110 protein-coding genes, 1 tRNA gene and 1 pseudogene (2 of these 112 running past the window's edge) are annotated in these 112,191 nt (G+C 60.9%); 51 read left to right on the forward strand and 61 right to left on the reverse strand.

Annotated features, from left to right (window positions below; genetic code table 11):
- A protein-coding gene (locus SOP97_RS03035; RefSeq protein ID WP_322948187.1) for a VOC family protein crosses the window boundary here: on the forward strand, positions 1-5 show its end. Its footprint begins 343 nt before the window's first position; the window shows 5 of its 348 coding nt (coding positions 344-348); the start codon falls outside the window, past its left edge; its stop codon occupies positions 3-5.
- A 12-nt stretch (positions 6-17) separates the two neighbouring features.
- Positions 18-1,031: a DUF5924 family protein gene (locus tag SOP97_RS03040; protein WP_322948188.1), complete on the forward strand. Its 1,014-nt coding sequence runs from the start codon at positions 18-20 to the stop codon at positions 1,029-1,031.
- A 97-nt stretch (positions 1,032-1,128) separates the two neighbouring features.
- On the opposite strand, the gene SOP97_RS03045 is transcribed toward SOP97_RS03040, so the two are convergent.
- The 5 genes from SOP97_RS03045 to SOP97_RS03065 form a co-directional block, all read right to left on the reverse strand.
- The gene (locus tag SOP97_RS03045; protein ID WP_322948189.1) at positions 1,129-2,358 is read right to left on the reverse strand and encodes a nucleoside recognition domain-containing protein; all 1,230 of its coding nucleotides are present in this window, start codon (positions 2,356-2,358) and stop codon (positions 1,129-1,131) included.
- A gap of 198 nt (positions 2,359-2,556) precedes the next feature.
- Positions 2,557-3,015, reverse strand: a complete 459-nt coding sequence (locus SOP97_RS03050) for an inhibitor of vertebrate lysozyme family protein (RefSeq protein ID WP_322948190.1) — start codon at positions 3,013-3,015, stop codon at positions 2,557-2,559.
- A 10-nt stretch (positions 3,016-3,025) separates the two neighbouring features.
- Positions 3,026-3,190 (reverse strand): DUF1328 domain-containing protein, encoded by a 165-nt coding sequence (locus SOP97_RS03055; RefSeq protein ID WP_274087370.1) that lies wholly within the window; start codon positions 3,188-3,190, stop codon positions 3,026-3,028.
- Between the two features lie 84 nt (positions 3,191-3,274).
- Entirely contained in the window at positions 3,275-3,709 is a 435-nt protein-coding gene (locus SOP97_RS03060; protein ID WP_274087371.1) for a ferritin-like domain-containing protein, read from the reverse strand.
- A 79-nt stretch (positions 3,710-3,788) separates the two neighbouring features.
- Positions 3,789-4,625, reverse strand: coding sequence for a BON domain-containing protein (locus tag SOP97_RS03065; RefSeq protein ID WP_322948191.1), 837 nt, complete (start codon positions 4,623-4,625; stop codon positions 3,789-3,791).
- A gap of 232 nt (positions 4,626-4,857) precedes the next feature.
- Between SOP97_RS03065 and algB the strand changes: the two genes are divergently transcribed.
- Positions 4,858-6,204 carry a sigma-54-dependent response regulator transcription factor AlgB gene (gene algB / locus SOP97_RS03070; RefSeq protein ID WP_322948192.1) on the forward strand — a complete coding sequence of 449 codons (1,347 nt, stop codon included), beginning with the start codon at positions 4,858-4,860 and terminating at the stop codon, positions 6,202-6,204.
- The gene (locus tag SOP97_RS03075; RefSeq protein ID WP_322948193.1) at positions 6,201-7,976 is read left to right on the forward strand and encodes an ATP-binding protein; all 1,776 of its coding nucleotides are present in this window, start codon (positions 6,201-6,203) and stop codon (positions 7,974-7,976) included. The genes algB and SOP97_RS03075 overlap by 4 nt, the downstream gene beginning before the upstream one ends.
- A 136-nt stretch (positions 7,977-8,112) precedes the next feature.
- Here SOP97_RS03075 and SOP97_RS03080 read toward each other — a convergent pair whose 3' ends face one another.
- The 3 genes from SOP97_RS03080 to SOP97_RS03090 form a co-directional block, all read right to left on the reverse strand.
- Positions 8,113-9,597: a nucleobase:cation symporter-2 family protein gene (locus SOP97_RS03080; RefSeq protein ID WP_274087375.1), complete on the reverse strand. Its 1,485-nt coding sequence runs from the start codon at positions 9,595-9,597 to the stop codon at positions 8,113-8,115.
- Between the two features lie 207 nt (positions 9,598-9,804).
- Positions 9,805-10,590, reverse strand: a complete 786-nt coding sequence (locus SOP97_RS03085; RefSeq protein WP_274087376.1) for an N-acetylmuramoyl-L-alanine amidase — start codon at positions 10,588-10,590, stop codon at positions 9,805-9,807.
- Entirely contained in the window at positions 10,587-11,180 is a 594-nt protein-coding gene (locus SOP97_RS03090; RefSeq protein ID WP_274087377.1) for a MarC family protein, read from the reverse strand. The genes SOP97_RS03085 and SOP97_RS03090 overlap by 4 nt, the downstream gene beginning before the upstream one ends.
- 178 nt (positions 11,181-11,358) lie before the next feature.
- On the opposite strand from SOP97_RS03090, the gene SOP97_RS03095 reads away from it, so the two are divergent.
- Positions 11,359-12,777 carry a DASH family cryptochrome gene (locus SOP97_RS03095; protein WP_274087378.1) on the forward strand — a complete coding sequence of 473 codons (1,419 nt, stop codon included), beginning with the start codon at positions 11,359-11,361 and terminating at the stop codon, positions 12,775-12,777.
- Between the two features lie 11 nt (positions 12,778-12,788).
- On the opposite strand, the gene SOP97_RS03100 is transcribed toward SOP97_RS03095, so the two are convergent.
- From SOP97_RS03100 to SOP97_RS03120, 5 genes are all read right to left on the reverse strand, one after another.
- Positions 12,789-14,678: a GGDEF domain-containing protein gene (locus tag SOP97_RS03100; RefSeq protein ID WP_322948194.1), complete on the reverse strand. Its 1,890-nt coding sequence runs from the start codon at positions 14,676-14,678 to the stop codon at positions 12,789-12,791.
- A gap of 15 nt (positions 14,679-14,693) precedes the next feature.
- A complete protein-coding gene (locus SOP97_RS03105) occupies positions 14,694-15,557 on the reverse strand; it encodes an endonuclease/exonuclease/phosphatase family protein (protein WP_274087380.1) in 864 nt (287 codons plus the stop codon).
- A 24-nt stretch (positions 15,558-15,581) separates the two neighbouring features.
- Positions 15,582-16,211 (reverse strand): thiol:disulfide interchange protein DsbA/DsbL, encoded by a 630-nt coding sequence (locus SOP97_RS03110; RefSeq protein ID WP_274087381.1) that lies wholly within the window; start codon positions 16,209-16,211, stop codon positions 15,582-15,584.
- 153 nt (positions 16,212-16,364) lie between these two features.
- Complete coding sequence (locus SOP97_RS03115) at positions 16,365-16,970, reverse strand: c-type cytochrome (protein WP_274087382.1); 606 nt, start codon at positions 16,968-16,970, stop codon at positions 16,365-16,367.
- A gap of 45 nt (positions 16,971-17,015) precedes the next feature.
- Positions 17,016-17,306, reverse strand: coding sequence for a c-type cytochrome (locus tag SOP97_RS03120; RefSeq protein WP_274087383.1), 291 nt, complete (start codon positions 17,304-17,306; stop codon positions 17,016-17,018).
- Between the two features lie 248 nt (positions 17,307-17,554).
- Between SOP97_RS03120 and yihA the strand changes: the two genes are divergently transcribed.
- Positions 17,555-18,208, forward strand: coding sequence for a ribosome biogenesis GTP-binding protein YihA/YsxC (gene yihA / locus SOP97_RS03125; RefSeq protein WP_274087384.1), 654 nt, complete (start codon positions 17,555-17,557; stop codon positions 18,206-18,208).
- A gap of 291 nt (positions 18,209-18,499) precedes the next feature.
- Here yihA and polA read toward each other — a convergent pair whose 3' ends face one another.
- Positions 18,500-21,349, reverse strand: coding sequence for a DNA polymerase I (gene polA, locus SOP97_RS03130; RefSeq protein WP_274087385.1), 2,850 nt, complete (start codon positions 21,347-21,349; stop codon positions 18,500-18,502).
- A 74-nt stretch (positions 21,350-21,423) separates the two neighbouring features.
- Here polA and SOP97_RS03135 point away from each other — a divergent pair, with 74 nt between their 5' ends.
- Together SOP97_RS03135 and SOP97_RS03140 are read left to right on the forward strand one after the other, a co-directional pair.
- Positions 21,424-21,708 (forward strand): DUF2782 domain-containing protein, encoded by a 285-nt coding sequence (locus SOP97_RS03135; RefSeq protein ID WP_274087386.1) that lies wholly within the window; start codon positions 21,424-21,426, stop codon positions 21,706-21,708.
- 15 nt (positions 21,709-21,723) lie between these two features.
- Complete coding sequence (locus SOP97_RS03140) at positions 21,724-22,674, forward strand: homoserine kinase (RefSeq protein WP_274087387.1); 951 nt, start codon at positions 21,724-21,726, stop codon at positions 22,672-22,674.
- 15 nt (positions 22,675-22,689) lie between these two features.
- On the opposite strand, the gene znuA is transcribed toward SOP97_RS03140, so the two are convergent.
- Positions 22,690-23,643, reverse strand: coding sequence for a zinc ABC transporter substrate-binding protein ZnuA (znuA, locus tag SOP97_RS03145; protein ID WP_274087388.1), 954 nt, complete (start codon positions 23,641-23,643; stop codon positions 22,690-22,692).
- A 66-nt stretch (positions 23,644-23,709) separates the two neighbouring features.
- Here znuA and SOP97_RS03150 point away from each other — a divergent pair, with 66 nt between their 5' ends.
- The 7 genes from SOP97_RS03150 to SOP97_RS03180 all read left to right on the forward strand — a co-directional run bounded on the left by SOP97_RS03150 (position 23,710) and on the right by SOP97_RS03180 (position 29,428).
- On the forward strand, positions 23,710-24,195 hold the full coding sequence (locus SOP97_RS03150; RefSeq protein ID WP_274087389.1) for a Fur family transcriptional regulator: 486 nt from the start codon (positions 23,710-23,712) through the stop codon (positions 24,193-24,195).
- Positions 24,192-24,998 carry a zinc ABC transporter ATP-binding protein ZnuC gene (gene znuC, locus SOP97_RS03155; protein WP_322948195.1) on the forward strand — a complete coding sequence of 269 codons (807 nt, stop codon included), beginning with the start codon at positions 24,192-24,194 and terminating at the stop codon, positions 24,996-24,998. The genes SOP97_RS03150 and znuC overlap by 4 nt, the downstream gene beginning before the upstream one ends.
- A complete protein-coding gene (znuB, locus tag SOP97_RS03160) occupies positions 24,991-25,779 on the forward strand; it encodes a zinc ABC transporter permease subunit ZnuB (protein WP_274087391.1) in 789 nt (262 codons plus the stop codon). Before znuC ends, znuB begins: the two co-directional genes overlap by 8 nt.
- Before the next feature lie 68 nt (positions 25,780-25,847).
- Positions 25,848-26,693: a PA5502 family lipoprotein gene (locus SOP97_RS03165; RefSeq protein ID WP_274087392.1), complete on the forward strand. Its 846-nt coding sequence runs from the start codon at positions 25,848-25,850 to the stop codon at positions 26,691-26,693.
- Positions 26,694-26,894: 201 nt separating this feature from the next.
- Positions 26,895-27,902, forward strand: a complete 1,008-nt coding sequence (locus SOP97_RS03170; RefSeq protein ID WP_274087393.1) for a methionine ABC transporter ATP-binding protein — start codon at positions 26,895-26,897, stop codon at positions 27,900-27,902.
- Positions 27,902-28,579, forward strand: a complete 678-nt coding sequence (locus tag SOP97_RS03175) for a methionine ABC transporter permease (RefSeq protein WP_274087394.1) — start codon at positions 27,902-27,904, stop codon at positions 28,577-28,579. The genes SOP97_RS03170 and SOP97_RS03175 overlap by 1 nt, the downstream gene beginning before the upstream one ends.
- Before the next feature lie 78 nt (positions 28,580-28,657).
- Entirely contained in the window at positions 28,658-29,428 is a 771-nt protein-coding gene (locus SOP97_RS03180) for a MetQ/NlpA family ABC transporter substrate-binding protein (protein ID WP_274087395.1), read from the forward strand.
- A gap of 54 nt (positions 29,429-29,482) precedes the next feature.
- Here the strand turns inward: SOP97_RS03180 and SOP97_RS03185 are convergent, their stop codons facing one another.
- Complete coding sequence (locus SOP97_RS03185) at positions 29,483-30,352, reverse strand: LysR family transcriptional regulator (RefSeq protein WP_274087396.1); 870 nt, start codon at positions 30,350-30,352, stop codon at positions 29,483-29,485.
- Positions 30,353-30,462: 110 nt separating this feature from the next.
- Between SOP97_RS03185 and SOP97_RS03190 the strand changes: the two genes are divergently transcribed.
- Complete coding sequence (locus SOP97_RS03190; protein WP_274087397.1) at positions 30,463-30,888, forward strand: VOC family protein; 426 nt, start codon at positions 30,463-30,465, stop codon at positions 30,886-30,888.
- Positions 30,889-30,892: 4 nt separating this feature from the next.
- On the opposite strand, the gene SOP97_RS03195 is transcribed toward SOP97_RS03190, so the two are convergent.
- The 5 genes from SOP97_RS03195 to SOP97_RS03215 are packed head-to-tail and all read right to left on the reverse strand — an operon-like array spanning position 30,893 to position 34,817.
- Positions 30,893-31,525 carry an SCO family protein gene (locus tag SOP97_RS03195; protein ID WP_274087398.1) on the reverse strand — a complete coding sequence of 211 codons (633 nt, stop codon included), beginning with the start codon at positions 31,523-31,525 and terminating at the stop codon, positions 30,893-30,895.
- Between the two features lie 11 nt (positions 31,526-31,536).
- Positions 31,537-32,436: a heme o synthase gene (cyoE, locus tag SOP97_RS03200; protein WP_274087399.1), complete on the reverse strand. Its 900-nt coding sequence runs from the start codon at positions 32,434-32,436 to the stop codon at positions 31,537-31,539.
- A gap of 24 nt (positions 32,437-32,460) precedes the next feature.
- Positions 32,461-33,501: a COX15/CtaA family protein gene (locus SOP97_RS03205; protein WP_274087400.1), complete on the reverse strand. Its 1,041-nt coding sequence runs from the start codon at positions 33,499-33,501 to the stop codon at positions 32,461-32,463.
- Between the two features lie 25 nt (positions 33,502-33,526).
- Positions 33,527-34,111: a hypothetical protein gene (locus SOP97_RS03210; RefSeq protein WP_274087401.1), complete on the reverse strand. Its 585-nt coding sequence runs from the start codon at positions 34,109-34,111 to the stop codon at positions 33,527-33,529.
- Positions 34,086-34,817, reverse strand: coding sequence for an SURF1 family protein (locus SOP97_RS03215; RefSeq protein ID WP_274087402.1), 732 nt, complete (start codon positions 34,815-34,817; stop codon positions 34,086-34,088). The genes SOP97_RS03210 and SOP97_RS03215 overlap by 26 nt, the downstream gene beginning before the upstream one ends.
- An 85-nt stretch (positions 34,818-34,902) precedes the next feature.
- On the opposite strand from SOP97_RS03215, the gene SOP97_RS03220 reads away from it, so the two are divergent.
- Positions 34,903-35,106, forward strand: a complete 204-nt coding sequence (locus SOP97_RS03220; protein ID WP_274087403.1) for a twin transmembrane helix small protein — start codon at positions 34,903-34,905, stop codon at positions 35,104-35,106.
- Positions 35,107-35,111: 5 nt separating this feature from the next.
- Here SOP97_RS03220 and SOP97_RS03225 read toward each other — a convergent pair whose 3' ends face one another.
- From SOP97_RS03225 to coxB, 4 genes are read right to left on the reverse strand one after another with little or no spacing between them, the layout of a single operon-like run.
- Entirely contained in the window at positions 35,112-36,008 is an 897-nt protein-coding gene (locus tag SOP97_RS03225) for a cytochrome c oxidase subunit 3 (protein WP_274087404.1), read from the reverse strand.
- A 12-nt stretch (positions 36,009-36,020) separates the two neighbouring features.
- A complete protein-coding gene (locus SOP97_RS03230) occupies positions 36,021-36,584 on the reverse strand; it encodes a cytochrome c oxidase assembly protein (protein WP_274087405.1) in 564 nt (187 codons plus the stop codon).
- A gap of 12 nt (positions 36,585-36,596) precedes the next feature.
- Positions 36,597-38,201, reverse strand: coding sequence for a cytochrome c oxidase subunit I (gene ctaD, locus SOP97_RS03235; RefSeq protein ID WP_322948196.1), 1,605 nt, complete (start codon positions 38,199-38,201; stop codon positions 36,597-36,599).
- 4 nt (positions 38,202-38,205) lie between these two features.
- On the reverse strand, positions 38,206-39,330 hold the full coding sequence (gene coxB, locus SOP97_RS03240) for a cytochrome c oxidase subunit II (protein ID WP_274087407.1): 1,125 nt from the start codon (positions 39,328-39,330) through the stop codon (positions 38,206-38,208).
- A 363-nt stretch (positions 39,331-39,693) separates the two neighbouring features.
- Here coxB and SOP97_RS03245 point away from each other — a divergent pair, with 363 nt between their 5' ends.
- Positions 39,694-40,350: a hypothetical protein gene (locus tag SOP97_RS03245; protein ID WP_274087408.1), complete on the forward strand. Its 657-nt coding sequence runs from the start codon at positions 39,694-39,696 to the stop codon at positions 40,348-40,350.
- A gap of 24 nt (positions 40,351-40,374) precedes the next feature.
- Here SOP97_RS03245 and SOP97_RS03250 read toward each other — a convergent pair whose 3' ends face one another.
- The 12 genes from SOP97_RS03250 to SOP97_RS03305 form a co-directional block, all read right to left on the reverse strand.
- Complete coding sequence (locus tag SOP97_RS03250) at positions 40,375-41,100, reverse strand: carbonic anhydrase (protein WP_274087409.1); 726 nt, start codon at positions 41,098-41,100, stop codon at positions 40,375-40,377.
- Positions 41,101-41,218: 118 nt separating this feature from the next.
- Positions 41,219-42,277, reverse strand: coding sequence for a PA0069 family radical SAM protein (locus SOP97_RS03255; RefSeq protein WP_274087410.1), 1,059 nt, complete (start codon positions 42,275-42,277; stop codon positions 41,219-41,221).
- Between the two features lie 93 nt (positions 42,278-42,370).
- On the reverse strand, positions 42,371-43,309 hold the full coding sequence (locus SOP97_RS03260) for an AEC family transporter (RefSeq protein WP_274087439.1): 939 nt from the start codon (positions 43,307-43,309) through the stop codon (positions 42,371-42,373).
- Positions 43,310-43,363: 54 nt separating this feature from the next.
- Positions 43,364-45,316 carry a DUF7844 domain-containing protein gene (locus SOP97_RS03265; protein ID WP_274087411.1) on the reverse strand — a complete coding sequence of 651 codons (1,953 nt, stop codon included), beginning with the start codon at positions 45,314-45,316 and terminating at the stop codon, positions 43,364-43,366.
- Positions 45,313-45,633 carry a DUF2388 domain-containing protein gene (locus SOP97_RS03270; RefSeq protein WP_274087412.1) on the reverse strand — a complete coding sequence of 107 codons (321 nt, stop codon included), beginning with the start codon at positions 45,631-45,633 and terminating at the stop codon, positions 45,313-45,315. The genes SOP97_RS03265 and SOP97_RS03270 overlap by 4 nt, the downstream gene beginning before the upstream one ends.
- Before the next feature lie 106 nt (positions 45,634-45,739).
- Positions 45,740-46,057, reverse strand: a complete 318-nt coding sequence (locus tag SOP97_RS03275) for a DUF2388 domain-containing protein (RefSeq protein ID WP_274087413.1) — start codon at positions 46,055-46,057, stop codon at positions 45,740-45,742.
- A 78-nt stretch (positions 46,058-46,135) separates the two neighbouring features.
- Positions 46,136-46,342 (reverse strand): DUF1127 domain-containing protein, encoded by a 207-nt coding sequence (locus tag SOP97_RS03280; RefSeq protein WP_322948197.1) that lies wholly within the window; start codon positions 46,340-46,342, stop codon positions 46,136-46,138.
- A 248-nt stretch (positions 46,343-46,590) separates the two neighbouring features.
- Entirely contained in the window at positions 46,591-46,806 is a 216-nt protein-coding gene (locus tag SOP97_RS03285; RefSeq protein ID WP_274087415.1) for a DUF1127 domain-containing protein, read from the reverse strand.
- Positions 46,807-47,185: 379 nt separating this feature from the next.
- Entirely contained in the window at positions 47,186-48,622 is a 1,437-nt protein-coding gene (locus tag SOP97_RS03290; protein ID WP_322948198.1) for an NAD(P)(+) transhydrogenase (Re/Si-specific) subunit beta, read from the reverse strand.
- The gene (locus tag SOP97_RS03295) at positions 48,622-48,939 is read right to left on the reverse strand and encodes an NAD(P) transhydrogenase subunit alpha part 2 (RefSeq protein ID WP_090241161.1); all 318 of its coding nucleotides are present in this window, start codon (positions 48,937-48,939) and stop codon (positions 48,622-48,624) included. Before SOP97_RS03295 ends, SOP97_RS03290 begins: the two co-directional genes overlap by 1 nt.
- Positions 48,940-48,953: 14 nt before the next feature.
- Positions 48,954-50,075, reverse strand: a complete 1,122-nt coding sequence (locus SOP97_RS03300; protein WP_322948199.1) for a Re/Si-specific NAD(P)(+) transhydrogenase subunit alpha — start codon at positions 50,073-50,075, stop codon at positions 48,954-48,956.
- Positions 50,076-50,641: 566 nt separating this feature from the next.
- Complete coding sequence (locus SOP97_RS03305; protein WP_274087418.1) at positions 50,642-51,541, reverse strand: LysR family transcriptional regulator; 900 nt, start codon at positions 51,539-51,541, stop codon at positions 50,642-50,644.
- Between the two features lie 197 nt (positions 51,542-51,738).
- Between SOP97_RS03305 and SOP97_RS03310 the strand changes: the two genes are divergently transcribed.
- The 3 genes from SOP97_RS03310 (at position 51,739) to SOP97_RS03320 (ending at position 55,743) form a co-directional block, all read left to right on the forward strand.
- Positions 51,739-52,917 carry an acyl-CoA dehydrogenase gene (locus tag SOP97_RS03310; RefSeq protein ID WP_322948200.1) on the forward strand — a complete coding sequence of 393 codons (1,179 nt, stop codon included), beginning with the start codon at positions 51,739-51,741 and terminating at the stop codon, positions 52,915-52,917.
- 108 nt (positions 52,918-53,025) lie between these two features.
- Positions 53,026-54,249 (forward strand): CaiB/BaiF CoA transferase family protein, encoded by a 1,224-nt coding sequence (locus SOP97_RS03315; protein ID WP_322948201.1) that lies wholly within the window; start codon positions 53,026-53,028, stop codon positions 54,247-54,249.
- Positions 54,250-54,573: 324 nt separating this feature from the next.
- Positions 54,574-55,743: an HD-GYP domain-containing protein gene (locus SOP97_RS03320; protein WP_322948223.1), complete on the forward strand. Its 1,170-nt coding sequence runs from the start codon at positions 54,574-54,576 to the stop codon at positions 55,741-55,743.
- Positions 55,744-55,821: 78 nt separating this feature from the next.
- Here the strand turns inward: SOP97_RS03320 and hmpA are convergent, their stop codons facing one another.
- Complete coding sequence (gene hmpA / locus SOP97_RS03325) at positions 55,822-57,003, reverse strand: NO-inducible flavohemoprotein (RefSeq protein ID WP_322948202.1); 1,182 nt, start codon at positions 57,001-57,003, stop codon at positions 55,822-55,824.
- Positions 57,004-57,178: 175 nt separating this feature from the next.
- Here hmpA and norR point away from each other — a divergent pair, with 175 nt between their 5' ends.
- A complete protein-coding gene (gene norR / locus SOP97_RS03330) occupies positions 57,179-58,732 on the forward strand; it encodes a nitric oxide reductase transcriptional regulator NorR (RefSeq protein ID WP_322948203.1) in 1,554 nt (517 codons plus the stop codon).
- Between the two features lie 328 nt (positions 58,733-59,060).
- Here norR and SOP97_RS03335 read toward each other — a convergent pair whose 3' ends face one another.
- The 3 genes from SOP97_RS03335 to tauA are packed head-to-tail and all read right to left on the reverse strand — an operon-like array spanning position 59,061 to position 61,826.
- Positions 59,061-59,930 carry an ABC transporter permease subunit gene (locus tag SOP97_RS03335; RefSeq protein ID WP_274087424.1) on the reverse strand — a complete coding sequence of 290 codons (870 nt, stop codon included), beginning with the start codon at positions 59,928-59,930 and terminating at the stop codon, positions 59,061-59,063.
- Positions 59,927-60,766: a taurine ABC transporter ATP-binding protein gene (locus SOP97_RS03340; RefSeq protein ID WP_322948204.1), complete on the reverse strand. Its 840-nt coding sequence runs from the start codon at positions 60,764-60,766 to the stop codon at positions 59,927-59,929. Before SOP97_RS03340 ends, SOP97_RS03335 begins: the two co-directional genes overlap by 4 nt.
- A 55-nt stretch (positions 60,767-60,821) precedes the next feature.
- The gene (gene tauA, locus SOP97_RS03345) at positions 60,822-61,826 is read right to left on the reverse strand and encodes a taurine ABC transporter substrate-binding protein (RefSeq protein ID WP_274087426.1); all 1,005 of its coding nucleotides are present in this window, start codon (positions 61,824-61,826) and stop codon (positions 60,822-60,824) included.
- A 180-nt stretch (positions 61,827-62,006) separates the two neighbouring features.
- Here tauA and pdxR point away from each other — a divergent pair, with 180 nt between their 5' ends.
- The 4 genes from pdxR (at position 62,007) to SOP97_RS03365 (ending at position 66,584) form a co-directional block, all read left to right on the forward strand.
- The gene (gene pdxR / locus SOP97_RS03350; RefSeq protein WP_274087427.1) at positions 62,007-63,503 is read left to right on the forward strand and encodes a MocR-like pyridoxine biosynthesis transcription factor PdxR; all 1,497 of its coding nucleotides are present in this window, start codon (positions 62,007-62,009) and stop codon (positions 63,501-63,503) included.
- 74 nt (positions 63,504-63,577) lie between these two features.
- Entirely contained in the window at positions 63,578-64,315 is a 738-nt protein-coding gene (locus tag SOP97_RS03355; RefSeq protein WP_274087428.1) for a sulfite exporter TauE/SafE family protein, read from the forward strand.
- 25 nt (positions 64,316-64,340) lie between these two features.
- Positions 64,341-65,099 carry an SDR family oxidoreductase gene (locus tag SOP97_RS03360; RefSeq protein ID WP_274087429.1) on the forward strand — a complete coding sequence of 253 codons (759 nt, stop codon included), beginning with the start codon at positions 64,341-64,343 and terminating at the stop codon, positions 65,097-65,099.
- A 105-nt stretch (positions 65,100-65,204) separates the two neighbouring features.
- The gene (locus SOP97_RS03365) at positions 65,205-66,584 is read left to right on the forward strand and encodes an aminotransferase family protein (protein WP_322948205.1); all 1,380 of its coding nucleotides are present in this window, start codon (positions 65,205-65,207) and stop codon (positions 66,582-66,584) included.
- 297 nt (positions 66,585-66,881) lie between these two features.
- Here SOP97_RS03365 and SOP97_RS03370 read toward each other — a convergent pair.
- Positions 66,882-66,958 (reverse strand) — tRNA-Arg (locus tag SOP97_RS03370).
- Between the two features lie 334 nt (positions 66,959-67,292).
- On the opposite strand from SOP97_RS03370, the gene gabD reads away from it, so the two are divergent.
- The 3 genes from gabD (at position 67,293) to SOP97_RS03385 (ending at position 71,712) form a co-directional block, all read left to right on the forward strand.
- On the forward strand, positions 67,293-68,741 hold the full coding sequence (gene gabD, locus SOP97_RS03375; protein WP_274088975.1) for an NADP-dependent succinate-semialdehyde dehydrogenase: 1,449 nt from the start codon (positions 67,293-67,295) through the stop codon (positions 68,739-68,741).
- 171 nt (positions 68,742-68,912) lie between these two features.
- Positions 68,913-70,193 carry a 4-aminobutyrate--2-oxoglutarate transaminase gene (gene gabT, locus SOP97_RS03380; RefSeq protein ID WP_274088976.1) on the forward strand — a complete coding sequence of 427 codons (1,281 nt, stop codon included), beginning with the start codon at positions 68,913-68,915 and terminating at the stop codon, positions 70,191-70,193.
- 316 nt (positions 70,194-70,509) lie between these two features.
- A complete protein-coding gene (locus SOP97_RS03385; protein ID WP_274088977.1) occupies positions 70,510-71,712 on the forward strand; it encodes an HDOD domain-containing protein in 1,203 nt (400 codons plus the stop codon).
- Positions 71,713-71,739: 27 nt separating this feature from the next.
- Here the strand turns inward: SOP97_RS03385 and SOP97_RS03390 are convergent, their stop codons facing one another.
- Together SOP97_RS03390 and SOP97_RS03395 are read right to left on the reverse strand one after the other, a co-directional pair.
- Positions 71,740-72,174 (reverse strand): BLUF domain-containing protein, encoded by a 435-nt coding sequence (locus SOP97_RS03390; RefSeq protein ID WP_322948206.1) that lies wholly within the window; start codon positions 72,172-72,174, stop codon positions 71,740-71,742.
- Positions 72,175-72,193: 19 nt separating this feature from the next.
- On the reverse strand, positions 72,194-72,610 hold the full coding sequence (locus SOP97_RS03395) for a hypothetical protein (RefSeq protein ID WP_274088979.1): 417 nt from the start codon (positions 72,608-72,610) through the stop codon (positions 72,194-72,196).
- Positions 72,611-72,813: 203 nt separating this feature from the next.
- On the opposite strand from SOP97_RS03395, the gene arsS reads away from it, so the two are divergent.
- The 9 genes from arsS (at position 72,814) to SOP97_RS03440 (ending at position 83,609) form a co-directional block, all read left to right on the forward strand.
- On the forward strand, positions 72,814-73,782 hold the full coding sequence (gene arsS, locus SOP97_RS03400) for an arsenosugar biosynthesis radical SAM (seleno)protein ArsS (RefSeq protein ID WP_322948224.1): 969 nt from the start codon (positions 72,814-72,816) through the stop codon (positions 73,780-73,782).
- Between the two features lie 15 nt (positions 73,783-73,797).
- Entirely contained in the window at positions 73,798-75,183 is a 1,386-nt protein-coding gene (locus tag SOP97_RS03405) for a sodium:solute symporter (protein ID WP_322948207.1), read from the forward strand.
- Entirely contained in the window at positions 75,183-76,151 is a 969-nt protein-coding gene (locus tag SOP97_RS03410; RefSeq protein ID WP_322948208.1) for a metallophosphoesterase family protein, read from the forward strand. The genes SOP97_RS03405 and SOP97_RS03410 overlap by 1 nt, the downstream gene beginning before the upstream one ends.
- Positions 76,144-78,285, forward strand: coding sequence for an FAD-dependent oxidoreductase (locus SOP97_RS03415; protein ID WP_322948209.1), 2,142 nt, complete (start codon positions 76,144-76,146; stop codon positions 78,283-78,285). The genes SOP97_RS03410 and SOP97_RS03415 overlap by 8 nt, the downstream gene beginning before the upstream one ends.
- Positions 78,285-78,995 carry a DUF3047 domain-containing protein gene (locus SOP97_RS03420; protein ID WP_322948210.1) on the forward strand — a complete coding sequence of 237 codons (711 nt, stop codon included), beginning with the start codon at positions 78,285-78,287 and terminating at the stop codon, positions 78,993-78,995. Before SOP97_RS03415 ends, SOP97_RS03420 begins: the two co-directional genes overlap by 1 nt.
- 64 nt (positions 78,996-79,059) lie before the next feature.
- Positions 79,060-80,133, forward strand: a complete 1,074-nt coding sequence (locus SOP97_RS03425; RefSeq protein WP_322948211.1) for an FAD-dependent oxidoreductase — start codon at positions 79,060-79,062, stop codon at positions 80,131-80,133.
- A 367-nt stretch (positions 80,134-80,500) separates the two neighbouring features.
- Entirely contained in the window at positions 80,501-82,006 is a 1,506-nt protein-coding gene (locus SOP97_RS03430; RefSeq protein ID WP_411912019.1) for a methyl-accepting chemotaxis protein, read from the forward strand.
- A 199-nt stretch (positions 82,007-82,205) separates the two neighbouring features.
- Positions 82,206-82,889: a type 1 glutamine amidotransferase domain-containing protein gene (locus SOP97_RS03435; RefSeq protein ID WP_274088986.1), complete on the forward strand. Its 684-nt coding sequence runs from the start codon at positions 82,206-82,208 to the stop codon at positions 82,887-82,889.
- A 63-nt stretch (positions 82,890-82,952) separates the two neighbouring features.
- Positions 82,953-83,609 (forward strand): cupin domain-containing protein, encoded by a 657-nt coding sequence (locus SOP97_RS03440; protein ID WP_274088987.1) that lies wholly within the window; start codon positions 82,953-82,955, stop codon positions 83,607-83,609.
- On the opposite strand, the gene SOP97_RS03445 is transcribed toward SOP97_RS03440, so the two are convergent.
- The gene (locus SOP97_RS03445; protein WP_274088988.1) at positions 83,606-84,838 is read right to left on the reverse strand and encodes an NADH:flavin oxidoreductase/NADH oxidase family protein; all 1,233 of its coding nucleotides are present in this window, start codon (positions 84,836-84,838) and stop codon (positions 83,606-83,608) included. The two genes, SOP97_RS03440 and SOP97_RS03445, sit on opposite strands and share 4 nt — an antisense overlap.
- Positions 84,839-84,915: 77 nt before the next feature.
- Between SOP97_RS03445 and SOP97_RS03450 the strand changes: the two genes are divergently transcribed.
- Together SOP97_RS03450 and SOP97_RS03455 are read left to right on the forward strand one after the other, a co-directional pair.
- Entirely contained in the window at positions 84,916-85,320 is a 405-nt protein-coding gene (locus tag SOP97_RS03450) for a MerR family transcriptional regulator (protein ID WP_274088989.1), read from the forward strand.
- A 356-nt stretch (positions 85,321-85,676) separates the two neighbouring features.
- The gene (locus SOP97_RS03455) at positions 85,677-86,990 is read left to right on the forward strand and encodes an NAD(P)/FAD-dependent oxidoreductase (protein WP_274088990.1); all 1,314 of its coding nucleotides are present in this window, start codon (positions 85,677-85,679) and stop codon (positions 86,988-86,990) included.
- Positions 86,991-87,027: 37 nt separating this feature from the next.
- Here the strand turns inward: SOP97_RS03455 and SOP97_RS03460 are convergent, their stop codons facing one another.
- Both SOP97_RS03460 and SOP97_RS03465 read right to left on the reverse strand, forming a co-directional pair.
- Entirely contained in the window at positions 87,028-89,034 is a 2,007-nt protein-coding gene (locus SOP97_RS03460; protein WP_274089018.1) for an alkaline phosphatase D family protein, read from the reverse strand.
- 94 nt (positions 89,035-89,128) lie between these two features.
- Positions 89,129-89,815 (reverse strand): Crp/Fnr family transcriptional regulator, encoded by a 687-nt coding sequence (locus SOP97_RS03465; protein ID WP_274088991.1) that lies wholly within the window; start codon positions 89,813-89,815, stop codon positions 89,129-89,131.
- Between the two features lie 104 nt (positions 89,816-89,919).
- On the opposite strand from SOP97_RS03465, the gene SOP97_RS03470 reads away from it, so the two are divergent.
- Positions 89,920-90,444: an Mpo1 family 2-hydroxy fatty acid dioxygenase gene (locus tag SOP97_RS03470; RefSeq protein ID WP_274088992.1), complete on the forward strand. Its 525-nt coding sequence runs from the start codon at positions 89,920-89,922 to the stop codon at positions 90,442-90,444.
- A 16-nt stretch (positions 90,445-90,460) separates the two neighbouring features.
- Here the strand turns inward: SOP97_RS03470 and SOP97_RS03475 are convergent, their stop codons facing one another.
- The 7 genes from SOP97_RS03475 to hemF form a co-directional block, all read right to left on the reverse strand.
- Entirely contained in the window at positions 90,461-91,210 is a 750-nt protein-coding gene (locus SOP97_RS03475; protein WP_274088993.1) for a hypothetical protein, read from the reverse strand.
- 173 nt (positions 91,211-91,383) lie between these two features.
- A complete protein-coding gene (modC, locus tag SOP97_RS03480; protein ID WP_322948213.1) occupies positions 91,384-92,526 on the reverse strand; it encodes a molybdenum ABC transporter ATP-binding protein in 1,143 nt (380 codons plus the stop codon).
- Positions 92,523-93,203, reverse strand: coding sequence for a molybdate ABC transporter permease subunit (gene modB, locus SOP97_RS03485; RefSeq protein WP_411912017.1), 681 nt, complete (start codon positions 93,201-93,203; stop codon positions 92,523-92,525). The genes modC and modB overlap by 4 nt, the downstream gene beginning before the upstream one ends.
- Before the next feature lie 12 nt (positions 93,204-93,215).
- On the reverse strand, positions 93,216-93,974 hold the full coding sequence (modA, locus tag SOP97_RS03490; RefSeq protein WP_322948215.1) for a molybdate ABC transporter substrate-binding protein: 759 nt from the start codon (positions 93,972-93,974) through the stop codon (positions 93,216-93,218).
- A 227-nt stretch (positions 93,975-94,201) separates the two neighbouring features.
- Positions 94,202-94,831, reverse strand: coding sequence for a class I SAM-dependent methyltransferase (locus SOP97_RS03495; protein ID WP_322948216.1), 630 nt, complete (start codon positions 94,829-94,831; stop codon positions 94,202-94,204).
- 6 nt (positions 94,832-94,837) lie between these two features.
- Positions 94,838-95,662: a shikimate dehydrogenase gene (aroE, locus tag SOP97_RS03500; protein ID WP_322948217.1), complete on the reverse strand. Its 825-nt coding sequence runs from the start codon at positions 95,660-95,662 to the stop codon at positions 94,838-94,840.
- Positions 95,663-95,845: 183 nt separating this feature from the next.
- On the reverse strand, positions 95,846-96,763 hold the full coding sequence (hemF, locus tag SOP97_RS03505) for an oxygen-dependent coproporphyrinogen oxidase (protein ID WP_322948218.1): 918 nt from the start codon (positions 96,761-96,763) through the stop codon (positions 95,846-95,848).
- 156 nt (positions 96,764-96,919) lie between these two features.
- On the opposite strand from hemF, the gene SOP97_RS03510 reads away from it, so the two are divergent.
- Positions 96,920-97,897: an NADPH:quinone reductase gene (locus tag SOP97_RS03510; protein ID WP_274089001.1), complete on the forward strand. Its 978-nt coding sequence runs from the start codon at positions 96,920-96,922 to the stop codon at positions 97,895-97,897.
- Between the two features lie 97 nt (positions 97,898-97,994).
- Here SOP97_RS03510 and SOP97_RS03515 read toward each other — a convergent pair whose 3' ends face one another.
- From SOP97_RS03515 to SOP97_RS03525, 3 genes are all read right to left on the reverse strand, one after another.
- The gene (locus SOP97_RS03515; RefSeq protein ID WP_274089002.1) at positions 97,995-98,552 is read right to left on the reverse strand and encodes an L-threonylcarbamoyladenylate synthase; all 558 of its coding nucleotides are present in this window, start codon (positions 98,550-98,552) and stop codon (positions 97,995-97,997) included.
- 106 nt (positions 98,553-98,658) lie between these two features.
- Positions 98,659-99,774 carry a DNA-processing protein DprA gene (gene dprA / locus SOP97_RS03520; protein ID WP_322948219.1) on the reverse strand — a complete coding sequence of 372 codons (1,116 nt, stop codon included), beginning with the start codon at positions 99,772-99,774 and terminating at the stop codon, positions 98,659-98,661.
- 103 nt (positions 99,775-99,877) lie between these two features.
- Positions 99,878-100,903, reverse strand: a complete 1,026-nt coding sequence (locus tag SOP97_RS03525; RefSeq protein WP_274089004.1) for a LysM peptidoglycan-binding domain-containing protein — start codon at positions 100,901-100,903, stop codon at positions 99,878-99,880.
- A 152-nt stretch (positions 100,904-101,055) separates the two neighbouring features.
- Here SOP97_RS03525 and def point away from each other — a divergent pair, with 152 nt between their 5' ends.
- Genes def through SOP97_RS03550 form a run of 5 tightly spaced genes read left to right on the forward strand, consistent with a single transcriptional unit; the run spans position 101,056 to position 105,596 of the window.
- Positions 101,056-101,562 carry a peptide deformylase gene (def, locus tag SOP97_RS03530; RefSeq protein WP_090254233.1) on the forward strand — a complete coding sequence of 169 codons (507 nt, stop codon included), beginning with the start codon at positions 101,056-101,058 and terminating at the stop codon, positions 101,560-101,562.
- 59 nt (positions 101,563-101,621) lie between these two features.
- Positions 101,622-102,566 (forward strand): methionyl-tRNA formyltransferase, encoded by a 945-nt coding sequence (gene fmt, locus SOP97_RS03535; protein WP_274089005.1) that lies wholly within the window; start codon positions 101,622-101,624, stop codon positions 102,564-102,566.
- Positions 102,563-103,876 (forward strand): 16S rRNA (cytosine(967)-C(5))-methyltransferase RsmB, encoded by a 1,314-nt coding sequence (gene rsmB / locus SOP97_RS03540; RefSeq protein WP_322948220.1) that lies wholly within the window; start codon positions 102,563-102,565, stop codon positions 103,874-103,876. The genes fmt and rsmB overlap by 4 nt, the downstream gene beginning before the upstream one ends.
- Before the next feature lie 12 nt (positions 103,877-103,888).
- Positions 103,889-105,262, forward strand: coding sequence for a Trk system potassium transporter TrkA (gene trkA / locus SOP97_RS03545; RefSeq protein WP_274089007.1), 1,374 nt, complete (start codon positions 103,889-103,891; stop codon positions 105,260-105,262).
- 10 nt (positions 105,263-105,272) lie between these two features.
- Positions 105,273-105,596, forward strand: coding sequence for a hypothetical protein (locus SOP97_RS03550; RefSeq protein WP_274089008.1), 324 nt, complete (start codon positions 105,273-105,275; stop codon positions 105,594-105,596).
- Positions 105,597-105,739: 143 nt separating this feature from the next.
- Here SOP97_RS03550 and SOP97_RS03555 read toward each other — a convergent pair whose 3' ends face one another.
- The 4 genes from SOP97_RS03555 to SOP97_RS03570 form a co-directional block, all read right to left on the reverse strand.
- Positions 105,740-106,393 carry a 7-cyano-7-deazaguanine/7-aminomethyl-7-deazaguanine transporter gene (locus SOP97_RS03555; protein WP_274089009.1) on the reverse strand — a complete coding sequence of 218 codons (654 nt, stop codon included), beginning with the start codon at positions 106,391-106,393 and terminating at the stop codon, positions 105,740-105,742.
- 126 nt (positions 106,394-106,519) lie between these two features.
- On the reverse strand, positions 106,520-106,783 hold the full coding sequence (locus SOP97_RS03560) for a PilZ domain-containing protein (protein ID WP_274089010.1): 264 nt from the start codon (positions 106,781-106,783) through the stop codon (positions 106,520-106,522).
- A 99-nt stretch (positions 106,784-106,882) separates the two neighbouring features.
- Entirely contained in the window at positions 106,883-107,770 is an 888-nt protein-coding gene (locus tag SOP97_RS03565; protein WP_274089011.1) for a lysophospholipid acyltransferase, read from the reverse strand.
- 56 nt (positions 107,771-107,826) lie between these two features.
- The gene (locus tag SOP97_RS03570; RefSeq protein WP_274089012.1) at positions 107,827-108,384 is read right to left on the reverse strand and encodes a DNA-3-methyladenine glycosylase I; all 558 of its coding nucleotides are present in this window, start codon (positions 108,382-108,384) and stop codon (positions 107,827-107,829) included.
- A gap of 66 nt (positions 108,385-108,450) precedes the next feature.
- Between SOP97_RS03570 and glyQ the strand changes: the two genes are divergently transcribed.
- From glyQ to SOP97_RS03590, 4 genes and pseudogenes are all read left to right on the forward strand, one after another.
- A complete protein-coding gene (gene glyQ, locus SOP97_RS03575; RefSeq protein ID WP_274089013.1) occupies positions 108,451-109,398 on the forward strand; it encodes a glycine--tRNA ligase subunit alpha in 948 nt (315 codons plus the stop codon).
- Positions 109,395-111,449: a glycine--tRNA ligase subunit beta gene (gene glyS, locus SOP97_RS03580; RefSeq protein WP_322948221.1), complete on the forward strand. Its 2,055-nt coding sequence runs from the start codon at positions 109,395-109,397 to the stop codon at positions 111,447-111,449. The genes glyQ and glyS overlap by 4 nt, the downstream gene beginning before the upstream one ends.
- Before the next feature lie 95 nt (positions 111,450-111,544).
- Positions 111,545-112,078 carry a D-glycero-beta-D-manno-heptose 1,7-bisphosphate 7-phosphatase gene (gmhB, locus tag SOP97_RS03585; protein ID WP_274089015.1) on the forward strand — a complete coding sequence of 178 codons (534 nt, stop codon included), beginning with the start codon at positions 111,545-111,547 and terminating at the stop codon, positions 112,076-112,078.
- A 32-nt stretch (positions 112,079-112,110) separates the two neighbouring features.
- A pseudogene (locus SOP97_RS03590) lies at positions 112,111-112,191 on the forward strand (lysophospholipid acyltransferase family protein); it runs 751 nt beyond the window's last position.

The following is a 112,191-nucleotide window of genomic DNA, read 5'->3' on the forward strand; positions in this document are numbered from 1 at the left end:
AATAATCGAGTCAAGCCATGCCCGCACTGAAACAACAGTTTTTCAAACTGATCGCTCTGGTACAACGTAACCCCGGGTTGGTCGCGATCTTCGGCTTTGCCTCGGGGCTGGCGAGCTTTCTGCTGGTCGAGCGCCAGGCCGAACTGGCGCGGGTGCTGGCATTAGTGATGCTGGTCAGCTGGCTGTGGCTGATCATGGAAAACATCCTGCGCGAGCGCATCGCCCAGTGGTTCGGCTTCGAGTTGCCGCCGCCACTGTTGCGCTACGCCACGCAGATGATCCACCAGGAGAGCCTGTTTTTCGTTCTGCCGTTCTTCTTTATCACCACCACCTGGAACAGCGGCCAGTTGCTGTTCAGCGGCCTACTGGCTTGCGCGGCGCTGATCTCGATCATCGACCCGTTGTACTACAAGTGGCTGGCGCCCAAGCGCTGGCTGTTTCTCGCCTATCACACCCTGGCGCTGTTCGCCGTGCTGCTCACGGCGCTGCCGATTATCTTCAAACTGACCACGCCGCAGAGCTATCAGCTAGCGCTGGCAGCGGCGGTGATTCTGTCGTTTCCCTCACTGTTCACGATCATCACCGTGCAACGCTGGTGGCGTGGCTTGCTGCTGGTTGGGATGACCCTGGCGATAGGTGCTGGCGGCTGGCTGGTACGCGTCTGGGTGCCGCCCGCGACCCTGTGGCTGGCCGAGGTGGCGGTCACCAGCGAATTCGACAACCAGAACCGCGCGCCGGGCGAAAGCATCAAGCAATTGAGCGTGGCGCAACTGCGCAGCCAGGGCCTGTTCGCCTACACCGCGATCAACGCACCGCGTGGGTTGAATGAGCGGATTTATCACGTGTGGCGCCGCGATGGCGGCGAAGTCGAGCGCATCGCCCTGAATATCCACGGCGGGCGCAAAGAAGGCTATCGCGCCTGGACCCACAAACAGAACTTCCCGGCCGATGCCGTGGGCCGCTGGCAGGTGCAGGTGCTGACCGAGGCCGGGCAGATGATTGGGGTGCTGCGGTTTAAGGTGGTGGAGTAACCATCAGATAAACCTATCTGAGATCTCTTGAGCTAGAGCCTTGCAAGCCCGTTTTTAACGCCGCAGGGCCGACGCGCAGCAGAGCGTTGCCGTATACCTAACCGAAGAACCAGTAGCAGACGGATATGGCGGCTACCACACCGGCAAACTCGGCCAGTAGTGCACAGCCCACGGCATGCCGCACGCGCTGAATGCCGACCGCACCGAAGTATACGGCCAGCACATAGAAGGTGGTTTCCGTGCTGCCCTGCACCGTGGCGGCGATCAACGCGGGGAAGCTGTCGACACCCTGGGTTTGCATGGTTTCAATCAGCATGGCGCGCGCCGCACTGCCGGAGAAAGGTTTGACCATGGCCGTGGGCAGCGCCTCAACAAAGCGCGTGTCCCAGCCAATCGCCTCGACCAGCCAGCGAATCCCGTCGAGGCCAAACTCCAGCGCGCCAGACGCACGCAGCACACCAATCGCGCAGAGCATGGCCACCAGATAGGGCAGCAGGCTCTTGGCCACATCGAAGCCTTCTTTCGCGCCTTCGATAAATTCCTCATACACCGGCACTTTCTTCAACGCGCCCATCAGCAGAAACAGCAGGATGATGCCGAACAGGGTGAGGTTGCCGGCCAGCGACGAGAGGGCCGCCAGCGCCGTCGCCGACATGCCGGCGAGCAGCGCCATAAAGGCCCCCAGCGCCAGCGCGCCGGGCACCAAGTAGGCCAGCACCACCGGGTCCCAGAGGCGTAGGCGCTGCATCAGCGCCACAGACAGCAGGCCGACCAGGGTCGAGGCGCTGGTGGCTAACAGAATGGGTAGGAATACCAGGGTTGGATCAGGCGCACCCTGTTGGGCGCGGTACATAAAGATGGTCACCGGCAACAGGGTCAACGACGAGGCATTCAGTACCAGAAAGAGTATTTGCGCGTTACTGGCCGTGGTGCTGCTGGGGTTGAGGGTCTGCAGCGCGCGCATGGCTTTAAGGCCGATCGGCGTGGCGGCGTTGTCCAGGCCCAGGCCATTGGCGGCGAAGTTCATGGTGATCAAACCGAGAGCCGGATGACCACGCGGCACCTCGGGCATCAGCCGCGCAAACAGCGGGCCGAGTATCCGCGCCAGAGCATCAACCAGGCCGGCTTTTTCAGCGATACGCAGCAGGCCGAGCCACAGGGTCAGGGTGCCGAACAGCAGCACCATGACCTCGACCGACAGCTTGGCCATGGCAAACAGGCTTTCCACCATGGCGGCAAATACCGCTGGGTCATCACCGAGTAACCAGCGCGACAGCCCGGCAATGGCCGCCACCACGAAAAACCCCAGCCACAGGCCGTTGAGCATGCTGTCTCTCCCCAATCAATGGGCGCGATGATAGCGCGGCTGATGCAGATGGGGTGTGGTGTTGGGGCTTTTCATCGCGCCCATGTGGCGTATGGGCGGGATATGTCGAGGTTATATGGGAGGCGCTCCGTTTGAGCCGCGATTGACCTTGAAGGCGCTGAACGCCTCGCGGCTAAAGCCCCTCCCACAGCCGCACCACTAATACCAGTTCGGGTCGCTTTTCAGCTGCTCTTGCAGCAGCTGCTGAGTCGCTTCGTCCGGCTCGCCCAGCCAGCGCAGGGTGGCATGTTGGCTGGGGGCTTTGTCCGCCGGCAGGCCGTCGGGCAAGTGCACATACAGGCCATAGGCGTCGTCCTTGTCCCAGCTGAAGGCCACATAAAGGCGCTGGTTGAAGCAGTTTTGCGCTTCGCACAGCTGGCCGACCAGGTATTTGTCGCCGTCGTCTTCCAGGCCCTGCATCGGGCTGGCGATACCATTGAGGTTGAGCACCCACTCCGGCAGACGGCTTTCGTCTTCAACCAGTTCCTGCCAGCTCTGCTGGTAGGCCGGGTCACTGGCGAGCAGTTCGTTAAGGCGGAATTGGCCATCGGTATCCGCGGCCAAAGCCGCCGCACTGCCGCCCAGCAACAGGGCGGCAAGCAGCGTCTTGATGGTCATGGGAACTCCTTTAACCGCGCGGCCGACGGCCGATGATGAAGGAGACGATAAACATCACCAGGAACACCACGAAGAGAATCTTCGCGATACCCGTAGCGGTGCCGGCGATACCCCCAAAGCCCAGAACGGCAGCGATGATGGCAATGATCAGAAAGGTAATGGCCCAACTCAACATGGCGAAACTCCTTCTCTACTCAAGTGTGCGCCGCGGCGCGAGATGACCCGGTGTAGCACTGGCCACACCGGGCCGGGCTTGCTGTTACTGCATGGACTGCTTCAGGTTGCGCATGCGGTCATGGCTGGCGCGCACTTTGGGCATTTCGGCCGCGAGCAGGGCTTGCACGCCCGGCTCGGCACTTTCCAGCGCATCCTCAAAGGCATGCAGAATGCGGTCTTCAGCCTCTTCCAGTTGCGCCACGTAGGTGGCCTCAGTGTCACTGACCAAGTTGGCCTTGGTATCGGCATACACTTGGCGCAGCTTGCCGATGAAGGTGCCGCCGTCAGCGGGTTTCTGCTGGTTGGCGGCGACTTTTACCGACAGCGCGCGGATCAGCTCGGTCTTGTTCTGTGACATGTCACGGAACAGCGCCTGCAAGCGCACATCTTTCACTTCGTCGTGGGCGTGCTGATAAAAGCGCTGGCCGTCACGGGTAATTTCAATCAGCTCGTTCAGTTGCTGGATTTTGTCAGTCATGGTGACGCTCCTCTGGCTGGAACGGCGGCGGTAACCGCCTTAAAAGTTGACTGCCGCGGATAAGCGACAGCCCGCTGAATTAGCTCTCGATGCGCAATGCATCAGCGTCTACGCCGCGCACACCACGGATGTTGCGCGCGGTTTCTACGGCCAATTGTTTTTCGGCATTACTCAGCACCAGGCCGCTCAGGTTGACCATGCCGTTCTGGGTATCCACGGTGATGCTCAGGCCGTCCAAGTTGCGGCTGTAGATCAGGCTGGATTTAACCTTGCTGGTAATCCACGCATCACTGATCGCCGCAGCCGCGTCATCCGCCGCGTCTTGTGCCTTGGCCGCGGTGCTGTCGGCGGCGCTCACGCTTAACAGGTTGCTCACCTCACGCACGCCATCAGTGTTGGCGGCCAAGCGGCCCGCCAGCTCCTTGGCCTGCGGCGTTTGCGCGCTACCGTTCAAGGTCACCTTGCCGTTCTCGGCATCAACATTGATGTCCAGGCCCTCGGTATTGCTGTTCCACAGCAGCTTGGACTTAACGGTGGCCGCCAGCGTGGCGTCTTCAAAACGCTGCGCCATATTCGGTTCGCTGCTGGCTTTGGCCTCGAACTTCGGGTCCAGCTTGAGCTGGTTGTTGACCTTGTTTACGCCCTCGACACCCAGGGCAATCTGCTCAGCCAAATCACGTTCGACCGAATTTTCCACGGTGCCGCTGATGGTCGCAGTGCCGTTCTCGACATCCACATCAATGGCGAACGGGTTGAGATGACGATTGAGGGCGAATGCAGTCCACACCGAGCCTTCCTGGCGAGCCGCACTGAGCTCACGGCTCATATCACCCTCTGCGGCAAATGCGCTGAACGGCACCAGCGCGATCATCCCGGCGGTCGCGGTGGCCAAGGCCAGAGTCTTTAACTTATGCATGGCAGTTCCTCCAATGGATTGCAGTGTCTGTGTCGCTGTGGGCGACTTACACCTCACTGTCGCAAGGCCCATGCCAGGCCATAAGAAAATAATAAAACCATTAAAATCAATTACTTATGGAAGCAAAAAGAAACCGACCAGTGTGCAAGCTGCATGATTGCCTACTCTGCGCCGTGCAACTTGCACGACAGATCACGGACTAAGCCTCAGTACCCCCGCCAAGGAGAGCACTATGAACACCTCTTCACAGCCCCTCGGTCGCATTCTGCTAGTCGATGATGAGCCCGCCATCCTGCGCACCTTCCGTTACTGCCTGGAAGACCAGGGCTATCAGGTCAGCACCGCTAACAGCGCCGCCCAAACCGACGCGTTATTGCTGCGCCAGGTGTTTGATCTGTGCTTTCTCGACCTGCGCCTCGGCAACAACGACGGCATGGAGGTCCTCACCCACATGCGCGTGCAAGCCCCCTGGATGCGCGTGGTGATGATTACCGCGCACTCCGCGATCGACACCGCCGTGGACGCCATCCAGGCGGGCGCCGCGGATTACCTTGTGAAGCCGTGCAGCCCCGAGCAATTGCGCCTGGCTGCCAGCAAACAGCTGGAAGCTCGGCACATGGCCGAGCGCCTGGAGCACCTCGAAGGCCATGCGCGTAAGCCCGGCGAAGGGTTGGACTCGCACAACCCCGCCATGATGACGGTGCTGCAAACCGCGAAGCAGGTGGCCGACACCGATGCCAATATCCTGATTCTCGGCGAGTCCGGCACAGGCAAGGGGGAGCTGGCCCAGGCCATCCACAGCTGGAGCAAGCGCGCGAAAAAATCCTGCGTGACCATCAACTGCCCCTCCTTGAGCGCCGAGTTGATGGAGAGCGAACTGTTCGGGCACAACCGCGGCTCGTTTACCGGGGCTACCGAAAGCACTCAGGGCCGGGTCAGCCAGGCCGATGGCGGAACCCTGTTTCTCGATGAGATCGGCGACTTCCCACTGGCTCTGCAACCGAAGCTGCTGCGCTTTATTCAGGACAAGGTCTATGAACGCATTGGCGACCCGCAAACCCGCGAGGCGGATGTGCGCATCGTCGCGGCGACCAACCTCAACCTCGACGAGATGGTCAAACAAAGCCAGTTCCGTGAAGACCTGCTGTACCGCTTAAATGTCATCACCCTGACCCTGCCCGCGCTGCGCGAGCGCCGCGAAGACATCATGGTGCTGGCCGAGCGCTTTCTCGCGCGCTTTGTCAGCGACTATGCACGCCCCGTGCGGGCCTTCAGTGATGCGGCGCGCGAGGCGCTGCTCAGCTACGCCTGGCCTGGCAACATTCGCGAATTACGCAATGTGGTCGAGCGCGCCAGCATCCTCTGCGCAGAGGAGCAGGTGCAGGTCAGCCACCTCGGGCTCACCCCCAATACCGAGTTGAACAGCCCGCAGGCCGGCGCGCAGATGAGCTTGGAGGCATTGGAGAAAGCCCATATCAGCGCGGTAGTGGCCAATAGCGGCACGCTCGACCAAGCCGCTAAAACACTGGGCATCGACGCCTCAACGCTGTACCGCAAACGCAAGCAGCTCGACCTGTGAGGTTGCGTAACCAGCTGTTTATCAGCGGTGGAGCCTTGGTCACGGCCGCATTGGTCGGGTTACTGCTGGGCATGTTCAGCATCTGGCAGCTGAGCAAAAGCCAAAATGAAGCCATGACCCGTAACATGAACATCATCGATGCCTCACTCGGCCTGCGCCAAGAGATGGGCATCCAGGTCAGCCTGATCATTGCCGACAAGCTCGACCGGCCAGCATTGAAAGCCTCGGATGCCCGCTTCAATGCATGGCTGCGCAAAGCCGCAGACGACTCTACAAATGCCAACGATCATCAGGCGGTGATCGCGATCCAGCGCACCTATGACGTCTATCAAAAATTTCTAGACTCGCCCGCCGAGGTACGCCGCAACCTGCTCAAAAACGATGATTTCACCCTGGCCCTGCGCGCGCTGCGCGACCGCATCAATGACATGCAAATGCATTACGTCAGTCAGGTGCATCTTGAGCAACAGAACGCTCGCGAACGCACCTGGCTGATTATCGCGCTGCTCGGCCTGATCGGCCTGGCGGTGTTATTGATCAGCTTTGTCACCGCACACAGCGTTGCCCGCCGCCTTGGCCGACCCATTGAGGAACTGGCTATCGCCGCGGACCAGATCGGCCGCGGCGACTTTCACGTCAGCCTGCCCACGCCCCCAGTCACCGAAATCGCCTCACTGAGCCAGCGCTTCGGCTTAATGGCCGAAGCGCTGCGGGCCTTTAAAAACAGTGATATCCAAGCCCTAAAAGCTGAGCAACAACGCCTTAACGCGGTCCTCGACAGCATCGACGATGGCCTGCTGATCTTCGATCGCCAAGGTGACGTCGAACACTTCAACCCGGTGGCGCAACGCCAGTTGGCCTGGGACGCAAGCCAACTCGGCCAACGCGCCGCTTTGACCCTGCAGCACTCAGACCTGCAAACCCAGTTGCACCGGGTGCTACAAGGCAAACCGCTGGAAGAGGCGTTGGATGACCTGCAGGTCGACATCGAGGGTGAGCAGCGCCTTTTGGCCTACAGCCTCGCAGCGGTCAGCCACGACGGCGAACGCCCCTCCGGCGCGGTGATGGTGCTGCGCGATGTCACCGAACAACGCGCGTTCGAGCGGGTGCGCAGTGAGTTTGTGCTGCGCGCCTCCCACGAGCTGCGCACCCCAGTGACCGGCATGCTGATGGCGTTCTCGCTGCTGCAGGAGCGCATGCAATACCCCGAGGACAGCCGTGAGGCTGACCTGCTCAGCACCGTGGATGAAGAAATGCAGCGCCTGTTACGCCTGATCAATGACCTGCTGAATTTCTCGCGTTACCAGAACGGCCTGCAAAGCCTTGAACGAGTCGAGTGCAGCGTCGAGCCGTTGCTGCGGCTAACCCAGCAGCGTTTCACCATGCAAGCGGCGCAGTTGCAGGTGGCTCTGCACCTCGAAGCAGAAGAAGACTTACCGCTGTTACAGGTCGATCCATTGCAAATCGAACGGGTGCTCGACAACCTGATCGGCAATGCCTTGCGGCATACGCACCCTGGCGGCACGGTGCACCTGCGTGCCCGCCGGCGGGATAAGCGCGTCGAGCTGAGCGTGAGTGACGATGGTGAGGGCATTCCCTTTCGCCAACAGGCGCGGATTTTCGAGCCATTCGTACAGGTCAGCCGCAAGAAAGGCGGTGCAGGCCTGGGCCTGGCGCTGTGCAAAGAGATCGTGCAATTGCACGGCGGTTACATCGGGGTGAAATCTCAGGTGGGCCAAGGCACGCAGTTCTTTGTACTGCTGCCCACCTAAGACGCTCTTGCTGCGCCCCCACTTGTGCAGCCTGGCACCCGCCACACATGAGAACGCCGCCTTAACGGCGGCGTTCTCATGTTACGGGCGACGCCTACCGGCTCACCCTTGGCTCAGGTTTAGTCGCGCAACTGGCCTAATGGCTAGCGGCATCCTTGACCAGCGGCACTTCTTTGCCTTCAGCATCGAACAACTTACCGCCCTTGAAGTAGTCACCGTCGTTCAAGGCCGCCACATCCTGGAAGCCCAAGGTGCGTTCGCTGGCCGCCACGAAGACTGACTGGTTCTCGGAGTTACCGGTCTTGAAGTGGTTGAACAGCAGGTTGAGCGCAATGGCCATGATCGCAGCCGAACTGATGCCCGAGTGGAAAATGGTTTCAAACCAGGATGGGAACTGGTGATAGAAGGTCGGCGCGGCGATGGGGATCATGCCGAAGCCGATCGAGGTGGCGACAATGATCAGGTTCATGTTGTTGCGGTAATCAACCTTGGACAGCGTGCGAATGCCGCTCGCCGCCACAGTACCGAACAACACCACACCGGCCCCGCCCAAGACTGACGTTGGCACCGCCGCCACCAAGCGACCCATGATCGGCAGCAGCCCCAGGGTCACCAGAATCAAGCCCGCCGACGCAACCACATAACGACTCTTGACCCCGGTCACAGCCACCAAGCCGACGTTCTGGGCAAAGGCACTCTGGGTGAAGGAGCCGAAGATCGGCGCGAATACGCTGGAGATCATGTCAGCCCGCAGGCCATTGCCGAGGCGCTTGGAGTCGACCTTGGTTTCGATGATGTCACCGACCGCCAGGATGTCCGCCGAGGTTTCCACCAGGGTGACGATGATCACAATACACATCGAGATAATGGCCGCGACGTGAAAGGTCGGCATGCCGAAATGGAACGGCGAAGGCAAGGCGAATATCGGCCCTTGAGACACCTTGGAAAAATCCGCCATACCCAGCGCTACAGCGACCAGGGTACCGATGATCATGGCCAGCAGGATCGACAGGCGCGAGATGCTGGCACTGCCCACTTTGCTCAGCAGCAGCACGGTGGCCAGGGTCAGAGCGGCCAGGCCGATATTGGCCATGCTGCCGAAGTCGGCGGCCTGGCTGTTGCCACCCATCGCCCAACGCGCAGCTACCGGCATCAGGGTCAGACCGATAATGGTGATGACAATACCGTTGACCAGCGGCGGGAAGAATTTGGTAATGCGCGAAAACACCGGGGTAATCAACAGCCCGATCAGCGAGGCGGCAATCACCGCACCGAATACGGCCTGCAGGCCACCCTCACCACCGCTACCGAGAATCGCGACCATGGTCGCCACGCCGGCAAAGGACACGCCCTGGACCAGCGGCAATTGCGAACCGAAGAAGGGTAAACCGAGGGTTTGCAGCAAGGTTGCCAAGCCACCGGCAAACAGCGAAGCCGCGATCAGCAGGCCGATATCCGCCGGCGACAGCCCTGCGGCCTGACCAATGATCAGCGGTACTGCAACGATGCCGCCATACATGGTCAGCACATGCTGCAGGCCATAAGCGAAGTTGGCACCGATACCGAGGTTTTCATCTTCCGGACGCGACGTAGAAGACGGCGTAACAGGTGAAGTCGTCATGCTGAGGATCTCGCTGTTGTTCTTGTGCGTACAATGTAGACAAAGAAAAAACCTCTTGGCTACAACTTTGTATACATTTTACAAAATAACAGTTTCAGCAGAACGATTACTAGAATCTCAGTCAAAAACAGACGTCCACACATAAAAAAAACGCCGAAGCAGTCACTGCTTCTGCGTTTGTTAACAAGTAGCACCCCAGCTAGGCACTCAGTGCTGCGCAGCCATCCCGGCCAGAACCACCAATAACGCAGCCGTCTGCGCATCCGGCTCGCCGTCATAACGGGCTGGGCGGTACTTCATCTGCAAGGCGGCAATCACGTTGCGCGTGGCCGGGTCCAATTCACCGTGCCGGGGCACGGCATAGCCCTGGCGTGCCAGTTGCTCCTGAAACCACTGCACACTCGGCAGGCTGGCACTGAACAGCACTTGCTGGCGCGCCACCTCGACGGGATCCGGCCAGGGCATCAGGCCAGCATCGGCGAGGCGCTTCCAGGGGAACAGCGGACCGGGATCAACCTTGCGCTGTGGGGCAATATCGCTGTGCGCGATGATGCTGCCGGGCGCCAGTTGATGGCGCTGCATGATGTCCTTGAGCAAGACAATCAGCGCGTCGATCTGCGCGGGAGCAAAGGGCTGCCAATGTCGCCCCGTGGGGGTGTCATAAAACCCCTGGTTAACCAGCTCAATGCCAATGGTTGTGCCATTTAGCCAGGTGCGCCCCTGCCACTCGCTCACACCGGCATGCCAGGCGCGGCGATTCTCATCGACCAATCGGTAAATGGTCGCCGGCGCCTCGCCGATCAGGTAATGGCTGCTGACCTCCTCTTCAGTGAGTAACTGCAGTGAGCGCTGCAGATCGGCAGAGGTGTAATGCAGCACGATGTATTGCACCCGGCTGTTCTGGCCGATGGCGGTGTAACTATCATCAATGCGCGGGCCGCTGCTGCAACCGGCCAGTAGCAGGGCTAAAACACTCAAACAAAAAGCTTTCATGGGCTGATATGCAACACGCTTTGCAGGTTATCCAGCAGCATATCGACGCTGAGCATAATCAACAGCATGCCCATCAATCGCTCCACTGCAGTCAACCCGCGAGGTCCGAGAAAACGCTGCAGAAACGAGGCCTGCAACAGAATAAAGGCGGTCAACGCCCAAGCCAGTAGCACCGCCGCGTAAAGCTCCCAGAGCGGCCCTTCATGAGTGTTGCGCAGGGTCATCAATACCGCCAGAGCAGAGGGCCCCGCCACCGCCGGCGTGGCCAGCGGCACCAGCATCGGCTCGCCATCTGGCACATCGCCTAATACCCCCTGCGGGCCGGGGAAGATCAGGCGCATGGCGATGACGAACAGGATGATACCGCCCGCAATTGCCGTTGCCTCGCGCGACAGCCCCAGAGCGCTGAGCACTTTGTCGCCAAAGGTAAGAAACAACAGCAGCAGTGCCAGGGCGAATAACAACTCGCGCGCGGCAACCCACAGGCGGCGCTTGGCCGGTACATTCTTCAGTGCGGCGATAAAGATGGCGATGTTGCCGAAGGGGTCGGTGACCAGAAAGATCAACGCGGCGATGCCGAAAATATCCATGACTACTCCTCTACAGATCGGCACAGTTTAGTGCCTCCCGCAGCAGAAAACGCCTTGGATCAAGCAGAACAGCACAGGCCTTGAGGCCACATGCAAGCGATGCCTGACACTGCTAGACTGGCATCTGTACAAACACAGCAATCCTGTACAGCTTATGTACCAATATGGAGAACACCCAATGCGCGCCTTGCTGTGGTTCAAACAGGATCTCCGCCTTGATGACCACCCCGCCCTCCAGGCGGGCCTGGCGGCCGAGTGCCTGCTGCCGGTGTATGTCCTGGACCCCGCCTTGCTACAGCTCAACGCATTTGGCATGCGCCGCATGGGTGTGCATCGCGCGCGTTTTTTACTGGAAAGCTTGGTGGCGCTGGAGGCTGAATTGCACCAGCGTGGCTCACACCTGCTGGTGGTTATCGGCACACCGCAGCAGGTCATCCCACAACTGGTGGCGCAGTTCAACCTGGACCAGGTGCTGACCCTGGCGGAAATCGCGCCCGACGAACAAGCCCAGGTGGTACAGGTCGCTCAACAACTCGGCCCGATTGCCCTGCAACAATTGCCCGCCAACAACCTGCTGCGCAGCGAAGAACTGCCTTTCAGCCTTGATCAGTTGCCATCAGTGTTTAGTCAGTTCCGCAGCCTGGTCGAAGAACGCTTGCACGTGTTCCAACCGCGTCACGCACCGCAGCGATTGCCGGTATTGCCTGATGGCGCACTGGCACTGATGCAGCCGCTGCCCACGCTCTCTCAGCTGGGCCTGGGTGAGCCACTCAGCGTATCGTCCAGCGCCTTTCCCTTCTCTGGAGGCGAACCAGCCGCCCTCGCCCGACTGCGTGACTACCTGTGGAAGACTCAAGGCGTAAGGCAGTACAAGGACACCCGTAACGGCATGCTAGGCACCGAGTATTCGTCGAAGTTCTCACCCTGGTTGGCCAATGGCAGCCTGTCGGCACGCCGGGTAATCGCCGAGCTGCGCCGTCACGAGGCGCAATACAAGCGCAATGACTCAACGCACTGGCTGTGGGTTGAGATGCTGTGGCGGGATTTCTTCCGCTGGACGCTGCTGCGCCACGGCAGCGCGCTATTCAAAGCGGGCGGCCTCAAGGCTGGCGCGGATACAGTGCAACCTTTGGATCAACGCTTTCAGGACTGGTCGCGCGGGCGTACCGGTATGCCGTTGGTGGATGCCAATATGCGCGAACTGGCCGCCACCGGCTTTATGTCCAACCGCGGTCGGCAGGTGGTTGCCAGTTATTTAATCAATGACCTGCAACAGGATTGGCGCCATGGCGCGGCCTGGTTCGAAGAACACCTGATTGATTACGACCCAGCCAGCAACTGGGGCAACTGGGCCTACCTGGCTGGCGTGGGAAATGACCCACGGCAAAACCGAGTGTTCAATGCGTTGCGCCAAGCACGCATGTACGACCCCGACGCCCAATACGTCAGCCTCTGGCTACCGGAGCTGCGCGACGTACCGCAGGCGCTGCGGCATACACCCTTCCTGCTCGCGGGCGGGCATCTACGCAACCTCGGTTACCCGCAGCTGGGGAACATTCCTGAAAGCTGGAAGCCCTACCTCTACGCCGTGGCTTGAGGTGGCCGGGTTCAGCCCAGCACAACCTGATTACGCCCACCGCCTTTGGCACGGTAGAGCGCCTGGTCGGCGCGCTCAAACACCGTGTCGCTGCCCTCATCATTAGCAAAGGCGGTCAGGCCAGCCGACAGGGTGATGGTCACCCGCTCACCGCGAAAGTGGAACGGGCACTGTTCGACGCCATCCAGCAGGGTTTGCAGCAGTTGCTGGCCGCCCTCCAGAGGCGTCGAAGGGATCAGCAGGACAAACTCCTCGCCGCCAAAGCGCGCAATAAAATCTGTTTTGCGCAGGCGCTTGGATAATTCACCGGCAATGATCTTCAGTACCTTGTCGCCTGCCAAATGGCCGTAGCCGTCATTGATCCGCTTAAAGTGATCGATATCCAGCACGGCCAATAGCAACTCACCGCCATAGCGCTTCCAGCGCGCCATTTCCAACTCCAAGCGCTCGCTCCAACCGGCACGATTGGGCAGACCGGTCAGCGGGTCGATCAGGGCTTTTTGTCGCTGCTCTTCGAGGTGATCACGGAAACTCTGCGCCTCCTGCTCCATATCTGCGACCTTTTGGGTCAGGCTTTGCAGGCGCTGCGCCACTTGTTCTTCATGGCCGTCCCGGTGCTTCTGGTGCGCGCTAACCGTGCTCAGCAAGCCATCCAGACGCGCCTCCAGGGATTGCTTGAGCGTCTGCAGGTCGACGGCATCGAGCACACTGGCCTGCAAACCACTGACTTGTTCACGCAGCTCCTGATTAAAGCTGCGGGCGCTCTCTACAGACTCGCTATAGCCCTCATGCGCTTCACTAAGGGTGCTGAGAAACGATGCTAAGCGCTCATTCAGCTGTTTCAAGTAACCGGCAAACTCACGCTGACCGCTGTCGGTGACGGCCAGCACCAGCACCGCCAAATCGTCCAGCACCGCGACCAATTCGTACCAGTTCAGGCCGCCCTGCACGCGCTGGCGCAGCGCCTCGCCCTGCGGCTGATGCCGCTCCGGCAACTCCAGCTCATCGAGCAGGCCCAGCAGGCTGCTGCCGATATGCGGCGCAACGGCGCTGTAACCTGGCTCGGGAATGGCGGGCAGCGCGTAGGCCGGATCGCCCTCCTCTTGCATCGACAAAACTGCTTCAGAGGCTGAGAGCGTCTGGGGGATCGACGCGGCGGTTGTCGGCGACTCTGACGCCGATTCCGGCTCAGCACTTAGCGTGGCAGGTTCTGCAGGAGCGGATGCGGATGCAGGTGCAGCATTGCTCGGGCGGAGCAACGGCTCAACCGCAGGCGCTGGACTCTCAAGTGGTGTGTCTGGTGCAGATTCTGGCGACGCTGGTTGTGGCCTGTCCACCTGGGCAGGCGCGCTATCAGCAGGGCTGCTTGATGCCGCCTCCTTGCTACCAAACAAGCGCTGCAGGAAACCTGGACGCGCGGTATCTGCCTCATTCTCAATCGTTGCTAGGGCTTGCTGCTGCAGGCGGCTCAACTCACTGAGCAGCGCAGGCAGCTCGCGTGGCTGACTGGCACGCTCTTCGATGCGCTTGGCAAACTGCTTCAGCGCTTTGCGCACCTCACGCGGGGGATCCAAGGCCAGCAACTGATCGGTCAGGCTGGTCATCCCAGACACGTTCAGCTCAAGCCGCTCCTGACGACTTTTCTCAGAGTCGAGCACGGCCTTTTCCAAGCGGGGAATAAGCGCAGACAGGCCGGAATCAATATCGTCGCGACGCAGAATATCGCGCAGCTCCTGCATACACTGGTCGACCGATTTGTCACTGCCCTCGGCCGCCAGCGAGCTGCGCACCAACCCACGCCTCAACAGGTCGAGGCGGGCATTCCAGCGGCGTTCTAGTTTCTCTTGCTGCTCCAAGCTTTCCAGATACTTACTTTTCCAGCGCTGGGCATCATCGGTCATGGTTACAGTCCACGTTCAAGGCTCAATCAGCATAGGCGTTGCAGGCGCAAAGAGTGAAGTGGGCAGGCGAATTTGCACCGCCACTGGCAGGTGGTCAGAAATCGGCTGCGACAGCACCTCGCAGCGCTCCAGCGGCAAGCTGGGGCTGAGCAGAATATGGTCAAGGCAGCGTTGCGGCCGCCAACTGGGGAACGTGGCCTCGATTTGCGGCGCAAACAGCTCAAGATCGCGCAGCGGCGAGAACTGCAGCAGGTCGTTGGCATGGGTGTTCATGTCGCCCATCAGCACAACATGCCGATAATCACTGAGCAACTCACGGATGTAAGCTAACTGACGGGTGCGGGTACGCGCGCCAAGGGACAGGTGCATCATCACCACAGCCACTGCATCCGGACCTTCGCCAAGACGCAACAGCATCGCGCCACGACCAGGCGGGCCGGGCAGCGGATGGTCTTCCATCAGGCTGGGGCGCAAACGACTGAGTACACCATTGCTGTGCTGGGCCAGGCGGCCGAGGTTGCGGTTGAGTTGCTGATACCAATAAGGGAAGGCGCCAAGACGCGCCAGGTGCTCGACCTGATTGACGTAACCCGAACGCAGGCTGCCACCATCGACCTCTTGCAGCGCCACCAGGTCAAAATCACCGAGTAGATCGCCAATCCGTTGCAGATTGCCGCTACGCCCGGCAGCCGGTAGCAAGTGCTGCCAGCTGCGCGTCAGGTAATGGTGGTAACGCTGAGTGCTAATGCCCACCTGAATATTGAAGCTGAGCAGGCGTAGACGGCCATTTTGCGGCCAGTCATCCGCGGGCAGGCAACACGGGTTGACCTGTGCATCGCACAGGCCAACCGCGCGCTTGGCTGGCCAGCGCCTGAGCATTAACGCGTGATCCGCGCGCGCCTGTTACTGCGCGGCGCGCTCTTTGGCAATCAGGTGATCGGCCACTTGCAGGGCCTGCTGAGGGCCACCCGAGCTGCCGATATCGAAACGATATTTACCATTTACGATCATCACTGGTACGCCCGTGATCTGATACGCCATGGCCAGTTTCTTGGCCTTTTCCAGCTGGCTCTTCACGCCAAAGGAGTTGTACGTCTTGAGGAAAGCGTCCTTGTCGACACCTTCAGCCGCGAGGAAATCGGCCATTTCTTCCGGGGTCGCGAGCTTCTTGCCCTGCATGTGAATGGCATCGAATATCGCGCCATGCACCTTGTGCTCAACCTTCATCGCCTCAAGGGTGATGAACAGCTGGCCGTGAACGTTCCACATGCCACCGAACATGGCCGGGATACGCACAAAGTTGACGTCTTCCGGCAGTGTTTCGATCCACGGGTTGATCGTCGACTCGAACTGATAGCAATGCCCACAGCCGTACCAGAACAGCTCAACCACTTCGATTTTGCCGGGCTTTGAAATCGCAACGGGGTTGCTCAGCTCAACATATTGCTTGCCTGCTTCAATCGGCTCGGCATGAGCGCTCAGGCCAAACAGACTGGCGGTGACGAGAGTGGTACTGAGAATCAGGTTACGCATGCGTTACTCCTTGGCTATAAACGGTGCGTGATGACGAACGGAAGTTCGACCCACAAGGCAAACTGGGGTTCCGTGCATTGTAGCGAGCCACACAACGAAAAAGGGCGGCCTGAGCCACCCTATTTCATTACAGCATGTCGCGTTTTCAGCCGATCAGTGCAGACCCTGAATGAAGCTGGATACCGCTTCCATGTCCTTGTTGCTCAGCTTAGCGGCGATCGAGCGCATGATCATGCTGTCGCCGTCATTGGTGCGATTACCTTCGCGGAAATCAGTCAGCTGCTTAGCGATGTAAGTTGCGTGCTGACCACCCAGTTGTGGGTAACCGGCCGCATCCAAGCCCGCGCCGTTAGGCCCGTGGCAGCCGATGCAAGCAGGCATGCCCTCAGCCAACTTGCCACCACGGAACAGCTCGCCGCCACGCTCGACCAGTTTCGGGTCGGCAGCGCCAACACTCATTTTCTGGCTGGCGAAGTAGGCCGAGATATCTTGCAGATCTTGATCACTCATGTTGTCCAGCAAGCCGGTCATTTCCACAATAGGACGTGCACCGGACTTGATGTCATTCAGCTGCTTGAGCAAGTAACGTTCGCCCTGCCCAGCCAGTTTAGGGAAGTTCGGCGCTGCACTGTTGCCATCGGCACCATGACAAGCACCACATACAACAACCTTACCCTGACCGGCTTCAGCATTGCCTGCGGCATGTGCCAGACCGGTGATGCCTAGGGTCAACAGCAGACTCACGAGTACTTTGTTCATCAGCTAATCCAATTTGCGACTAAGAAAAAGAGTTTATGGCCAGGCTTACTCGGACATCAGTTTGATGACCGCTTGGTAATCCTCGGCCGAGCAATCCATACACAGACCGCGAGGCGGCATGGCATTCAGACCATTGGTGACGCTCAGTACCAGCGCATCCATGCCCTTGGCCAGACGCGGCTCCCAGGCAGCTTTATCACCACGCTTCGGCGCGGTTGGGATGGCGCCGCTATGGCACACACCGCACGCACGGGCGTAGACGGCTTCGGGGTCCTGCGCGGCATGCGCACTCAACGACAGTGTCAATGCAGCGGCTACAGTCAGTAATTTTTTCATCAGATCAACCTCATCAGGGAGGGGAACGTACTGCTTTCTACGGGCAGATGATCTAAATCGTTCCCGTGGCCACTTATCCAACTAAAGGGAGAAAGCGCACACAAAATCTGCGCCATTATATACTGGCGTCATTGAAACGGAAACGACGCAGCTTGCCGCGCTTCGCACAGACAGGCAGGCTGCGCGCAAATGTCGCAAGGGCATCGCGCCTGTAACGCCACCCTACGCTCGCCCTCACGGATACTCAGATGCAAGCCAAGAACCCAATTATCGGCCTGTGCCAACAGGCTACTTTCCTTATCAGCGCAGCCAAAGTTGACCAGTGCCCGGAAGATTTCGGCCATGAAGTGGCCTTTGCAGGGCGCTCCAACGCCGGTAAATCCAGCGCACTGAACACCCTGACCCACGCCAGCCTGGCGCGCACCTCGAAGACCCCAGGGCGTACCCAGCTGCTCAACTTCTTCAAGCTGGACGAAGAGCGCCGCCTGGTCGACCTGCCAGGTTATGGCTATGCCAAGGTGCCAATCCCGCTGAAGCTGCACTGGCAGAAACACCTGGAGGCCTACTTGGGTAGCCGCGAGTGCCTGCGCGGGCTGATGTTGATGATGGATATCCGCAAGCCACTGACCGAGTTCGACATCCTCATGCTGGATTGGTCCGTTGCCAGCGAAATGCCCATGCACATTCTCCTGACCAAGGCCGACAAGCTGGCTTTTGGTGCAGCGAAGAACACCTTGCTCAAGGTGCGCCAGGACATTCAAAAAGGCTGGGGCGATCGCGTTAGCATCCAACTGTTCTCAGCGCCCAAGCGCATTGGCATTGAGGAGGCACAAGCGGTGCTGGCCGAGTGGATGCAGCTGGGTGAGTTTGCCCTTGAGGATGATCAGGACACTGAAGCCTGACGCGTTCGAGCGATTTTCTCGCAGGCAAAAAAAACCCCGGACTTCTATGGGGGAGGGAAGTTCGGGGTTCAACATCTGAACCGCTAGGGCGGGGTCCAGAATCTGCCAACACTTAACACAACAAAGGAGTACTGAATGGTTGTCTAGGCCATCCACAAACTCTGAGTGGTCGAGTCAAAACAAAGTTCAGGCCCGCGGAATAATTAATTAGTTATAAGTAATTCTGCGCTAATACTCTTAAATCTAGACCCCCATCGCGCTAGCGCTGCAGCCCGGTGCGAGGGGGGAGTATCAATGGGCTTCGTCCCAGTTATTGCCTACGCCCACTTCCACCAGCAGTGGCACATCCAGCGCAGCGGCATTGCCCATCAGCGGTTTGATCTGCTCACGCACTTGCTCGACCAGATCCTCACGCACTTCCAGCACCAGTTCGTCGTGCACCTGCAGGATGACCTTGGCATCCAGGCCCGACTCACTCAGCCAGTTATCCACCGTGACCATGGCGCGCTTGATGATGTCCGCCGCCGTGCCCTGCATAGGCGCGTTGATCGCGGTGCGCTCGGCGCCTTTGCGCAGCGCCTGGTTCTTCGCATGAATATCCGGCAGATACAGGCGACGACCAAACAGGGTCTCCACATAGCCCTGCTCGGAGGCCTGCTCACGGGTACGTTCCATGTAGGCCAGCACGCCGGGATAACGCGCAAAGTACACATCGATATACGCCTGCGCCTGCTTGCGGTCGCAGCCGATCTGCTTGGCCAGGCCAAAGGCGCTCATGCCGTAAATCAGGCCGAAGTTGATCGCCTTAGCGCTGCGGCGCTGATCAGTCGTGACCTCTTCCAGCGGCACGCCAAATACTTCGGCGGCGGTGGCCTTGTGCACATCGCGGCCGTGGCGGAAGGCATCCAGCAAACTTTCGTCCTTGGCCAAATGGGCCATGATGCGCAGCTCGATTTGCGAGTAATCGGCCGCCAGCAGCTTATAACCTTTAGCCGCAACAAACGCCTGGCGAATGCGCCGACCTTCGGCCGTACGGATCGGGATGTTCTGCAGGTTTGGATCAGTCGACGACAAACGACCGGTCGCGGCCACGGCCTGGTGGTAACTGGTGTGGATGCGCCCAGTGCGCGGGTTGATCTGCTCTGGCAGGCGGTCGGTGTAGGTACTTTTCAGCTTGCTCAGGGAGCGGTACTGCATAAGCACCTTGGGCAGCTCAAAGTCCTGCTCGGCCAATTCGGCCAGCACCGCTTCGGCCGTCGAAGGCTGGCCTTTGGCGGTTTTACTGATAATCGGCAGGCCGAGTTTCTCGTAAAGAATCACCCCGAGCTGCTTGGGTGACGCCAGGTTGAACTCCTCACCGGCAATCTCGAATGCCTGACGCTCCAGCGCCACCAGCTTTTCACCCAGCTCGTTGCTTTGCAGGCCGAGCAGGTTGGCATCGACCAGTGCACCTTGACGTTCGATGCGCGCCAACACCGGCACCAGCGGCATTTCAATCTCGCTCAAAACCTTGGCCAGGCTCGGCTCGGCGTCCAGCTTGGCCCACAAATGCTGGTGCAGACGCAGGGTGATGTCTGCATCCTCAGCGGCATAAGGGGCGGCCTGGGCCAGATCGATCTGGTCGAAGGTCAGTTGCTTGGCGCCCTTGCCGGCGATGTCCTCGAAGCGAATGGTGCTGTGATCCAGGTACTTGAGCGCCAGGCTGTCCATATCGTGACGGGTGGCCGTTGAGTCCAGTACGTAGGATTCGAGCATGGTGTCGAACTTCACCCCCTGCACCTGAATCGGCGTGCTGGCATTGGCGAGAATATTGATGTCGTACTTGGCGTGCTGGCCGACCTTGGCCTTATTCGGGTCTTCGAGGATCGGCTTTAGCGCCTGCAGCACGGCATCGCGATCCAGCTGCGTCGGCACGCCCATGTAGCTGTGCGCCACCGGGATATAGGCCGCTTCGCCAGCCTTGACCGCAAACGACAGCCCGACCAACTGCGCCTTTTGCGCATCCAGGCCGGTGGTTTCGGTATCAAAGGCAATCAGCTCGGCGTTGCGCAGCTTCTCCAACCAACTATCAAACTGCGCCTGCTCAAGGATGCACGCGTAATCGCCCAATGCCTCTGCCGCCTGAACGTCGACAAGCGCTTCAGCCGCAACCGGTGCAGGCGCTGCAACTGCAACTTCCTCGACCACAGCATGAGCGCTTGGCGCCAGGGCAAACAGATCATCACCGGCGGGCTTGGCCGGCGGCTTAACCGCCGGCGCAGGGTTGTTACGCAGTAACTCATCACGCCAGGTTTTGAATTCCAGCTCGGCATACAGCTCGACCAAGGCTGGCACATCCATCTCGCCGGGGTGCAACGACTCGATCTGGATATCCAGCGGCACATCCAGCTTGATGGTGGCCAAGGCATAAGACAGGTAGGCCATGTCCTTATGCTCAATGAGCTTGGCCGGCAGGGTCTTGGCCCCGCGGATCGGCAGCGCGGGCACTTTGTCGAGATTGGCGTAGAGCACATCCAGGCCGCCGCCTATACCGACCAATAGACCCAGCGCGGTCTTTTCACCCACGCCCGGCACACCGGGAATGTTGTCGACTTTGTCGCCCATCAGCGCCAGGTAGTCGATGATCAGCTCGGGGCCGACACCGAATTTCGTCTTCACACCCTCGATGTCATACACACTGCCAGTCATGGTGTTGACCAAGGTCACGTGCGGGCACACCAGCTGGGCCATGTCTTTATCGCCCGTGGAGATCACCACGTCGCGCCCTTCGGCTGCGCACTGGCGGGCCAGGGTGCCGATCACATCGTCCGCCTCTACACCTTCAACGCACAGCAGCGGATAGCCCATGGCCTTGACGCTGACATGCAGGGGCTCGATCTGCACCCGTAGCTCATCCGGCATCGATGGGCGATTAGCCTTGTAGTCGGCAAACATTTCATCGCGAAACGTCCCGCCTTTAGCGTCGAACACCACGGCAAACGGGCTTTTCGGGTATTGCTTGCGCAGGCTCTTGAGCATGTTCAACACACCCTTAACCGCGCCAGTTGGCAGGCCTTTGGACGTGGTCAGCGGCGGTAAGGCATGGAAAGCACGGTAAAGGTAAGAAGAACCGTCAACCAGGACTAAAGGAGTTTGGCTCATGAGCAGGATCAACCTTTTCGGCGGGGGCGGCGTTAGAATGGCCACACCATTGAAATCAAAGGGACAAGGTTACCATGCGCACACTCAATCGCCTGTTGCTGGCCAGCCTGCTGGCATTCACCACGCTTGCCGTGCAAGCCGAAGATCCGGTATCGGCAGACCCAGACGTAACCATTCGCCAGGAAGGCGACCGCACCGTCCAGGAATACCGGGTTAACGGTTTTCTCTACGCGGTAAAAGTCATCCCTAAAAACGGTAAGCCGTATTTTCTGGTACGCGCCGATGGCAGTGATGGCAACTTTGTTCGCTCGGACAGCCCGGATATGTTGATTCCGGCCTGGGAAATTTTCAGCTGGTAATAAGGCAGTTCAGTAATGTCGGTGTTTACCCCGCTTGAGCGCCACGAGCTCGAGACGTTTCTCGCCCCGTATAACCTGGGTCGCTTACGCGACTTCCAGGGCATTGCGGCCGGCAGCGAGAACAGCAATTTCTTCGTCAGCCTGGAACAGGGCGAGTTTGTTCTGACCCTGATCGAGCGGGGCCCAAGTGCCGACCTGCCGTTCTTTATCGAACTGCTCGACGTGCTGCATGACGCCGGCCTGCCGGTGCCTTACGCCCTGCGTACGACCAGCGGCGAGGCGCTGCGCAGCCTCGCGGAAAAACCGGCGTTGTTGCAGCCGCGCCTGGCGGGTAAACACGTGCAGAGCGCCAATCCGCATCACTGCCAGGAAGTCGGCGCACTGCTGGCACGCATCCACCTGGCCACGCGCGCGCAACCCCTGCCGCGCAAGAGCGATCGCGGGCTGGACTGGATGCTCGCCGAAGGGCCAAGCCTGGCATTGCAGTTGCCGGATGAACAGGTGCCCTTGCTGCGCGATGCATTAGCGGAAATTCAGGCGCTCAAGCCACGCATTCTCACCTTGCCGCAGGCCAACCTGCATGCCGACATGTTTCGCGACAACGTGTTGTTCGACGGCAACCACCTGGCCGGGGTGATCGACTTCTACAACGCCTGCTCGGGGCCGATGCTTTACGACCTGGCGATCGCCCTGAATGACTGGTGCTCGCAGGAGGATGGCCGCCTCGACCACAAGCGCGCCCAAGCCTTGCTCGGCGCTTATGCGGCGCTGCGGCCCTTTATCGCTGCCGAAGCCGAGCTGTGGCCGGCCATGCTGCGCATCGCCTGCGTGCGCTTCTGGCTGTCACGCCTGATCGCTGCCGAATCCTTCGCCGGGCAGGAAGTGCTGATCCACGACCCAGATGAATTCCAGCGCCGCCTGGCGCACCGCCAGCAGGTTGAGCTGGCGCTGCCATTTGCCTTCTAGCGCAGCCCGTCGCCGTTACAACGCCTCTAAACAGCCCGCCAGCTCACCTGCCAGATTTTCCAGCAAGGCTTCATAGCCGTTGGCATCCACCGGCAAGGCGCCGCCCATGGCATCCAGTTCGGCGAGGGTCACTGGCAGGCCAGCCGTCAGGGTTTGCGCCAGGCGTGGCAGCAGCGGCGGCTCGCTGAATACGCAGGTTGGCCCGGCCTGCTGCAAGCGCTCACGCATGGCAGCAACGTGCTGGGCACCCGGCTGGACCTCGCCAAGCACACTGAACACACCGGCATGTTTGAGGCCGTAAGCGGCCTCGAAATAATCGTAGGCTTCGTGGAAGACGAAGTAGGGTTTGCCCGCCAAACGCTGCAAACGGTTTTTCAGGCGTTGATCCAGTGCCGCCAAACGGCCCGCGAACGCCTCGACATTGGCCTGGTAGCGTGCGGCATTAGCCGGATCGGCGACAACTAAGTCAGCCGCCATCTTGCGGGCAATCACCAACGCATTGGCCGGCAGCAACCACAGGTGCGCATCAAGGCTGCCAGGGCGGTGGTCGTGATCATGCTGATCGGCCACCTGCGCGGGCGCATCATGATCTGCATGCTCATCTGCGTGGTCCTGCGCATGTTCATCCGCGAAATGACGCAGGCTCATGCCCGGTAGCTCCTGCACCTTCACACTGGCTTTAGCACGGCTGCTGAGCACCCGCGGCAGGAAACTCTCCAGATCAGGGCCAACCCAGTACAGCAGGTCGGCACTCTGCACACTGCGTATATCGGAGGGGCGCAGCGCGTAATGGTGCGGCGACGCGCCAGGCGGCAGCAGCACGTCAGGCTGGCCAACACCATCCTGCACGGCCGCTGCAATCAACTGCAGTGGCTTGATGCTGGTCAACACGCGCACCTCGGCCTGAGCGACAGCGCTAAGGGAAAACGTGACGAATAGCAGGCAAGCAGTAGAAAAAAGACGCAACACGGGGAGCACTCATACGGACGGGAACAGGTAATATAATAACGTCTCTTACCTTATTCGTCGTTGCCCATGACTCAAGCACCCTTGGCCTCACGCCCACACGACCACTCACACTGCGTCAGTCACGCCCTGACTGAAGCGGAAAGCATCTGCACGCGTCAGGGTCTGCGCCTGACCGCCTTGCGCAAACGCGTACTGGAATTGGTCTGGCACAGCCACAAGCCGCTAGGCGCCTATGACATCCTCGGCGTACTGAGTGAGGAAGACGGTCGCCGCGCCGCGCCGCCAACGGTCTATCGCGCCCTGGATTTCCTTCTGGAAAACGGCCTGGTACACCGCATCGCCTCACTCAATGCCTTTATCGGCTGCAGCCATCCGGAGCATCCACACCAGGGTCAATTTTTGATCTGCCGGGCCTGCAGTGCAGCCATCGAGCTGGAACAGGCAACGATCAGCGACGCCATTGTCGGTGCCGCTGCGGACGTCGGCTTCGTCGTCGAACGCCAAACAGTGGAAGTGGTCGGACTGTGCGCCGGCTGCCGGGAGCACGCATGAGCGACGCGCTGATTCGCCTCAAAGGCGTAGGCGTGACCTTTGCCGGGCAACATGTGCTGCAGGATGTGCAGCTCAGCGTAAAGCCCGGCGAAATCGTCACCCTGATCGGCCCCAACGGCGCCGGCAAAACCACCCTGGTGCGCGCTGTACTCGGGCTGCTGAAACCCAACAACGGCAGCGTCTGGCGCAAACCCAAGCTGCGCATCGGCTATATGCCGCAGAAACTCCACGTCGATGCCACCCTGCCGCTCTCGGTGCTGCGCTTTCTGCGCTTGGTGCCGGGGGTTGATCGCCCGCGCGCGCTGGCCGCGCTGGCCGAAGTGGGCGCCGAGCAGGTGATTGATAGCCCACTGCAAAGCATCTCCGGCGGTGAGCTGCAGCGCGTGCTGCTGGCCCGTGCACTGCTGCGCGAGCCGGAACTGCTGGTATTGGATGAGCCGGTTCAGGGCGTTGATGTAGCCGGCCAGGCCGAGCTGTACCGACTGATCACCCAACTGCGTGACCGTTATGGCTGCGGCGTTTTGATGGTGTCTCACGACCTGCATTTGGTCATGAGCACCACCGATCAGGTGGTCTGCCTGAACCGTCACGTTTGCTGTTCCGGGCACCCGGAGCAAGTCAGCTTTGATCCCGCCTTCGTCGAGCTATTCGGCCAGGATGCACAGAGCCTGGCGATCTACACCCACCACCACGACCATGAGCACGACCTACACGGCGCCGTGGTCAGCGAAAACGCACCCGGGTTGAGCATCAAAGGCCCGGTTAAACCCCACATCCACGGAGATGGCTGCAAGCATGGCTGATTTTCTACTCAACGCCCTGCTCGCAGGCCTTGCTCTGGCGCTGGTTGCCGGCCCGCTGGGCTCCTTCGTGGTCTGGCGGCGCATGGCCTACTTCGGCGACACCCTGTCCCACGCCGCGCTGCTCGGGGTGGCGCTGGGTTTGATGCTGGACGTTAACCCAACCCTGGCGGTGACGGTTGGCTGCGTACTCCTCGCGACCCTGCTAGTCACCCTGCAAAGCCGCCAGCCGCTGGCCTCCGATACCCTGCTGGGGATTCTCGCCCACAGCACACTGTCGCTGGGCCTGGTGGTGCTGAGCTTTATGCAGGATGTGCGCATCGATTTGATGGGTTACCTGTTCGGCGACCTGCTGGCCGTCGGCCCGACTGACCTGGCCTGGATCATCGGCGGCAGCGCGCTGGTGCTGGTGCTGCTGGCCGTGCTGTGGCGGCCGCTGCTGGCGATTACCGTGCATGAAGAACTGGCCAGGGTCGAAGGCCTGCCAGTGGCGGCGATTCGCTTGAGCCTGATGCTGCTGATTGCCGTGGTAATTGCCGTGGCGATGAAAATTGTCGGCGTGCTGCTGATCACCTCGTTGCTGATCATCCCCGCCGCCGCCGCTCAGCGCCATGCCCGCACCCCGGAACAGATGGCCTTTGGCGCCAGCCTGCTGGGGGTTGTTGCCGTGTGCGGCGGCCTCAGCCTGTCGTGGTTTCAAGACACCCCGGCTGGACCCTCGATCGTGGTGACGGCTGCCGGCCTGTTTTTGCTGTCCTTCGCCCTGCCACGGCGCACCGCCTGAACTGTTGGTGATGCCGTAAAGCGCAGTGTAGACTTGCGCGTTTTTTGCACAATCCGAGACGCGCAGCCATGAAATCGTTCGTTTTCCGCGGCTTTACCCTGATCCTGGTTCTGCTGCTGGCCGGCTGCCAGAGTGCGCCACAACCGGCCAATCTCCCGGTTGATGACTTGGTCAGCGCCTTTCGCCAGCTCGACCAGCGCCTTAGCAGCGGCGACTTGAATGCGGCAGAAAGCCAGCTGGCAACCCTGCAACAACGCGCTGCCGGTGATACGCGCCTGGAGCACTACCAGCGCCAACTCGCCGAAGCGCACCTGCAGCAAGGGCAAAAAGCCCTGCAAAGCGGCGACCTAGATAACGCCACCAAAGCCCTGAGCCGTGCCCGCAGCCTGATGCCTCAGGCACCGGCGCTGACCACCGGCCTGGATGGCGCCATCGCCCAAGCCCGCGAAGCCGAACTGGCCGCCGCCGAGCAGCAGCGCCAAGCCAGTCAGCAGGCGGCGGCCCGCGCCGAAGCCGCCCGTTTGGAGCAAGCCCGGCAACTGGCTGCAGCGCGCCAGGCCGCCGCGATTCAGGCCATCCAACCACTGAATACCCCGGCGGCCAAAGCGCCCGTGCCAGCCAAGCCCATCGCCAGGCTGATTGATCCCGCCGCCGCCAGCAGCGTGATCGCCATACCGATGCTGGATAACCAGGACAACGAACGCTTGCGCAGCCTGCTCGATGGCGTCGCCGCCGATATCGTCGCGTTCAATTGCGCGGTGCGCATTGAAGTGCGCCAGAGCAAGGACTTCCCCTGGGTCGCCTCCCTGCTCAATGCCCGCATCAAACGCCTGGACCCGAGTTTCAGCCCGCGCATGAGCCAGGTGATCAACCCTGCTCAAGTGCCGCAACTGGTTCTCACCCCCAAACGCTAAGCAGCGCGGTGCGTGACCACGACCGGGCTTGCCCGGTCGTTTGCATTGGCACTGGCTGCATTGGGCTGGACGGCAGCGTTTTTCATGAGATCTAGTTATAACCATAGGTCTACAAAGATTTTTGCGGCCTAAGCAGTGCCGGTTAAACTACCCGCCCGCTTATGCCTACCCGGCAATTCTGAAACCCAAAAGGTTTAACGCGTGATCAATTTTCATCAGGTCCACAAGGCGTATCGCGTCAGTGGCCAGGACATCACCGCTTTGCAGCCGAGCGACCTGCACATCGCCCGAGGCGAAGTGTTTGGCATCATCGGCCACTCCGGCGCAGGCAAGAGCACCCTGCTGCGCCTGATCAACCGCCTGGAAGAACCCTCCGGCGGACGCATCGAGGTCGACGGCGAAGACGTGACCGCCCTGGACGCCAATGGCCTGCGGCGCTTCCGCCAGCGCGTCGGGATGATCTTTCAGCACTTCAACCTGTTGTCGTCAAAAACCGTCGCCGACAACGTGGCCATGCCGCTGAAGCTGGCCGGCGAGCTGTCGCGCAGCGCGATCACGGCCCGTGTTACCGAGTTGCTGGCCCGCGTCGGCCTGCAGGATCACGCCGATAAATACCCGGCGCAGCTCTCCGGCGGGCAGAAACAGCGCGTCGGCATTGCCCGCGCCCTGGCCACCGAGCCGAAAATTCTGCTGTGCGACGAAGCCACCAGCGCCCTCGACCCACAAACAACGGCTTCGGTGCTGCAGCTGCTGGCCGAGATCAACCGTGAACTGAACCTGACCATCGTGCTGATCACCCACGAAATGGATGTGATCCGCCGCGTGTGCGACCGCGTGGCGGTGATGGATGCCGGTGTGGTTGTCGAGTCGGGCTCGGTGGCCGACGTCTTCCTGCACCCACAACACGCCACCACCAAGCGCTTCGTGCAAGAAGCCGAGCACGTCGATGAGCACGAGCAACATGACGACTTCGCCCATGTCGTCGGCCGTATTCTGCGCCTGACCTTTCAGGGTGAAGCCACCTATGCGCCGCTGCTGGGTACCGTCGCGCGCGAAACCGGGGTGGATTACAGCATCCTCGCGGGGCGCATCGACCGCATTAAGGACACCCCCTACGGCCAGTTGACCCTGGCCCTCACCGGCGGCGATCTGGACGCCGCGCTGGCGCGCTTTGCAGCCGCCGACGTGCATCTGGAGGTGCTGCGCTAATGGAAGCCCTACTGACCCGCCTGCTGCCCAATGTTGATTGGGCGGAAATAGGCTACGCCAGCCTGGACACCCTGAGCATGCTCGGCGGCTCCATGCTGTTTACCGTGCTGCTCGGCCTGCCGCTGGGCGTGCTGCTGTTTCTCACCAGCCCACGGCAGATGTTCGAACAAAAAGCCCTGTATGGCGTGCTTTCGCTGTTGGTGAATATTCTGCGTTCGGTGCCGTTCGTGATCCTGCTGATTGTGATGATCCCCTTCACGGTAATCGTCACCGGCACTTCACTGGGCGTTGCCGGCGCCATTCCACCGCTGGTGGTCGGGGCCACACCGTTCTTCGCGCGCCTGGTGGAAACCGCGTTGCGTGAGGTGGATCGCGGGATTATCGAAGCGACCCAGGCCATGGGCGCGACCACCCGGCAAATTGTGGTCAACGCGCTGCTGCCCGAGGCACTGCCCGGCATCATCGCAGCCACCACCGTCACGGCGATTACCCTGGTGTCCTACACCGCCATGAGCGGCCTGATTGGCGGCGGCGGCCTCGGTGACCTGGCGGTGCGTTATGGCTATCAGCGCTATCAGCCCGATGTGATGCTGGTCACCGTGGTGCTGCTGTTGGTGCTGGTGCAGGTTCTGCAAACCGTCGGCGACAAGCTGGTGGTGCATTTTTCCAGAAAATAGAGCGCCCTTTAGGACGCACACGACAGCGGCGCAGCGGTTATTTGCCGAACGCCGCCCCATCAAACAAGGAGCTTTATGATGAAAAAATTGATCGTCGCCGTTGCCGCCCTGGCAGCCTTCTCCGCCCAGGCCGAAAGCCTGAGCGTCGCGGCCACCGCTGTACCGCACGCGGAAATCCTCGAATTCGTTAAGCCAGCCCTGGCCAAAGAAGGCGTTGAGCTGAACATCAAGGTCTTCACCGACTACGTGCAGCCGAACGTGCAGGTGGCCGAAAAGCGCCTGGACGCCAACTTCTTCCAGCACCAGCCGTATCTGGATGAGTTCAACAAGAGCCGTGGCACCGAGCTGGTAAGCGTGGCCGGCGTACACGTCGAGCCTTTCGGCGCCTACTCCAGCCAGCACAAGAGCCTGGCCGACCTGCCGCAAGGCGCCAACGTGGTGATCCCCAACGACGCCACCAACGGCGGCCGTGCCTTGCTGCTGCTGCAAAAAGCCGGGGTGATCACCCTCAAGCCGGAAGCGGGCATCCTCGCCACGCCGAAAGACATCGTCGAAAACCCGAAAGCCATCAAAGTCCGTGAGCTGGAAGCCGCCACTCTGCCGCGCGTGCTGACCCAGGTTGACCTGGCGCTGATCAACACCAACTACGCGCTGGAAGCCAAGCTCAACCCAACCAAAGATGCCCTGGCCATCGAAGGCAACGACTCGCCGTACGTCAACATCCTGGTTGCGCGTGCTGACAGCAAGGACAACGCCGCCCTGCAGAAACTGGCCAAGGCGCTGAACAGCCCTGAAGTTAAGGCCTTTATCGAAGAGAAATATCAGGGCGCCGTAGTTCCAGCGTTCTAACCACTGCGCGACTTATCCTCGTCGACAAACCCCGCCCTGTGCGGGGTTTGTCGTTTATGGCTGGGCGGCGACCTCGCGCAGGCACTCCAGCAAACAGTCCAAGGCTGGTTGGCGCTTAGCGCGGCGTAGTACCGCGACCAGCTCACGGTGGAAGGTCAGCTCGCCCAACTCCAGCACGCGCAGCTGGGTCGGCCGCTGCAACCACAGCCCTGCACGTGGAATCAGCGACACACCAAGGCCGCATTCAACCATCCGCACGATGGCCTCCAACTCATCCAGCTCCAGCGCCTCCTGCACTGTCAGGCGCTGCTCGCGGAGAAACTGGTTGACCCGCCGCCCACCGAACGAGCGTCGGTCATAGCGCACAAACGGCTGCTCGGCGAGGATCTGCAGCGGGTCATCCGCCGTCACGCTGAGCGGAGTGATCAACACAAATGGCTCGCGCGCCAGGCTGATCTGCAGCAACTCCTTGGGCAGTTCGAAGGGCGGCTTGATCAGCAGCGCCAGGTCCAACTCGCCGGCATCAATCTGGCTCAGCAGGTTGAGCGACACGCCCGGCACCAGTTTCAGCTCAACCCGCGGCGCGGCGGCGCGAAAACGCGGCAAGACTTCGGGCAACAAACCAGTTTGCAAGGTAGCAATCGCACCGACCTTTAGCTCGCCTTGCCACTCAGCCGCGCTGGTTGGCAGGGCCATCTGCGCATACAGCCCGAGCATCTGCTCCGCCAATGGCAAGGCATGCTTGCCGGTAGCATTGAGCACTGCCGAGCGCCCACTGCGCTCGAACAACCGCACGCCCAATCCCTGCTCCAGCACACGCATCTGCGCGCTGACCGCCGACTGGGTCAAACCCACCTGCTGGCCGGCCGCAGCGAAAGTGCCATGCCGCGCAACTGCCACAAAGGTTTTCAATTCGCGCAGCATCGTTGCCTCGATTGATCAATTTTGTTTGTGCTTGTGAGCAAGGATATTCGCTTTTAATCAGAATCGCTGTTGCTGAGAATCGGCAGACTAGACTCTCAAGGAACTTCAGCATGGCTCTCGCACCCTTTCACCTGGCAATTCCTGTCTACGACCTGGCAGCCGCACGGCACTTCTACGGCGAAGTGTTCGGCTGTGCCGAAGGCCGCAGCAGCGACCACTGGGTGGATTTCGACTTCTTCGGCCATCAGCTGGTAATCCACCAGGCGCCGAAGATGACTTATCAGGAAGCAGCACACAGCAACCCGGTGGACGGCCACGACGTGCCAGTGCCGCATTTCGGTGTGGTGCTGGGCTGGGATGACTGGCAAACACTGGCGGCGCGGCTACAGGCCAAAGGCACGCAATTCGTGATCGAACCCTATGTGCGCTTCGCCGGCCAGGTCGGCGAGCAGGCCACGCTGTTCCTACTCGACCCCTGCGGCAACGCCTTGGAGTTCAAGGCGTTCAAGGACATCAGCCAGCTATTTGCCAAATAGCTACTTAGGGCCGCTCAAGCAGACCGGGCAACTGCGCGGCCAGTTTGCTGTTGTTGATCGGGGCGCGGATAAAGCCGCGCTGCCTGCCGTCCGGCCCGATCAGCACCAGGTTGCCGCTGTGGTCGACGGTGTAGTTTTCCTTGCTGGTATCAGCCGGAATAAACGGAATGCTGACGCTGTTCGCCAGCTTCTGAATGGTCGCTTGCTCGCCTGTCAGGCCGATAAAGCCGGCATCGAAGTAATCCAGGTACTTCTTCAACTGCTCCGGCGTGTCGCGATTCGGGTCAACCGTAACCAGCACAATCTGCAGCTTGGCAAGGGTTTCCGCCGGTAGCTGGCCTTGTAATTGACGCAGCTGGGCGAGGGTGGCTGGGCAGATATCCGGGCAGAAGGTGTAACCGAAAAACAGCAGGCTCCACTGATCCTTCATCTGATCGACCGCCACTGCCTGGCCGTCCTGATTGATCAGACTCAGCTCCGGCAGGCTGCGGCTCTGTGGCAGCAGGACGATGCCGGCATCGAGCAACGCGGTGGGATCACCCTGGTCCTTGCTGGTCAGCACCTTGTTGACGGTCAAGCCCAGCACTAGGGCGACGATGGCAACGAGAACAAAAACGGTGATCTGGGTTCGGGTCATGGCACCAACGATTACAGGTTTAACAGCAGATAGTGGTCGACCAGCAGGGCGATAAACAGCGCGAAAAGATACCAGATGCTGTACTTGAAGGTGTTGATCGCCGCGTGCGGTTTGCTGTCACGGTACAGCACCACTGCCCAGTGCAGGAAGCGCCCGCCCAGCAGCACGGCGCAGCCGAGATAGAGCAGCCCGCTCATATGAATGGCATACGGCAGCAGCGTCACCGCAAACATCACTAGGGTATAAAGCAGGATATGCACCTTGGTGTAGTGCTCGCCGTGAGTCACCGGCAGCATGGGAATATCGGCCTTGGCGTATTCCTCCTTGCGGTGGATGGCTAGGGCCCAGAAGTGTGGCGGCGTCCAGGCGAAGATGATCAGCACCAGCAGCAGCGGTTCAGCGCTGATATGCCCGGTAACGGCCACCCAGCCGAGCAACGGCGGCGCGGCGCCAGCCAGGCCGCCGATCACAATATTCTGCGGAGTGGCGCGCTTGAGAAAGCCGGTGTACAGCACGGCATAACCGAGCAGCGAAGCCAAAGTCAGCCAGGCCGCCAGCTCGTTGGTAAAGGTCAACAGCAGGGCCATACCGGCCACCGCCAGTAGCAGAGCAAAACCCAAAGCCGCACTGGGCGAGATACGCCCCGAGGTAACCGGACGCTTGAGGGTGCGTGCCATGATCGAATCGATACGCCGGTCCACCACATGGTTGACCGCCGCCGCCGCGCCGGCGCACAAACCGATACCCAGATTGCCGAAGATCAGCACCTGCCAGGCCACACCTGCGCGGGTGGCGAGGAACATGCCGACCAGGGAGGTGATCAGCATCAGCACCACCACCTTGGGCTTGGTCAGCTCCAGGTAGTCGCGCCAGCTGGCGTGGGCTTGGTGTTCGCGCGCTAGAGTAGCCATACGGTCTCTCCTCGATTGTTTTTGTTATTTGCTCGGCAGCATCGCAAGGTCAGCCTGCGCTTCTGCTGCCGGAGATGCCAGCCGTGCTGCGCTGCGCACCCGGTAATTGATTAGCACCAACGTCAGTAGCAGAGCCGCGCCACCGAGGTTGTGCGCCACTGCCACCTGAAGCGGCAGGTGAAACACGACGTTGCTGATACCCAGGCTGATCTGCACGGTCAGCGCCAGCAGCAACAAACCGGCCAACCGCCCCAAGCCATGGCGCTTGAGTTGCCAGGCCAACAGCAGCAGCACCAGGCTGACTAGCAGTGCGCCGATGCGATGGGTCATATGAATAGCAGTGCGCGCGTCGCTGTCGAGTTGCCCGCCAAGGTAATTGGGGCCGATATGCTGGGTCAGGTGAAAACCATTGGCGAAGTCCATCGCCGGCCACCATTCGCCATGGCAGGTCGGCAGATCGACGCAGGCAACCGCCGCGTAGTTGCTACTGACCCAGCCACCCAGAGCGATCTGTCCGACCACCATTAGCAAGCCGAGCGCCGCCAGGCTGCGCAACCGCGTGGGCAGATTGGGCAAAACTGCCAACTTGCCAGACAGTCGCAGTGTTAAAAGAAACAGCAGGCTAAGGGTGGCGAAACCACCGAGCAGGTGCGCCGTCACCACTTGTGGCCAGAGTTTCAGCGTCACCGTCCACATGCCAAAGGCCGCCTGCAGCGTCACCAAACCCAGCAATAAAAGAGGCAATTTAAGTGGCTGGTCGGCCTCGCCACGCCGGCGCAGCGCCTGTACCGCCAGGCCGAGAATCACCAGGCCCAGGGAGCCGGCAAAATAGCGGTGGATCATCTCGTACCAGCCTTTGGCGACTTCCACCGGTGCTTCGGGAAAGCGCGCCTCAGCCAGAGTCTGTTTGTGCTCACTCATCGGCACGCCGATAAAGCCGTAGCAACCTGGCCAGTCCGGGCAACCCAGGCCCGCGTGGGTCAAGCGGGTATAGGCACCGAGCAGCACCACCACGACCGCCAACACAGTGGCGAACAGGGCAAAACGGTAACCGGGCTTGCTCATCATCAGTCCTTAGCCGTGGGCAGCATTAACCAATTTGCGAGATTTTCAGCAGATGCCGCAGGTCGTTGAGAATTGCCTTGCCCTTGCTGGTGGCGTCATAACGCAGCACCAGATTGCCGTGTGGGTCGACGATCCACAGTTGCGCGCCGGAGGCGGCGCCGGCGGTTTTGCCGTAAGCATCCAGCTGCAGCTGATAGCGCGTCAGCTGCGGGTATTCGCGGCGTAGCTGGGCGTCATAGTCGCCAGCGATGGGTTGGGCAGTGGCTAGGCCATGGGCGGCGCGAGCAACATCACGGTTTAGGCCGATATGCACTTGGCGGGCGAGAAACACCAACTCCTTGCAGGCGGCATCGCAGACATCCGGTACGGTCACCAGCAACTGCCAGCGCGGCTCGTCTGCACCGACCACGCCGAGGTCGGCGCGGGTTTGTCCGGTGCCGATCAGCTCACCGTGATAGCTGCGGGTTTCCGGCACCCAGAAACGCCACTGATACATGGCACTGGCGAGGATCATCGGGCCGATAACCACTGCCAGAATCAGGATCAGTTGCAGCCGCCCACGGCGACGCTGGCTGGGCGACACTTCAGGCAGGGCGATGGCTGGGTTCATGGCGAGTCTCCCGCGCGTTAGATAGACCTAAATAGATAAACAGGCAGAGCAAGGCCGCCGCCAGGGCGAACCATTGCACGGCATAACCGAGGTGTTTGTCGGGGCTCATGGCGATAACTGGCCAATCGCTTTGAAATGACGCTGGGCCAGGCTCGAGGCGCACCTCATAACTCAGGCCACCACGCCCCAGTTGCTGCCACAGGTCATCCGGTTTGACCTCACTGATCACCTGCGGCCAGCCAGGAGCCGGTTGCGCACCTTGCAACTGAAAAGCCTCACCCAGCGGTACATACACCGTGGCCTGCAAACGCAATGGCGAATCCGGGGTGGCAAACGTTGGAGGAATACGGCGGTCGGGCCAGGCCAGCCAGCCGCGATTGAGCAGCAGCCAAAGGCCGCTGGCCTGATCATAGAAGGGTTGCAACACCTCAACGCCGACCTTGCCGTCGCGGGTGCGGTTATCCAGCAGAAGGGGATGCCGTGCGTCGAAGAAACCCTGCAACTGCACACGCCTGTAAGCCGGGTTGGGCTGCTGCTCCAGCGCCTCAATGCTGATTGGTGCGGCCAGTTGCTGGGCCTGGTGTGCAGCCAACAGCTCGCGCTTTTCTTCGGCCCGCGCCAGCTGCCAGAAGCCCAGGGCGACCAGGCAGGGAAATAGCAGCAGCACCAGCACGCTAGGCAGCCAGCCAGGACGGAAGGCGCTCATATCCGCCTCCCTAAAGCCCTGATCAAGCTGGCTATACTGCTGCTACGCATTTCCCTTCCCCCGAAGTTCCGCTTGGGAGTCACGCATGCTCAAAGCCGCGATCGTCCTGTTACTACTGGCTACTCTGATCAGCCTATTCAGCGGCCTGTTCTTTTTGGTCAAGGACGAAGGTAAAACCTCCCGGTTGGTCAACGCACTGACTGTACGCGTGACCCTTACCGCCCTGACTGTTGCCCTGATTGCCTGGGGTTTCTACAGCGGCCAATTGGTCTCGCATGTCACCTGGTAACCGCGTTACAACACATAGACGAAGACAAACAAGCCAATCCACACCACATCGACAAAGTGCCAATACCAGGCGGCCGCCTCAAAACCGAAGTGCTGCTCGGGGCTGAAATGACCGCGAATAACCCGAATCAACATGATGCTCAGCATCAGTGCCCCCAGAGTCACGTGGGCACCATGAAAGCCGGTGAGCATAAAGAAGGTCGCGCCGTAGATGCCCGACCCTAGGGTTAGGCCCAGTTCGGTGTAGGCATGGATATATTCCTCGACCTGCAACACCAGAAAGGCAATGCCGAGAATCACCGTCAGCGCCAGCCACAGGGTCAGCGGCTTGCGCTGGTTCTTGCGTAATGCGTGGTGGGCGAACGTCAGGGTGAAGCTGGAAGTGACCAGCAGAATGGTGTTAATCAGCGGCAGGCCCCAGGCGCTGATGGTGCCGCTAGGTGCCGGATAGAGTTTAGGATCAGGCGTATTGAGCAGTGGCCAACTGTACTCGAAGCCCGGCCAGAGCATGTTGCTCACCCCTTTATCGCCCTCGCCACCCAGCCATGGCCCGGCCCAGGTGCGCACATAGAACAGCACGCCGAAGAACGCGGCAAAGAACATCACTTCGGAAAAAATAAACCAGCTCATGCCCCAGCGAAACGAGCGATCCATCTGCGGGCTGTACATGCCGGAGCGGCTTTCCTTGATCACATTGCCAAACCAGCCGAATAGCATGTAAGCGAGAAACAGACCGCCGACAAAGAAGATCAGCGGGCCGTTGGAGTCGGCGCGATCGGCCTTCATATCATTGAACCAGGTGCCCACGCCGTACACCGAAAACAGCATGCCCAGGGTAGCGATAATCGGCCACTTGCTCTGGGCCGGGACGTAATAGCTTTCGTGGCTTTCATGACTCGACATTTATTGTTCTCCTTATGGAGCCGCCCGAGTAGGGGTCGCTTGCGCCACCGGCGGCATGCGCGCGGTGACATCAAACAAGGTGTAAGCCAGGGTTAGGTGGCGAACATCTGCCGGTAAGTCTCTATCGACGATAAAGCGCACCGGCATTTCGATGCGCTCACCGGGTTGCAGTACTTGCTGGGTAAAGCAAAAGCATTCGGTTTTGTGGAAATAAGCGGCCGCTTTCGACGGTGCCACACTGGGGATCGCCTGAGCGGTCATCGGCTTGTCGGTGGGGTTGTACGCCACAAACAACATTTGCGTGCTGTCGCCCGGATGCACCACCACTTCATCTGCTTGGGGGCCGAACTCCCAGACCATCTCGGCGGCATTGGTGGCGAGAAACTGCACGCGCACCTGGCGCTGTTCGTCCACCGCCTGGCTGCCTTCATAGGCCCCGGCGGTTTTACCGTTGATGCCGAAGGCTTGGCACATCACGTCGTAGATTGGCACCAGGGCGAAGCCAAAGCCGAACATGGCGACCACCACCAATGACAGGCGTATCACCAAACGACGTGTCGACAGGGCTTCGCTCATCGCTGCGGCTCCTTATTTCACGTCCGGTGGTGTGCTGAAAGTGTGGTAAGGCGCCGGCGACGGTATCGACCATTCCAACCCCTCTGCTCCATCCCAGGGTTTGGCCGGCGCGGGTTTACCCCCACGAATGCACTTAATGACAATAAACAGGAACAACAACTGAGTAGCGCCGAACATAAAGGCACCAATGCTCGAGACCATGTTGAAGTTGGCGAACATCATGTTGTAGTCGGGAATACGCCGCGGCATGCCGGCCAGGCCGACAAAGTGCATCGGGAAGAACGCCATGTTCATGCCGATAAAACTCATCCAGAAATGCAGCTTGCCGAGCGTCTCGTCATACATGTGCCCCGTCCACTTCGGCAGCCAGAAGTAAGCCGACGCAAAGATGCCAAAGATCGCGCCCGGTACCAGCACATAGTGGAAATGCGCCACCACAAAGTAGGTGTCGTGGTACTGAAAATCCGCCGGGGCGATGGCCAGCATCAACCCGGAGAAACCGCCGATGGTGAACAGGATGACGAAGGCAACCGAGAACAACATCGGTGTCTCGAAGGTCATCGAACCACGCCACATAGTGCTGGCCCAGTTGAACACCTTCACCCCGGTCGGTACGGCAATCAGCATGGTCGCGTACATAAAGAACAGCTCACCGGTGAGCGGAATGCCCACGGTGAACATGTGGTGCGCCCAGACGATAAATGACAGGAACGCGATCGCCGCCGTGGCATAGACCATTGAGGTGTAACCAAACAGCGGCTTACGGGCGAACGCCGGGATAATTGCACTGACCGCGCCGAATGCCGGCAAGATCATGATGTATACCTCGGGATGACCGAAGAACCAGAACACGTGCTGGAACAAAACCGGATCACCACCACCAGCCGCGCTGAAGAAACTGGTGCCGAAGTGAATGTCCATCAGCATCATGGTCACCACACCCGCCAACACCGGCATTACAGCAATCAGCAAGAACGCGGTAATCAGCCAGGTCCAGACGAACAAGGGCATCTTCATCAGGGTCATGCCGGGGGCACGCAGGTTGAGGATGGTGGCAATCACGTTGATCGCGCCCATGATCGAACTGAAGCCCATCAAGTGCACGGCAAAGATGAAGAAGGTCACCGACTCCGGTGCGTAGGTCGTCGATAACGGCGCATAGAAAGTCCAGCCGAAGTTCGGCCCACCACCCTCCATAAACAGCGTGCTAACCAACATGCTAAAGGCCGCTGGCAGCAGCCAGAAACTGAAGTTGTTCATGCGCGGCAGGGCCATGTCCGGCGCGCCAATCATCAACGGAATCATCCAGTTGGCCAGGCCGACAAACGCCGGCATGACAGCGCCGAAGACCATGATCAGACCATGCATAGTGGTCATCTGGTTGAAGAACTCCGGCTGCACAATCTGCAAGCCCGGCTGGAACAACTCGGCACGGATCACCATCGCCATGCTGCCGCCCAGCAAGAACATGGCAAAGCTGAACCACAGGTACATGGTGCCGATATCTTTATGGTTGGTGGTCAACACCCAGCGCATCAGGCCTTTGGCCGGGCCGTGGTGATGGTCATGTCCGGCATGACCGTGGCCTGCGTGGCCCGGATCGATCACTGCACTCATGTCCTTACTCCTGAGCCTGTTTGAACGCGAGGATGTCTTTTGGCGTGACCATGTCACCGACCGCATTGCCCCAGGCATTGCGCTCGTAGGTAATGATCGCCGCGATATCGACTTCCGAGAGTTGCTTGCCGAACGCCGCCATGGCCGTACCTGGCTTGCCGTTGACCACGATATCGATATGACCGGCCGCAGGTCCGACAGCAATCGCTGAGCCTTTAAGCGCCGGGAACATCGGCGGCAGCCCCTCGCCCGTCGGCTGATGGCAAGACGCACAGTTGGTCAGATACGACTTCTCGCCGCGCGCCATCAGCTCATCCATGCTCCACTCTTTACTGGTCAGCTCCTTCTCGGCAGCCGCGAGTTGTTTGCGCTCGGCGAGCCAAGTGGCGTAGTCCTCTTTCGACTTGGCTTCGACCACAATCGGCATAAACCCATGGTCCTTGCCGCACAGCTCGGTGCATTGGCCACGGTAGATGCCGGGCTCGTCGATGCGCGTCCAGGACTCATTGACGAAGCCCGGGATCGCATCCTTTTTCACCGCCAACGCCGGCACCCACCAGGAGTGAATGACATCGGCGGCAGTAATCAGAAAGCGCACTTTGGTGCCAACCGGCACCACCAGCGGCTCGTCTACCTCCAGCAGGTAATGCTCACCCTTGGTGGCCTTGTTGTTGATCTGATCTTTGGGGGTGGTCAGGTTGCTGAAGAACTCGACATCTTCACCCAGGTATTTGTAGTGCCATTTCCACTGATAACCGGTGACCTGAATATCCAGTTCAGACTCGCTGGAGTCGTAGATATCGATCAGGGTTTTGGTCGCCGGGATGGCCATCAGTACCAGAATCACCAACGGTACGACCGTCCAGAGAATCTCGACTGTGGTGCTTTCGTGAAAGTGCGCGGGCTCCTGACCTGTGGAGCGGCGGTGGACCAGCATCGACCAGAACATGGCACCAAATACGATCACGCCGATGACGACGCAGATCCAGAAGATGGTCATGTGCAAGTCAAATACTGAGCGGCTCACCTCGGTGGCACCGGGCGTCATATTGATGCCCCAGCTGGCGTGTGCCGAGCTGTATACCAACCACAACAGGAGGCCCATCCAGACTCGTGGATGTCGCATCATTGCGGGTTCCCCTTAATTATTCTTGTTATCCCGCCGAACCGGTCAGAGGCTGAGCCATCAGGCATTTTCTCGGGGAAAATGCCTAGGAAGACTGTCCATGCCGCAGCTGATTCGGAGTTATCAGGTACTGCCTTTCGAGTTCGAGTATAGACAGGGACTTGCACCTGGCAACGCGAAAGCCGAAAAGAGCAACGCACTGCAAGTGCACGCGCTAAAGACCACGGTTGGCGTGGGATAGACCGGAGTGGCGACGACTACTTATAGCCAGTCCGCATAAATGTTTAATAATTATGACAATCGAGTCTTAGCAGCTACGCTCAGCCAACTAAGGTTCTCGTCCATGTCCTCACTTCAGGAGCAGTCATGAACATCGCCGCTTTGCACGCGCTGATCCAGCGTGCACACCAACACGAAGCCAGTACGGGTCATCTGAGCAAGCAGATGCAGGCACACGCGGGGCAGCTACACCCCTCCATCCGCCTACCCAGCGAAGACACCTCCGGCGTGCTGCAGCAGTTTGTCAGCGCCTATATCGAGCAGGTGCCAGAATTGTTACTGGCCGCCCAGCAAGTCGCGCAGGAAGCCGGGATCGAGGCGCAGATCAAGCCGGTGCTGAAGATTGCCGAGCAATTCTTTCTGCAGCCACCCGCGCTGATGGCCGGCCATGAGGGGTTGGAAGGCTTACTCGATGAAGCCTATCTGGCCCACCGCTTGGTCGAAGAAGTGAATGATCGCTATATCACCCACCTGGGCGCCCCGTTGATTCCGCTGGATACCACGGTGGCTAATCTGATTGCTCACCAATTGATCGGTGAGCCCTTTGCCAATCAACTGGATGAGGCTGTGCATCATGCCGTCGAGGGCATGCTCGACGACGCCAGCTTTGCCCAGAACTCCGTGCAAACCTATCGCGAGCGCCTGCACAGCCCGCAGACCGAGGCGGCGTGGCAGCGCTGGCCGTGCCTGTCACGCCAGCTTGGGGTAGAACTGCAATTGGATGAAACCCGCGCAGCGGGCTAACCCTAACATCCGCGCGGCTGCCGACTAGCTCGGCAGGTAGCGCGGGCGCGGCGTGGCCATCGGCAGTGGCCCATCATCGATCAGACGGAACTCGCCCTTTTCCGCGTCGTAAGCCTTGATCTCGCTGGTTTCGATGTCATACACCCAACCGTGGATAAACACCTGCCCGCAAGCCATACGAGACGCCACCGAAGGGTGGGTGCGCAGGTGGTCGAGCTGCGCCACCACGTTTTCCTCGGTGAGGATGCCCAGGGTGTTGTGATCGGCGCAGCCACAGTTGTCTGCCACCACCGTCTTGGCCACTTCAGCATGGCGCAACCAGGCTTTTACCGTGGGCATGCGCTCCAGCTCAGCCGGGTTGAGTACTGCTTTCATTGCCCCGCAATCGGAATGCCCGCAAATGATGATGTGCTGTACGCCCAAGGCCATCACCGCATACTCGATCGCCGTGGAAACCCCGCCCATCATCTGCCCGTAGGGCGGCACCACGTTGCCGACATTGCGGTTGACGAACAGATCGCCCGGCGAGCTTTGGGTGATCAATTCAGGCACCACCCGCGAGTCGGCGCAGGTGATAAACATTGCCCGCGGACTCTGCGCGGTGGCCAGTTTTTTGAACAGATCTTCCTGCTGCGGGAAGATCTCGCAACGAAAACGTTTGAAGCCATCGACGATACTCTGCAGGGCTTCCTCGGCAGTTTCACTGCCCGTGCGCCCTTGCAGCGGGATCAACTGATGCTTGTATGGCATGTTTGCGACCTCTGAACCTGAAAAAACCTGCTAAAGCGACAGCCAAGCAGGCTGGCAAGTCACATGCCAAGTGTCACTGCCGCAGGCCCTAACGGCAACCACCCAGCTTGCGCGCCGCTTAGAGCAGCGCCAGCTGGCCGCCCGGCGGACAAAAACGCGTGCAGTCGAGGTTGAACGTCTCGCGTCGATTCAGCCCAAGGCGTTTGCTGGCCAAGGCAAAGCGCTGTGCGAGCAATTCAGCAAAAGCGCCCTCACCACGAAAACGCTGACCGAAGCGACTGTCATACAGCGCACCACCGCGACTCTGACGGATCAGGCTGAGCACATGCTCGGCACGTTGCGGGTAATGGGCGTGCAGCCATTCCGTAAACAACGGCGCCACCTCACGCGGCAGACGCAGCAGCATATAATTGGCGCTTTGCGCGCCGGCCTCTTTGGCCGCCGCTAAAAGATGCTCAAGCTCCATGTCATTGATCATGGGGATCATCGGTGAACACAGGACACCGACTGGAATGCGGTTTTCGCGCAATACCCGAATCGCTCGCAAACGTGCTGCCGGTGCCGCTGCACGCGGCTCCATGATGCGTTTCAGTTCATCATCCAGAGTCGTCAGGCTGATCATCACCGCCACCAGGCGCTGCTGCGCCAGCTCAGTGAGCAGGTCGAGGTCGCGCAGAATCAGCGCCCCCTTGGTAATGATGGTCGCCGGATGGCGATAGTCGAGCAGCACCTTGAGGCTGTTGCGGGTCAGCAGGTGCTGGCGCTCGATCGGTTGATAAGGATCGGTGTTGGAGCCCAGGTTAATCGGCGCGCATACATAGCCAGGCTTACTCAGCTGCTGTTCGAGCAGCGCAACGGCATTGGTCTTGGCGATCAGCTTGGTTTCGAAATCCAGCCCCGGCGACAGATCCCAATAGGCGTGACTGGGCCTGGCGTAGCAGTAAATACAGCCATGTTCACAGCCACGGTAGGGGTTGAGTGAACGGTCGAAGGGCAGGTCCGGCGACTGGTTACGGGTGATGATGCTTTTTGCGGTTTCGCTGTGCACCTCAGTCGCCCGGCTGGGCGGCACTTCCTGAAACCAGCCGTCATCGCTGGCGATAATGCGCTGCGGGGCAAAGCGATTATGCGGGTTACTGGCAGTACCGCGACCGCGCGGCGGCAAGGAAACAGGCATGAGTGGGCTCCATAATTTACTGTATATAAATACAGTAAATTAGCTGCACCACCAAACCCAGTCGTCAGTCCGACACCGCGCCAAGCACCTGCATCAGCCCACGAACAATAGCAACAACAGCGGCAGACTGGCCGCCGCCAAAAGAGTTTGCAGGGTAATAATCCCCGCCATTAAGTGGCTGTCCCCGCCCAAGTGCCGGGTCAACACATACGCCGTTGGCGCGGTTGGCAAGGCAAAGAACAGCACCAATACCGTGCTTTCCATCGTCGGTAATTGCAGACCATAGGCCACAGCCCACGCCAGCATTGGCATGGCTAACAAGCGCAGCAGGCTGTTGCCGAGCAACGCCGGAATCTCGCCAGTCAATTGCTCGGGTTTCAACGCCGCGCCCACACACAGCAGACCCAACGGCAAACTGGCAGCCGCCAACAAGCTGAGCAGGCGATCACTGCCACCGGGTAAACCAAGGCCACTGAGGTTGACCAAGGCACCACCGAGGCAGGCAAGAATCAGCGGGTTCTTCAGGATCGGTAATAACAGGCTGCGCGCACTGACGCCACGCTCGGCGGTCAGCGACCAGACCGACAGCACATTCACCGTCGGCACCATCAAGGCAAGCATGATGGCTGCCAGAGTCAGGCCTTCCTGGCCAAATAGGCTGCCCACCGCTGCCAGGCCGAGGTAGGTGTTGAACCGCAGAATGCCCTGGCTAAATGCGCCGAAGCGCCCCGCCGGCCAGCCGCGCAGGCGGCGTACCACCAGCAGCGCCAGCCAGGCGATGCCCAGCGCCAGCATTACCGCCAACGCTAAGCGCGGCAACGCAGGGTTATCCAGCGGCGCCTTGGCCAGGCTGCTGAACAGCAGCGCCGGGAACAGCATGAAGTAATTCAGACGCTCAGCGCCGGGCCAGAATGCCTCACTGGGAAACGCCCAGCGCCGCAGGTAGAAACCGGCCACGATCAACGCAAACAGCGGCCACAAGGCCAGCAACAATTCCTGCACGGCAACCTCCAGCCACAAGCAAGCCGCCATCTTGAGCAGGCGCATGGAGTGACGCAAGGCCGGCGTTGATCTTGGGCGTTCTCGCTAGGGCAATTGCAAACCGCCGCTGGCTTTGTGCAACGTGCGCAGGTGTTGACCGAGCTGTGCCAGATTGGCTTCAGCTGCTTGTAATTCCGCCAGGCGAGCAGGTTCCAATAAGGTGCGCACTTCCTGGTCGAGGTTATCGCTAAGCTGACGCAGTTGCTGCTGGCGCGCCTGGCTCTCGGCTTCCAAGCGTTGCCATTCGGCGCGTTGCGGCAGGCCATAGCCGCCTTCGAGTAACTCCGCCGGACGACTGAGAAAACCGCTGTTGGCGAGAATCTGCTGCAGCGCACCACCCGCCGTATTGAGTTCAGGATCAGCGCTCTCGCGCCCGCTCAGGTAGCGGCGCTTGAGCTCATCCTGGGCCAGCAGCAACTGTCGGCGCAGCGCCGCCTGCTCAAGCAGCAGCAGCGCCGCGCTGGTGCGCAGATTGGCCTGAGCAAACCAGGGCTGGCGCTCCGCCGCAGGCAAGTTCAACCAATCCTCAACGTGCGCCTGGGTAATTGGCAATTGCGCCTGCAACACGCTAAACATGGCTTGATAGCGGTCACGGAAGGAGTCAAAGCGATACCCCAGGCGCAACGCCTCAGCATCGTCAGCGAGCACGCTGCGGTCAGCCAAATCACGGGCGGCCAGGGTATCCAACAGGCCGTTGGGCATGATGCTGTCGAGTGCATGCAGCTGGGGGTGCTGGCTGCCGCTACGCAGCAGCTTGAGGGTTTCCACGGCGCAGTTGTTGGAAAGGAACCAGTAATCGCCGTCATAACTCCAGTGCTGCTCAGCCGCGCGAATCACCAGCTGCTCCAGTTGCGGACGTTCAAGCTTAAGCGGCACCGAGGCCAGGCTACGCAGCTCAACCTTGGTGTATTCCTCAATCACCTGGGCCAGCGGCAGGACGAATAACCGTGAAGGATAAGCCCCGGTCAGGCCATCCCAACTGGACAGCTGCACATCGCCGACAAAGGCACGGTAAGACAGCACCAGATGCTCCTGCAGGTCCAACCGACAATCCGGCCCCAGCGGCCGGCCGGGCGCGCAGATCACCAGGCGCAGCATGCTGTGCCCCCAGCGACTAGCTAGCGCGTCGTTGGCTTCGGCGAGTAAATAATCCACCTGATAGACCCGCTGCGGGTCGATGCTGCCGAGCGGCTGGCGGGCAAAGTCGCGCCCGGCGTTCAGATAGGCCAAGCCACCTGCGCACGTTTCTTGGCCAGCAGGCGACCAGCCGAAATGTGCACTCAAGTAGCGCGCCAGCGAAGGTCGGCGGCAGGCGTAGCTGGGGTCGAGGAGGAAGTACTCCATGTTCACCGCGAGGTACTCGCGCGGGTTCGTCAACTCATAGCGGTCTGGGCTACGCGCCACTTGGTGGTTCTCGTGCTCGCGCTCACCACGCCTGCCAACCTGTTGCGGCCAGCCCGCTAGGTCGAGCAACAGCGGATCATCACTCAGGGTAAAACGCCGCGCCGTTTGACCCCGGCAATAATCAGGCAACCCGACAGCCCCCAGGCTCTGCTCACGCTGGCGACACTGGCGTTGCAGCTGCCTGTCCGCCTGTGGCCAACGCTGGGCGCGGTCATACAGATGGGTGAGTTCGTGCAGCACCGTCGCCAGCAGTTCGCGGCGCACGCTGCCATGTGGGCGAGCGGTTTGGTGAGAAGCGCTGCTGCCGTCGCTCAAGGCTGGCAGCAGCGCGGCATTCAGTTCGATGCCGCTGAAACGTCCGGCACGGCCATAGACCTCTGCAGGCATGTCGCCCCAGCGAACACTGACGCGGCGGTCGAGTTGTTGCTTGAAGCGCTGCGGCAACGCCTCCAGCGCCTCTTGCAACAGCTGCTGGCTGGCCTGACGTTCGCGGGCACTGAGTGCCGCGTCGTTCAGCTGCAGACTCAGCCCGGCCTGGCTAGTGGTGCTGGCGAATACTGCCAGTAACAGTAGCCAGGTACGCGGCCAATTCACAGCGCCAGAATGGCTTCGGCCAAGACCAGATCAGAAGCACCCTGTGCTTCAGGCACTTGGCTGCGAATGGTGACGATGGCCGCTTCCAGTTGCGCGCCACGGATCTGCCCTTGGCTGGCCACAAAGCTGGCCGCATCGTCACGCGCGGCCAACACGATTTTCGAATCGCGAACTGAGGTGGTGGTATCCGACGTGAAATCCAGGGTGCGATCCAGTGCACGCACGATGATGTTGCTAGTCGCCACCAAGGTTTGCGCCTGGGCAGTGGCACTCAACAGAACAATCGCAACTACAGCACCGAGTAAGGTAGGGCGCATACGCATCTCCAATAAACAACCATCAACCCGACGGGGTTGGTTTGGACGAGTATTCTGCCACACAGTTCCGCCAGCGCTTGTAGCTAAGCGCTGGCATCACCCCCACTCAGAGACTGAGGATTGCGCTCGCCAATTGCATATCGTCGCTTACCAAGGTCGGCAACTGCTGGCGGATATGCTGCAACGCGGCCTCCAGACGCACGCCGCGGATATTGCCCTGACTCGCTACAAAAGCGGCGGCGTCATCACGCGCGGCGAGCACAATCTTGTCATCACCAAATGAAGAGGAAACATCGGAGCTGGCGTCCGAGGTTGCGCCAATCGCACCCACCACTGCATCCGTGGTCACCACAAAACTGGTGGCGCTAGCCGTACCGGCCAGCGCCAAGAGTGCCGCCAGGCTAAAGGTCTTTATCGCATTCATATCCACGCTCCTGAAAAGGCCCAACAGTCGGGCTAAGTCATTGTAGACCGAGCGCATGCCAGTTGGTTGCCAGGCAGATCAGCGCCAAAACGGCTTTTCCAACTCAACCTGACGCTGCGCCTCACTGATCCCAGCATCCGCCAGCTGACGACTATCCAAGTGTGCCAAATGCTTACGCGTATGCCGATTGCGTTGCCAGCCACACAGCGTGGCATAGAGCTTCAGCCATAGCGGGCGATGGTCCTGAGCCGATTGTGAGGGCCGGCGTTTGAGCGTGCGTTCCATGGCGCAATTCCTTGTCAACCAACAGAGATGGCAACCTAGGATGCGCGCTAAGGCGCGGAGCGGGCAGAGACAGCAGCTGGAAATTGTTATGGCGCAGTTACAGCTTCATCCAAACTGTACCGCTTCACGCACAGCAGACTGTTACGGATAAATAATCCTGCAGACAAAAAGAAAGCCCCAGCACGCAGGGCGCTGGAGCTTCAAAAATCCCATAAAAGGGAGGAGCAGAAATCGGTGTCTGGCGGCGTTTAACGCCAGAAAGGCTTACTCAATTCGGCCTGACGCTGTGCTTCGCTGATTCCGGCATCTGCAAGCAGACGAGCATCCAAACGAGCAAGTTGACGGCGGCTGACAGCGCGGCGCTGCCACAGCAAAACAGAAGACAATATGCGCAGCGGCAGAGCGCTGGAGCCGGTGGCTTGGCTGTGATCAAAAAACAGGTCGGAACTGAGGGTACGTTCCATGGTGCTCATCCTTCCGCTTGTGGCGGGTCAGTGGTGTGTTGCGATGTAAGCATTATTGCTACCGCTCTCTGCACGCAGTAGCCACAGCTGAATTGAATTGCAGCATCAATAGATAGCTTGCTTTGTAACTGTTTGACCTGTTTTAGCATCAACTGTACTGTCCATAAGTTCTTTAGCCTGAAAAACAATTAATTGCAGATAAAAAACCTGAATAAATGCTTATTAAGCAGTGATTTAGTACAGGTACAGTTACAGATTGCACTTCTATTACAGTTGACCTGTTTTTCAGATTTTCGCCTGGAAAAACCAATTTTTGATCAACCAGACAGAAAAAAGCCCGGCTCTTGAGCCGGGCTTTTCGACAACGCAGCGGCGAGTTTTAGTCGACCGCTTTAACCATATCTTCGATGACTTTCTTGGCGTCGCCGAAGACCATCATGGTCTTGTCGAGGTAGAACAGTTCGTTGTCCAGGCCGGCGTAGCCGCTGGCCATCGAGCGCTTGTTGACGATCACAGTCTTGGCTTTGTAAGCCTCGAGAATCGGCATGCCGGCGATCGGCGACGTCGGGTCGTTCTTCGCGGCCGGGTTGACCACGTCGTTAGCACCCAGCACCAGCACCACGTCGGCTTGGCCGAACTCGGAGTTGATGTCGTCCATCTCGAACACTTGCTCGTAAGGCACTTCGGCCTCAGCCAGCAGCACGTTCATGTGACCGGGCATACGCCCGGCAACCGGGTGAATCGCGTACTTCACGGTGACGCCGCGATGGGTCAGCTTCTCCGCCAGCTCCATCAGCGCATGCTGGGCACGGGCCACCGCAAGGCCGTAGCCCGGCACGATGATCACAGTGTCGGCGTTGGTCAGCAGGAAGGCCGCATCGTCGCTCGAGCCGGATTTAACCGGACGCGCTTCTTTGGCACCGGCTGGGCCGGCTTCTGCTGGAGCACCACCGAAACCACCGAGGATCACGTTGAAGAACGAGCGGTTCATCGCCTTGCACATGATGTACGAGAGGATCGCACCGCTCGAGCCCACCAGCGAACCGGCGATGATCAGCATCGAGTTGTTCAGCGAGAAGCCGATACCGGCCGCCGCCCAGCCCGAGTAGCTGTTGAGCATCGACACCACCACCGGCATATCAGCACCGCCAATCGGGATGATGATCAGCACGCCGATCACAAAGGCCAGGGCCAGCAGAATGGCGAAGGCGGTCAGGTTACCGGTGAAGGTGTACATCAGGCCGAGGCCGAGAATCGCCAGGCCGATGGCCAGGTTGACCCAGTGCTGGCCCTTGAACTGTACCGGTGCGCCCTGGAACAGACGGAACTTGTACTTGCCCGACAGTTTGCCGAAGGCGATCACCGAACCGGAGAAGGTGATGGCACCGATGGCTGCACCGAGGAACAGCTCCAGACGGTTACCGGCCGGAATCGCATCACCCAAGGCGGCAACGATACCCAGCGACTGCGGCTCAACCACGGCGGCAATGGCGATAAACACCGCGGCCAGGCCGATCATGCTGTGCATGAAGGCGACCAGCTCCGGCATCTTGGTCATTTCGACACGCTTGGCCATGACCGAACCGGCAGTGCCGCCAATCAGCAGTCCGACGATCACGTAGCCGATACCGGCGGTGGCGATTTCAGCACCGAGCTTGTAGATCAGCCCAACGGTGGTCAGTACGGCCAAACCCATACCGAGCATGCCGAACAGGTTGCCGCGGCGCGAGGTGGTCGGGTGCGACAGTCCTTTAAGTGCCTGGATAAAGCAGATCGAGGCAACGAGGTAGAGCACCGTGATCAGATTCATGCTCATCAATGCTTCTCCCCTGCAGCGGCTTTCGGCGCTTTCTTCTTAAACATTTCCAGCATGCGCCGGGTCACCAGGAAACCACCGAACACGTTGACCGCAGCCAGAGCCACGGCCAGGGTGCCCATGGTTTTACCCAGTGGGGTCACGGTCAGGGCAGCGGCCAGCATGGCGCCGACGATCACGATCGCGGAAATCGCGTTGGTCACTGCCATCAGTGGGGTGTGCAAGGCTGGAGTCACGTTCCACACCACGTGGTAGCCCACGTAGATGGCCAGCGCAAAGATGATCAGGTTGTAGATGCCGTCGGAAATCATATCCATGTGCGGTACTCCCCTTAGCCGTTGGTGCGCACGACGTTGCCGTCGCGGCACATCAAGCATGCGGCGACGATGTCGTCTTCAAGGTTGAGGTGGAACTTGCCTTCGCCGTCGATAACCAGCTTGAGGAAGTCCAGCAGATTGCGTGCGTACAGCGCCGAAGCATCGGCCGGCACCAGGGCCGCCAGGTTGCTGTGGCCGACGATGGTCACGCCATGCTGCACCACCACCTGTTCGGCGACGGTCAGCGGGCAGTTGCCGCCTTGCGCTGCAGCGAGGTCGATGATCACCGAGCCCGGCTTCATTTCCGCCACGGTGGCGGCATGCAGCAGGGTCGGTGCCTTGCGGCCCGGGATCAGCGCGGTGGTGATGACGATGTCGGCCAGCTTGGCCTTCTCGTGCACCGCCTTGGCCTGACGCTCCATCCACGACGCCGGCATCGGCCGGGCATAGCCGCCCACGCCTTGGGCGCATTCGCGCTCTTCATCGGTCTCGAACGGCACGTCGACGAACTTGGCGCCGAGCGATTCGATCTGCTCTTTAACCGCCGGACGCACGTCGGACGCTTCGATCACCGCACCTAGGCGCTTGGCCGTAGCGATGGCCTGCAAGCCAGCTACACCGGCACCGAGGATGAGGATGCGCGCGGCCTTAACGGTACCGGCAGCGGTCATCAACATTGGCATAAAGCGCGGGTAGTGATGCGCCGCCAGCAACACGGCCTTGTAGCCGGCGATGTTGGCTTGCGACGACAGCACGTCCAGGCTCTGCGCGCGGGAGGTACGCGGGGCGGCCTCCAGGGCGAAGGCGGTGACGCCGCGAGCATTGATGCGCGCGATGGTCTCGTTGCTGAACGGGTTGAGCATGCCCACCAATACGGCACCGGCTTTCATATGCGCCAGTTCAGCATCGGTCGGGGCGACCACTTTCAGCACCAGATCGGCACCAAAGGCAGCAGCATCGTTACCAATGGCCGCACCAACGGCTTCATAGGCGCTGTCCGGAATGCTCGCGCTAACGCCAGCACCGCTCTGTACAGTCACCTGATGGCCTTGGCCGATCAGCTTCTTGATGGTTTCGGGAGTTGCGGCAACGCGCGTCTCACCAGCATGGGTTTCGAGAGGAACACCGATGTGCACTTCAATTCTCCTGCGTGATCTTTTTGGTGAACCGGCGCACTGCGGATGGCACGCGGGCATTAGGGAGGATCAGCACAAACCCGTCGAAAAGTGGCGGGGCCCGCATTCTGCCGGCGAACGACAGTCCCTTCAAGAAGTTATGGAGTAAGAAAATCGCATTACTACAAGTTATAGGTCTATGACTACTTTTCATACCGACCACAGGCCGCGCCGTTTCTGGCTTAGCCCTTCAATCACGCTGCTTACAGAGGAAAAACCCATGCGTATGGTGGATGACAGCCGATCGAATCTTCTGATATGTAGAAAGTAGCGAACACAGCGTAAAAAATAGCCTTCACACCAGCAGGCATGGGCCTTAGCGGTTTTTAGCGCCTGATTCTCATGTAGTTTGTAAAACAATCCACTACCTAACACTTAAGGCGGCATAAGGCCGTATCCGCGCATGTGTTTATGCACAGATCGACCACTAATTCGCTGACAAATGCTCAAGCAGGCGGGCGTTTACCCAGTCGCTTTTACTGTGCAAACGATGCGGATGCGAACCCGCGTTCTTGCCCCTGAAACACCTAGGCGCTGCGGTAACGCGCCGCCTCGCCGACCAACCAATCACGAAACGCCGCGAGCGCCGCCGACTGCACTTTGCGTTCCGGCACAATCAAGTAATAAGCCCGGCCGCTGTCCGCGAGCGGCTTATCAGACGCAATCACCAGCCGTCCTTCATCCAACTCGCGGCGGATCAGAAACGGCGGAATCAACGCCACGCCCATCTCATGCATGGCCGCCTGAGCCAGCATCGAGAACAGCTCATAGCGCGGCCCGGCCATGTCCCGCGCGGTACTGATGCCCTGGGCGTTGAACCACTGACGCCAGGCGTAAGGCCGGGTGGTCTGTTGCAACAGCGGCAGGCTGGCCATTTGTTCACCGCTAAAGTGCGTCTGCTCACCCAGCAGCGCCGGGCTGCACACTGGCATCGGGTTCTCGCCCATCAGCAGGTGCGCCTGGGTACCGGACCAGTCGCCATCGCCGAAGTACACCGCCGCATCGAACTCGGTATCGGCAAACAGAAAGGGTCGCGTGCGGTTGGTCAGATTGACGGTAATTTCCGGGTGCAGGTGCTGAAAGTCTTTCAGCCGTGGCAGCAGCCACTGCGTACCGAAGGTCGGCACCACGGCCAGTTCGATACTCATCGCCCCTTGCTGGCCCATTACCGCCAAGGTGTCGCGCTCCACGGCGTCCAGCTGCCCAGCCACCCGCCGTGCATAGGACTGGCCCGCCTCGGTCAGCTTCACCCCACGCCGTGAACGGCGAAACAGCTCAATATTAAGGAAGGCTTCCAGCCCAGCGATCTGCCGGCAGACCGCGCCCTGGGTCAGGCTTAGCTCATCGGCCGCCCGGGTAAAACTCTGATGGCGCGCGGCTGACTCAAAAGCAATCAGGGCGGCCGTGCTGGGAATCTTGCGGCGCATATGTGCGTCAGCCTCACTTTATTCACTGTAAAAAGCCGAATAACCCTATCTCGAAGTGAGCAAACCGCACAACAGGGTGCGTATTACTCGTTTGCCTGGCCAACATAAGCCGCCTAGGATCAAGGCCACTTACCGCTGGGCGCGGCTCGCTTGCGCAGATACCCGCCCTCTCACAGTCTGATTTCGAGGTGTTCGCGATGGCTAAGGCAAGCTTCAACTGGATCGACCCGCTGCTGCTGGATCAGCAACTGAGCGAAGAAGAACGCATGGTGCGTGACAGCGCCCAACAGTTCGCGGCCGACAAGCTGAAGCCGCGCGTGCAACTGGCCTTCCGTAACGAGCAGACCGACCCGAAAATCTTCCGCGAGATGGGCGACACCGGCCTGCTCGGTGCAACCATCCCCGAGCAGTATGGCGGCAGCGGCCTGAACTACGTGTGCTACGGTTTGATCGCCCGCGAAGTGGAGCGCATCGACTCCGGCTATCGCTCGATGATGAGCGTGCAGTCGTCCTTGGTGATGGTGCCAATCTTCGAATTCGGCAACGAAGCGACCAAACAGAAATACCTGCCGAAACTGGCCAGCGGCGAATACATCGGCTGCTTTGGCCTGACCGAGCCGGACCACGGTTCCGATCCTGGCAGCATGATCACCCGTGCGAAGAAGGTCGACGGCGGCTACCGCCTGACCGGCGCGAAAATGTGGATCACCAACAGCCCGATTGCCGATGTATTTGTGGTCTGGGCCAAGGATGATGCCGGCGAGATCCGCGGCTTTGTGCTGGAAAAAGGCTGGCAAGGCCTCAGCGCACCGGCGATCCACGGCAAGGTCGGCCTGCGCGCCTCGATCACCGGCGAAATCGTCATGGACAACGTATTCGTCCCGGAAGAAAACGCCTTCCCCGACGTGCGCGGCCTGAAAGGCCCGTTCACCTGCCTCAACTCGGCACGCTATGGCATCAGCTGGGGCGCCCTCGGTGCCGCCGAAGACTGCTGGCACACCGCCCGCCAATATACCCTGGACCGCAAACAGTTCGGCCGCCCGCTGGCGCAAACGCAGTTGATCCAGAAAAAGCTCGCCGACATGCAGACCGAAATCACCCTGGCCTTGCAAGGCTGCCTGCGCCTGGGCCGGATGAAAGACGAAGGCACGGCGGCGGTGGAAATCACCTCGATCATGAAGCGCAACAGCTGCGGCAAGTCCCTGGACATCGCCCGCATGGCCCGCGACATGCTCGGCGGTAACGGCATCAGCGATGAATACAGCGTGGCTCGCCACCTGGTTAACCTGGAAGTGGTCAACACCTACGAAGGCACCCACGACGTTCACGCGCTGATCCTTGGCCGCGCGCAGACCGGCTTGCAGGCGTTCTTCTAAGCCGCTTCGTAGCGGTGGGTTGAGCACAGCGATACCCATCAAATTACCCGATGGGTTACGCCGCTCTGCGGCTAACCCATCCTACGTTTCTCTCCCGCGAGGTTCCCCATGCCCGGCGCCCTGTCGCATATCCGCGTTCTCGACCTGTCTCGTGTATTGGCTGGACCTTGGGCCGGGCAGATTCTCGGTGACCTGGGCGCTGAAGTGATCAAGGTCGAGCGTCCCGGCAGCGGCGATGACACCCGCCACTGGGGCCCGCCCTATGTAAAGGATGCCGAGGGCAACGACTCGCGCGAAGCGGCGTACTTTCAGAGCGCTAACCGCAACAAGCAATCGGTCACCCTCGACTTCACCCAGCCCGAGGGCCAACGCCTGGTGCGTGAGCTGGTGCAGAACTGCGACGTACTGCTGGAGAACTTCAAGGTCGGCGGGCTGGCGGCCTATGGCCTTGATTACGACTCGCTGAAAGCCATCAACCCACGGCTGATCTACTGCTCAATCACCGGTTTTGGGCAAGACGGCCCTTACGCCAAACGCGCCGGCTATGACTTTATGATCCAGGGCCTCGGCGGGCTGATGAGCCTGACCGGCAAGCCCGACGGCGAAGAAGGTGCCGGGCCGATGAAAGTCGGCGTCGCCCTCACCGACATCCTCACCGGCCTGTACGCCACCGTCGGCGTGCTGGCGGCGCTTAATCAGCGTGAGCAGTCAGGGCTTGGCCAGCATATCGATGTAGCCCTGCTCGACGTGCAGGTCGCTTGCCTGGCCAATCAGGCGATGAATTACCTGAATACCGGCATCTCACCCAAACGCTTGGGCAACGCTCACCCGAATATCGTGCCCTATCAGGATTTCCCCTCGGCCGATGGCGACTTCATCATCGCCGTGGGTAACGATGGGCAGTTCCGTAAACTTTGCGAGGTTGCCGACCTTGCGGCTTTGGCCGACGACCCGCGCTTTTCTTCGAACCAGGCGCGCGTGGCCCATCGCGCCGAGCTGATCCCACTGCTGCGCCAGGCCACGGTGTTCAAAACCGCGGCGCAATGGATCAGTTTGCTCGAACAGGCAGGCGTACCCTGCGGGCCGATCAATGACCTGGCCCAGGTATTTGCCGACCCACAGGTTCTGGCACGCGGCCTGCGCATCGACCTGCCCAACAGTCTGGGCAGCAGCACCCCGCAAGTGGCCAGCCCGCTGCGCTTGTCCGAGACGCCAGTGACCTACCGCAATGCACCGCCGCTGCTCGGCGAACACACCGAGCACGTACTCAGCCAGCACCTGGGCCTAAGCCCGGAGCAGATCAGCGCCCTGCGTGCAGCCGGCGTGCTCTGAGCGGGTACTCGCCCGCCGTTAATCCCCCCGCGGATTAGTGCATTGGGTGGCGGCGCAATTAGGCAGCTACCCTAATGCTCACACCACTCGCCAACACCGGTCGATGCGCCAGCACGCGCCGCCCGGTGCAGACGACCTCGCCTACCTGAGCCTCACTGACTGCGGAACCCGCCAGCGGTTGCTCAATAGGCAAAAGTAATTTGCTGTTCCTGGCATCGATAGTGGCTAATAGCCAGCAATCGAAATCCGCACCGGAGCACCTGCATGGCCGATGACTCCCCAACAGACCGCATCAAAGTCGAAGCAGCGCAGCTGACAATCGGCATGTATGTAGTTGAGCTTGATCGACCATGGACGGATACCAGCTTTCTTTTTCAGGGATTTAGAATTCAAAAACAGCAGGAAATCCGCCTGTTTCAACAGCAATGCAGTTACGTATGGGTGGATGCGCGGCGCTCTTTAAGCATGAGCGAGCAGATAGCGGAAAACGCAGGCGCGACTGCGCCACTGCAGCCGGTAATAGCCAAGGTCGATTTCAACCTGGAGATAGAGCAGGCAGCGCCTGTATGGCATGCCGCCCGAGAGGAGTCCCTGCGGATTCTTCAGGCCGTCAAGTTGGGTCAGGAACTGGACGTCGATGCGGTGAAGGCCGTGGTCAAGGATTGCGTTGAAAGCATCCTGCGCAATCCAACAGCCATGCTCTGGCTGGCCCGCATCAAAAACAGTGACGAATACACCGCCGAGCATTCACTGCGCGTGTCCATTCTGTCGATTGCCCTGGCTAGAGCGCTGGGTTTGCCGACTTATCAACTTGAGCAAATCGGTATCTGCGGCATGCTCCACGATGTCGGCAAAGTCAAAATACCCAATGAGATACTCAACAAACCCGGCAAATTGACGGATGAAGAGCACGGCATCATGCAGAGCCATGCGGCGGAAGGGCGCAAGCTATTGATGAGTAACCAGCAGGTCACTCCCGCCACGGTCGACGTCGCCTACTCCCATCATGAGCGCGTGGATGGCAAGGGCTACCCTCGCGGCCTGGAGGCCAGCAAGATTCCTTATTTCGCCAAGATCATTGCGGTAGCCGACAGCTATGACGCGATTAATAGCGACCGCGTTTACAGCAAGGGTAAATCCAGCCTGGCGTCGCTGTGTATCTTGCTGGAAGCCGTCGACAGCCATTTCGATGAAGATATTGTGGGCTGCTTTTCGCGCATGATCGGCATCTATCCACCCGGAGAAATCGTTGAGATGACCAATGGTGAGGTCGGCATCATCGTGGGCTGTTACCCCGGCAACAAGCTCAAGCCCAAGGTGCTGCGGGTGCTGGATGCGGATAAAAAAGCGTGCAAAGAACGCATCATAGAACTGGCAAAAATGGCCAAGGACAGCAACGACAGGCCCTACCGCGTGCACGAAGTACACAGCAGCGGGGCCTTTGGTATTGATATCGATGCTTACCGGCGCAAAGGCCTGCTTATCCCTATTTAGATGGCGCAGCACCCTCAGGCCGCTACGCGCGGCTCATGCGCACTGCGCCCCCAGCCCACGAGCGCCCAGGTCGCCTGATTAACTGTCCAACGCACTGGCCGGGCCAAAGAACTCGTAATGGCTCTGCGCAGCCGGCACACCCAGGCTGTGCAAATGCCGTTTGACCTGCGCCATAAACGGCTTAGGCCCCAGGAAGTAGGCATCCAGATCACGCTGTTCAGGCAGCCACTCGGCCAACTGTTCAACGCTGAGGAAGCCTTCGGCATCACCCACATCACCGTTACGCGGCTCGCTGTAGCAGACGTAATGACGCACCTGCGGACGCTCGCTGCGCTGCGCCTCGACCCAGTCACGGAAGGCATGCACACCAGCGTGCCGGGCACAGTGGATAAAGTGAATATCACGGCCGCTGTCACGCGCCGCTTCAAGCATGCTCAGCGCCGGCGTGATGCCGACGCCCGCGCTGATCAGCACCAGCGGCTTGGTCGATTCGCGCAGAACGAAATCGCCGGCCGGGGCAAACAACTCCAAGCTATCGCCGACTTGCAGCTGGTCATGCAGGTAGTTGGAAACCTTGCCGCCCACTTCGCGCTTAACGCTGATGCGGTACTCGCGGCCATTGCTCAGCGCCGACAGCGAGTAATTGCGGCGCTGCTCGTCGCCCTCCAGCAGCAGGCGCAGGCCAATGTATTGGCCGGGCTGGAAGTCCGCCACAACGCCACCATCGGACGGGGCCAGGTACAGCGAAACAATCTCCTCACTCTCCACCACCTTGCGACTCAGGCGGAATTCGCGCGCCCCGCGCCAGCCACCCTCAGCGCTGGCATTCGCGGCATAAGCCGCTTCTTCTGCACCAATCAGAATGTCAGCGAGCTGGTCATAGGCGGCGGCCCAGGCATCAATCACCGCATCGGTAGCAATCTCAGCCCCCAGCACTTCGCGGATCGCCCGCAACAGGCAGCTGCCAACAATCGGGTAATGCTCGGGCAGGATTTGCAGCGACACGTGCTTGTTAACAATTTGCCCAACCAGCGGGCCGAGCGCCTCCAGCTTGTCGATGTGCCGCGCATACATCAGCACCGCATTGGCCAGAGCGCGCTGCTGCCCGCCACTGGCCTGGTGCGCCTGGTTAAACAGCGCACGCACCTCGGGGTACTCGCCGAGCATCAGTTCATAGAAATGCCGCGTCAGCGCTTCGCCGCCGGTTTCCAGCAGCGGAACAGTGGCTTTAATCAGGGCGGTTTGCTCAGGGGTCAACATGCAGGCTTCCTCATCGGGGCGACACACTGCACTTGCGCAGTGGTTCGGTTCATATCACCCTGACTATTACAGGAAGCATGCCAATATTTTTATTGTTTAAATTCAATGGCTTACAAATATACGTGTCTTTATGACAACAACTATTTTGAGTCTTAATGACCTCTAGCGTGTCCTTATGACAGCAAACCCACTGCTCACCGCCCTGATCCCTCTGGTCGCCGACCTGTCCCGCGAGCTGCCCGAGGCCGAGCGCTACCGGCGCCTGCTGCAAGCGCTCAGGCAATTGCTGCCCTGCGACGCCGTGGCCCTGCTCAAACTCGACGGTGAGGTATTGATCCCACTGGCGGTCGAGGGCCTGAGTGCCGACACCCTTGGCCGGCGTTTCAAACTCAGCGAACAGCCACGCCTGCAAGCGCTGCTGGCGCAACGCGGGCCACTGCGTTTTGCCACCGACTGCGGTATGCCAGACCCCTATGACGGCCTGGTCGACGGTCATCGCGGCCACCTACCCGTGCATGACTGCCTTGGCTGCGCACTCTATGTGCAAGATCAGCCCTGGGGCCTGCTGACCCTCGACTCGCTCGACCCCGCCAGTTTTGGCCGGGTGGACCTGGACAACCTGCAAGCCTTCGCCAGCCTCGCAGCCGCCACGGTGATGGCCAGCGAGCGAATCAACGCCCTGCTGCAACGCGCCGAAGACCAGCACCAATTGGCCGAGGCCTACAAGCAGGCCGCAGTGCAACAGCGCCCGCGTGAACTGATCGGCCAGAGCGCAGTGCTCAAACAGCTGCAGCAGGAAATCGCCCTGGTCGGTAACAGCGAGCTGAACGTGCTCATCAGTGGCGAAACCGGGGTCGGCAAAGAGTTGGTGGCCGAAGCCCTGCACGCCGCCTCGCCGCGCGCCAATCGGCCCATGATCAGCCTGAACTGCGCGGCGCTGCCGGATAACCTGGTGGAAAGCGAACTGTTTGGCCATGTACGCGGCGCCTTCACCGGGGCGCACAACGAACGCCGCGGCAAGTTCGAGCTGGCCGATGGCGGCAGCCTGTTTCTCGATGAAATCGGCGAACTGCCGCTGCCCGCTCAGGCCAAGCTGTTGCGCGTACTGCAAAGTGGCCAGCTGCAACGCGTGGGGGCCGACCAGGAGCAGCGGGTCAACGTGCGGGTACTGGCTGCCAGCAACCGCGACCTGGCCGAAGAAGTGCGCGCCGGACGCTTTCGCGCCGACCTCTACCATCGCCTCAGTGTTTACCCGCTCAAGGTGCCTGCGCTGCGCGAACGCGGACGTGACGTGTTGCTCCTGGCCGGCTACTTCCTTGAGGAAAACCGCGGCCGCTTGGGGCTGCGCAGCGTGCGCCTGACCCAGGCCGCACAAGCCAGCCTGCTGAGCTACACCTGGCCAGGTAATGTGCGCGAGCTGGAACACCTGATCGGCCGCGCTGCGCTCAAGGCGATCGCCGGTTGCCGCGAACGCCCGCGCATTCTCAGCATCGACAGCGACCACCTCGACCTACCAGAGCAACACCCTGACATGCCTCTTCCCGCGTCCAGCAGCCCAGCTTCAAGCCCTAACAACTTGCCGCTGCGCGAGGCCGTCGACGCCGTCCAGAAACAGCTGATCAGCCAGGCCCTCAGCCGTCATCAGCACAAATGGGCAGCCGCCGCGCGCGAACTGGGCCTCGACCGCGCCAACCTGATCCGCCTGGCCAAACGCCTGGGCCTTAACTAGTGCGCGGGCATCCGCAGCCCTCAACAAAAGGCCCGATGTTTATCCCGTTCGCTGATCGAAGCCTTCGGTGAGGTGATCATTCGCTGTGGTCAGCGACGCTATGCTGGCTCAACTCTACAGCCTTAAAAGTGAAATATAACAACAAGTTAAGCGTTCGAAACTAGCGGCAATGCAGGGTTCTGGGAACCCCTTTAGGGCAAACCAACGGCAGCAAATGATTGTGGTGATCTAAGAAATAAAGCGGCGATCTATAGCGATCGCCGTTGGCGCTAGCTTCATCACCGACACACAAGTTCGGGAGCGCAATCGATCAAACGTCTACGACTAACTAGACCTTACCCTTCCAAGGCACTAGGCGTCGCTCCAACCAGCGCATGGCAAAGTCGAACAGTAGCGCCATCAGACCGATCACCAAAATGCCCATGATAACCACCTCGGTGACCATGAATTTTGACGCGCTAAGCACCATGAAGCCCAAGCCCGCAGTAGCGGCGACCATCTCGGCAGCGACCAGGGTGGTCCAGCCGAAACCAATGGCAATACGCATACCAGTGAGCATTTCCGGCAACGCGGCAGGCATGATCACATAGCGCAGCACCTGACTACGGCTGGCTCCCATTGAGTAGGCAGCATGGATCTGCTCGATCGCCACCGAACGCACCCCGGCACGCGCACTCAGCGCCAGCGGGGCAAACATCGCCAGGTAGATCAGCAACACTTTCGAGCCTTCGCCGATGCCCATCCAGATCACCACCAGCGGCAGATAGGCCAGCGGCGGCAACGGACGGTAGAACTCCACCAACGGATCGAAGATGCCGCGTGCGACACGGTTGACGCCCATCATGATGCCCAGCGGAATCGCCGTGAGCACCGCCAGCGCAAAGGCGCTGAAGACACGCAGGGCGCTCCAGCCGATATGCGCCAGCAACGAGGCATCGGCAAAACCATCCTGCGACACGGCGATCAGTTGCTCCCATACCGCCTGCGGTGAAGGCAGGAACAGCGGCTTGACCCAGCCCAGGTTGGTGGCGGCAAACCACAAAGCGAGAAACGCCACCACGGTGATGCAACTGAGCAATAGGCTGGAGCCGTTACCCGGCGCGCCGTACTGCTCGCCAGGCTTGGCCGACTGGCCGCGGCGTAGCTCCTGTAACGTCCGCATGACGGCCTGGCGTTGCTGCTGATCGAACATGCTCATGCCGCCTCCTCGTCACCGTGGATAATGCTCAGAACCTGCTCGCGCATCGCGATGAAATCCGGCATGGATTTGACCGCACGGGCATCGCGGCACTCTAGAAAACGACGCCCGAAGTCCAGCGAGAATTCATGGGTAATGCGCCCGGGACGCGGCGACATGATGATCAGCCGGGTGCCCATGAACAAAGCCTCTTCCACGTCGTGGGTGATAAAAAACATCATCTTGCGGGTGCTCTGCCAGATTTCCAGCAGCAGTTCCTGCAGGCGCTCGCGAGTCAGCGCATCGAGCGCACCGAGCGGTTCGTCGAGCAACAGCATGTGCGGGTCGTTGGTCAGCGCACGGGCGATACCCACACGTTGTTGCATACCGCCGGACAGCTGATAAATCGTATGGCTACGGAAGTCCTGCAGCCCGGTCAGCTCTAGAAAGCGCATGGCGCGCTTTTCGCACTCGCGCCGGCCAACGCCACGCAGTTTGAGGCCGAGGGCGACGTTATCCAACACGTTCAACCAGGGCATCAGGGCATGCTTCTGGAACACCACGCCGCGTTCGGCACCCGGCCCGGTAATCTGGTCACGCAGTTGCGAGTTCGGCTCGATCATCTGTGGCACCTGGCCCCGGTAGTCGCCCAGGGTTAACGCCCCGCTGCTGGGGCGGATAAAGCCCGCCATCAGATTGAGCAGGGTGGTCTTACCGCACCCCGAAGCGCCCAGCGCCACCACGAAGTCACCCGATTCAATGCTCAGATTGACGCCGGTTAGTGCAGTCACCGGCTGGCCGCCCTGCTGGCTCGGGTAGACGACAGACACATCATGGATTTTCAGGCTGTGGCTCATAACAAGTCCCCTTGAGAATCAAAGAGCCGCCCGCTCGCACCGGCGGCTCAGGCAATCACTTCGCCGCTTCGACAAAGCTCGCATTGATGGCAACGCTGTAGTCCGGCAGTACCGCCGGGACTTTCTTTTGCTCTTTGAGGAACTCGGCAGTGGCCGCCAGGGCTTTGGCCGCACCACCGTCTTTACCACCGCCCAACCAGGTAGCGCTGGACTGCTCGGCAGCCAGGGGGAACTCGTACAGGGCCAACACCTCAGGTACTTCCGCAGCCTTGCCACCCGACAGACGAGCAACATTGGCCACTTTGGGTGACGCGGCGTTCCAAGACTCAGGCGCCTTGACGTAGTCGGCCGTGCTGCTCTGCAGCACTTTGGTGAAGACGGTCATGCCATCGGCGTGTTTGCTGGAGAATTCCTTGTCGACCACCAGTGCCTCGAAGGTCGCTTTTCCCCAGCCACTCAAGGTGCCGGAGCTGATCAGCACTTTGCCGCTCTGCTTGAGCTTGCCCAGCGCCGGGTCCCAGATAAAGGCTGCATCGATATCGCCACGCTCCCAGGCCGCCGGAATGTCCGAAGGTTGAAGGTTGACCACCTTGACCTTGCCCGCCAGGCCGAACTGCTCCAGGGCAAACAAGGTATGGAAGTGCGTGGTGGAGACGAAAGGTACGGCCAGGGTCTTGCCGGCCAAATCCTGCGGAGCACTGATACCGCTGCCGTTACGCACCACCAGCGCCTCGGCGTTGGCGATGTTGTCGAGCACCCAGAACACCTCGATACCGATGCCACGACTGACGGCGGCAGCAATCGGGCTGCTACCAGCCACGCCGATCTGCACGTCACCCGAAGCCATGGCCAGCATCACATCGCCACCGCTGTCAAAGTTGCGCCACTGGATGTCCCAACCGGTGGCTTTCTCGAACTCTTTCTCGGCAATCGCGTCCTTCCATGGCGCATACATGCTCTGTATGCCAATGGTGACGGTTTCAGCCTGAACGGTGCCAACCAGTCCTAGGGACAACGCGGCCACAGGGGCCAACAACAAGCGGCGAGCTTTCTTCAGCATGGCGTATCTCCAATAAGCGCGGGAAGTTCCAGATGCCATGCGATCTTAGTGCCGGCTTGCTCCTTGCTTTAGATCCAGACACCAGAAAGCTTGAGGCCAGATGCCGCACAAGCCGCGTCGCACCTGCCTTAAGCGCCTGCCACTGAATCCTTTTAGTGCAATACCCGCGGAGCCCGCCCCATGTTGGAACGTTATTTCCGCCCCTTCGAGCAGGGGCGCAGTCTTCAGGAGCAGCTGCGGGAAAACCTGCTGCAGGCCATCCTCGACGGTGCGCTACCACCCGGCGAAGCGCTGCCCTCGTCGCGTGAGCTGAGCAAGCTGCTGGCGGTGTCGCGCAATACCGTAGTGCTGGTGTACGACAAACTGGTGCAGGACAGCTTTCTCATTCCTTCCGACCGGCGCGGCTACTTCATTAACGAGAAATTCCTCCGCCAGCAGCTCAACGTCAGCATCCCGCCCAGGCCAAAGCACCTATTCGAACGTCCGGATCACGCCCCTGACTGGGAGGCACGCCTGCAGCTGCAACCATCGGCCATGAAGGCCATCGTCAAACCACGCAACTGGCGCGAGTACCGCTACCCCTTCATCTATGGCCAGGTCGAACACGACGAGCAGACCACTGCGCGCTGGCGCGACTGCGCACGCATTGCTGCCTCCGGCGCGCACATGCGCAGCTGGGTGGACGATCAGGTGATGCAGGACGATGCCTTGCTGGTGGAGCAGATCATCCAGCGCGTACTGCCACGGCGCGGCATCAAGGCCGGCGCCGAGGAAATCCTTATTACCGTGGGCACCCAGAGCTCGCTGTACATGCTGAGTTGCCTGCTCGGACGCAAGGGCCAACCGGTTGGCCTGGAGAACCCGGGCTACGTCGACGCCCGCAACATCCTGCAGTTAGCCGGATGCAACCTGCGCCCACTGCGTATCGACCGCCAGGGCCTGGTGGTCGACGAGCAACTACGCGGCTGCGAGATGATCTTTTGCACACCCAGCCACCAGTCGCCGACCGGCGTGACCCTGCCGGTGTACCGGCGCATGGCGCTGCTTGAACGGGCGCGGGAGGACGATTTTCTGGTCATCGAGGATGATTACGACAGTGAGCAGAACTATCTGGGCGGTAATCACCCGGCCCTCAAGAGCTTCGATGACAGTGGCCGGGTGATTTACCTCGGCAGCCTGACCAAGGGGCTACTGCCGGGCATCCGCCTCGGCTTTATCGTCGCTGCCCCGGAGCTTATCCATGAGCTGCGCGCCCTGCGCCGCTACCAATACCGACACCCACCGGCCAACAATCAACGCATCCTTGCCCTGTTCCTCGCCATGGGGCACTACGACGCACACATTCGCCGGCTGCGCGACAGCCTGTCACGTAAGTGGCAGTGCATCAGTAGCGCCCTCTCCGAGCACCTGCCCGCCTGCCAGACCAGCGGCATGGCGGGCGGCTCGGCGCTGTGGGTCGAAGGCCCGGCGGGTTTCGATGCCTGGCAATTGCAACGCCTGGCGGCCAAGCGTGGCGTGCTGATCGAGCCCGGCGATATTCACTTCCTCGGTGAGGAACGCCCGCAACACTTCTTTCGCCTGGGTTACGGCGCCATCGCCGAGGCGCTGATCGAGCCGGGCATTGCGGCCCTCGGCGCTGCTTGGGAGGAAATGCAGCGCAGCGCGCTGGCACCATAACAATAGGCGCCTGGCACTAAGGGCACACTCGGCCGCCCATTAGAGTGGATAACACTTCTGGACTGGAGCCGGCCGTGATCGTTGATCAGCCCACAATTCTGGCGAGCCTCCTGGTTTTCGTCGCTGCCATCATTCGCGGACTCACCGGCTTCGGCTTTGCGGCGGTGGCGGTCGTCGGCCTGGTTCTGTTGATGCCATTGGAGCGGGCTGTGCCGCTGATTCTCTGCCTGGAAATTGCCAGCAGCCTGCTGCTGTTGCCCAGCGCCTGGCGAGAGGCCGACCGCAGCCTATTACGCACCCTGCTGCTTGCCGCACTGCTCGGCGTACCCTGCGGTATCGCCGTGCTCAGTGGCACCAACCCGCACTGGCTAACCTTGTGCGTCTACCTGCTGGTCGGCGCACTGGCCCTGCTTGGCTTGTCGCGTATCGCCCTACCCCTTGGCAGAGGACCGCTATCACTGAGCCTGGTCGGCGGCGTCAGCGGCGCACTGATTGCTACCTTCTCTATAGGCGGGCCTCTGTTGGTCGCCTGCCTGAGCCAATTACAGCTGAACCCCACAGCCCTGCGCGCCACGCTGATTTTGTTCTTCTGCGTCGTCGACCTGGCCGCCCTCGCTGGCCTCAGCCTGAGTGGCGCCGTCACCCAGGCCACCGCCAGCCAGAGCCTTTTGCTACTGCCGCCGCTGGCCCTCGGTCTATGGCTCGGTCAGCAGTTGTTTCGCCAGATCTCAGCGCCCATCGCCGCCCGCGCCACGCAATGGCTGCTACTGACTCTCGCCACCCTCGGCCTGCTCGGCTGGTGGCACAGCTGACCGCTTCAAACTTAGGAGACTCCACATGCAACCCACTCTATTTATCACTGGCGCTACCTCCGGCTTCGGCGCTGCATGTGCCCGCCGCTTCGCTCAGGCAGGCTGGTCACTGATCATCAGCGGTCGCCGTGAAGACCGCCTGCAGGAACTAGCCGACGAGCTGTCCGGGCAAACGGAAGTGCTGCCACTGGTGCTGGACGTGCGCGATCGAGCCGCCATGGAGACGGCCATCGCCAACCTGCCCGAGCAGTTTTCCAGCCTGCGCGGGCTGATCAACAACGCTGGTTTGGCGCTCGGCACCGAACCAGCGCAGGTCTGCGACCTTGACCAGTGGGACACCATGGTCGACACCAATATCAAGGGCCTGCTTTACAGCACCCGCCTGCTGCTGCCGCGCCTGATCACCCACGGCGCCGGTGCTGGCATCGTTAATCTCGGTTCGATTGCCGGCAACTGGCCCTATCCCGGCAGCCACGTATACGGCGCAACCAAGGCCTTCGTTCGGCAGTTTTCGCTAAACCTGCGCTGCGACCTGCAGGGCACCGGTGTGCGCGTCACCAACCTGGAGCCGGGTCTGTGCGAGAGCGAGTTTTCGCTGGTGCGCTTCGGCGGTGACCAGGCGCGCTACGACGCCACCTACGGCGGCGCCAGCCCGATCCAACCGGAGGACATCGCCGAGACCATTTTCTGGATCCTCAACCAGCCGGCGCACATCAACATCAACAGCCTCGAACTGATGCCGGTCAGCCAGGCCTGGAACAATTTCGCCATCCACCGCGAATAGACAACTGGCTCCATCAATGCGCGCCACTGGCTCTATCGAGTGGTTGCGCGCTGCACCTATCGTGCCCTCACCACAGACGCGCCCATTGCAACGGAAGCCCTAGCCATGAACGATCTTTCACACGCTACTAGCCTGCAGGAACTTGACCGCCGCCACGTCTGGCACCACCTCACCCAGCACCAGGCCTTCGACAACGTTGCCCCACCGATGATGACGCGTGGTGAGGGCCTATACATCTGGGACGTCAACGGCAAGCGCTACCTGGATGCCACCTCCGGCGGCGTGTGGTGCGTCAACGTCGGTTACGGACGCCAGAGCATCGCCGACGCGGTGCGTGAACAATTGCTTCAGCTCAACTACTACGCCGGCACTGCCGGCACACCGGTAGCCGCGCGCTTTGCCGAGGCGCTGATCGAGAAGATGCCGGGCATGAGCCGGGTGTACTACTCCAACTCCGGCTCCGAAGCCAACGAGAAGGCCTACAAGATGGTGCGGCAGATCGCCCACCGTAAATACGGCGGCAAGAAGCACAAGATTCTCTACCGCGAGCGCGACTACCACGGCACCACCATCACCTGCCTTAGCTCTACCGGCCAGGAAGAACGGCGCATGCAGTACGGTCCTTTCACCCCAGGTTTCGTCGAATTCCCGCACTGCTGCGAATACCGCAGCCAGTTCGGTGAAGTCGACAACTACGGCGAGCTGGCCGCCAAGGCAATGGAAGAGGTGATCTTGCGCGAAGGCCCGGACACCATCGGCGCCGTGGTGCTGGAGCCGATTACCGCAGGCGGCGGCGTAATTACCCCGCCAGAGGGCTACTTCCAGGCCATCGAGGCGATCTGCCGCAAGTACGACATCCTCATCCACATCGATGAGGTGGTCTGCGGCCTGGGCCGCACCGGCGCCTGGTTCGCCTACCAGCACTATGGCATCCAACCCGACATCGTCACCATGGCCAAGGGCGTGGCTTCGGCCTACGCGGCGATTTCATGCACGGTAACCACCGAGGCAGTGTTCGAATCCTTTCGTGGCGAGGCGGATGATCGAGAAGCTTATTTCCGCGACATCAGCACCTTTGGCGGCTGCACCGCCGGCCCAGCCGCGGCCATGGAAAACCTGCGCATCATCGAAGATGAGGGTCTGCTGGAGAACGCCACGCACATGGGCGAATACCTGATGACCGGCCTGCTGGCACTCAAGGACAAACATGCGCTGATCGGCGACGTACGCGGCAAGGGGCTGTTTATGGGAATCGAGTTGGTCGCCGACCGGACGACTCGCGAGCCCGTGCACGAGCGTGTTGCCATGCAAGTGGCGGGCGCCTGCATGGCGCGAGGCCTGATCATCGGGCGCACCAATCGCTCGTTTGCCGACTACAACAACACCCTGTGTTTGAGCCCCGCGCTGACCATCGACCAGCAGCAGGCCGATGAGTTGCTAGCCATCCTCGACGCTGTCCTGAGCCAAGTTGCAAACAGCAACTGAACGAGAAGTCCTTCAGAGAAAAGCGGCGAATCACATTGATCTGCTCTTTGAGTATCTGGGGTGCGAGTTGGGCGATTTACTGAAGCGAGTAACTGAGCTACCTGGAGAGGCTGAGTGACGCCTTCCGCGTCACCGCTCATAACGCCATTAGTGTCTACCAGCGCCCCGCAGATAAGGGCAGTGGTCAAACCGTGTCGGTACATTCCGAGTACCAATTTGGATGGGCACAGAATGGACACATTTGGGACAGATGAAAAACAAAAGGCCCTAGGTTTTCACCTAAGGCCTTGTTTTATATGGTGCACCAGGCGGGATTCGAACCCACGACCACTGCCTTCGGAGGGCAGTACTCTATCCAGCTGAGCTACTGGTGCAACGCGGCGCAATCATACGCATCTCGCTGGCGGGCGTCCATGCCGCTACTTTGTTCGTGATTCTGCACGGGAACCGCCGCCTGGCTATCTGGGCCTGCGAGCAGGGAATATGCACAGTCCTCGTTAATTTTTTCGAACATACTATTGCCCTTTACCCCTCTTAACCCTAGCATTCGTTTGAGATTTCAAACGCTCTTGCTGAAATCATCTGCGCTACGCTTTTTTGCGCGTTTATTAAGCAGCATAAGCCCAACGATCAAATCCAGCGACGCTGTAGGGCGGCGCATTCGATGACAGGTACCGATGCCAGGGTGTCGGAATTGAGGAGACTGCCATGCAACTGAAAGACACCCAGCTGTTCCGTCAGCAAGCTTATATCGACGGTGTTTGGTTGGACGCCGACAGCGGCCAGACCATCAACGTGAATAACCCGGCAACTGGCGAAATTCTCGGTACAGTCCCAAAAATGGGCGCGGCCGAAACCCGTCGCGCCATTGAAGCCGCAGAGAAAGCGCTGCCGGCCTGGCGTGCACTGACCGCCAAGGACCGCGCCAACAAACTGCGTCGCTGGTTCGAGCTGATCATCGAAAATCAGGACGACCTCGCGCGCCTGATGACCCTGGAGCAGGGCAAGCCATTGGCTGAAGCTAAAGGCGAAATCGTTTATGCCGCCTCCTTTATTGAGTGGTTCGCCGAAGAAGCCAAGCGCGTCTATGGCGATGTGATTCCCGGTCACCAACCAGACAAGCGCTTGATCGTGATCAAGCAGCCAATTGGCGTGACGGCAGCAATTACCCCGTGGAACTTCCCGGCGGCGATGATCACCCGTAAAGCCGGCCCGGCGCTCGCCGCGGGCTGCACCATGGTGCTCAAGCCTGCGTCGCAAACGCCTTTTTCGGCGTTTGCCCTGGCTGAGCTGGCCCAGCGTGCCGGTATTCCTGCCGGTGTGTTCAGCGTGGTGTCCGGCAGCGCCGGCGATATCGGCAGCGAGCTGACCAGCAACCCGATCGTGCGTAAGTTGTCCTTCACGGGCTCGACGGATATCGGCCGCCAGCTGATGGCCGAATGCGCCAAGGACATCAAAAAGGTGTCCCTGGAACTGGGCGGCAACGCGCCGTTCATCGTGTTCGACGACGCAGACCTGGATAAGGCCGTCGAAGGCGCGATCATTTCCAAGTTCCGCAACAACGGCCAGACCTGCGTCTGCGCTAACCGCCTGTACATTCAGGACGGCGTATACGACGCCTTCGCCGAGAAACTGGCGGTTGCGGTGGCCAAGCTGCAGATCGGTAACGGCCTGCAAGAGGGCACCACCACTGGCCCGCTGATCGACGACAAAGCTGTGGCCAAAGTGCAGGAGCACATTGCCGATGCATTGAGCAAAGGCGCGCGCCTGCTCACCGGTGGCAAGCCGCACACCTTGGGCGGCAGCTTCTTCGAGCCAACCATCCTGGTCGACGTGCCGAAGCATGCAGCGGTGGCCAAGGAAGAAACCTTCGGCCCGCTGGCCCCGCTGTTCCGCTTTAAGGACGAGGCCGAAGTCATTGCCATGTCCAACGACACCGAGTTCGGCCTAGCCTCTTACTTCTATGCCCGTGATTTGGGCCGTGTGTTCCGTGTAGCGGAAGCACTGGAGTACGGCATGGTGGGCGTTAACACCGGGTTGATCTCCAATGAAGTCGCGCCGTTCGGCGGCGTCAAAGCCTCCGGTCTGGGCCGCGAAGGCTCGAAGTACGGCATTGAGGACTACCTGGAAATCAAATACCTCTGCCTGGGTATCTAACCCCCGGCGAAGTAACTGCGCAGAGGTGCACGAGAGCGCTGCACCTTCTGCGTTTATATGGACAGACCCTGTGGCCGGGTGTGCTGCGGCAGTCGATCATCGAATACTGCCAAGCCCTCCCGGTAACACATCCTTGAACCACGCCGCGATTAAACGGCGAATGAGGACACCATGAGCAAGACCAACGAATCTTTGATGCAACGCCGGATGGCTGCCGTTCCACGCGGTGTCGGCCAGATCCACCCGATCTTCGCTGAGCGCGCGGAAAACGCCACCGTATGGGACGTCGAAGGCCGCGAGTTTATCGACTTCGCCGGCGGTATCGCCGTACTCAACACCGGCCACTTGCACCCTAAGGTAGTAGCCGCGGTACAAGAGCAGCTGACCAAGCTGTCGCACACCTGCTTCCAGGTGCTGGCTTACGAACCCTATGTCGAGCTGTGCGAAGAAATCGCCAAGCGCGTACCGGGTGACTTCGACAAGAAAACCCTGCTGGTGACCTCCGGCTCGGAAGCGGTCGAAAACGCCGTGAAGATTGCCCGCGCCGCCACTGGCCGTGCCGGCGTGATCGCCTTCACTGGCGCCTACCACGGCCGCACCATGATGACCCTCGGGCTGACCGGTAAAGTCGTGCCTTACTCGGCCGGTATGGGCCTGATGCCAGGCGGTATCTTCCGTGCGCTGGCACCGTGTGAGCTGCACGGTGTGAGTGAAGACGCGTCGATCGCCAGCATCGAACGCATCTTCAAGAACGATGCGCAGCCGAGCGACATCGCGGCCATCATCATCGAGCCGGTGCAGGGCGAGGGCGGTTTCTACACCAACTCTCCAGCCTTCATGCAGCGCCTGCGTGCCCTGTGCGACGAGCACGGCATTCTGCTGATCGCTGACGAAGTACAAACCGGCGCGGGTCGTACCGGCACCTTCTTTGCCACCGAGCAACTGGGCGTAATTGCGGACCTGACCACCTTCGCCAAGTCGGTCGGCGGTGGCTTCCCGATCGCGGGCGTGTGCGGCAAAGCCGAAATCATGGACGTGATCGCACCCGGCGGCCTGGGCGGCACCTATGCCGGCAGCCCGATTGCCTGCGCAGCGGCCTTGGCCGTGTTGAAGGTCTTCGACGAAGAAAACCTGCTGGAGCGTTCACAAGCGCTGGGTGAGAAAGTCAAAACCGGTCTGCGCGCGATCCAAGCCAAGCACAAGGTGATTGGCGATGTCCGCGGTCTGGGCTCGATGATTGCCATTGAACTGTTCGAGGGCGACGAGAAGCGCACCCCGGCGGCGGCATTGGTCGGCAAGATCGTTGCGCGTGCACGTGAGAAGGGCTTGATCCTGCTGTCGTGCGGCACTTACTACAACGTCATTCGTTTCCTGATGCCCGTGACCATTCCCGACGCACAACTGGAGAAGGGTCTGGCGATCCTCGCCGAGTGCTTCGACGAACTGGCCTGATACTCAGCTGTTCATGCAAAAGACCCGCTTAGGCGGGTCTTTTGTTTTCTACCGCCGTATCAGGCTCAGCACTGAAATCCACGGCTATATCGCACCTGTTTCAGGGCGGATTTGAAACCGTGGCAAAATGCCTCATGCCGGTTTTTTATCTAAACCAACCGCTCTAGAACAGCCTATTCAGCCATGATTTAAACTTGGCTAAGTGCTCAAGATTTTCTCGCGTTGCATGCGCGCGTGACTGGCTTTCCCTTACACTGCGCGCGGCTGGCTGCGCTGAAGCCATTATTTTGCTATGACGCTTTTCTCTGAGGTTTCCATGACTGCTACGGCCAAGGCTGCGGAGATTCTGATCGCCGAAGCAGAACCCTGGACTGCCGATCTGCTCGTGCAACTGGTTCGTGATGTTCGCCCCGATGCACGCATTCTGCGCGTCACCGACGGCGAAGCGGCGCTGGCCAAATGCAAACGGCGCCTGCCGGATCTGGTGATTGCCGATGGCGACCTGCCGGGGGTCGATGGCCTGGAACTGCTGCGCCAACTGCGCCGTCACCCACGCACCCCGGCACTGCCATTTATCCTAATCAGCAGCCGCCTGGATGCCAACAGCGTGCGCGCTACACGGCCGCTGGCACCGACGGCCTACCTGGCTAAACCGTTCAATGCCGAACAACTGCGCCAGCGCCTATTGGCCATTCTCGGCAGCGCAGAGGCGCCAGCGATGAACGCTAACGCCCCTCTGCTCGTCGACAGCCTGGATGAGTACCTCAACGCGGTGCGTGAAGAAGGCCAGGGCGCGCCGCTGTTAGCCTCGGTACGTGACTCGGTGAGCCAGTGCCTGAAAGGCGACGAAACCAACCTGCGTGAACTTGAACAGATCTTTTCCCGTGACCCGCAGATCACTGCGCGCCTGATCGCTGCGGCCAACAGTGCTGCCCAGCATCAGGGCGTGCCCTGTCAAACCCTGAGCCAGGCACTGCCACGCCTGGGCGTGGCGCGCACGTTGAATCTGGTGCTGGGCATGGCCGTGCAGCGCAACGCGCAACTCAGCGACCCGCGCTTGGCCGAGCTGGCCAACAGTGCCTGGGAGAGCGCCCAGCGCAGTGCCGATCTGGCGCGCTGGCTGGCCAACGAGCTGCATCTGGATGCCGAGCTGTGCTTTACCGCCGCGCTGTTGCACAACATCGGTGAGCTGGCATTGCTGCGTAGCCTGCAAGATTGGCAGGACGCTGGCGGCGTACTGCGTGACGAGCAAATCCCGCAAAGCCTTCAGCAACGCGCCGCCAGCTTCGGCTCGGCGCTGCGCATCCGCTGGCGGTTGCCGTTCGGCCTGCGCGAGCTGATTACCGCGTTTTACACCCTCAGTAGCGGTGTCTTTTCGCGCGAGGCGCTGGTGCTCAATCTGGTGTGCCTGCTGCTACGCCAACGCAGCAATCAATCAGCCAAAGAGTTACGCGACGAACGCTGCGTACGCTTATTGCGCCTGGATATCAGCCTGCTAGAGCGCATTCCCAAGCTGTAGCGGCCAGTGGGCTGAGCCACTGAGGTTCTAACTGAGAACAGGCGATTTAAGCGTGCTGACGGTCTCACTCAGCTCCAGTAGCAGACCGGTAATTTGCTCGGCGCTCATGTTGAACGGATCAAAGCGGTCGCTGGCCGAATACTTGAGAAACAGCTCGCGGTTGGTCTGCTTGGCCCCGGCCCAACCCATGCTCCAGTTGCTGTAACGGCGCATGCTGATTTCGGCGTAGTCGAGGATGGTCAACTCCTTGTGCCGGGTGTCATCGGCCAGGCGGTTGTACAAGGCATTAACCTCGGTCCGCGGGCCTTCCAGTGCCTGCAGAAAGATATCGGCGTTGCAGCAGAGAATCCCGGTCAGGCCTTTACGCGGGTTGTTACGCTGCGAACTGTCGAGAATTTCGCGAATCAGCTCAGCAGACACGCTGTGACTGGCTCGGCTGGCATAGGTGAGGCGGACAAGCATGGTGATCTCCTTTATTGAATTAACGTGGCAACAGGGTTCGAGCAAAAATCAACGTGCCGACACCCCAGGCGGCGTTAACCAGAAAGCCGATCAGAAAACGCCCCGGCAGCTTCACCGGATCAAAGCCCATCCCCTTGAGTGGAAACACCACCAGCAAAGCGACGGTGGTCAGGGCTATACCGCCGAACAGCAGGGCCTTGAGCCAAGGTTGTGGGGTGCCTGCCTGCCAACGCAGCACCAGCAGCATCACCACCGCCCAGAGCCCACCCCAGAAGGACGCCGAAAGTAACGCGGGCACCCCCAATGGCGCAGTGGGGCTCAGGTTGAACGGTGCAAACGGCACCACTGCCAGTGCATGCAGCAAGCCCAGCACAGGCTGGTGAAAAAACGGCACGGCCAGAAAGCCCGCGAGAAAAAACAGACTCAAACGCAACATCGGTAATCCCCAGGCTAACGACTGTTAGCCGATACTGCCTTATTTGTATAAGATCCGTACAACTAATTGCACGGCATTCTTCTATCCAGCTGTGTAACAAAACCCCGCGTGCACTCTCTATAGTGGCGACATCACGGCTGAGCCTATTCAGCCCGCTGCGCCCACCCGGCGCGCCCCTCATAAAGGAGCCAACTGTGCACGCCATGCTGCCCTTGCTCGACCAACTGGCTTTTCCGGCAATCCGCCGGGGGCCACTGGAAGCGCTGCAGATCAACCTGACCTACCGCTGCAACCAGCGCTGCCTGCATTGCCACGTGAATGCCGGGCCAACGCGCACCGAGGAAATGACAGACGAAAGCCTGGCGTTATTGCATCAAGTAATCGATGCGCACCCGGTGCAAACCTTGGACCTCACCGGCGGCGCACCGGAAATGCACCCACGTTTTCGTGAAATTGTTGTACATGCGCGCCGTGAAGGCCTGCGGGTGATCGACCGCTGCAACCTGACCATCCTCAGTGAGCCCGGCTATGAAGACCTGGCCCAGTTCCTTGCCGAGCAAGGCGTGGAGGTCAGCGCCTCGTTGCCATGCTACTCACGGGATAACGTCGATAAACAGCGCGGCGATGGCGTATTCGAGGCCAGTATCAAAGGCCTGCAACAGCTCAACGCCCTCGGCTATGGCCAACCCGGCAGCGGCCTGATTCTGAATCTGGTGTACAACCCGCAAGGGCCAAGCTTGCCGCCGCCTCAGCAAGGCCTTGAGGCCGACTATAAGCAGCACCTGGCGGAAGATTTCGGAATCGTCTTCAACCACCTGCTGACCATTACCAACCAGCCGATTGCGCGCTTTGGCAGCACCTTGGTCAGCAAGGGCCAGTTCAACACCTACATGCAATTGCTGCGCGACAGTTATCGCCCGGAAAACCTCGACGCACTGATGTGCCGCTCGCTGGTCAGCGTCGACTGGCAGGGTTATCTGTACGACTGCGATTTCAACCAGATGCTCGATCTGCCACTGCCCTTGCAAGGCCAGTTGATTGGCCGCCAGCGCGCGCATTTGCGTGACCTGCTCGGCGCCACACTCGATGGCAACCCGATTGTTACCCGCGACCACTGCTACGCCTGCACCGCTGGACAGGGCTCCAGCTGTGGCGGCGCATTAAATGAATAAGCTTGGAGTGAACCTATGAGCAGCACGGTCGGGCTGTTTTTCTGGGGGTTTCTGCTGGTGTATGGCGCGCTGATGGTGGCGCTGTCGCCGCGCGCAGTGACCCTCGGTGGCTTCTTCAACGGTGAAGACAATCAAGGCCGCAGTGCTGCGCCTTGGTTGCTGACCTCAAGCATTTTTATCAGCTGGATCTTCGCCAAGTCGGTGACCAACGCCGCCAATCTGGGAGCCAGTTACGGCCTGATCGGCGGCCTGGCCTACGCCATGTATTGGCTGTCGATTCCGCTGACCGGCTTCGTCATCTACCGCCTGCGCCGGCGTTATGCGGCCACGGGGCTGGTGAGTTTTCTCAGCAGCCATTATGGCCGTGGCGCGGCGCTGGCGTTTTCTGCCGCCATCCTGATCCGCCTGTTTAACGAGGTGTGGAGCAACACCGCCGTGGTTGGTGGTTATTACGGCGACGCCGGCAGCCTTGAGTTTATCGGCGCGGCCTTGCTGTTTACCGCCGTGACGCTGGCCTATAGCCTGCGCGGCGGCCTGCGTAGCTCGATCCTTACCGATGCGGCGCAGGCGGCGATCTTTATCGTCGCGCTGGTCTGGGTACTCGGCCTAGTACTCCCGCAGCATTCCCCCAGCGAGCTGGCCAGCACCAGCCACTGGGCACTGAATGCCGGCGTCGATCTGCTGCTGGTCGCCGGTCTGCAGGCCTTCAGCTATGGCTTCCATGACCCGGTGCTGACTGATCGCGGCTTTATCAGCGAAGAGAAAACCATGCGCCGCTCATTCGTGATTGCCGGCGTACTGGGCTTTATCGCCATCCTCGCGTTCAGCCTGATCGGCGTCCATGCGCAGCTCACTGGTTTAGCGGCCTCAGACAACGTGCCCGCTGCCCTGGCCAAGACTATGGGCATCGGCGCGTTGATGGTGATGACCGTGGTGATGGTCTCTGCCGCGGGCTCAACCCTGGACTCAACCTTCTCCAGCCTGGCCAAGTTGGCAGGGCGCGAGCTGCCCAAGTTGGCAGGGCGCGACCTGGGGCAGAAGGCCATTGGCGTCGGCATGGCCGTCATGGTGGTCTTCGCCTTGCTCGGCAACCTGCCGATGATCGCCGGCACCGACATTCTCAAAGCCACCACCATCAGCGGCACCATGGTCATCGGCCTGGCGCCGGTATTTATCCTGCATGGCCTGACCACGCCAACCCGTATGGGCTTTCACCTGAGTTTCTGGACCGGTCTGGGCTTGGGCGTCGCCCTGACGCTGGGCTGGATCCCACCAAGCTGGGCCATTGGCGACGGCAAATACGCCCTGCTGCTCGGCACTAACCTGTATGGCCTGGGCCTGTGTGTGCTGGGCTACCTGGTTCCCGGCTGGCTGCGCGCCGGTCAACGAGGCGCAGCCTGATGCGCGCTGGCCGCGATTGCCCGCTGGATTACCGCCTGGCGCCAGAGGCCTTTAGCGGCGAGCCGCTGTTCGACTGCCAAGTGCTGTATGTCGTCGGCGGCCTGTATGGCAACCGTCAGGCCCTGGCCGCGCTGCAACGGCGCCTGGCGGCCGAGCCTAATGCGCAGGTGGTGTTCAACGGCGATGCCCATTGGTTTGACCGCGACCCGCAAATTTTCCAGCAGATTGAAGAAGGGTTAAGCGCGCACCTGGCCCTGCGCGGTAATGTCGAAACCGAGCTGGGCCGCGCCGACGACAGCGGTGCCGGCTGCGGCTGCGCCTACCCGATGAACGTGGACGACCAAGTAGTCGAACGCTCCAATGCTATTCAGCAGGTGCTGAATAGCATCGTGCAAAGCTTGCCCGGTATGGCCGAGCGCTTGGCTGCGCGCCCGAGTACAGCGCTGGTGAGCGTCGGCGGGCAACGCATCGCCATCAGCCATGGCGATGAGCAGTCGCTGGCCGGCTGGAGCTGCTCGCGTGAAGCGCTGAGTGAACCGGCCCGCCAACAGCAGCTTGATGCCTGGCTTCACGCACAGAACATTCGCGTATTGGCCACCAGCCATAGCTGCGCCGCCGTCGCGCTGAACCTTAAGCATGGCGCGTTGGTCAATAACGGCGCGGCCGGCCTGCCCAACTTCGCCGGCGGTCGCTATGGCCTGCTCAGCCGTATCGCCACCACCGCGCACCCGGCGGCGCTTTATCGCTGCCAACGCGACGGATTGTTTGTCGAGGCCCTGCCGCTGAACTACGACCATCATGAATTTCTCGCCGACTTCGACCGCCAGTGGCCCGCCCACAGCCCGGCGGCGCAGTCCTATCGCTCACGTATTCTTGGCACTGTGGCGGATCAACCGTCACAGGCCCTGCTGGCCGGCTTTAGCCTGTGCCAAAGCCTCTGCGCCTTGGAGGCGCTGACTGATGAATAGCCGCAAAATCGCCCTGATGGGCTTGATCCTCGCCTTGCTCGGCAGCTTCTTTGTCTTCGACATTGGCCAGTACCTCAACCTCGAGGCGCTGAAAGCGCAGCAAGTGGCACTCAACGCCCAGGTCGCCGAGCAGCCCTGGCTGGCGGCGGGGCTGTTCTTTCTCGCCTATGTCGCGGTCACGGCGCTTTCCTTACCCGGCGCGGCGCTGATGACCCTGCTCGGCGGCGCACTGTTCGGGTTGATCGAAGGCTTTGTGCTGATTTCCTTTGCTTCCACATTGGGCGCCAGCCTGGCCATGCTCAGCAGCCGCTTTCTGCTGCGTGACTGGGTGCAAGGCCGCTTCGGCCAGCGCCTGGCGAGCATCAATAACGGGGTCGAGCGGGAAGGGGCGTTCTACCTGTTCGCCCTGCGCCTGGTGCCGCTGTTTCCGTTCTTCCTGATCAACCTGGCCATGGGCCTGACCCGTCTGCCGCTGCGCACCTACTGGTGGGTCAGCCAGCTCGGCATGCTGCCCGGCACTCTGGTGTATGTGAACGCCGGCCGTGAGCTGGGCCAGCTGGAATCGTTGTCCGGCATTCTTTCACCGGGCCTGCTCGGCGCCTTTGTGCTGCTCGGGGTGTTCCCGCTGATCGCGCGCAAGTTGCTCGGGCTGATCCAGGCGCGGCGGGTGTATGCCGGCTGGCACAAACCCAAGACCTTCGACCGTAACCTAGTCGTGATCGGCGCTGGTGCCGGCGGGCTGGTCAGCGCCTATATCGCCGCAGCCGTGAAGGCCAAGGTCAGCTTGATCGAAAAACACCAAATGGGCGGCGACTGCCTCAACACCGGCTGCGTGCCCTCCAAGGCGCTGCTGCGCTCGGCCAAGCTGGCCAACGAACTGAAGAAGGGTGAAGCCCTGGGCTTTACCGGCGTGCAGGGCCAGGTGGATTTCCCGGCAGTGATGCAGCGCATCCAGCGGGTGATTGCCGACATCGAGCCGCATGACTCGGTGGAGCGCTACACCGGCCTGGGCGTCGAGGTGATTGAGGGTGAAGCGAAGATCCTTTCGCCCTGGACGGTTGAGGTCAATGGCCAAACCCTGAGCAGCCGCAACCTGATCATCGCCGCCGGCGCGCGGCCGTTCGTGCCCGATATTCCTGGCCTTGAGCAGATACAGGCTTACACCTCCGATACAATCTGGACCCTGCGCCAGCAACCGCGCTGGCTGCTGGTGCTGGGCGGCGGGCCGATTGGTTGCGAACTCTCGCAGGCCTTCCAGCGCCTTGGCAGCCAAGTGATTCAAGTGGAACGCGGCGGCCGCCTGCTGCCCCGTGAAGACGCCAACGCCAGCGAAGCGGTAATGGCCAGCCTGCGTGCTGATGGCGTCGACCTGCGCCTGGGTCATCAGGCCGAGCGCTTTGAAGTGGTCGACGGCGAAACCCGCATGATCGCCCGCAACCTGGACACCGGCGAACCGGTGACCATCGCCTTCGACTGCCTGCTGCTGGCCCTCGGCCGTAAAGCTAATGTCAGCGGCTACGGGGCTGAGGAGCTAGGCCTGACGCTGCGCGACAATGGCACGTTGGAGACTGACGAATACCTGGCCACGCGCTTCCCCAATATATTTGCGGTGGGCGATGTCACCGGGCCGTATCAGTTCACCCACGTGGCGGCCCACCAAGCCTGGTACGCGGCGGTCAACGCGCTGTTTGCCGGTTTTAAACGCTTCAAGGCGGATTACCGGGTGATTCCACACTGCACCTTCACTGACCCGGAAGTAGCCCGCGTTGGCCTCAGTGAAGCGGAAGCACAAGCGCAAAACGTCGCCTATGAAGTGACCCGCTACGGCATCGACGACCTCGACCGCGCCATCGCCGATGAGGCCGCCCATGGCTATGTGCAGGTGCTGACCACGCCCGGCAAAGACCGCATTCTCGGCGTCACTATCGTTGGCGAACACGCCGGTGAACTGCTCACCGAGTACGTGCTGGCGATGAAGTACAACCTGGGCCTGAACAAAATTCTCGGCACCATCCACAGCTACCCGACCATGAGCGAGGCGAACAAGTACGCCGCCGGCGAATGGAAACGCGCCCATGCCCCGCAAGGGCTGCTGCGGTTGGTCGAGCACTTCCACACCTGGCGGCGCAGCTGATGCGCACGTTAGTGCTGGGGCTCATCCTCGCCGCACCGCTGACCCAGGCGGAGAACCTGCTGACGCCCTGGACAGCAGGCCCGCCGGCAGCTGCATGGTCGACGCCGTGGAAGCTGGCAGACATTCCCAAACTCAAGCCATCGCAGCGCACGCTGGTCGAGCTGGACGGCCAATCTGTCTTACGCATCAACGCCGATGCGGCTGCCGGCGGGCTGTTACATCCGCTCGATCTACCTGGCGATCAGCCCTGGCAGCTGAGCTGGCAGTGGCGCACCGAACAGCATCTGGATCAGGCCCGTTTCGCCACCCGCGAAGGCGATGACTACGCCGCACGGGTCTATGTGCTGCTGGATTACCCACTGGACTCGCTGAGTTTTGTCACCCGGCAAAAGCTGCGGCTGGCGCGCACCTTCTTCGACCCCGACTTGCCGGCGGCGACCCTTAGCTACGTCTGGGATAACCGTGAAGCCCCCGGTAGCCATGCCCGCAGCGCCTACACCGAAACGGTGGAGATGCGCGTGCTGCGCGGACCTGAAGCCGCGCTGGGCGAGTGGCTGACAGAATCCCGCGATCTACGCGCCGACGCCACTGCCGCCTTCGGCAGCGCGCCACGCAAGATCCTCGGTGTGGTGTTCGCTGCCGACAGCGACAACACCGGTGAAAGCGTGACCAGTTATTTCGCCGCACCACAAATACGCAAGCTGCCCTGACAACAGCGCGGGTAAGTCTTTACCATGCAGCCACTGTTAGACACGCAACCTATGGAAGCTTGGCGTGACTCATCACTATGACCTGCTATTAATCGGCGCCGGCCACGCTCACCTCGGGGTATTGCGGCGCTGGGCCTTGGTCGAACGGCCGCCGGGGCGGATCGCCCTGCTGAGTGCCGGACCGGTGGCCTGGTATTCCGGCATGTTGCCGGGGCTGCTGGCCGGCCGGCATAGCGCTGCTGATTGCCAGGTAGAGCTGCAAGCCTTGTGTCGCGCGGCCAAGGTTGAGCTGATCATCAGCCCGGTGGAAAGCTTGTCCGCCGCTCAGCAGCAGGTGCAGCTTGATGATGGCCGCACCCTCGACGCCAGCTGGTTATCGTTAAACGTCGGCGCGCAGATCAGCGCACCGCCGCAGCAGGGCGAGGCCATGCAGCTGCTGGCCGTCAAACCCTTCGATAAATTCATTGCCGGTTGGCAGCAGTGGCAGGCCACGCCTCAGCCCATGACCATACTCGGTGGCGGTGCGGCGGGGGTCGAGTTGGCCCTGGCCTTGGCCGATAAAGTGCCGCACCTGTCCCTGTTCTGCGCCGGCCATCTGCTCGATGGCTTGTCCCCTGGGCTGCGTTTGCGCGCACTCGGCCACTTGCGCCAACACCGCGTAGAAGTGCGCGAGGATTGCCCAATCAGCCGCATCGAGAACGACTGCCTGCTCAGCGCTAATGCGCCGGTCTGGCGCGGCCAGCGGTTATTGCTGGCCAGCGGCGCCAAGGCCTTTGCCTGGCCACAGCACAGCGGCCTGGGCTGCGATGAGCGCGGCTTTGTGCTGATTGCACCCACCCTGCAGAGCTACACCCACCCGACTATTTTTGCCGTGGGCGACTGCGCCAGCCTGCCCGGTGCACGCAAGAGCGGGGTGTATGCAGTGCGCCAAGGCCCGGTGCTGGCCACCAACCTGAGTGCGGCGCTGCGCGGTTTGCCGCTCAAACGCTACCGCCCACAGCGGCAGAGCCTGGCCCTGCTGGCCACCGGTGACGGCGGTGCCCTGCTGGACTGGCACGGCTACAGCGCCGGCGGGCAACTGTATGGCCGCTGGAAAGATTTTCTTGATAAGGGTTTTATCCAGCGTCATCGTTTTTAACCGCTCGGCGCCCTTACCCCACGGGGTTAACCAAACGCTAAGTGATTAACGCACCTGCGACCAAAGTGTCATGGCCGAATACGCCCATGGCTGCTCGAATCAACCTCTCAGTAAAGGTTGGCCGCAGGGAGCGTCACCCACTATGGGCTATAGAATTGTCGACAGCGGCCGATTGCCTAAGCAGGCATACCCGGCTGCACGCCCCCAGGTTCCAGCAGGCATGGCCCGCCCACTGCATAGCGGCGCGCCACAGGCCGTTTCTGGTCTTACTTGGGCCAGAATAAGAATAATGAGGTTTGTCATGCGCTCCGCGTTTATTACCTATCCCAAGGCTTGCCTGCTGCACGCCATTGGGCTGGCCGGATTAATGGCGGCCTATCAACAGGTCCAGCTGCCCTGGTTTGTCAGCATTCCGTCGTTTCTGCTATTGGCACTCTGGCCCTGGCTCGGGCCCTGGCAGCGTCAACATGAAGAGCCGCTGGCGCAGGCCAATGCGCAGCATCCATCATTCAACGACCTTAGCCAGAGCCTGTCGCAGCAAACCTGCCACAACGCCCTGGCCGCTGCCGAAGTAGCCCATGCGGCGCAGCAACTGGCCGGCAAGCTGCACTCGCAGCTGAGCGCTACCGAGCAGATCAATCAGGCTGCCGAGGCGATTACCCACACCGAGCAGGACAACGCTCAGCGTGCCGAGCAAACCCTGCTGGCCGCGCAAAACGTGCGCCAGAACAGCGCCAGCGGGCAGCACGCGCTGCGTGAAGCCATCGAGGCCATGCAGCAATTGAGCGCGCAGACGGCGACCAGCCGCGAGCTGATCGACGGCCTCAGCAGCCGCACCGAACAGATCGAGAAAGTCACCCAGGTGATCCAGTCCATCGCCAGCCAGACCAACCTGCTGGCGCTCAATGCGGCCATCGAAGCGGCCCGCGCCGGTGAGCTCGGCCGCGGCTTTGCTGTGGTCGCCGATGAAGTGCGCAACCTGGCCGGGCGCACCAGCAGCGCCACCGAGGAGGTCGCGCAGATCGTCGGCGATATCCGCCAGCAAAGCGCCGCCGTGGTTAGCCACATGCAACAACAAGCCGAACAGCTCACCCAGGCCGCGCAACAGGTCGAGCACACCGGCGAACAATTGCAGGGGATTGCCGAGCTGGCCGAGGATGTCGAAGCCCAGGTTGGGCAGATCGACAGCGGCACCCGGCATAACCACGAACGCCTGGCCGAACTGTCAGTCGCCGTCGGCCAATTGCGCGGCGATGTCGACGACAGCGAAGGGCAAACCCGCCAACTCAGTAACGCTGCCGAGCGCCTGGTCGGCCAGGCAGAAAGCATCAGCGAGCAACTCGCCGAAGTCGGCCTGGACGACTATCACCAGCGCATTTTTGATCTCGCGCGTAACGCCGCAGCGCAGATTGCCGCGCAGTTCGAAAGCGATATCCAGGCTGGCCGGGTCAGCGTCAGCGACCTGTTCGACCGCCACTACCAACCGATTGCCGGTAGCTTCCCAGCCAAATACAGCACCCGCTTCGACCACTATGCCGATCAGGTGCTGCCGACCATTCAGGAGCCGCTGCTCAGCCAGCATGAAGGCCTGGTATTCGCCATCGCCTGCACCCCGGAAGGCTATGTGCCGACCCACAACAACGCCTTCAATCATCCGCCCTGCGGTGACCGTGCCGTAGACACCCTGAAGAGCCGCAGCAAACGCCTGTTCAATGACCGCACCGGCATCCGCTGCGGCAGCCATCAAAAGCCGTTGCTGCTGCAAACCTATATGCGCGACACCGGCGAGCTGATGCACGACCTGTCGGTGCCGATCATGGTTCAGGGTCGCCATTGGGGTGGTTTGCGCCTGGGTTATAAGCCCGAGGCCTAAATCGGCGCGACGCTATCCCGTCGCACCCCGAGAGCCAGGCCTGTGGCGGCGGGCAGCACGGACAGAGATTCGAGCGGAGCGGGGTATTCATCCTCTCGATACTCGTCATTAAAACTTTTGAATTATCGAATCAGAGCAAGGCTCCTATGCTGTACGCCATTCACGCTCGCAATGGGCATTTACCTACAAGGAGCAGGTTATGAAGATTCTGCTGGTTCTGACTTCCCACGACCAACTCGGCGATACGGGCCATAAGACCGGTTTCTGGCTAGAGGAATTTGCTGCGCCTTATTACGTATTCAAGGATGCCGGTGCGCAGCTGACCCTGGCCTCGCCCAAGGGCGGTCAGCCACCCCTTGACCCGAAAAGCGCTGATGCCGATGCGCAAACCGCCGCTACCGACCGCTTCAACGCCGACCCGGCCGCGCAACAAGCACTGGCCAACACAGTGCCGTTAAGCCAGGTAAAGGCGGACGATTTCGATGCCGTGTTCTACCCAGGCGGCCATGGCCCGCTGTGGGATTTGGCCGAAGACCGCACCTCAATTGCCCTGATCGAACGCTTCCAGGCACTCAACAAGCCAGTGGCGGCGGTGTGTCATGCACCGGGCGTGCTGCGCCATGTGAAAGCGGCCAACGGTAAGCCGCTGGTCAGCGGTAAAAAAGTCACCGGGTTCAGTAACAGCGAAGAAGCGGCGGTGCAGCTCACCGAAGTGGTGCCCTTCCTGGTGCAAGACATGCTGATCGCCAACGGCGGCCATTACACCAGCAAGAACGACTGGCACAGCCATGTGGCGGTCGACGGCCTGCTGATTACCGGGCAAAACCCGGCGTCCTCAGAGGCCACCGCCGACGCACTGATCACGCTGCTAAACAGCCACTAATCGCTAAACAGGCTGGCGTACCGCATATATAAAGCTGAACGCCGGCCAGAGGTCATTTCAACCATGCAACTTAACGCCGATTTCAGCCAGCGGGCGCTTGTGCGTCCAGACGACAGCCCCTGGGTCGCATCGCCCATGCCCGGTGTCGAGCGGCGCATGCTCGACCGCATTGGCGAGGAACTGGCACGAGCAACCTCCATCGTGCGCTATGCCGCAGGCTCTCACTTCAGCTCGCACCAGCACCCCGGCGGTGAGGAGTTTCTGGTGCTGGAAGGGGTGTTCTCCGACGAGCGCGGAGATTACCCGGCCGGCACCTATGTGCGTAATCCGATCGGTAGCCAACATGCGCCGTTCAGCCGCGATGGCTGCACGATCTTCGTCAAACTCATGCAGTTTGATCCAGCAGATGATCAGCACGTCGTCATCGACAGCAACCGCGCCGAGTGGCGACAAGGCTTGGTTCCGGGTCTGCAGGTGTTGCCGCTGCATCAGCATGGCACCGAGCATGTGGCGCTGGTGCGTTGGGCGCCGGGCACCTATTTCAATGCGCACCGGCATTGGGGCGGCGAAGAGATTCTGGTGCTCGAGGGTACCTTTCAGGATGAATTCGGCGACTACCCGGCCGGCAGCTGGCTACGCAGCCCGCACCTGTCGCAGCACACCCCATTCAGTGAACAGGGCTGCCTGATCTGGGTAAAAACCGGGCACCTGCCCGATTAACCCTCGCTGGCCATCGACCGCTTATACACACGGGTGCGCCACGCCGCTTTGAGTTGCTCCAGCAATAAGGCGCGCAGCGGTGAAACCTGCGCATGGGTGCGCTTACCGCGGCTAAGCTGGCGCAGCTGAAACTTCACCGTGGCCATGTACGCCAACGAGGCAAACGCCTTGTTCTTCCAGCGGATCGGCGGCAACTCGGCCAGGGCTTCACGCTGGCCAGCCTGCCACTGCTTAGGCAAGGCCGGCTCGATGGCCAACGCCGTACCGATACCGGCCATGGCCACACCGCTGGCCAGCACCTGCTCGACCACCGGCAGGCGGCGAATACCGCCAGTGACCATCACCGGCATCCTGGCCACCGCCGCGATCTCCCCGGCAAATTCGAGGAAATACGCCTCGCGCGCCAAGGTCCGCCCGTCGCGGGCATCGCCCTGCATGGCCGGCGCTTCGTAGCTGCCACCGGACAGCTCGACCAGATCAACCGCCTGTTCATTAAGCAACTGCACCACACGCTTGGCATCGGCTGCGGCAAAGCCGCCGCGCTGGAAGTCCGCCGAGTTGAGCTTGACCGCCACGCAGAAACCCGGCGCCACCGCCGCGCGCACCGCCGTGACCACCTCAAGCAGCAGGCGTGCGCGGTTCTCCAGCGGGCCACCCCAGCGGTCCGTGCGTTTGTTGCTCAGCGGCGAGAGGAACTGGCTAAGCAGGTAACCGTGCGCCGCGTGGATCTGCACGCCGTTGAAGCCGGCCTGTTCGGCCAGTTGCGCAGTGCGCGCAAAACGCTGAATCAATTCGGCAATCTCCGCCTCATCCAGGGCTTTGGGCACGGCAAACATCTTCGATAAACCGCCCAACTGCAACGCCACGGCCGAAGGTGCAACAGTCGGCTGGCCGAGGTTAGCCTGCATCTGCCGGCCCGGATGATTGATCTGCATCCAGATCTGCGCCCCCTTGGCGCGGCCAATGCGCGCCCAGTCGCGGAACTTGTCCAACTGCGAGGCGTCTTCCAGCACCACGCCGCCAGGGCCGGTCATGGCGCGACGGTCGACCATCACATTGCCGGTCAACAACAAACCCGCACCGCCTTCGGCCCAGGCGCGATACAACTGCAACAACTCGGCAGACGGGCCCTGATTCAGGTCGGCCAGGTTCTCTTCCATCGCCGCTTTGGCGATGCGATTGGCCAGGATGCTGCCGTTGGGCAGATGTAAGGGTTGGAAGGCGGTCATGGCGTACTCCGAGGTAGCAGGTGGAGCGAGCCTAAGGTTAAAGTCAACTTTAAGGTCAATAGCCCGGAGTGACGCTCATGAAAATTGGTGAACTGGCCACCCGCAGTGGCTTGGCGCCCTCACGCATTCGCTTCTACGAAGCCAGCGGGCTGCTCAGCGCGCAGCGCCAGGCCAACGGTTATCGCCGCTACCCCGAGCAGGCGTTGCACACCCTGGGGATTATCAGCTGCGCACAGCAGGCCGGGTTCAGCCTGGAAGAGATTCGCCGCCTGCTGCCGCAAACCGAGTCACAGGGCTTGGGGCACGCTGAATTGCTCGCCAGCCTGCAGCGCAAGGTCGTCGAAATCGAGGCCATGCAACAGCGGTTGCTCGAGAACAAAGCACAACTGCTGACGATCATCGCCACCATCGAAAATAAACCCGAAGGCATGCCCTGCAGCGAGAATGCCGAACGGGTACTGGCCAATCTGCGCGGCGCCTGAATCAGCCAAACAAGCCCGGCCAATGTTTAGCGATACAGCAACCAAGCATGTGAAAAATCAGATTTAACCGATGCTTGGCCCTGTGTGACCCTGCTGGCCATGTGTTCTTCCACCGCGTTTTCCGCCCCCTCTGCATGCGCCACGCAGCTGTCTAAACGGTGCCATTGCGCCGCCCGGCAGAGCAATGCCACGCTGCCAAAACCCCTGGCCTTCTGGGCGCTCTGGCATTGCCGCCATGCGCGCCCACCGGATGCTGCACAGCTATTCCTCTGATTGCCTTGTAGCCAGCGCCGCTGGTTGCCAACGCGGAGCCCTGCTTGCTCCAGCACCCGCATGTTGTACCCAGGAATCGTCTTATGAACGCCGCAATCAAACCCGTGCTGCCCGCCGCCGAACGCTGCCCGTCCTATTACAGCGCCACCCTCAATGAAGAAACCGACTACCCGACCCTGCAAGGCGAGGTCAGTGTCGATGTGGTGATCATCGGCGGCGGTTTTACCGGTGTAGCGTCTGCCGTTGAATTGGCCGAACGCGGCCTGAAAGTGGCGATTGTCGAGTCCAACAAGATTGGCTGGGGCGCCACCGGGCGCAACGGCGGCCAGGTCACCGGCAGCCTGTCGGGCGATGCGGCAATGACCAAGCAGATGCGCAACACCCTCGGCGAAGAGGTTGAAGACTTTATCTGGCACCTGCGCTGGCGCGGCCACGACATCATCAAGAACCGCGTGGAAAAGTACGGGATCAACTGCGACCTCAAGCACGGCCACCTGCATGCGGCGATGAAGCCCGTGCATATGCAAGAACTGCAGGCCACCTACGCCGAAGCGCAGCGCCGCGGCATGGGCGCTGACGTGACCCTGCTCGACCGCGACGGCGTGCGCAGCCACCTGGCCAGCGACCTTTACAGCGGCGCGCTGAAGAACACCCGCAATATGCACCTGCACCCGCTGAATCTGTGCATCGGCGAAGCCAAGGCGGCGGCAAGCCTGGGCGCGCTGATTTTCGAGCACTCCGAAGTACTGGAGATTGTGCATGGCAACAACCCGGCGGTGGTCACCGCCCAAGGCCGGATCAATGCCAAGCAGGTGCTGCTGGCCGGCGACGTGTACCACAAGCTGGAGCCGAAGAAGCTCAAGGGCATGATCTTCCCGGCCATGGGCGGCATCGTCACCACCGCACCGCTGGGTGAGCTGGCGAAGCAAATCAACCCGCAAGACCTGGCCGTGTATGACTGCCGCTTTGTCCTCGACTACTACCGCATGACCGCCGACGGCCGCCTGCTGTTTGGCGGTGGCTGCAACTATTCCGGGCGCGATTCACGCGACATCGCCGCCGAGCTGCGCCCCGGCATCGAGCAGACCTTCCCGCAGCTCAAGGGCGTCGCCATCGACTTTCAGTGGAGCTGCGCCATGGGCATCGTGATCAACCGTATCCCGCAGCTGGGCAAGCTCTCGAACAACGTCTGGTACTGCCAGGGCTACTCCGGCCATGGCATCGCCACCACCCATATCATGGGTGAAATCATGGCCAACGCCCTGACCGGCACGCTGGGCCACTACGACACCTTCGCCGCCTGCTCACATATCAAGGTGCCGCTGGGCGATGTGTTCGGCAACCCGATGCTGGCCGCCGGCATGTGGTACTACCAGATGCTGGAAAAATTCCGCTAAGCCATGCGCTTGTACTAAATCGCGGCCAAAGCCGCTCCTACGACAGGTGTGAGTCTGTAGGAGCGGCCTTAGCTGCGAGCGTTGGATCAGCGCAGGGATCCTGGGCCTCATCACGCTCATCGACAAACTCCACCGCTGGCGAGCCGTCGGCATTTAGCTGGTAGATCGCGCGTGGCTGGCCGTTGTCGTTGAAGAACACCTGCCCCAGCCCCGTGCCATTCCAAAGGCGCTCGCCGGCCTTGCTGCGTGAGGGAATGCGCGGTGTGACCTGCATACGCCGACGCTTGGTCAGCCAGTTGAGCGGCGACCAAGGCGCATATAACCAGCGATTGAGGCGATCAAACCAGTCGAGCAAGCGCCGTGGAAATTCGTTTTTCACCCCGCTGCTGGTGATCTGCCAGAGCTGCGGGCCGCGTTTGCGCTGGCGGATTAGCACCTCGTAAACGAACGAATAGTGCACGTCGCCGGAGAGAATTACGTAGTTACCCGGCGTGCGCGAGTGGCGAAAAATGTTCAGCATCACCTGCGCGGCGCCGCGGTGGGCCATCCAGTTTTCCGCATCGACCATCAGCGGATGACCGGCCCAGCTGAAGAGCTTCTGGATAGCCTCGATCAGCTTGACGCCAAACATCGGTGCCGGGGACACGATAATCGCCGAGGGATGATCGAGCAGTTCTTGTTGAAACTCGCACAGCGCTTCCCAGTCCAGCAGGCCAGACGGCCGCTTGAGGTTGCGCTCGCTGCGCCAGCGCCGGGTGCGCGTATCCAACACCACCAGCGCCGGGGTACTGGGCAGCACAAACTGCCACTGGTGAAATCTCAGCAGGGTGTCGATCAACCCATCCTGCGGCTGACTGTCCATATGATTGGCGGCATCACGACCCTCGGTCATCGCGCGGATCATCTGCAGCGGTTTGGCGAACACATCCGGGTTGTTACCCCAGCCCTGGCACAGCAGGTAGGCGATCAAGGCATTGCCGATAATCCGTTTGGAAAACGGATGACCATAGGCGGTCTGTTCCCACTGCGCGGAGAGGTTCCAGTCATCGGTGATGTCGTGATCATCGAAAATCATCAAGGTCGGCAAGTGGGCGAGGGCACGCGCAACCCCGCCGAGGCCAGCGCGAAACGCCTCGATATGCTCACGCTCAGCCTGATAACGCGCGACTTTCTCCACGCTCAATTCAGGCATTTCGGCCTTGAGCAGCGTCCAGGGCAGCGGCGACCAGACCAGCAGGTACATGGCCAATACTTCGGCGCAGGTGACCAGGTGGTTGTCGGCGCTGCTGGTGGTAAACACCGGCTTTTCCACCCCACCGAAGAAGCGCTCACGCAGGGTTTCGTTGCTCTTCAGCGCCGGCAGCAACTCGCCGCGCTGGTAGTAGCTGGCCGGGTGCTGATACAGCGCCTCGCTGTCATCGACCACCGCGCCCTCCAGGTGCTCACCGAACAGGCCGAGGCGCGCGATCACCTGATGAATCGCCCGCAGCATCGGTCCGCTGACATCATCGGCATAGATCTGATCACCGCTCATCAGCAGCAAGGCCGGACGTTGTTCGGGGGTGTGCGCTTCAGCCAGCAAACGGTCGGCGCAGAGCAGGCCATCGGCCGCCGGGTGATGCGGCTTGCGGCAGGAGCCATGCAGAAGGTGATCAAGTTGCGCACGCAGGACAAAATTCGCCTGGCGCGCGCCGGCATACAGCAGGTGCGGGGCCCACTCCGCCATGCCCATGTCGGCCTGGCCGGCCTGTTCGATCAGCAGGTCGTAGTCGATCTGCACGTCGCAGGGCAGCGGCGTATCCAGCTTGAGGTCGATCAGGTGAATAAATGCCTGCTCGCCGATCTGGATGACCTGGCAGCTGTCGCCTTGCAATGGGTAGCGCTGCGGCTCTGCAGCGTCGCCATGCGCCAACTGCAGGCTCAGCGTCAGTGGCTGACTACCGACCAGCCACAGCACCAGGCGCTTTGGCTCCATGCGCCGCAGCAGCGGGCCAGCCAGCACCGGGGGCACGTCAAGGTGGGCAACAGCGCTGGTGGTTGGCATCAGGTCATTGAGCTCGAGTGGCAATACAGGTCGGCAATAGAGCGCCAGTGTGCACCAGAGGTTCAGTCGGTGCAGCGTGTCGCGGCAGTTTGCCTCACTGCGCTGCTTGGCGCAGGCGCGGCCAGTCGAGGATTTCGATCTCGCCATAGGTCAGGCGCACAATGCCCTGGCCTTCCAGCTCCTTGAGAATCTGATTGGTGGTTTGCCGGGAGATCGCCAGCATCAACGCCAGCTGCTCTTGGGGCAAATGCAGAACACGGCGCGGCTCACCTTCGCCGTAATTCTCGGCCATCAGCAGTAAGCGCCGGGCCAAACGGGGGGCGGCGGGCAGCAGGCTCATTTCTTCCAGGGCGATAAATGCCAGGCGCAGTTTCTGGCTCATTAGCAGGGCGAAGTCGCGCCAGTACTGCGGCTGTTGCTCAAGCAACGTGAGCAAGCGTGCCTGCGGTACCCACAGCAGGGTTGAGGCACTTTCGGCAAAGGCGTCGTGGGTGCGCGGCTGGCCATCGAACAAGGAGATTTCGCCAAACCAGTAAGGCGCTTCGACCAGGGTCAGCAGCGCCTCTTTACCGGTCGCACTGACCGCACCAATGCGCATACCGCCAGCAACCACCGCATACAGGCCGCAGGGCTTGTCGCCACGACGAAACAGCACCTGACCCGCGGCTAACGGCTGCACCTGGGCGGCCGTCAGCAGGGCTTCTTGCAACTCCATGGGCAAGGCGCTGAACCAGTGGCCCTGACGCAGACGCGCCTGATAAGCGTAGGCCGCCGCGCTCATCGGGCGCTCACAGAGCGGTGGCTCGCAGTTTGTCGGCTAGCTGACAGAGCCGTGCGAGTAGGCGAGTTCATGCTAAGCACCTGTCCTGCGTGAGGAAAATAATAATGAAAACCCTAGTCGACCATCTGGCGCAATACGCGGCGTATCACCGCGATCAACGCAACATTCTCAGCCACTTTATCGGTATTCCCCTGATTGTGCTGGCCGTGGCCGTGCTGCTTTCACGTCCCGGCTTCGAACTGCTCGGCCTATGGCTTTCCCCCGCGCTGTTGGTAGCCCTGGCGGCGGGTGTGTTCTACGTGCGCCTAGATCGGCGTTTCGGCCTGTTGATGGCGTTGCTGCTGGCACTCAGCCTGTGGGTGGGCGCCGGCGTGGCGCTGCAATCGACGCCAGTCTGGCTCAGCAGCGGTATTGGCCTGTTCGTGATTGGCTGGGTCATCCAGTTTGTCGGCCACTACTACGAAGGGCGCAAACCGGCGTTTGTCGATGATGTGATGGGCCTGGTGATCGGCCCACTGTTCGTCGCCGCCGAAGCCGCCTTCCTGCTGGGCCTGCGCAAAGACGTTGAGCAGGCCATCGTCGAGCGCGCAGGGCCAACCTGCATCCGTGACAAGCACGCCAGCTCCTGAGCACGTGCGGTACGGTTCAGCCTTTGGAGAGCGCCATCCACTGGTCAGTCAGTGAACGCGTATGGCGATACACGGTGATCGGCGCAAACGGCCGGCCCGAGGCGCTCTGCAGGGCGCTGCTCTGGCTATTGAGGTCAACCAGGGCGGCCTTGAGGTAATCCCAGCGGGTTTTCAGCTTGCCAACCTGCGGATCGGCCTTGCCGTCTAGAGTGGCCAGTTGCGCATCCACTGAGGGCACGATCTTGCGCTCATCCTGGCCGAGGTAGGTATCGGGCTGCTCACGGGCGGTTTCGAAATTGCCAAAGTAGGCGCGGCTCAGGTACTGCACCGCGAGGTATTCGAGCTTGGCGGACAATTCACTGTCGCCCGGGCTGGCAAGTGTGCGGCTGTGCTCCAGCACGCCGAGCAGGGCTTTGCTGAGGTCCTCGGGGTAGCGCCAGGGCATGTCATCTTCGTTCGGCCCAAAGGCCACGCCACGACGAATCTGCACCACCAGTTCCTGATGCGCGCCACGCAGGGCATTGCTGCTTTGCGGCAGGCTTTGCACTGCCGCCGCCAGGGCTTGCAGGTCGGTCTCAAGGGCATCCTGATGTTTCTTTTGGAAACCTTCACCGCGTAACAGCATCAGGCTGCTGGTGACCCGGCTAGCCTGCACCTGTACCTGTTCTTGCGGAGTCACGGCATGGGCAGCGGTCAGTGGCGAGAGAGCGGCCAGCAAGCCAATAACCGCGAGCAATAGCGTGCGAGACAGCGATGTAAAACGCATACGAGGGGTGCTCCTTATTATTGTTGTGAGCAGCGCTGAGTCGAGTCAGCTAATACAAACGCGCGCCACAGGGTACTGCACTGAATAGCGCAGAAAAGCAGCCTAAAGAGTGATTTCGTCGGAAAGATGCGCCAATCCACCAGATGCGCCGCGCGCTGTAATCTGACGGCCCGTCAACTGGCGCCCAGCAGTGATACCGACTTGACCTGCGCCCACAGTGATTGCTCGCGCTGGATGTTCAGGCGGTCGAAGGAGTAACGGGTGATCCGCGCCATCAGTTGCTCGCGCCCGACCTGCACACGCACCAGCACATGCGCCTGTTCGACGACGTTGATCCAGTCCACCACCCGCGCCGGCAGCAGGTTGAGCACACTGCTGTGCTGAGCCTGCTGCAAGCTCAGGCTGACATCGCGCGCCTTGATCTTGACCCGCACCGACTGACCCTGCGGCAGCGGCCCATGGGGCAACTGCAGGCTAATGTCGCTGCCGGGCAACTGCACCGCGAGCAACCCGTAAGCGGGGTCATGAGCCATGACCTGGGCATCCACCACGGCCTCGGCATCGTCCTCGAAAATAAACGGCAGGTCGGCGCGCAGCAGGGTTTCCTTCAAGGGGCCACTGGCGCTGACCTTGCCGTCTTCCAGCAACACCAGATGATCGGCCAGGCGCGCGACTTCATCGGGCGCATGACTGACGTAGATAATGGGCATCTGCAGCTCGCTGTGCAGGCGCTCCAGATAAGGCAGCACTTCCTGTTTGCGCTTGAGGTCGAGGGCGGCCAGTGGCTCATCCAATAACAGCATCCGCGGGCTGGTCAGTAGGGCACGGGCGATGCCGACACGCTGCTGCTCGCCGCCGGATAGCTTGCCCGGCAAACGCTGCAGCAAATGGCCAATACCCAGTAACGCCACTGCCTGCTCTAGGGCAATCCGCCGCTGCGCTGCCGGAATACGTTTAAGCCCGTACTCCAGGTTGCGCCGCACCGACAGATGGGCAAACAGGTTGGCGCCCTGAAACACGTAACCCACCGCGCGTTTATGGGCCGGCACAAAGAGGCCTTGGGCACTGTCTTGCCACACCTCGCCATTGACCTGCAGATAGCCCTCGCTGGGCCGATCCAACCCGGCAAAACAACGCAGGCAACTGGTCTTGCCCGAACCCGAGTGGCCGAACAAGGCACTCACTCCACGACCGGGCAAGTTGAGGTCGACATCCAGGGTGAAGCCAGCATGCTCAACCTTGAAGCGCGCTTGGATTGCGCCCGCGCCGCCGAGCGTCGGCGTCGGCGCATTGCGCCGCTGCAACGGCCAGATCATCGCCACACCCGCTGGCTGCTGCGCCCGGAATACAGGGCCAGCAGCACGATAAAGGAAAACAGCACCATCCCACCGGCCAGCCAATGGGCCTGGGCGTAGTTCATGCTTTCCACGTGGTTGTAGATCTGCACAGACGCCACCTGGGTCTTGCCGGGGATATTGCCGCCAATCATCAGCACCACACCGAACTCACCAACGGTATGGGCGAAGCCGAGAATAGCGGCGGTTACAAAACCCGGTTTGGCCAACGGCAGCACCACCGTAAAAAACGCATCCCACGGCCCCGCACGCAGCGTAGCGGCGGCCTCCAGCGGCGCACGACCAATTGCCTCAAAGGCGTTCTGCAGCGGCTGGACAACAAAGGGCAGGGAATAGAACACCGAGCCAATCAACAGCCCGGTAAAGGTAAACGTCAGGGTGCCCAACCCGAGGCTCTGCGTCAGCTGACCGATAACGCCATGCGGACCCATGCTCACCAGCAGGTAGAAACCGATCACCGTGGGCGGCAGCACCAGCGGCAGGGCGACGATGGCGCCAATCGGCTGCTTCCAGCGCGAGTCGGTACGCGCTAACCACCAGGCCATCGGCGTACCGATCAGCAGCAGCAAGACCGTGGTCAGGGCGGCCAGCTCAAGCGTCAACAGTACCGCAGCAAAATCAGCTTCAGTCAGAGGCATCAGCACATTCCTTTAACGCTGGTAGCCGTAAGACTGGATAATCGCGGTCGCTTTTTCGCCTTTCAGGTACTCGGTAAAGGCCAGCGCGGCAGGGTTGTGTTGGCCTTTTTTAAGGATCAACGCATCCTGCTTGATGGGTGTATGCAGCTCCGCAGGCACCCGCCAGGCCGATCCGCTGCTGAGCTGGCCATCCTTGTACACCTGTGACAGGGCGACAAAACCCAGCTCGGCATTGCCGGTGGCAATGAACTGATGCGTTTGAGTGATGCTCTGCCCCTCAACCAGTTTGTCTTTCAGCGTTGCGCTCAACCCTAGCGCCTCCAGCACCTGGCTGGCCGCCAGGCCATAAGGTGCAGCCTGCGGGTTAGCCATTGCCAAGTGCCTGAACGGGCTGGCCTTGAGCACCGCATCGCTGCCATCCACATACCCCGCTTGCGCCGACCACAGCACCAAACGGCCGACCGCGTAGGTAAACCGCGAGCCGCTGACCCCCAGGCCTTCACGCTCCAACTTGGTCGCCGTGCGTTCATCGGCACTTAAAAACACCTCGAACGGTGCGCCATTGCGGATCTGCGCATACAGCTGGCCGGTGGCCCCAAAAGCGGCGATCACACTGTTACCAGTATCGCTCTCAAACTCGCGGGCAATGGCCTGCAGCGGCGAAGTGAAGTTGGCCGCAACCGCCACCTGTACCTGCTCAGCCGGGACGTTACCGGTGAATGCCAGCGCCGCGAACAGCGGACAGAGCGTGTGAAAAATGCCAAACCTCATGCCGACTCCTGGGGGTGACGTGATCGCAGTAATGCCGCAATAACTCGCGTTATATACAAGAGAACATAGCGATAGGCGAAATTTATTCGTGCTTGCTGCACGCCCACACGTACGCAGGCGAAGGGAAATGCCGGAAGGGTTGGGATGTCGCCGCAAACGTTTTGTTGAAGCAGACGGTAACGTCAGGCTTCAACGTCGGGCGGCGAATAGCCAAGCATTGCCCATGCTTAGTCGGTTCGGCGCCAAACACTGGCTAGCCAAGGCTGCTGTTCGCGCGGCAAGCCGGCTGGGCGGTAGTAATGCTGCAACTCGCTAAAACCAGCGGCGGTTAACAACGCGCGCCAGGTGTTCAGGTCGTAATAAGCGGCGTAGCGGTCACCCTGCCAGCCTTCCTGATTATCACCACGGGGGTTGGAGCTGAACAACACGCCGCCCGGTTTGAGCGTGGCATGCAACTGCGCCAGCACCCGGGGCAATTCCTGGCTGGGGATATGGAACAGCACGGCATTGGCGAACACGCCGTCAAAGCGCTCGGGCGGCAGATCGAGGGCGAGAAAGTCCTGCTGCCAGGCTTCGCAGCCACTGTCGGCACGGGCCATTTCGACAAACCGTGGGCAGCCGTCCAGGCCAACGGCGGTGTGGCCCATTGCGCTGAAGGTGCGCAGATCGCGTCCGGGGCCGCAGCCGAAATCGAGAATCTGAAAGGGCGCAGTCGCTTGAATAGGCGCGAGCAGGGCGGCGATGTTCTGGCTGACATCATGCCCGCGGGTACCCTCACGAAAATCTTCGGCGCAGTCCTGATAGTGACGCACCGTCAGCGCACTGATCTGCGCCAACTGCTCCGCGCTCAGGCGCATACGCGCTTAACCCTCGGCCAACAAACGGCGTAACTCCGCCAATACCGGGGCGCTGGCCGGGCGTATATCACGCCACAGAGTAAAGGCCTCAGCCGCCTGCTCGACCAACATGCCCAAACCATCCAGGGTGTGCGCCGCGCCCTGCTCGGCGGCCCAACGGTTGAAGGCCGTCAACTCCTTGCCGTACATCATGTCGTAGCACAGGGTATGCCCCGGCTGGATCAGGCTCGGCGCAATCGGCGGTACATCACCGGCCAGGCTGGCCGAGGTGCCGTTGATAATCAGGTCGACCGGCGCATCGATCCAGTCATAACCGCTGGCGACCACCGGGCCCAGGTCGGCGAATTCACGGGCCAATTGCTCAGCCTTTGCCACCGTGCGGTTGGCGATCACCAGCGCCGCCGGTTGCTCGGCCAGCAACGGCTCCAGCACCCCGCGCACCGCACCGCCCGCGCCGAGCAGGAGGATGCGTTTACCCTTGAGCGGCACCCCGGCATTCACCGTCAGATCACGTACCAGGCCAGCGCCGTCGGTGTTATCACCGAGCAGGCTGCCGTCGTCCAGCTTCTTTAGGGTATTCACCGCACCGGCGCGGCGCGCGCGGGCGCTGAGCTGATCGGCCAGGGCAAACGCCTGTTCCTTGAACGGTACGGTGACATTGGCACCCAGGCCATGCTCGAAGAAGGCGCGGGCATAGCCGGGGAAATCCTCCAGCGGCGCCAGTAAGGCCTCATAGCTCAACTGCTCACCGCTCTGCTCAGCAAACAGGCGATGGATCAGCGGCGATTTGCTATGGCCGATGGGGTTACCAAATACACCGTAGCGGTCCATGGAACATCCTTTGTAGTGATCGATACGCCGCGCAAGTTAGCGGCGAACACCTGCGCAACAACGAAGGCGATTTAACCCGCTGCGTAACCCAATAGGGCGTCAGCGGGCGCAACGCAGTGATGGGTTACACCGCTGCACAAACCGCGCTCCGACTGCAAACACGGCTCAGGCGGCTAACCCATCCTATGGTGCGGCCGACAGCCAGTCGCGGTCGGTGAGAAAGTACTCGGTCAGGCGTGCTTCTTCACTGCCTGGCTCGGGCTTCCAGTCGTAGTCCCAACGCACATGCGGTGGTAGCGACATCAGGATCGACTCGGTGCGCCCGCCAGACTGCAAGCCGAACAGCGTGCCACGGTCGAACACCAGGTTGAATTCGACGTAGCGGCCGCGGCGGAAGGCCTGGAATTCGCGCTCGCGCTCGCCATAAGGGGTCAGCTTGCGGCGCTGCACGATGGGTAGGTAGGCCGCAATATAGGCATCGCCGATGGCGCGCATAAAGGCGAAGCTGGTGTCGAAGTCCCACTCGTTCAGGTCATCGAAGAACAAGCCACCAATGCCGCGCGGCTCGCCCCGGTGCTTGAGGTGGAAGTAGCGGTCACACCATGCTTTGAACTTCGGATACACCTCAGCACCGAACGGCGCGCAGGCATCATGAGCCACCTGGTGCCAGTGCGCGCAGTCCTCCTCATTACCGTAATAAGGGGTCAGGTCGAAACCGCCACCGAACCACCAGACAGGCTCTTCGCCCTCTTTCTCGGCGCTGAAGAAGCGCACGTTGGCGTGGGACGTTGGCACGTAGGGGTTTTCCGGATGAATCACCAGCGACACGCCGAGGGCTTCAAACCCCCGACCGGCCAGCTCTGGGCGATGAGCGCTGGCCGAAGGCGGCAGGCTGTCGCCGAACACATGGGAGAAGTTCACCCCGCCCTTTTCGATCAGCGCGCCATTCTCCATGACCCGCGTGCGGCCACCGCCACCCGCCGGACGCTGCCAGGCATCCTCGAAGAACTCAGCACCGCCATCCTCGGCTTGCAGGGTGTTACAGATACGGTCTTGCAGATCCAGCAGGTAGGCTTTGACGGCCTCAGTACGGTCACTCACGGCGGCACCTTAAAGCAGGTAGGGCAGCTCAGCGGCCAGAGGGCTGAGCGGCGAAATCGGCCGCAAGCATAACATTTGCATTCGCCACCTCGCAGTTGACGCCGGTCAATGGAGAGGATTGGATAGCACACCCTTATCTAGCGTCAGGAGACCGGCATGGCCAAGCGTATCCAGTTCAGCCACCACGGCGGCCCGGAAGTTCTCGAATACCGCGACTACACCCCTGCCGCACCAGGCCCTAATGAAGTCCGTGTGCACAACCAGGCAATTGGCCTGAATTTTATCGACACCTATTTCCGCAGCGGCTTGTACGAACCACCCAGCCTGCCAAGCAGCCTGGGCACTGAGGGTGCAGGGATTGTCGAGGCCGTGGGTGCTGCTGTGAGCGGTTTTCAGGTCGGCGACCGCGTGGCCTACGCCACCGGGCCGCTGGGCGCGTACAGCGAGCTGCATGTGTTGCCGGCCGAGAAGCTGGTGAAGTTGCCGGATGCGATCAGCTTCGAGCAAGCGGCAGCGGTGATGCTCAAGGGCCTGACCGTGCAGTACCTGCTGCGTCAGACGTTTGCCCTGCAGGGTGGCGAAACCATCCTGTTCCATGCCGCCGCCGGCGGGGTCGGTTCCCTCGCTTGCCAATGGGCCAAGGCGCTGGACGTCAAATTGATCGGCACCGTTAGCTCGGCCGAGAAAGCCGCGCGAGCCAAGGCGCAGGGCGCCTGGGCAACCATCGATTACAGCCATGAAAATGTCGCCCAGCGTGTACTCGAGCTGACCGACGGCCGGAAGTGCCCGGTGGTTTACGACGGCGTTGGCAAGGACACCTGGGAAGCCTCGCTGGACTGCGTGGCCCAGCGCGGCTTGCTGGTCAGCTTCGGCAATGCCTCCGGTGCGGTGACGGGCGTCAATTTGGGCATCCTCGCGCAGAAGGGCTCACTGTTCGTAACCCGACCGACGCTGGCGGGCTATGCCGATACCTCGGCGCACCTGCAAAGCATGGCCGACGAGCTGTTTGCCATGATCGAAAGCGGCACGCTGCACGTGGACATCAACAACCGCTATGCGCTCAAAGATGCCGCGCTGGCGCAAACCGCCCTGAGCGCGCGGCAGACCACTGGCTCGACCATTCTGCTGCCGTAAAAATCCGTAGGGTGGGTTAGTGACGCCTCCACAAAACGTGCATCCCGTGAGGTGCCCGTGCGTCGCGTATCCCACCATTTAGAGGCGCAGACAGTCTTCAGGACGGCCTAATCACATCCCCAGTAATCAGGTCACGGATCAGGCTGGGGTTCTTGCGCCCGCCCAACGCCCCGCCAAGCACAGCATCCAGCTGACCGGGGAAATACTGCTCGACTCGCAGGCGCGAGCGCGCGGACGGGCGACCGGCGGGATTGGCCGACGTTGAAACCAGTGGCCCGGTCAGACGGCAAAGCGCACGGACCTGTGGATGATCGCTGACGCGCAGGGCCACGCTGTTGTGCTGGCCGCTGATCCACTCGGGTAAGCGATTCTGATGCGGCACCAGCCAGGTGTTGGGCCCCGGCCAGCTACCGGCCAAGCGCGCCAGCCAGATTTCCGGCAGGTCTTCGAGGAGGAAGTCGAACTGCTCGATGTCACCAGCAACCAAAATCAGCCCCTTGTGCATGGGCCGGTCCTTCAGTTCCAACAAGCGCTCCACGGCGTCGGCATGCCAAGGATCGCAGCCCAGCCCCCATACCGCTTCAGTCGGATAGGCAATCACCCCACCATTACGCACAACCAGTGCGGCCTGTTGTATTTGCCAGTTGCTGACCATTGACTGCTCTCCACTAAGGTCTTGCGGGCAGTGTATCCAAGCCAAGAGCCTACACAAGGCCTCGCGCTAGAGCCAAGCCAGGCAAAACTGCGCTGGCCGGCAGTGTTTAAGGCGCGCGAGCTACCCAGTGGCCATTTTCACACACCACTTGGCCTTCCAACTCCAGCTCCGTCAGCGCGGCTAGAACTGCGGCCAACTGCAGACCACTGGCCACCACCAACGCCTCGCTGCTATGGGGGGCGGCGCGTAACAAGGTCAGCAATGGATGACTAAAAGGCTGCGTTTTACCCTCAGTGCTAACTGGCGGCTGCGCCTGCCAGCCGCGCAAGGCCTGCAAAATATCCTCGATGCTTTCCACCAGGGTCGCGCCTTCGCGAATCAGCTGATGACAGCCACGCGCACCGGGATGATGAATTGAGCCAGGAATCGCATACACCTCGCGGCCCTGCTCAGCCGCCAAGCGTGCAGTAATCAGCGAGCCGCTGGACGGGCTGGCCTCCACCACCAGTACGCCGACGGAGAGGCCACTGATGATGCGGTTACGCCGCGGAAAATTGCTGGCATGCGGCGGGCAATCCAGTGGTAACTCGGAAACCAGCGCGCCGCCCTGGGCCACTATCGTCGCCGCCAACTGTTTGTGCCGCGCCGGATACAAACACTGCAAGCCGGTACCCAGCACTGCCACCGTCTTGCCGTTGGCATCCAGCGCACCTTGATGGGCCGCACCATCAATGCCCAGCGCCAGGCCACTGGTAATTACAAAGCCGCCGCCGGCCAAGCTGCGGGCAAAGCTGTGCGCGGTATCCAACCCAGGTCGCGATGCACGTCGGCTGCCGACCATGGCCAGTTGCGGCTGTTCCAGCAGCGTCGGGTCGCCCTGCACAAACAACAGCGGCGGGGCATCCGTCAGTTCGCCCAGCAACCCGGGATAAATGGGGTCGTCCCACATCAACAGGTGCTGCGTCTCGCCCTCCAGCCAGGCCAGACTGTGTGCGGCGCGCTCACGCACGGTTGCACTGCGCCGCGCCTCACTGCAGGCCTGCGGCAAACCCAATGAACGCCAGGCGCTAGCCGGTGCGCTGAGCGCGGCAGACGCACTGTCGAAAGCACTGAGGAGTTTTCGAAAACGACGGGGGCCCAGCTCCGGCAAGCAATGCAGGCGCAGACGGGCTTCCAATTCAGCTGGAGAGACGGCGGGGGAAATAAGGGCAGATTGCGACATCGGGATCATCCTTGATCAGTCGCGCCGCGTGGGCGGCAGAGTCAGGTCAGGCGGCCAGAGCTGGCACACCATAAAAAGCCCCGCATCTGCGGGGCTTTCGGTGTTACGGGTTACGCACTTTGTCCATCAGCTCAAGCGAGCGAGAAGCGCCCAGCACCAGGCCATAGCTGAGCTTTTCGTAGGTGCGGAACACCATCAGCAAGCCCGAACGCTCATCCGGGATCTTCACCGAGTCACCGGTTATGCGGTCACGTACGGTTTCGCCGGTTTTGTAGATCGCCAGCACGTTGCCTTCTTTCAGACCATCACGCGCACCTTTGTTGATAGTCACCACATCGAACTGACCAATCTGGGTCACACCACGCGGCACATCGAGGATTACCCCGTTAATTTCACCTTCCGGCTCGCTCGGCATAAAGGTCGAGTTGATCGCACGCTCTTCGGTGGCGAACAGGCGGTCGCCAAGGCGCACTTCCTGGGTCGAGCGGGTGAGTTCCATCGTGCCGACGTCGCCTTCCTCGGCAACAATTTGACCGGAGCCGATGTCGTCGGCGTTGATCCCAAGGAATTCCTTGGTCTCAGGGTCTGTGTAGGTTTTGCCTTGACGGAAAATGCCGTAGGCCGGCGCGGCTTGATCAAAGCTGCCACGGGCATACACGCGGTCACCGGCACCGCTGACGACGCGCTCGGCGTTACCGGCGACGATATAGGGCGCACCCAAAAACTGCTCGGGCTTATCCACAATGCGGTTGCTTAACAGGAAGCTGTTAATCGCCTCCAGCGGAATGGCCGGAATGGCTTCAGCCATCGGCGTGCTGCGGATCTGCGGCGACAGCTTGATGGTGCCGCGCGACTCGCCACGGTTAAGCATCAGGCGCGGTTGGCCATCAACATACACCAGGCTGAGTTGGTCGCCCGGGTAGATCAGATGAGGATTTTCCACCTGTGGGTTGGCGTGCCAGATTTCTGGCCATTTCCATGGCTGGCTAAGGAATTTTCCGGAAATATCCCAGAGGGTATCGCCCTTGACCACGGTATAACGGTCTGGGTGACCGTCCTTAAGTTGCACGGCGGCATGGACCAAGCCGCTTGCCGCAACCAGCAGCAGGGCGAGTAGTGATTTCCTCATGCGGTGAATCCCTTTATTATGTGCCTTCACGTGGAGCGCCCTAGCGCCGCGACAAAACCCAGTCGTGCTGCGGCGTGAAGCCGTTTTTCAATGCTGCTCATCATCTTAGCAGCGGATTTTGACTTTATTCCACAAGTGCATCACAAACGCATATGGCGATCCTGAATATCCTCGAATTTCCCGATCCGCGCCTGCGCACCATCGCCAAGCCGGTGGACGTAGTCGACGACGCCTTGCGTCAGCTGATCGATGACATGTTTGAAACCATGTACGACGCGCCCGGTATTGGCCTGGCGGCGACCCAGGTCAACGTGCATAAACGCCTGGTGGTGATGGACCTGTCTGAAGACAAGTCCGAGCCGCGGGTGTTTATCAACCCCGAGTTCGAACCACTGACCGAAGAAATGGATCAGTACCAGGAAGGTTGCCTGTCGGTGCCGGGGTTCTACGAGAACGTCGACCGCCCGCAAAAGGTCAAGATCAAGGCGCTGGACCGTGATGGCCAGCCCTACGAGCTTATCGCCGAAGGCCTGCTGGCCGTGTGTATCCAGCATGAGTGTGATCACCTCAACGGCAAGCTGTTTGTCGATTACCTGTCTAATCTCAAACGCGACCGCATCAAGAAGAAGCTGGAAAAGCAACATCGCCAGCAGGCTTGATCCACACCTTTACAAAGGCTTGCTACGGCAAGCCTTTTTCTTTTTAGCAGTGAGAATCTATGTCTGAGTCTTTGCGTATTGTCTTTGCCGGCACCCCGGAATTCGCCGCCGAACACCTCAAAGCCCTGCTCGACACACCCCACCAGATCGTTGCGGTGTACAGCCAGCCAGACCGCCCGGCCGGTCGCGGGCAGAAACTCACACCCAGCCCGGTCAAACAGCTCGCCCTGCAACACGCCATCCCGGTGTACCAGCCGCAGACCCTGCGCGACCCAGCGGCGCAAGCCGAACTGGCGGCGCTCAAGCCCGACCTGATGGTGGTGGTCGCCTATGGCCTGATCCTGCCGCAAGTGGTGCTCGATATCCCGCGCCTGGGTTGTATTAATAGTCATGCCTCCTTATTACCGCGCTGGCGCGGTGCCGCGCCAATTCAGCGCGCGGTCGAAGCCGGCGATGCCGAGTCGGGTGTAACCGTGATGCAGATGGAGGCGGGCCTGGACACCGGGCCAATGCTGCTGAAAGTCAGCACCGCCATCAGCGCCGAAGACAGCGGCGGTAGCTTGCATGATCGCTTGGCCGCGCTAGGCCCACCGGCCGTTATCGAGGCCATTGGTGGTTTGGCCGCTGGCACGCTGCAAGGTCAGGTGCAGGACGACAGCCTGGCCACCTACGCACACAAGCTCAACAAAGATGAAGCGCGGATTGACTGGAGCCGCCCAGCCGTTGAATTAGAACGCCTGGTACGGGCTTTTCACCCATGGCCGATCTGCCACAGCACCCTCAATGGCGAAGCCCTAAAAGTGCATGCCGCGCAGATGGGCGAGGGCAGTGGCGCCCCCGGGACCATCCTCGCCGCCGACAAGTCCGGGCTGACCGTGGCCTGCGGCACGGGTGCGCTGCGCCTGACGCGCCTGCAACTGCCGGGCGGCAAAGCGCTGAATTTCAGTGACCTGTACAACAGCCGTCGCGAGCAGTTCGCCGCCGGCTTGGTACTCGGTCAATGAACCCGCGTCTCGCCGCCGCCCGTGCCCTGGCCGTGGTGCTCAATGGCAAAGCCTCGCTGGGCAGCAGCCTGCCGCCGTTACTGGATAAAGTTGAACTGCGCGACCGTGGCCTGACTCAGGACCTGGCCTTTGGCACCGCCCGCTGGCAACCGCGCTTGGCATTAATCGCCGAGCAGCTGCTGCAAAAGCCCTTCAAAGCCGTCGACCGTGACGTTGAGGCGTTGCTGCTGATTGGCCTGTATCAGCTGTTCTACACCCGTATTCCGGCCCATGCCGCCATCGGCGAGACGGTGGCCTGTGTCGACAAACTGAAGAAGCCTTCGCTCAAGGGCCTGCTCAACGCCGTACTGCGCAATGCCCAGCGCGACAGCGAAAGCATTCTTGCCAGCCTCGACCGCGACCCGGTGTTGCACACCGCGCATCCCCGCTGGCTGCAGAAAGCCCTGAAGGCGCAATGGCCGCAGCAGTGGGAAGCCATCTGCGCGGCCAACAACGCCCACCCGCCGCTGATTCTCCGGGTCAATCGTCGCCTTGGTAGCCGCGATGAGTACCTGGCCGAGCTGCGCCGCGTTGGTTTCGAAGCCGAGCCTTGTACGTTCAGCCGCGACGGCATCCGCTTGCTCCAGGCCTGTGATGTCACCACGCTACCGGGCTTTGCCGAAGGCCGCGTCAGTGTGCAGGACGAAGCGGCGCAACTGGCGGCCGAGTTGCTCGACCTCGCCACCGGCCAACGCGTGCTGGACGCCTGCGCCGCGCCCGGCGGCAAGACCTGTCACCTGCTCGAAGCCGAACCGGCACTGGCCGCCGTGGTCGCGGTAGACCTGGAAGAAAAACGCCTGGTACGGGTGCGCGAGAACCTCAAGCGCCTGGGCCTGGACGCCGAGCTGATTGCCGCCGACGGCCGCGACTTGGACGCCTGGTGGGACGGTAAAGCGTTCCAGCGCATCCTGCTCGACGCGCCTTGCTCGGCTACTGGGGTGATCCGCCGCCACCCGGATATCAAACTGACCCGTCAGCCCGACGACATTGCCGCCCTGGCGCAGTTGCAAGGTGAGTTGCTGGATAGCCTGTGGCAAACCCTGGAGGTTGGCGGCATCCTGCTCTATGCGACCTGCTCGGTGATGCCGGCAGAAAACAGCGACAACATTGCCGCTTTTCTCGCCCGTACCCCCGGTGCGCGTGAGCTGGATATTGCTGGGGCGTTCGGTCACAAGACCGCCCACGGGCGCCAGCTATTCCCGCAAGTAGACGGCCACGACGGCTTCTACTATGCCAAGCTGATGAAAATCGCTGCCGCTGCGCGCAGCTGAGGAACACACGGCATGAAGATCATCATTCTCGGTGCAGGCCAGGTCGGCGGCACCTTGGCCGAACACCTGGCCAGCGAAGCCAACGACATCACCGTGGTCGACACGGACGGCGAGCGCCTGCGTGACCTCGGCGACCGCCTGGATATCCGCACCGTGCAGGGCCGGGGCTCGTTCCCCACAGTATTGCGCCAGGCCGGTGCAGACGATGCCGACATGCTGGTGGCGGTGACCAACAGCGACGAGATCAACATGATCGCCTGCCAGGTGGCCTACAGCCTGTTCCACACCCCGACCAAGATCGCCCGGGTGCGCGAAGCGGCCTACCTGACCCGCAGCGGCCTGTTCTGCAACGAGTCGATCCCGGTCGACGTGCTGATCAGCCCCGAGCAGGTGGTGACCAATTACATCAAGCGTCTGATCGAATACCCCGGTGCGCTGCAGGTTATCGACTTTGCCGACGGCAAGGCTCAGCTGGTCGCGGTCAAGGCTTACTACGGCGGGCCACTGGTCGGTCAGCAACTGCGGCAGTTGCGCGAGCACATGCCCAATGTCGACACCCGTGTGGCGGCGATCTTCCGCCGTAACCGGGCGATCATGCCGAAGGGCGACACGGTGATCGAAGCCGATGACGAAGTGTTCTTTATCGCCGCCAAGGCGCATATCCGCGCGGTGATGAGCGAAATGCGCCGCATGGAAGACAGCTACAAGAAGATCGTCATCGCCGGCGGCGGGCATATCGGCGAGCGTCTGGCCGAAGCCATCGAGAGCCGCTACCAGGTGAAGATTATCGAGATGAATCCGGCCCGTTGCCGCTACCTCTCGGAAACCCTCGACAGCACCATCGTGCTGCAGGGCAGCGCCTCGGACCGCGACCTGCTGGTGGAAGAAAACATCAGCGACGCCGACCTGTTCCTGGCACTGACCAACGACGACGAGGCCAACATCATGTCGTCCTTGCTGGCCAAGCGCCTCGGCGCGCGCAAGGTGATGACCATCATCAACAATCCCGCCTATGTGGACCTGGTCCAGGGCGGCGAAATCGACATCGCCATCAGCCCGCAAATGGCCACCATCGGCACCTTGCTGACCCACGTGCGCCGTGGCGATATCGAAAGCGTGCACTCCTTGCGCCGCGGTGCTGCCGAAGCCATCGAGGCCATCGCGCATGGCGACGCCAAATCGAGCAAGGTGGTCGGCCGCGCAATCAAGGACATTGACCTGCCGCCCGGCACCACCATCGGCGCAATCATTCGTAATGAAGAAGTGCTGATTGCCCATGACGCCACGGTGATCAATTCCGGCGACCATGTGATCCTGTTCCTGGTCGACAAAAAATACATTCGCGATGCTGAGCGGTTGTTCCAGGTCGGCCTGACCTTCTTCTAGGAAGCGCGCCATGAGCACAGAAGCGCTGGAAAAGATGCTGGCCAAGGGTGTGGATAACGCCCTGCTGCGCTTCGGCCTGGGCAAGGGCTATCTCGACGCGGGCGATAACTCGCTGGCGGCGCAGCACCTGCAATGCTGCGTGCAATTCGACCCGCAATATTCGGCAGCCTGGAAGCTGCTCGGTAAAGCGCTACTCGCCGCCGAGCAACCGCTGGCGGCACGCCAGGCCTGGGAGCAGGGCATGGCGGCTGCCCACGCGCGGGGTGACAAGCAGGCGGAAAAGGAAATGACGGTGTTTCTGCGCAAGCTGGCGAAACAGCACCCCGCCGACTAGCGCTGACGGCAAGCCTGGCCATTTACCCCATGCACCCAACCACGGCCGCTGCTGGCCAGCGCAGGCTTGGCTATTGGCCTGCAAGTGCGGCCGAACACAGGTAATGCGCGCTGCCACCGCGAATGCACGGCAGCAGTCAGCGCTTAATTCGCCGTGGCGACGCGCCTTACCATCAGCCGCGTAATGGCGTTGAGCAACATGCCGTAGAGCGGCACGAAAAGCAGCAAGCTGACCGCCAGCTTGATCACATAATCCACGCTGGCAATCTCGACCCAGTGCTCGGCCATAAACGGGTCGCTGCTTTGCCAAAAGGCGATGGCAAAGAACACCGCGGTATCCAGTAGATTGCCCAATACCGTCGAGGCCGCCGGCGCGACCCACCATTGCCGCAAGTTGCGCAAACGGTCGAACACCTGAATATCCAGCAGTTGGCCGAGGGCATAGGCAAGGAAGCTGGCCAGGGCGATGCGGGCAACGAATACGTTGAACTCCTGCAGCGCGGTAAACCCGGCAAAACTGCCGCTCTGGAACAGCACCGATACCGCATACGAAGCGAGCAAGGCGGGCAGCATCACCCGCGCGATGACTTTCCGCGCCGGGCCTTTGCCAAGCAGGCGTACGGTAAGGTCAGTGGCCAGGAAGATAAACGGAAAGCTGAACGCCCCCCAGGTGGTCTGCCAGCCGAACAGGGTCATGGGCAGTTGCACCAGGTAGTTACTGGCAATGATGATCAGCATGTGAAAGGCGATCAGGCCGGCCAGAGCCGGGCGCCAGATCGACGGAGAAACCGTTGGCATGTCATGTCCTTTTTGAATGAGATGGGGTTAGGGAACCCATTGCCGCGGCAGGGCAAAGTAGCCGCGCGGCATTCTAGCGTTTTCTTGACCGAGAGGATGGTTTTCCTCGCGTAACCAGACCGCTGGTCAGCGTTCGATAAAGCGCAGGCCGATGCCGTCGGCGTCTACGCGCATAACTTCCATCTGCAGCACCGGTGCCTCGATCGGCAAATCCTGCACCTGGCCGGTGACAATCGTGCCGTAGGGCAGGGCCGCGAGGTCAGGGTGTTTGACGTAAACGCCGCCGTCAGAAAGATCGCGGGTCTGTGCCACGACTTCACCGAAACTCGGGTGGCATATCTTGATCCGACACTTCATTGGGGTGCGAGGATGCTGGCGCTGACTGGGCATAAACCTGACCGACCTCCATAAGGGTGGTGCGATTAATAGCGAAAAACCCTGAAACCGCCAAGCATTAATACTGAAAAGGTGCCACGTGGGCACCTCAATTCAATACCACTTCGCCTCACCTGACGGACGCTTCTTGAAGCGTTTCATGGTCCACATGTACTGGCTCGGGTAAGCCCGCACATAACGCGCGATCACTGTACTCATGGCAGCAACCGCCGTGGCCGTGTCGGTGCTGTACATCTCCTCCGGGGCGGCCTCAAGAATCACCTTGAAACCCGAACCATCCGGCAGGCGCAGCGCATGCAAAAACACACCACGGGCCTTGCCGCCACTGAGCATGCCGGCCACAAACTTGCTGGTCAGTGCCTCGGTGCCGAGGAAGGGCACGAATACGCCAGAAGACAGGCTCGGCTCTGGGTCGGCCGGAATCCCCACCGCGCCGCCTTTGCGCACTTCCTTGATGACGCTGAGGATGCCTTCTTTGGTCGATGGCGCGACGCGGTTGCCCATCTGCACGCGCTGTTGGCGCAACAAGTCATCGACCGCCTTGAGCTTAGGCGGACGGAAGAAAATGATCGGTTTGCACTGGTTGCAATAGAAATGGTTAAGCACTTCCCAGTTACCGAGGTGACTGGTGATGCCGACCACGCCTTGGCCACTGGCCAAGGCCTCTTGCAAGACCTCAATACCTTCAACTTCGCGGACTAGACCCAAGGTCTTCTGTGCGGGCCAGATCCAGGCGCAGGCGCTCTCGGTAAAGGCGCGGCCGATATCCATCAATGATTGGCGCAACAACCGCTGGTGTTGTGCTTCATCCAACTCAGGAAAGCATTTGCGCAAATTAATACTGGCCACTTCTCGCGAACTGTTGGGCAGCTTCCACATCAGCCAACCAATCGCCGCCCCCACGGCCTGCACCGCGCGCCACGGCAGTAACGCGAACAAACGCAGAAAGCCCACCACCAGGGCACCTTTGAGCTTTTCCACAGGCAACTCCAGCCGATCAAAAGGCGCTTAGTGTAACCGGCCGCGCGGCTCGGTGTTCAGTCGCGGCGCAACGCCGCATAGCGATCACAGTCAGTGGTGTGATCCATCACCATGCCGGTGGCCTGCATGTAGGCATAACAAATGGTCGGCCCGACGAAGGTGAAACCGGCCTTCTTCAAGGCCTTGCTCATGGCCTCGGCTTCGGCGGTGATAGCCGGCACCTGGCTGCGCTCGCTGAAGTGATTGATCATCGGTGCACCACCGACAAACGACCAAAGCAGCGCCACCGGATCGTCCAGTTTTAACCAGGCCTGGGCATTCTGCCGCGCGGCTTTAAGCTTGAGGCGATTACGGATGATGCCGGCATCGTGCATCAGCGTGTCTTCGATGTATTCGTCTCTGAGCGCCGCCAAACGCTGTACATCAAAGCCGAACAACACCTCGCGATAACGCTCGCGCTTCTTCAGCACGGTGATCCACGACAAACCGGCCTGAAAGCCTTCCAGCAACAACAACTCGAACAGCACCTGCGGATCGCGCTGCGGCACGCCCCATTCGTGGTCGTGGTAGGCGATATACAGCGGATCATCGGTGCACCAGAAACAGCGCGGCATGCGGGTTTTCCTGAGCTTCGGTATACTCGCGGACTTTCTGAAGCCGCCAAAGTACGGGTGATATTTGTGAGCCAGACTACGCCTGCCGTGCGCACCTTCCAAGATTTGATCCTCGCCCTGCAACAGTACTGGGCTGAGCAGGGCTGCGTAGTAATGCAGCCCTACGACATGGAAATGGGCGCGGGCACCTTCCACACCGCGACCTTCCTGCGTGCCATTGGCCCCGAGACCTGGAACGCCGCCTACGTGCAGCCTTCACGCCGTCCGGCCGACGGTCGCTACGGTGAAAACCCCAACCGTCTGCAGCACTACTACCAGTTCCAGGTGGTGTTGAAGCCGAACCCGGAGAACTTCCAGGAGCTGTACCTCGGCTCACTGAAAGCCATCGGCATCGACCCGCTGGTCCACGATATCCGCTTCGTTGAAGACAACTGGGAATCGCCAACCCTTGGCGCCTGGGGTCTGGGCTGGGAAATCTGGCTGAACGGTATGGAAGTCACCCAGTTCACCTACTTCCAGCAAGTCGGCGGTATCGAGTGCTACCCGGTGACCGGCGAGATCACCTATGGCCTGGAACGCCTGGCCATGTACATCCAGGGCGTGGATTCGGTGTACGACCTGGTGTGGACCGACGGCCAGTTCGGCAAGGTCACCTATGGCGATGTGTTCCACCAGAACGAAGTGGAGCAATCGACCTACAACTTCGAGCACGCCAACGTCGAGAAGCTGTTTGAGCTGTTCGATTTCTATGAGTCGGAAGCCAACCGCCTGATCGAGTTGGAGCTGCCGCTGCCGACTTACGAGATGGTGCTCAAGGCCTCGCACACCTTTAACTTGCTGGATGCACGCCGGGCGATCTCGGTGACCGCGCGTCAGCAGTACATCCTGCGTGTTCGCGCCCTGGCCCGTTCGGTGGCGCAGAGCTACCTGCAAGCGCGACGCAAACTCGGCTTCCCGCTCGCCACCCCTGACCTGCGTGATGAAGTGTTAGCCAAGCTGGAGGCAGCAGAATGAGTACCCGTGATTTCCTGGTAGAGCTGGGCACCGAAGAGCTGCCGCCGAAAGCCCTGAAAACCCTCGGTGAGGCCTTTTTGGCCGGTATCGAAAAAGGCCTGAAAGCCGCTGGCCTGTCTTACAGTGCCAGCCGCTATTACGCCGCACCGCGGCGCCTGGCCGTGTTGATCGAGCAGCTTGAAGAACAGCAAGCCGATCGCACGCAAAACATCGACGGCCCACCCTTGCAGGCGGCCTTCGATAAAGACGGCAACCCGACTCAGGCCGCCCTTGGCTTTGCCAAGAAGTGCGGCGTTGAGCTGAGCCAGATTGACCAGAGCGGCCCCAAGCTGAAGTTCTGCCAGAGCATTCCAGGCCAAGCCGCTGCTGGCGTACTGCCGGGCATCGTCGAAACTTCGCTGAATGAACTGCCGATCCCTAAGCGCATGCGCTGGGGGGCACGTAAAACCGAATTCGTCCGTCCAACTCAGTGGCTGGTGATGTTGTTTGGCGATGAGGTGATCGACTGCGAAATCCTCGCCCAACAAGCGGGTCGCGTTTCCCGCGGGCATCGCTTCCACGCCAACCACGACGTACGCATCAGCGCGCCGGCCAGCTATGCCGAAGACCTGCGCGGCGCTTATGTGATTGCCGACTTCAATGAGCGCCGTGCACAGATCGCCGCGCGTATTGACCAACTTGCCGCCGAGCAACAGGGCACCGCGATTGTGCCGCCCGCGCTGCTCGATGAAGTCAGCGCGCTGGTTGAGTGGCCAGTGCCGCTGGTGTGTTCCTTCGAGGAGCGCTTCCTGGAAGTGCCGCAAGAAGCACTGATCATCACCATGCAGGACAACCAGAAGTACTTCTGCCTGCTGGATGCTAACGGCAAGCTGCTGCCGCGCTTCATCACCGTGGCCAACGTCGAGAGCAAAGACCCGGCGCAGATCATTTCCGGCAACGAAAAGGTGGTACGTCCGCGCCTGACCGACGCCGAGTTCTTCTTCAAGCAGGACAAGAAGCAGAAGCTGGAAAGCTTCAACCAGCGCCTGGCCAATGTGGTGTTCCAGGCTCAGCTGGGTTCGGTATTCGACAAGGCGCAGCGGGTTTCTGCCCTGGCCGGTTTTATCGCCGAGCGCACCGCTGGCAACGCCACGAATGCCGCCCGCGCGGGCCTGCTGTGCAAATGCGACCTGGCCAGTGAGATGGTCGGCGAGTTCCCGGAAATGCAGGGTATCGCCGGTTACTACTACGCCAAGCATGACGGCGAAGCCGAAGACGTGGCCCTGGCACTGAACGAGCAGTACATGCCGCGCGGTGCCGGTGCGGAACTACCCAGCACCCTCACCGGTTCTGCCGTGGCCCTAGCTGACAAGCTGGATACCCTGGTCGGGATCTTCGGCATCGGCATGCTGCCCACCGGCAGCAAAGACCCGTATGCCTTGCGTCGCGCTGCGCTGGGTGTGTTGCGCATCCTGATCGAGAAGCAGCTGGACCTCGACCTGGCCGACGCCGTTGCGTTCGCCATCAAGCAGTTTGGCGATAAAGTTAAAGCCGATGGCCTGGCCTCTCAGGTGCTGGACTTTATCTTTGACCGCCTGCGCGCGCGTTATGAAGACGAAGGCATCGAAGTGGCCGTGTACCAGGCCGTGCGTGCGGTCAGCCCGACCTCGCCGCTGGACTTCGATCAGCGCGTGCAAGCCGTGCAGGCGTTCCGCGCACTGCCTCAAGCCGCTGCTTTGGCAGCCGCCAACAAGCGCGTCTCCAACCTGCTGAGCAAGGCCGAAGGGCAGGTGGCGGCGAGCGTCGCCGCGCACTACTTCGACAACCCCAGCGAGTTCGCACTGAATGCCGCTATCCAGCAGGCTGAGCAAGCGGTGCAACCGCTGGCCGCGGCGCGCCAGTACAACCTGGCCCTGAGCCAGCTGGCGAACTTGCGCGAGCCGGTGGATGCGTTCTTCGAGGCGGTGCTAGTCAACGCCGAAGATCCAGCCGTACGCGCAAACCGCTACGCGCTGCTGGCCAAGCTACGCGGCCTGTTCCTCGGTGTCGCCGACATCTCGGTACTTGGCTAACGCCTGCTAAATCGTAGGATGGGTTGAGCGCAGCGATACCCATCACCACCTTTACCGGCTGGCGGCCATCACCGCCAGCCGGTTCGGAATACTGCATGAAACTGCTGATTCTCGACCGCGACGGCGTAATCAATTACGACTCCGACGCCTATATCAAAAACCTTGCTGAATGGATTCCGCTACCCGGCGCCATTGAAGCGATCGCGCGCCTGTCGCAAGCCGGCTGGACAGTCGCCGTGGCCACCAATCAATCCGGGGTGGCTCGCGGCTATTACGACCTGGCCACGCTGGAAGCCATGCATGCACGTTTACGCGAATTGGTAGCGGAGCAGGGCGGCGAATTGGGTCTGATCGTGCACTGCATTCACGGCCCGGATGAAGGCTGCGCCTGCCGTAAACCGAAACCCGGGATGCTTGAGCAGATTGCTGCGTACTATGACGTCGCACTCAAGGGTATCTGGTTTGTCGGCGACAGCAGCGGTGACCTGAAGGCCGCACAAACCGTCGACTGTCAGCCAGTTTTAGTAAAAACCGGCAAGGGTGAACGTACCCTGGCGCAAGGATTGCCAGCGGGCACCCTGATATTCGATGATCTGGCGGCGGTTGCCGATCAGCTTCTCCACCTATAGAGCAGGCCCTGCCTGCGACGGTAAAAGCTCCCATGTCGATAGTGCAGACCCTCAGAACCTTCCTCTTCTATCTGTTGTTGTCTTTCAGCGCCTTCTTCTGGTGCACCCTCAGC

The organism is Pseudomonas spirodelae (assembly GCF_034653255.1).
Classification (GTDB): domain Bacteria; phylum Pseudomonadota; class Gammaproteobacteria; order Pseudomonadales; family Pseudomonadaceae; genus Aquipseudomonas; species Aquipseudomonas spirodelae.

Bases quoted from the DNA above. Each gene is read 5' to 3' on its own strand.
- algB (WP_322948192.1), top strand. From the start codon at position 4,858: ATGAACACCTCTTCACAGCCCCTCGGTCGCATTCTGCTAGTCGATGAT.
- SOP97_RS03445 (WP_274088988.1), bottom strand. From the start codon at position 84,838: ATGACCGCCTTCCAACCCTTACATCTGCCCAACGGCAGCATCCTGGCC.
- rsmB (WP_322948220.1), top strand. From the start codon at position 102,563: ATGAACCCGCGTCTCGCCGCCGCCCGTGCCCTGGCCGTGGTGCTCAAT.
- SOP97_RS03085 (WP_274087376.1), bottom strand. From the start codon at position 10,590: ATGAAAGCTTTTTGTTTGAGTGTTTTAGCCCTGCTACTGGCCGGTTGC.
- SOP97_RS03335 (WP_274087424.1), bottom strand. From the start codon at position 59,930: ATGAGCATGTTCGATCAGCAGCAACGCCAGGCCGTCATGCGGACGTTA.
- yihA (WP_274087384.1), top strand. From the start codon at position 17,555: ATGCAAGCCAAGAACCCAATTATCGGCCTGTGCCAACAGGCTACTTTC.
- SOP97_RS03225 (WP_274087404.1), bottom strand. From the start codon at position 36,008: ATGTCGAGTCATGAAAGCCACGAAAGCTATTACGTCCCGGCCCAGAGC.
- SOP97_RS03460 (WP_274089018.1), bottom strand. From the start codon at position 89,034: ATGCCAACCACCAGCGCTGTTGCCCACCTTGACGTGCCCCCGGTGCTG.
- SOP97_RS03395 (WP_274088979.1), bottom strand. From the start codon at position 72,610: ATGTTGCGTTTGAGTCTGTTTTTTCTCGCGGGCTTTCTGGCCGTGCCG.
- trkA (WP_274089007.1), top strand. From the start codon at position 103,889: ATGAAGATCATCATTCTCGGTGCAGGCCAGGTCGGCGGCACCTTGGCC.
- SOP97_RS03365 (WP_322948205.1), top strand. From the start codon at position 65,205: ATGAACGATCTTTCACACGCTACTAGCCTGCAGGAACTTGACCGCCGC.
- SOP97_RS03415 (WP_322948209.1), top strand. From the start codon at position 76,144: ATGAATAGCCGCAAAATCGCCCTGATGGGCTTGATCCTCGCCTTGCTC.
- SOP97_RS03290 (WP_322948198.1), bottom strand. From the start codon at position 48,622: ATGAGCATGAATCTGATCACGGTGCTCTACCTCGTTGCCTCGATCTGC.
- SOP97_RS03195 (WP_274087398.1), bottom strand. From the start codon at position 31,525: ATGACCCGAACCCAGATCACCGTTTTTGTTCTCGTTGCCATCGTCGCC.
- SOP97_RS03455 (WP_274088990.1), top strand. From the start codon at position 85,677: ATGAACGCCGCAATCAAACCCGTGCTGCCCGCCGCCGAACGCTGCCCG.
- SOP97_RS03050 (WP_322948190.1), bottom strand. From the start codon at position 3,015: ATGACCATCAAGACGCTGCTTGCCGCCCTGTTGCTGGGCGGCAGTGCG.
- SOP97_RS03285 (WP_274087415.1), bottom strand. From the start codon at position 46,806: ATGGAACGTACCCTCAGTTCCGACCTGTTTTTTGATCACAGCCAAGCC.
- norR (WP_322948203.1), top strand. From the start codon at position 57,179: ATGACAGCAAACCCACTGCTCACCGCCCTGATCCCTCTGGTCGCCGAC.
- SOP97_RS03340 (WP_322948204.1), bottom strand. From the start codon at position 60,766: ATGAGCCACAGCCTGAAAATCCATGATGTGTCTGTCGTCTACCCGAGC.
- SOP97_RS03095 (WP_274087378.1), top strand. From the start codon at position 11,359: ATGCGCGCCTTGCTGTGGTTCAAACAGGATCTCCGCCTTGATGACCAC.
- SOP97_RS03215 (WP_274087402.1), bottom strand. From the start codon at position 34,817: ATGAGCGCCTTCCGTCCTGGCTGGCTGCCTAGCGTGCTGGTGCTGCTG.
- gabT (WP_274088976.1), top strand. From the start codon at position 68,913: ATGAGCAAGACCAACGAATCTTTGATGCAACGCCGGATGGCTGCCGTT.
- SOP97_RS03405 (WP_322948207.1), top strand. From the start codon at position 73,798: ATGAGCAGCACGGTCGGGCTGTTTTTCTGGGGGTTTCTGCTGGTGTAT.
- SOP97_RS03475 (WP_274088993.1), bottom strand. From the start codon at position 91,210: ATGCGTTTTACATCGCTGTCTCGCACGCTATTGCTCGCGGTTATTGGC.
- ctaD (WP_322948196.1), bottom strand. From the start codon at position 38,201: ATGAGTGCAGTGATCGATCCGGGCCACGCAGGCCACGGTCATGCCGGA.
- dprA (WP_322948219.1), bottom strand. From the start codon at position 99,774: ATGTCGCAATCTGCCCTTATTTCCCCCGCCGTCTCTCCAGCTGAATTG.
- modA (WP_322948215.1), bottom strand. From the start codon at position 93,974: ATGAGGTTTGGCATTTTTCACACGCTCTGTCCGCTGTTCGCGGCGCTG.
- SOP97_RS03295 (WP_090241161.1), bottom strand. From the start codon at position 48,939: ATGGATATGATTTCCGACGGCATCTACAACCTGATCATCTTTGCGCTG.
- arsS (WP_322948224.1), top strand. From the start codon at position 72,814: ATGCTGCCCTTGCTCGACCAACTGGCTTTTCCGGCAATCCGCCGGGGG.
- SOP97_RS03560 (WP_274089010.1), bottom strand. From the start codon at position 106,783: ATGCCCAGTCAGCGCCAGCATCCTCGCACCCCAATGAAGTGTCGGATC.
- hmpA (WP_322948202.1), bottom strand. From the start codon at position 57,003: ATGTTGACCCCTGAGCAAACCGCCCTGATTAAAGCCACTGTTCCGCTG.
- SOP97_RS03230 (WP_274087405.1), bottom strand. From the start codon at position 36,584: ATGAGCGAAGCCCTGTCGACACGTCGTTTGGTGATACGCCTGTCATTG.
- SOP97_RS03045 (WP_322948189.1), bottom strand. From the start codon at position 2,358: ATGCTCAACGGCCTGTGGCTGGGGTTTTTCGTGGTGGCGGCCATTGCC.
- SOP97_RS03450 (WP_274088989.1), top strand. From the start codon at position 84,916: ATGAAAATTGGTGAACTGGCCACCCGCAGTGGCTTGGCGCCCTCACGC.
- pdxR (WP_274087427.1), top strand. From the start codon at position 62,007: ATGTTGGAACGTTATTTCCGCCCCTTCGAGCAGGGGCGCAGTCTTCAG.
- cyoE (WP_274087399.1), bottom strand. From the start codon at position 32,436: ATGGCTACTCTAGCGCGCGAACACCAAGCCCACGCCAGCTGGCGCGAC.
- SOP97_RS03190 (WP_274087397.1), top strand. From the start codon at position 30,463: ATGGCTCTCGCACCCTTTCACCTGGCAATTCCTGTCTACGACCTGGCA.
- SOP97_RS03205 (WP_274087400.1), bottom strand. From the start codon at position 33,501: ATGAGCAAGCCCGGTTACCGTTTTGCCCTGTTCGCCACTGTGTTGGCG.
- SOP97_RS03495 (WP_322948216.1), bottom strand. From the start codon at position 94,831: ATGCGCCTGAGCGCGGAGCAGTTGGCGCAGATCAGTGCGCTGACGGTG.
- gabD (WP_274088975.1), top strand. From the start codon at position 67,293: ATGCAACTGAAAGACACCCAGCTGTTCCGTCAGCAAGCTTATATCGAC.
- gmhB (WP_274089015.1), top strand. From the start codon at position 111,545: ATGAAACTGCTGATTCTCGACCGCGACGGCGTAATCAATTACGACTCC.
- SOP97_RS03100 (WP_322948194.1), bottom strand. From the start codon at position 14,678: ATGACCGATGATGCCCAGCGCTGGAAAAGTAAGTATCTGGAAAGCTTG.
- SOP97_RS03470 (WP_274088992.1), top strand. From the start codon at position 89,920: ATGAAAACCCTAGTCGACCATCTGGCGCAATACGCGGCGTATCACCGC.
- SOP97_RS03270 (WP_274087412.1), bottom strand. From the start codon at position 45,633: ATGCGCCCTACCTTACTCGGTGCTGTAGTTGCGATTGTTCTGTTGAGT.
- SOP97_RS03440 (WP_274088987.1), top strand. From the start codon at position 82,953: ATGCAACTTAACGCCGATTTCAGCCAGCGGGCGCTTGTGCGTCCAGAC.
- znuB (WP_274087391.1), top strand. From the start codon at position 24,991: ATGGCTGATTTTCTACTCAACGCCCTGCTCGCAGGCCTTGCTCTGGCG.
- glyS (WP_322948221.1), top strand. From the start codon at position 109,395: ATGAGTACCCGTGATTTCCTGGTAGAGCTGGGCACCGAAGAGCTGCCG.
- SOP97_RS03385 (WP_274088977.1), top strand. From the start codon at position 70,510: ATGACTGCTACGGCCAAGGCTGCGGAGATTCTGATCGCCGAAGCAGAA.
- SOP97_RS03410 (WP_322948208.1), top strand. From the start codon at position 75,183: ATGCGCGCTGGCCGCGATTGCCCGCTGGATTACCGCCTGGCGCCAGAG.
- def (WP_090254233.1), top strand. From the start codon at position 101,056: ATGGCGATCCTGAATATCCTCGAATTTCCCGATCCGCGCCTGCGCACC.
- SOP97_RS03430 (WP_411912019.1), top strand. From the start codon at position 80,501: ATGGCGGCCTATCAACAGGTCCAGCTGCCCTGGTTTGTCAGCATTCCG.
- SOP97_RS03080 (WP_274087375.1), bottom strand. From the start codon at position 9,597: ATGACGACTTCACCTGTTACGCCGTCTTCTACGTCGCGTCCGGAAGAT.
- SOP97_RS03220 (WP_274087403.1), top strand. From the start codon at position 34,903: ATGCTCAAAGCCGCGATCGTCCTGTTACTACTGGCTACTCTGATCAGC.
- SOP97_RS03250 (WP_274087409.1), bottom strand. From the start codon at position 41,100: ATGCCATACAAGCATCAGTTGATCCCGCTGCAAGGGCGCACGGGCAGT.
- SOP97_RS03175 (WP_274087394.1), top strand. From the start codon at position 27,902: ATGGAAGCCCTACTGACCCGCCTGCTGCCCAATGTTGATTGGGCGGAA.
- SOP97_RS03055 (WP_274087370.1), bottom strand. From the start codon at position 3,190: ATGTTGAGTTGGGCCATTACCTTTCTGATCATTGCCATCATCGCTGCC.
- SOP97_RS03115 (WP_274087382.1), bottom strand. From the start codon at position 16,970: ATGAACAAAGTACTCGTGAGTCTGCTGTTGACCCTAGGCATCACCGGT.
- SOP97_RS03435 (WP_274088986.1), top strand. From the start codon at position 82,206: ATGAAGATTCTGCTGGTTCTGACTTCCCACGACCAACTCGGCGATACG.
- fmt (WP_274089005.1), top strand. From the start codon at position 101,622: ATGTCTGAGTCTTTGCGTATTGTCTTTGCCGGCACCCCGGAATTCGCC.
- SOP97_RS03150 (WP_274087389.1), top strand. From the start codon at position 23,710: ATGACTCAAGCACCCTTGGCCTCACGCCCACACGACCACTCACACTGC.
- SOP97_RS03255 (WP_274087410.1), bottom strand. From the start codon at position 42,277: ATGCCTGTTTCCTTGCCGCCGCGCGGTCGCGGTACTGCCAGTAACCCG.
- SOP97_RS03135 (WP_274087386.1), top strand. From the start codon at position 21,424: ATGCGCACACTCAATCGCCTGTTGCTGGCCAGCCTGCTGGCATTCACC.
- SOP97_RS03065 (WP_322948191.1), bottom strand. From the start codon at position 4,625: ATGCATAAGTTAAAGACTCTGGCCTTGGCCACCGCGACCGCCGGGATG.
- SOP97_RS03090 (WP_274087377.1), bottom strand. From the start codon at position 11,180: ATGGATATTTTCGGCATCGCCGCGTTGATCTTTCTGGTCACCGACCCC.
- SOP97_RS03315 (WP_322948201.1), top strand. From the start codon at position 53,026: ATGCCCGGCGCCCTGTCGCATATCCGCGTTCTCGACCTGTCTCGTGTA.
- aroE (WP_322948217.1), bottom strand. From the start codon at position 95,662: ATGGACCGCTACGGTGTATTTGGTAACCCCATCGGCCATAGCAAATCG.
- SOP97_RS03180 (WP_274087395.1), top strand. From the start codon at position 28,658: ATGAAAAAATTGATCGTCGCCGTTGCCGCCCTGGCAGCCTTCTCCGCC.
- SOP97_RS03120 (WP_274087383.1), bottom strand. From the start codon at position 17,306: ATGAAAAAATTACTGACTGTAGCCGCTGCATTGACACTGTCGTTGAGT.
- polA (WP_274087385.1), bottom strand. From the start codon at position 21,349: ATGAGCCAAACTCCTTTAGTCCTGGTTGACGGTTCTTCTTACCTTTAC.
- SOP97_RS03420 (WP_322948210.1), top strand. From the start codon at position 78,285: ATGCGCACGTTAGTGCTGGGGCTCATCCTCGCCGCACCGCTGACCCAG.
- SOP97_RS03040 (WP_322948188.1), top strand. From the start codon at position 18: ATGCCCGCACTGAAACAACAGTTTTTCAAACTGATCGCTCTGGTACAA.
- SOP97_RS03110 (WP_274087381.1), bottom strand. From the start codon at position 16,211: ATGCGTAACCTGATTCTCAGTACCACTCTCGTCACCGCCAGTCTGTTT.
- SOP97_RS03305 (WP_274087418.1), bottom strand. From the start codon at position 51,541: ATGCGCCGCAAGATTCCCAGCACGGCCGCCCTGATTGCTTTTGAGTCA.
- SOP97_RS03515 (WP_274089002.1), bottom strand. From the start codon at position 98,552: ATGGTCAGCAACTGGCAAATACAACAGGCCGCACTGGTTGTGCGTAAT.
- SOP97_RS03320 (WP_322948223.1), top strand. From the start codon at position 54,574: ATGTATGTAGTTGAGCTTGATCGACCATGGACGGATACCAGCTTTCTT.
- SOP97_RS03210 (WP_274087401.1), bottom strand. From the start codon at position 34,111: ATGAACCCAGCCATCGCCCTGCCTGAAGTGTCGCCCAGCCAGCGTCGC.
- SOP97_RS03390 (WP_322948206.1), bottom strand. From the start codon at position 72,174: ATGCTTGTCCGCCTCACCTATGCCAGCCGAGCCAGTCACAGCGTGTCT.
- SOP97_RS03245 (WP_274087408.1), top strand. From the start codon at position 39,694: ATGAACATCGCCGCTTTGCACGCGCTGATCCAGCGTGCACACCAACAC.
- SOP97_RS03570 (WP_274089012.1), bottom strand. From the start codon at position 108,384: ATGCCGCGCTGTTTCTGGTGCACCGATGATCCGCTGTATATCGCCTAC.
- SOP97_RS03185 (WP_274087396.1), bottom strand. From the start codon at position 30,352: ATGCTGCGCGAATTGAAAACCTTTGTGGCAGTTGCGCGGCATGGCACT.
- SOP97_RS03525 (WP_274089004.1), bottom strand. From the start codon at position 100,903: ATGAGGAAATCACTACTCGCCCTGCTGCTGGTTGCGGCAAGCGGCTTG.
- SOP97_RS03310 (WP_322948200.1), top strand. From the start codon at position 51,739: ATGGCTAAGGCAAGCTTCAACTGGATCGACCCGCTGCTGCTGGATCAG.
- SOP97_RS03555 (WP_274089009.1), bottom strand. From the start codon at position 106,393: ATGCCAACGGTTTCTCCGTCGATCTGGCGCCCGGCTCTGGCCGGCCTG.
- znuC (WP_322948195.1), top strand. From the start codon at position 24,192: ATGAGCGACGCGCTGATTCGCCTCAAAGGCGTAGGCGTGACCTTTGCC.
- SOP97_RS03510 (WP_274089001.1), top strand. From the start codon at position 96,920: ATGGCCAAGCGTATCCAGTTCAGCCACCACGGCGGCCCGGAAGTTCTC.
- SOP97_RS03465 (WP_274088991.1), bottom strand. From the start codon at position 89,815: ATGAGCGCGGCGGCCTACGCTTATCAGGCGCGTCTGCGTCAGGGCCAC.
- tauA (WP_274087426.1), bottom strand. From the start codon at position 61,826: ATGCTGAAGAAAGCTCGCCGCTTGTTGTTGGCCCCTGTGGCCGCGTTG.
- SOP97_RS03260 (WP_274087439.1), bottom strand. From the start codon at position 43,309: ATGGCGGCTTGCTTGTGGCTGGAGGTTGCCGTGCAGGAATTGTTGCTG.
- SOP97_RS03280 (WP_322948197.1), bottom strand. From the start codon at position 46,342: ATGGAACGCACGCTCAAACGCCGGCCCTCACAATCGGCTCAGGACCAT.
- SOP97_RS03360 (WP_274087429.1), top strand. From the start codon at position 64,341: ATGCAACCCACTCTATTTATCACTGGCGCTACCTCCGGCTTCGGCGCT.
- modB (WP_411912017.1), bottom strand. From the start codon at position 93,203: ATGCCTCTGACTGAAGCTGATTTTGCTGCGGTACTGTTGACGCTTGAG.
- coxB (WP_274087407.1), bottom strand. From the start codon at position 39,330: ATGATGCGACATCCACGAGTCTGGATGGGCCTCCTGTTGTGGTTGGTA.
- SOP97_RS03165 (WP_274087392.1), top strand. From the start codon at position 25,848: ATGAAATCGTTCGTTTTCCGCGGCTTTACCCTGATCCTGGTTCTGCTG.
- modC (WP_322948213.1), bottom strand. From the start codon at position 92,526: ATGATCTGGCCGTTGCAGCGGCGCAATGCGCCGACGCCGACGCTCGGC.
- SOP97_RS03060 (WP_274087371.1), bottom strand. From the start codon at position 3,709: ATGACTGACAAAATCCAGCAACTGAACGAGCTGATTGAAATTACCCGT.
- SOP97_RS03105 (WP_274087380.1), bottom strand. From the start codon at position 15,557: ATGCTCAGGCGCTGGCCAGCCAAGCGCGCGGTTGGCCTGTGCGATGCA.
- SOP97_RS03275 (WP_274087413.1), bottom strand. From the start codon at position 46,057: ATGAATGCGATAAAGACCTTTAGCCTGGCGGCACTCTTGGCGCTGGCC.
- SOP97_RS03140 (WP_274087387.1), top strand. From the start codon at position 21,724: ATGTCGGTGTTTACCCCGCTTGAGCGCCACGAGCTCGAGACGTTTCTC.
- SOP97_RS03550 (WP_274089008.1), top strand. From the start codon at position 105,273: ATGAGCACAGAAGCGCTGGAAAAGATGCTGGCCAAGGGTGTGGATAAC.